This window comes from Sinorhizobium glycinis (genome assembly GCF_001651865.1).
Taxonomy (GTDB): domain Bacteria; phylum Pseudomonadota; class Alphaproteobacteria; order Rhizobiales; family Rhizobiaceae; genus Sinorhizobium; species Sinorhizobium glycinis.
Genome location: NZ_LPUX01000066.1, coordinates 57672 through 173014 on the forward strand (window position 1 = coordinate 57672; position 115343 = coordinate 173014).

At 60.2% G+C, this 115343-nt stretch carries 99 protein-coding genes and 10 pseudogenes (2 of these 109 cut by a window edge); 56 read left to right on the plus strand and 53 right to left on the minus strand.

Translation table 11 applies throughout. From position 1 onward, the window contains the following. Window positions 1–792, plus strand: the final stretch of a protein-coding gene (locus AU381_RS24335; RefSeq protein ID WP_244425033.1) for a UvrD-helicase domain-containing protein. Its footprint begins 1890 nt before the window's first position; 792 of the gene's 2682 nt are visible here — the last part of the coding sequence; its start codon lies off the left edge, out of view; its stop codon occupies window positions 790–792. 6 nt (window positions 793–798) lie between these two features. Here AU381_RS24335 and AU381_RS24340 read toward each other — a convergent pair whose 3' ends face one another. From AU381_RS24340 to AU381_RS24350, 3 genes are read right to left on the minus strand one after another with little or no spacing between them, the layout of a single operon-like run. Continuing rightward, entirely contained in the window at window positions 799–1944 is a 1146-nt protein-coding gene (locus tag AU381_RS24340; RefSeq protein ID WP_014857986.1) for a hypothetical protein, read from the minus strand. Then, window positions 1941–3680 (minus strand): phospholipase D-like domain-containing protein, encoded by a 1740-nt coding sequence (locus AU381_RS24345; protein WP_014857985.1) that lies wholly within the window; start codon window positions 3678–3680, stop codon window positions 1941–1943. Before AU381_RS24345 ends, AU381_RS24340 begins: the two co-directional genes overlap by 4 nt. After that, the gene (locus tag AU381_RS24350) at window positions 3677–6196 is read right to left on the minus strand and encodes a DEAD/DEAH box helicase (RefSeq protein WP_244520124.1); all 2520 of its coding nucleotides are present in this window, start codon (window positions 6194–6196) and stop codon (window positions 3677–3679) included. Before AU381_RS24350 ends, AU381_RS24345 begins: the two co-directional genes overlap by 4 nt. A gap of 315 nt (window positions 6197–6511) precedes the next feature. Here AU381_RS24350 and AU381_RS24355 point away from each other — a divergent pair, with 315 nt between their 5' ends. The 5 genes from AU381_RS24355 to AU381_RS24375 are packed head-to-tail and all read left to right on the plus strand — an operon-like array spanning window position 6512 to window position 13124. Continuing rightward, a complete protein-coding gene (locus AU381_RS24355; protein WP_014857981.1) occupies window positions 6512–7105 on the plus strand; it encodes a DUF6088 family protein in 594 nt (197 codons plus the stop codon). Further along, window positions 7098–8117, plus strand: a complete 1020-nt coding sequence (locus tag AU381_RS24360; RefSeq protein ID WP_014857980.1) for a nucleotidyl transferase AbiEii/AbiGii toxin family protein — start codon at window positions 7098–7100, stop codon at window positions 8115–8117. Before AU381_RS24355 ends, AU381_RS24360 begins: the two co-directional genes overlap by 8 nt. Window positions 8118–8132: 15 nt before the next feature. After that, window positions 8133–8915 (plus strand): HamA C-terminal domain-containing protein, encoded by a 783-nt coding sequence (locus tag AU381_RS24365; protein WP_014857979.1) that lies wholly within the window; start codon window positions 8133–8135, stop codon window positions 8913–8915. After that, on the plus strand, window positions 8902–12405 hold the full coding sequence (locus AU381_RS24370; RefSeq protein WP_014857978.1) for a DEAD/DEAH box helicase: 3504 nt from the start codon (window positions 8902–8904) through the stop codon (window positions 12403–12405). Before AU381_RS24365 ends, AU381_RS24370 begins: the two co-directional genes overlap by 14 nt. A gap of 14 nt (window positions 12406–12419) precedes the next feature. Further along, window positions 12420–13124, plus strand: a complete 705-nt coding sequence (locus AU381_RS24375; RefSeq protein WP_014857977.1) for a competence protein CoiA — start codon at window positions 12420–12422, stop codon at window positions 13122–13124. A gap of 149 nt (window positions 13125–13273) precedes the next feature. Here the strand turns inward: AU381_RS24375 and AU381_RS24380 are convergent, their stop codons facing one another. Then, window positions 13274–14428: an RHE_PE00001 family protein gene (locus AU381_RS24380; RefSeq protein WP_014857976.1), complete on the minus strand. Its 1155-nt coding sequence runs from the start codon at window positions 14426–14428 to the stop codon at window positions 13274–13276. Window positions 14429–14970: 542 nt separating this feature from the next. On the opposite strand from AU381_RS24380, the pseudogene AU381_RS30850 reads away from it, so the two are divergent. Continuing rightward, a pseudogene (locus AU381_RS30850) lies at window positions 14971–15342 on the plus strand (tyrosine-type recombinase/integrase); the annotation flags it as partial. A 503-nt stretch (window positions 15343–15845) separates the two neighbouring features. Here AU381_RS30850 and AU381_RS24395 read toward each other — a convergent pair. The 5 genes and pseudogenes from AU381_RS24395 to repA all read right to left on the minus strand — a co-directional run bounded on the left by AU381_RS24395 (window position 15846) and on the right by repA (window position 20791). Beyond that, window positions 15846–16052, minus strand: a complete 207-nt coding sequence (locus AU381_RS24395) for a cold-shock protein (RefSeq protein WP_015633548.1) — start codon at window positions 16050–16052, stop codon at window positions 15846–15848. A 199-nt stretch (window positions 16053–16251) separates the two neighbouring features. Beyond that, window positions 16252–16943: pseudogene (locus AU381_RS24400) on the minus strand (NYN domain-containing protein); the annotation flags it as partial. Between the two features lie 229 nt (window positions 16944–17172). Then, the gene (repC, locus tag AU381_RS24405; RefSeq protein WP_015633547.1) at window positions 17173–18387 is read right to left on the minus strand and encodes a plasmid replication protein RepC; all 1215 of its coding nucleotides are present in this window, start codon (window positions 18385–18387) and stop codon (window positions 17173–17175) included. Between the two features lie 155 nt (window positions 18388–18542). Continuing rightward, a complete protein-coding gene (repB, locus tag AU381_RS24410; protein ID WP_014857971.1) occupies window positions 18543–19529 on the minus strand; it encodes a plasmid partitioning protein RepB in 987 nt (328 codons plus the stop codon). Between the two features lie 74 nt (window positions 19530–19603). Continuing rightward, a complete protein-coding gene (gene repA / locus AU381_RS24415) occupies window positions 19604–20791 on the minus strand; it encodes a plasmid partitioning protein RepA (protein ID WP_014857970.1) in 1188 nt (395 codons plus the stop codon). A gap of 387 nt (window positions 20792–21178) precedes the next feature. Here repA and traI point away from each other — a divergent pair. After that, window positions 21179–21857: pseudogene (gene traI / locus AU381_RS29050) on the plus strand (acyl-homoserine-lactone synthase). A 218-nt stretch (window positions 21858–22075) separates the two neighbouring features. On the opposite strand, the gene rctA reads toward traI, so the two are convergent. After that, entirely contained in the window at window positions 22076–22444 is a 369-nt protein-coding gene (gene rctA / locus AU381_RS24425) for a conjugative transfer repressor RctA (RefSeq protein ID WP_014857967.1), read from the minus strand. Between the two features lie 96 nt (window positions 22445–22540). On the opposite strand from rctA, the gene AU381_RS24430 reads away from it, so the two are divergent. Genes AU381_RS24430 through virB11 form a run of 13 tightly spaced genes read left to right on the plus strand, consistent with a single transcriptional unit; the run spans window position 22541 to window position 32640 of the window. Next, a complete protein-coding gene (locus tag AU381_RS24430; protein WP_014857966.1) occupies window positions 22541–23059 on the plus strand; it encodes a hypothetical protein in 519 nt (172 codons plus the stop codon). Window positions 23060–23062: 3 nt separating this feature from the next. Next, the gene (locus tag AU381_RS24435; RefSeq protein WP_014857965.1) at window positions 23063–23734 is read left to right on the plus strand and encodes a lytic transglycosylase domain-containing protein; all 672 of its coding nucleotides are present in this window, start codon (window positions 23063–23065) and stop codon (window positions 23732–23734) included. Beyond that, the gene (locus AU381_RS24440) at window positions 23731–24030 is read left to right on the plus strand and encodes a TrbC/VirB2 family protein (RefSeq protein WP_014857964.1); all 300 of its coding nucleotides are present in this window, start codon (window positions 23731–23733) and stop codon (window positions 24028–24030) included. Before AU381_RS24435 ends, AU381_RS24440 begins: the two co-directional genes overlap by 4 nt. Window positions 24031–24034: 4 nt before the next feature. Beyond that, entirely contained in the window at window positions 24035–24376 is a 342-nt protein-coding gene (locus AU381_RS24445; protein WP_014857963.1) for a VirB3 family type IV secretion system protein, read from the plus strand. Beyond that, entirely contained in the window at window positions 24369–26750 is a 2382-nt protein-coding gene (locus tag AU381_RS24450; protein ID WP_014857962.1) for a VirB4 family type IV secretion/conjugal transfer ATPase, read from the plus strand. The genes AU381_RS24445 and AU381_RS24450 overlap by 8 nt, the downstream gene beginning before the upstream one ends. Continuing rightward, window positions 26750–27448 (plus strand): P-type DNA transfer protein VirB5, encoded by a 699-nt coding sequence (virB5, locus tag AU381_RS24455; RefSeq protein ID WP_014857961.1) that lies wholly within the window; start codon window positions 26750–26752, stop codon window positions 27446–27448. The genes AU381_RS24450 and virB5 overlap by 1 nt, the downstream gene beginning before the upstream one ends. Next, a complete protein-coding gene (locus AU381_RS24460) occupies window positions 27445–27675 on the plus strand; it encodes an EexN family lipoprotein (RefSeq protein ID WP_014857960.1) in 231 nt (76 codons plus the stop codon). Before virB5 ends, AU381_RS24460 begins: the two co-directional genes overlap by 4 nt. 5 nt (window positions 27676–27680) lie before the next feature. Beyond that, entirely contained in the window at window positions 27681–28616 is a 936-nt protein-coding gene (locus tag AU381_RS24465; RefSeq protein ID WP_014857959.1) for a TrbL/VirB6 family protein, read from the plus strand. 36 nt (window positions 28617–28652) lie between these two features. Beyond that, entirely contained in the window at window positions 28653–28928 is a 276-nt protein-coding gene (locus AU381_RS24470; protein WP_014857958.1) for a hypothetical protein, read from the plus strand. 4 nt (window positions 28929–28932) lie between these two features. Beyond that, a complete protein-coding gene (locus tag AU381_RS24475) occupies window positions 28933–29604 on the plus strand; it encodes a VirB8 family type IV secretion system protein (protein WP_014857957.1) in 672 nt (223 codons plus the stop codon). Next, on the plus strand, window positions 29604–30458 hold the full coding sequence (gene virB9 / locus AU381_RS24480; protein ID WP_014857956.1) for a P-type conjugative transfer protein VirB9: 855 nt from the start codon (window positions 29604–29606) through the stop codon (window positions 30456–30458). Before AU381_RS24475 ends, virB9 begins: the two co-directional genes overlap by 1 nt. A gap of 9 nt (window positions 30459–30467) precedes the next feature. Beyond that, on the plus strand, window positions 30468–31640 hold the full coding sequence (gene virB10 / locus AU381_RS24485; RefSeq protein WP_037457198.1) for a type IV secretion system protein VirB10: 1173 nt from the start codon (window positions 30468–30470) through the stop codon (window positions 31638–31640). Between the two features lie 10 nt (window positions 31641–31650). Then, window positions 31651–32640 carry a P-type DNA transfer ATPase VirB11 gene (virB11, locus tag AU381_RS24490; RefSeq protein WP_014857954.1) on the plus strand — a complete coding sequence of 330 codons (990 nt, stop codon included), beginning with the start codon at window positions 31651–31653 and terminating at the stop codon, window positions 32638–32640. A 108-nt stretch (window positions 32641–32748) separates the two neighbouring features. Here virB11 and AU381_RS29055 read toward each other — a convergent pair whose 3' ends face one another. The 3 genes from AU381_RS29055 to AU381_RS24500 all read right to left on the minus strand — a co-directional run bounded on the left by AU381_RS29055 (window position 32749) and on the right by AU381_RS24500 (window position 35161). Beyond that, window positions 32749–33210 (minus strand): methionine adenosyltransferase, encoded by a 462-nt coding sequence (locus AU381_RS29055; RefSeq protein WP_244428340.1) that lies wholly within the window; start codon window positions 33208–33210, stop codon window positions 32749–32751. Window positions 33211–33359: 149 nt separating this feature from the next. After that, on the minus strand, window positions 33360–34958 hold the full coding sequence (locus AU381_RS24495; protein WP_014857952.1) for an ABC1 kinase family protein: 1599 nt from the start codon (window positions 34956–34958) through the stop codon (window positions 33360–33362). Between the two features lie 8 nt (window positions 34959–34966). Beyond that, a complete protein-coding gene (locus AU381_RS24500; protein WP_014857951.1) occupies window positions 34967–35161 on the minus strand; it encodes a hypothetical protein in 195 nt (64 codons plus the stop codon). A 335-nt stretch (window positions 35162–35496) separates the two neighbouring features. On the opposite strand from AU381_RS24500, the gene AU381_RS24505 reads away from it, so the two are divergent. The 7 genes and pseudogenes from AU381_RS24505 (at window position 35497) to AU381_RS24535 (ending at window position 43942) form a co-directional block, all read left to right on the plus strand. After that, window positions 35497–36153 carry a CBS domain-containing protein gene (locus AU381_RS24505; protein ID WP_014857948.1) on the plus strand — a complete coding sequence of 219 codons (657 nt, stop codon included), beginning with the start codon at window positions 35497–35499 and terminating at the stop codon, window positions 36151–36153. 220 nt (window positions 36154–36373) lie between these two features. Further along, the gene (locus AU381_RS24510; protein ID WP_014857946.1) at window positions 36374–38749 is read left to right on the plus strand and encodes a phosphoketolase family protein; all 2376 of its coding nucleotides are present in this window, start codon (window positions 36374–36376) and stop codon (window positions 38747–38749) included. 93 nt (window positions 38750–38842) lie between these two features. Further along, a complete protein-coding gene (locus tag AU381_RS24515; protein ID WP_014857945.1) occupies window positions 38843–39478 on the plus strand; it encodes a Spy/CpxP family protein refolding chaperone in 636 nt (211 codons plus the stop codon). Window positions 39479–39588: 110 nt separating this feature from the next. Then, complete coding sequence (locus AU381_RS24520) at window positions 39589–39777, plus strand: DUF2933 domain-containing protein (protein WP_369983760.1); 189 nt, start codon at window positions 39589–39591, stop codon at window positions 39775–39777. A gap of 147 nt (window positions 39778–39924) precedes the next feature. Next, a pseudogene (locus AU381_RS24525) lies at window positions 39925–40329 on the plus strand (ATP-binding cassette domain-containing protein); the annotation flags it as partial. Between the two features lie 3 nt (window positions 40330–40332). Continuing rightward, window positions 40333–42696: an ABC transporter permease gene (locus AU381_RS24530; RefSeq protein ID WP_014857942.1), complete on the plus strand. Its 2364-nt coding sequence runs from the start codon at window positions 40333–40335 to the stop codon at window positions 42694–42696. A gap of 4 nt (window positions 42697–42700) precedes the next feature. Beyond that, entirely contained in the window at window positions 42701–43942 is a 1242-nt protein-coding gene (locus AU381_RS24535; protein WP_014857941.1) for an efflux RND transporter periplasmic adaptor subunit, read from the plus strand. A gap of 256 nt (window positions 43943–44198) precedes the next feature. Here AU381_RS24535 and AU381_RS24540 read toward each other — a convergent pair. The 7 genes and pseudogenes from AU381_RS24540 to AU381_RS24565 all read right to left on the minus strand — a co-directional run bounded on the left by AU381_RS24540 (window position 44199) and on the right by AU381_RS24565 (window position 50047). Further along, a pseudogene (locus AU381_RS24540) lies at window positions 44199–44518 on the minus strand (DUF6691 family protein). Beyond that, entirely contained in the window at window positions 44515–44946 is a 432-nt protein-coding gene (locus tag AU381_RS24545; protein WP_014764615.1) for a YeeE/YedE family protein, read from the minus strand. The pseudogene AU381_RS24540 and the gene AU381_RS24545 overlap by 4 nt, the downstream one beginning before the upstream one ends. A gap of 58 nt (window positions 44947–45004) precedes the next feature. Beyond that, the gene (locus tag AU381_RS29060; RefSeq protein WP_014857939.1) at window positions 45005–45328 is read right to left on the minus strand and encodes a c-type cytochrome; all 324 of its coding nucleotides are present in this window, start codon (window positions 45326–45328) and stop codon (window positions 45005–45007) included. Window positions 45329–45400: 72 nt separating this feature from the next. Next, entirely contained in the window at window positions 45401–45691 is a 291-nt protein-coding gene (locus AU381_RS24550) for a hypothetical protein (RefSeq protein WP_015633543.1), read from the minus strand. Window positions 45692–45973: 282 nt separating this feature from the next. After that, the gene (locus tag AU381_RS24555) at window positions 45974–46555 is read right to left on the minus strand and encodes an NAD(P)H-dependent oxidoreductase (protein WP_014857937.1); all 582 of its coding nucleotides are present in this window, start codon (window positions 46553–46555) and stop codon (window positions 45974–45976) included. Window positions 46556–46567: 12 nt separating this feature from the next. After that, complete coding sequence (locus tag AU381_RS24560; RefSeq protein WP_086018071.1) at window positions 46568–47605, minus strand: alpha/beta fold hydrolase; 1038 nt, start codon at window positions 47603–47605, stop codon at window positions 46568–46570. A gap of 114 nt (window positions 47606–47719) precedes the next feature. Further along, window positions 47720–50047, minus strand: coding sequence for a heavy metal translocating P-type ATPase (locus AU381_RS24565; RefSeq protein WP_174552540.1), 2328 nt, complete (start codon window positions 50045–50047; stop codon window positions 47720–47722). A 165-nt stretch (window positions 50048–50212) separates the two neighbouring features. On the opposite strand from AU381_RS24565, the gene AU381_RS24570 reads away from it, so the two are divergent. Further along, window positions 50213–50890, plus strand: coding sequence for a YoaK family protein (locus AU381_RS24570; RefSeq protein ID WP_014857934.1), 678 nt, complete (start codon window positions 50213–50215; stop codon window positions 50888–50890). Window positions 50891–51109: 219 nt separating this feature from the next. Continuing rightward, on the plus strand, window positions 51110–52360 hold the full coding sequence (locus AU381_RS24575) for an MgtC/SapB family protein (protein ID WP_064244299.1): 1251 nt from the start codon (window positions 51110–51112) through the stop codon (window positions 52358–52360). A 220-nt stretch (window positions 52361–52580) separates the two neighbouring features. Here the strand turns inward: AU381_RS24575 and AU381_RS24580 are convergent, their stop codons facing one another. Continuing rightward, window positions 52581–53408: a 3'(2'),5'-bisphosphate nucleotidase CysQ family protein gene (locus AU381_RS24580; protein WP_037456727.1), complete on the minus strand. Its 828-nt coding sequence runs from the start codon at window positions 53406–53408 to the stop codon at window positions 52581–52583. A 194-nt stretch (window positions 53409–53602) separates the two neighbouring features. On the opposite strand from AU381_RS24580, the gene AU381_RS24585 reads away from it, so the two are divergent. After that, window positions 53603–55123: a bifunctional aminoglycoside phosphotransferase/ATP-binding protein gene (locus tag AU381_RS24585; RefSeq protein WP_037461162.1), complete on the plus strand. Its 1521-nt coding sequence runs from the start codon at window positions 53603–53605 to the stop codon at window positions 55121–55123. A 14-nt stretch (window positions 55124–55137) separates the two neighbouring features. Here AU381_RS24585 and AU381_RS24590 read toward each other — a convergent pair whose 3' ends face one another. Next, complete coding sequence (locus tag AU381_RS24590) at window positions 55138–57828, minus strand: cation-translocating P-type ATPase (RefSeq protein ID WP_014857930.1); 2691 nt, start codon at window positions 57826–57828, stop codon at window positions 55138–55140. Between the two features lie 14 nt (window positions 57829–57842). After that, window positions 57843–58517 carry a BON domain-containing protein gene (locus AU381_RS24595; RefSeq protein ID WP_015633538.1) on the minus strand — a complete coding sequence of 225 codons (675 nt, stop codon included), beginning with the start codon at window positions 58515–58517 and terminating at the stop codon, window positions 57843–57845. A gap of 148 nt (window positions 58518–58665) precedes the next feature. Here AU381_RS24595 and AU381_RS24600 point away from each other — a divergent pair, with 148 nt between their 5' ends. Continuing rightward, the gene (locus tag AU381_RS24600; protein WP_014857928.1) at window positions 58666–59121 is read left to right on the plus strand and encodes a pyridoxamine 5'-phosphate oxidase family protein; all 456 of its coding nucleotides are present in this window, start codon (window positions 58666–58668) and stop codon (window positions 59119–59121) included. Between the two features lie 60 nt (window positions 59122–59181). Here AU381_RS24600 and AU381_RS24605 read toward each other — a convergent pair whose 3' ends face one another. The 3 genes from AU381_RS24605 to AU381_RS24615 form a co-directional block, all read right to left on the minus strand. Next, the gene (locus tag AU381_RS24605) at window positions 59182–60015 is read right to left on the minus strand and encodes a universal stress protein (RefSeq protein ID WP_014857927.1); all 834 of its coding nucleotides are present in this window, start codon (window positions 60013–60015) and stop codon (window positions 59182–59184) included. Window positions 60016–60298: 283 nt separating this feature from the next. After that, window positions 60299–61123 carry a universal stress protein gene (locus tag AU381_RS24610; protein ID WP_014857925.1) on the minus strand — a complete coding sequence of 275 codons (825 nt, stop codon included), beginning with the start codon at window positions 61121–61123 and terminating at the stop codon, window positions 60299–60301. 76 nt (window positions 61124–61199) lie between these two features. Next, window positions 61200–63899, minus strand: a complete 2700-nt coding sequence (locus AU381_RS24615) for a bifunctional acetate--CoA ligase family protein/GNAT family N-acetyltransferase (RefSeq protein ID WP_014857924.1) — start codon at window positions 63897–63899, stop codon at window positions 61200–61202. Between the two features lie 172 nt (window positions 63900–64071). Between AU381_RS24615 and mgtA the strand changes: the two genes are divergently transcribed. Then, window positions 64072–66696 (plus strand): magnesium-translocating P-type ATPase, encoded by a 2625-nt coding sequence (mgtA, locus tag AU381_RS24620; protein ID WP_014857923.1) that lies wholly within the window; start codon window positions 64072–64074, stop codon window positions 66694–66696. Window positions 66697–66724: 28 nt separating this feature from the next. Here the strand turns inward: mgtA and AU381_RS24625 are convergent. After that, window positions 66725–68601 (minus strand): annotated as a pseudogene (locus AU381_RS24625) (PAS domain S-box protein). A 10-nt stretch (window positions 68602–68611) separates the two neighbouring features. Further along, the gene (locus AU381_RS24630; protein WP_014857921.1) at window positions 68612–69361 is read right to left on the minus strand and encodes a Crp/Fnr family transcriptional regulator; all 750 of its coding nucleotides are present in this window, start codon (window positions 69359–69361) and stop codon (window positions 68612–68614) included. Between the two features lie 138 nt (window positions 69362–69499). Between AU381_RS24630 and AU381_RS24635 the strand changes: the two genes are divergently transcribed. Next, complete coding sequence (locus AU381_RS24635; protein ID WP_014857919.1) at window positions 69500–70240, plus strand: response regulator; 741 nt, start codon at window positions 69500–69502, stop codon at window positions 70238–70240. 107 nt (window positions 70241–70347) lie between these two features. Here AU381_RS24635 and AU381_RS24640 read toward each other — a convergent pair whose 3' ends face one another. After that, window positions 70348–70791, minus strand: coding sequence for a hypothetical protein (locus tag AU381_RS24640; protein WP_014857918.1), 444 nt, complete (start codon window positions 70789–70791; stop codon window positions 70348–70350). Window positions 70792–71167: 376 nt separating this feature from the next. Between AU381_RS24640 and argF the strand changes: the two genes are divergently transcribed. The 4 genes from argF to AU381_RS24660 all read left to right on the plus strand — a co-directional run bounded on the left by argF (window position 71168) and on the right by AU381_RS24660 (window position 76695). Continuing rightward, on the plus strand, window positions 71168–72193 hold the full coding sequence (argF, locus tag AU381_RS24645) for an ornithine carbamoyltransferase (RefSeq protein ID WP_014857917.1): 1026 nt from the start codon (window positions 71168–71170) through the stop codon (window positions 72191–72193). Window positions 72194–72400: 207 nt separating this feature from the next. Continuing rightward, window positions 72401–73996, plus strand: coding sequence for an MBL fold metallo-hydrolase (locus AU381_RS24650; protein ID WP_037456734.1), 1596 nt, complete (start codon window positions 72401–72403; stop codon window positions 73994–73996). 49 nt (window positions 73997–74045) lie between these two features. Continuing rightward, window positions 74046–74630 (plus strand): hypothetical protein, encoded by a 585-nt coding sequence (locus AU381_RS24655; protein WP_014857915.1) that lies wholly within the window; start codon window positions 74046–74048, stop codon window positions 74628–74630. Between the two features lie 457 nt (window positions 74631–75087). Beyond that, complete coding sequence (locus AU381_RS24660; protein ID WP_280137787.1) at window positions 75088–76695, plus strand: cation-translocating P-type ATPase; 1608 nt, start codon at window positions 75088–75090, stop codon at window positions 76693–76695. A gap of 235 nt (window positions 76696–76930) precedes the next feature. Here the strand turns inward: AU381_RS24660 and AU381_RS24665 are convergent, their stop codons facing one another. Together AU381_RS24665 and AU381_RS24670 are read right to left on the minus strand one after the other, a co-directional pair. Then, the gene (locus AU381_RS24665) at window positions 76931–77224 is read right to left on the minus strand and encodes a hypothetical protein (RefSeq protein WP_014857872.1); all 294 of its coding nucleotides are present in this window, start codon (window positions 77222–77224) and stop codon (window positions 76931–76933) included. A 28-nt stretch (window positions 77225–77252) separates the two neighbouring features. Beyond that, on the minus strand, window positions 77253–77999 hold the full coding sequence (locus tag AU381_RS24670; protein ID WP_014857871.1) for a Crp/Fnr family transcriptional regulator: 747 nt from the start codon (window positions 77997–77999) through the stop codon (window positions 77253–77255). Between the two features lie 287 nt (window positions 78000–78286). On the opposite strand from AU381_RS24670, the gene AU381_RS24675 reads away from it, so the two are divergent. Next, entirely contained in the window at window positions 78287–79027 is a 741-nt protein-coding gene (locus AU381_RS24675; RefSeq protein WP_014857870.1) for a Crp/Fnr family transcriptional regulator, read from the plus strand. Between the two features lie 272 nt (window positions 79028–79299). After that, on the plus strand, window positions 79300–79749 hold the full coding sequence (locus AU381_RS24680) for a hemerythrin domain-containing protein (RefSeq protein WP_014857869.1): 450 nt from the start codon (window positions 79300–79302) through the stop codon (window positions 79747–79749). A gap of 223 nt (window positions 79750–79972) precedes the next feature. Here AU381_RS24680 and AU381_RS24685 read toward each other — a convergent pair whose 3' ends face one another. Beyond that, complete coding sequence (locus AU381_RS24685) at window positions 79973–80545, minus strand: hypothetical protein (protein ID WP_037456699.1); 573 nt, start codon at window positions 80543–80545, stop codon at window positions 79973–79975. Between the two features lie 444 nt (window positions 80546–80989). Between AU381_RS24685 and AU381_RS31280 the strand changes: the two are divergent. Next, a pseudogene (locus tag AU381_RS31280) lies at window positions 80990–81283 on the plus strand (PAS domain S-box protein); the annotation flags it as partial. A 335-nt stretch (window positions 81284–81618) separates the two neighbouring features. On the opposite strand, the gene AU381_RS29075 reads toward AU381_RS31280, so the two are convergent. Beyond that, the gene (locus tag AU381_RS29075) at window positions 81619–81771 is read right to left on the minus strand and encodes a CBS domain-containing protein (RefSeq protein ID WP_080579810.1); all 153 of its coding nucleotides are present in this window, start codon (window positions 81769–81771) and stop codon (window positions 81619–81621) included. Between the two features lie 125 nt (window positions 81772–81896). Here AU381_RS29075 and AU381_RS24690 point away from each other — a divergent pair, with 125 nt between their 5' ends. Next, complete coding sequence (locus AU381_RS24690) at window positions 81897–82448, plus strand: HPF/RaiA family ribosome-associated protein (protein WP_014857866.1); 552 nt, start codon at window positions 81897–81899, stop codon at window positions 82446–82448. 71 nt (window positions 82449–82519) lie between these two features. Here the strand turns inward: AU381_RS24690 and AU381_RS24695 are convergent, their stop codons facing one another. After that, complete coding sequence (locus tag AU381_RS24695) at window positions 82520–82939, minus strand: DUF3775 domain-containing protein (protein ID WP_014857865.1); 420 nt, start codon at window positions 82937–82939, stop codon at window positions 82520–82522. Window positions 82940–83291: 352 nt separating this feature from the next. Beyond that, window positions 83292–83961: pseudogene (locus AU381_RS29080) on the minus strand (BON domain-containing protein). Between the two features lie 280 nt (window positions 83962–84241). On the opposite strand from AU381_RS29080, the pseudogene AU381_RS24710 reads away from it, so the two are divergent. Beyond that, a pseudogene (locus tag AU381_RS24710) lies at window positions 84242–84976 on the plus strand (response regulator). A 44-nt stretch (window positions 84977–85020) separates the two neighbouring features. Here AU381_RS24710 and AU381_RS24715 read toward each other — a convergent pair. Further along, window positions 85021–85464 carry a hypothetical protein gene (locus AU381_RS24715; protein ID WP_014857858.1) on the minus strand — a complete coding sequence of 148 codons (444 nt, stop codon included), beginning with the start codon at window positions 85462–85464 and terminating at the stop codon, window positions 85021–85023. A 291-nt stretch (window positions 85465–85755) separates the two neighbouring features. On the opposite strand from AU381_RS24715, the gene AU381_RS24720 reads away from it, so the two are divergent. Then, entirely contained in the window at window positions 85756–86691 is a 936-nt protein-coding gene (locus AU381_RS24720) for a PDZ domain-containing protein (protein WP_014857856.1), read from the plus strand. Window position 86692: 1 nt separating this feature from the next. Beyond that, the gene (locus AU381_RS24725) at window positions 86693–87814 is read left to right on the plus strand and encodes a site-2 protease family protein (RefSeq protein ID WP_014857855.1); all 1122 of its coding nucleotides are present in this window, start codon (window positions 86693–86695) and stop codon (window positions 87812–87814) included. A gap of 65 nt (window positions 87815–87879) precedes the next feature. Here the strand turns inward: AU381_RS24725 and AU381_RS24730 are convergent, their stop codons facing one another. Further along, the gene (locus AU381_RS24730) at window positions 87880–88323 is read right to left on the minus strand and encodes a host attachment protein (RefSeq protein WP_014857854.1); all 444 of its coding nucleotides are present in this window, start codon (window positions 88321–88323) and stop codon (window positions 87880–87882) included. A gap of 25 nt (window positions 88324–88348) precedes the next feature. Between AU381_RS24730 and AU381_RS24735 the strand changes: the two genes are divergently transcribed. Further along, complete coding sequence (locus AU381_RS24735; RefSeq protein ID WP_141322181.1) at window positions 88349–88699, plus strand: hypothetical protein; 351 nt, start codon at window positions 88349–88351, stop codon at window positions 88697–88699. A gap of 104 nt (window positions 88700–88803) precedes the next feature. Here AU381_RS24735 and AU381_RS24740 read toward each other — a convergent pair whose 3' ends face one another. Continuing rightward, complete coding sequence (locus AU381_RS24740) at window positions 88804–89703, minus strand: glucokinase (protein ID WP_037456676.1); 900 nt, start codon at window positions 89701–89703, stop codon at window positions 88804–88806. Between the two features lie 900 nt (window positions 89704–90603). Here AU381_RS24740 and AU381_RS24745 point away from each other — a divergent pair. After that, window positions 90604–91977 carry a bifunctional aminoglycoside phosphotransferase/ATP-binding protein gene (locus tag AU381_RS24745; RefSeq protein WP_014857849.1) on the plus strand — a complete coding sequence of 458 codons (1374 nt, stop codon included), beginning with the start codon at window positions 90604–90606 and terminating at the stop codon, window positions 91975–91977. A gap of 160 nt (window positions 91978–92137) precedes the next feature. After that, window positions 92138–92785: a BON domain-containing protein gene (locus tag AU381_RS24750; RefSeq protein ID WP_037456673.1), complete on the plus strand. Its 648-nt coding sequence runs from the start codon at window positions 92138–92140 to the stop codon at window positions 92783–92785. Window positions 92786–93130: 345 nt separating this feature from the next. Here AU381_RS24750 and AU381_RS24755 read toward each other — a convergent pair whose 3' ends face one another. Further along, on the minus strand, window positions 93131–93793 hold the full coding sequence (locus AU381_RS24755; RefSeq protein WP_014857846.1) for a BON domain-containing protein: 663 nt from the start codon (window positions 93791–93793) through the stop codon (window positions 93131–93133). A gap of 487 nt (window positions 93794–94280) precedes the next feature. Here AU381_RS24755 and AU381_RS24760 point away from each other — a divergent pair, with 487 nt between their 5' ends. Beyond that, window positions 94281–96134 (plus strand): ABC transporter ATP-binding protein/permease, encoded by a 1854-nt coding sequence (locus AU381_RS24760; protein WP_037456670.1) that lies wholly within the window; start codon window positions 94281–94283, stop codon window positions 96132–96134. Window positions 96135–96424: 290 nt separating this feature from the next. On the opposite strand, the gene AU381_RS24765 is transcribed toward AU381_RS24760, so the two are convergent. The 3 genes from AU381_RS24765 to polX all read right to left on the minus strand — a co-directional run bounded on the left by AU381_RS24765 (window position 96425) and on the right by polX (window position 99606). Continuing rightward, window positions 96425–96871, minus strand: a complete 447-nt coding sequence (locus AU381_RS24765; protein ID WP_014857844.1) for a host attachment protein — start codon at window positions 96869–96871, stop codon at window positions 96425–96427. A 17-nt stretch (window positions 96872–96888) separates the two neighbouring features. Further along, on the minus strand, window positions 96889–97752 hold the full coding sequence (locus tag AU381_RS24770; protein ID WP_048655419.1) for a 3'(2'),5'-bisphosphate nucleotidase CysQ family protein: 864 nt from the start codon (window positions 97750–97752) through the stop codon (window positions 96889–96891). 126 nt (window positions 97753–97878) lie between these two features. Further along, entirely contained in the window at window positions 97879–99606 is a 1728-nt protein-coding gene (gene polX, locus AU381_RS24775; RefSeq protein ID WP_037456668.1) for a DNA polymerase/3'-5' exonuclease PolX, read from the minus strand. A 181-nt stretch (window positions 99607–99787) separates the two neighbouring features. On the opposite strand from polX, the gene AU381_RS24780 reads away from it, so the two are divergent. Next, window positions 99788–101998: a 1-acyl-sn-glycerol-3-phosphate acyltransferase gene (locus tag AU381_RS24780; RefSeq protein ID WP_223843482.1), complete on the plus strand. Its 2211-nt coding sequence runs from the start codon at window positions 99788–99790 to the stop codon at window positions 101996–101998. Here AU381_RS24780 and AU381_RS24785 read toward each other — a convergent pair. Beyond that, window positions 101958–102269: a GYD domain-containing protein gene (locus tag AU381_RS24785; RefSeq protein ID WP_015633514.1), complete on the minus strand. Its 312-nt coding sequence runs from the start codon at window positions 102267–102269 to the stop codon at window positions 101958–101960. The genes AU381_RS24780 and AU381_RS24785 overlap by 41 nt on opposite strands. A 387-nt stretch (window positions 102270–102656) precedes the next feature. Between AU381_RS24785 and AU381_RS24790 the strand changes: the two genes are divergently transcribed. After that, window positions 102657–103193: an Hsp20/alpha crystallin family protein gene (locus AU381_RS24790; RefSeq protein WP_014857839.1), complete on the plus strand. Its 537-nt coding sequence runs from the start codon at window positions 102657–102659 to the stop codon at window positions 103191–103193. A gap of 103 nt (window positions 103194–103296) precedes the next feature. Here the strand turns inward: AU381_RS24790 and AU381_RS30865 are convergent, their stop codons facing one another. The 3 genes from AU381_RS30865 to AU381_RS24805 form a co-directional block, all read right to left on the minus strand. Next, entirely contained in the window at window positions 103297–103533 is a 237-nt protein-coding gene (locus AU381_RS30865; protein ID WP_015633511.1) for a hypothetical protein, read from the minus strand. Window positions 103534–103891: 358 nt separating this feature from the next. Further along, a complete protein-coding gene (locus tag AU381_RS24800) occupies window positions 103892–105265 on the minus strand; it encodes a nicotinate phosphoribosyltransferase (protein WP_015633509.1) in 1374 nt (457 codons plus the stop codon). Between the two features lie 98 nt (window positions 105266–105363). Continuing rightward, window positions 105364–105885 carry a universal stress protein gene (locus AU381_RS24805; protein ID WP_014857837.1) on the minus strand — a complete coding sequence of 174 codons (522 nt, stop codon included), beginning with the start codon at window positions 105883–105885 and terminating at the stop codon, window positions 105364–105366. Between the two features lie 180 nt (window positions 105886–106065). Here AU381_RS24805 and ftsH point away from each other — a divergent pair, with 180 nt between their 5' ends. The 3 genes from ftsH to AU381_RS24820 all read left to right on the plus strand — a co-directional run bounded on the left by ftsH (window position 106066) and on the right by AU381_RS24820 (window position 109050). Beyond that, a complete protein-coding gene (ftsH, locus tag AU381_RS24810; RefSeq protein ID WP_080579809.1) occupies window positions 106066–107952 on the plus strand; it encodes an ATP-dependent zinc metalloprotease FtsH in 1887 nt (628 codons plus the stop codon). 179 nt (window positions 107953–108131) lie between these two features. Further along, the gene (locus AU381_RS24815) at window positions 108132–108524 is read left to right on the plus strand and encodes a DUF2267 domain-containing protein (RefSeq protein ID WP_064244300.1); all 393 of its coding nucleotides are present in this window, start codon (window positions 108132–108134) and stop codon (window positions 108522–108524) included. A gap of 109 nt (window positions 108525–108633) precedes the next feature. Continuing rightward, window positions 108634–109050, plus strand: coding sequence for a DUF3775 domain-containing protein (locus tag AU381_RS24820; RefSeq protein ID WP_014857832.1), 417 nt, complete (start codon window positions 108634–108636; stop codon window positions 109048–109050). A 209-nt stretch (window positions 109051–109259) separates the two neighbouring features. Here AU381_RS24820 and AU381_RS30870 read toward each other — a convergent pair whose 3' ends face one another. Further along, the gene (locus tag AU381_RS30870; RefSeq protein WP_048655418.1) at window positions 109260–109520 is read right to left on the minus strand and encodes a hypothetical protein; all 261 of its coding nucleotides are present in this window, start codon (window positions 109518–109520) and stop codon (window positions 109260–109262) included. 29 nt (window positions 109521–109549) lie between these two features. Between AU381_RS30870 and AU381_RS30485 the strand changes: the two genes are divergently transcribed. Continuing rightward, window positions 109550–109828: a BON domain-containing protein gene (locus tag AU381_RS30485; RefSeq protein WP_048655417.1), complete on the plus strand. Its 279-nt coding sequence runs from the start codon at window positions 109550–109552 to the stop codon at window positions 109826–109828. Window positions 109829–110044: 216 nt separating this feature from the next. Continuing rightward, window positions 110045–110551, plus strand: coding sequence for a hypothetical protein (locus tag AU381_RS24830; protein WP_014857830.1), 507 nt, complete (start codon window positions 110045–110047; stop codon window positions 110549–110551). Window positions 110552–110571: 20 nt separating this feature from the next. Here the strand turns inward: AU381_RS24830 and AU381_RS24835 are convergent, their stop codons facing one another. The 6 genes and pseudogenes from AU381_RS24835 to AU381_RS24855 form a co-directional block, all read right to left on the minus strand. Then, window positions 110572–110781 (minus strand): acyl carrier protein, encoded by a 210-nt coding sequence (locus AU381_RS24835; protein WP_064244301.1) that lies wholly within the window; start codon window positions 110779–110781, stop codon window positions 110572–110574. Beyond that, entirely contained in the window at window positions 110778–111935 is a 1158-nt protein-coding gene (locus AU381_RS24840; RefSeq protein WP_014857828.1) for a dihydrolipoamide acetyltransferase family protein, read from the minus strand. The genes AU381_RS24835 and AU381_RS24840 overlap by 4 nt, the downstream gene beginning before the upstream one ends. Further along, on the minus strand, window positions 111932–112918 hold the full coding sequence (locus AU381_RS24845) for an alpha-ketoacid dehydrogenase subunit beta (RefSeq protein ID WP_014857827.1): 987 nt from the start codon (window positions 112916–112918) through the stop codon (window positions 111932–111934). The genes AU381_RS24840 and AU381_RS24845 overlap by 4 nt, the downstream gene beginning before the upstream one ends. Then, a complete protein-coding gene (pdhA, locus tag AU381_RS24850) occupies window positions 112915–113916 on the minus strand; it encodes a pyruvate dehydrogenase (acetyl-transferring) E1 component subunit alpha (protein WP_014857826.1) in 1002 nt (333 codons plus the stop codon). The genes AU381_RS24845 and pdhA overlap by 4 nt, the downstream gene beginning before the upstream one ends. Continuing rightward, the gene (locus AU381_RS31115) at window positions 113913–114392 is read right to left on the minus strand and encodes an AMP-binding enzyme (protein ID WP_342028748.1); all 480 of its coding nucleotides are present in this window, start codon (window positions 114390–114392) and stop codon (window positions 113913–113915) included. The genes pdhA and AU381_RS31115 overlap by 4 nt, the downstream gene beginning before the upstream one ends. 42 nt (window positions 114393–114434) lie before the next feature. Continuing rightward, window positions 114435–115343 (minus strand): annotated as a pseudogene (locus tag AU381_RS24855) (AMP-binding protein) (its annotated part continues 514 nt past the right edge of the window); the annotation flags it as partial.

Below are 115343 nucleotides of genomic sequence, written 5' to 3' on the forward strand. Positions count from 1 at the left end.
GGGGCAAGTTGGCAAGGTCGTCTGGAGCAAACCTATCGCTGCAATCAGCTCATCGCCGAAACAGCGGCCAGCTTCGTCCAGCGCAATCCGATCCAGCTTAAGAAATCGGTGCGGTCGACACGGCCGGCGATCCCACGATCGATCCGGGTCATTCCAATCGACGGTGATCGCGGCAAGTCAGATTTTGCCGATTCATGCCTCCGATTGCTGAAGCGCCTCGATACCTTCCTTGGCGGGATTTCCGTACAGTGGCGGAGCGACGAGCACCAGAAGCTCAAGGTCATGGTGCTGTGGCGCTACAACCAGCTGGATCCGTTCAGGGGGGCGATGCCAAAATTCGAGCATATCGAAGTTTCGGGACTGTCGTTCCATCGAGCCAAGGGACTTGAGGCCGACTATACGATTCTGCTCGATGTCAGCGAAGGCGATTATGGGGTGCCAAGCCGGATAGAGGACGATGAGCTGCTCAATCTAGTCATGCCGCGACCGGAGACGTTTGAGTTTGCCGAGGAGCGCCGCCTTTTCTATGTCGCATTGACCCGCGCGAGCCGCGGTGTGTTCCTGCTGACGAACAGCCGTGAGCCATCCAGATATATTCGGGAGCTCTCAGAAATCGCCGGCGAAAACTTGCGTTTCGAGACGATTGATGGTGACACGCTAAATCCGTGTCCGGCGTGCGGCGTGGGCCAACTGGTAGAACGGAAAGGTCGCGACAACGGCCGCTTTCTCGGGTGCAACCAATATCCCGGCTGTGACCACACGCAGCTAATTGATCGACGAAGCGCCGAATGAACGGGTTTACGTTGCCTGCGCGGCTGCGCGAGGTCTGCAATCGCTCTTCCAGAGGTTCATCGTGTCGCCCGGAAACAACTGCTCTACCGGCGCTAGATCGCACGATACCGAGCGCATTTCGCGTCGGAAGTTATGCGCCCGGATTCCGGTCCAGAAAAGCGCCAATGCTCTGTCGGCTGTAAAAATGGCAGGACGCTCTCCGGGAAACAGCGCGAGGAGGTGAATTAATATTTCAAGCGAACGTATATCTGCGAGCGCGTTGTAGGCGTCCTCGTCAGAGTATGTCGCCCGAAACTTCAACATCTTCTTTGCGGGGCTGCCAGAGTTTGGAACCGCCACTGAGCTCAACGCCGCCAGAACAACCAAAGAACCGCGAGCCACACCGTAGCGATCGGCCGCATCAAGCACATCGGTCCATCGTTTGTCGAAAAGCCTGCGGCTCGTTGGAGCAGTGAGGACAGGCGAGAGATGAAGGAGGAACTTGCTCTTTCGCTCAAGCCCAGCACGGGTGTCTTCGATCAGGCCAAGAGCTCCCCTCAGACTGTCGTTGCCGACAACAAGCTCTGCCTTCGGAAGCGCTTTGCGGAGAAAGGCCGTCACTTCCGTCAGCTGCGCTTCTACGATCTGATGATCTGGAATTCTCCGGTCATTGCCTTCGATCGCGAACAGAAGGGGGTTAAGTCGCACCTCCTGCTCAGCAAGCAAGTCCAGAAAGTCCTGACCCGCGCCGACAACAGAGCCGCCCTCGAAACGTCCCTTTATCTGGCTGATGACATTTCTATCGGGCAGGATCGTAACGCCACCATCGGCGATCGCGAGACCAGACGGAAGCCAACCGCCACGCTGCAGGCTGACGGCCATCGAATTATGAGTGCTCTCGAGCGTCGCGTTTCCGCGTGCCAGACTATCGATCTCAATGCCCTCGATGTTCGTCTCAAGAATTCTGGCGTGACGCCAATTGAGCGGGACGGATAGAGGTCTATGCAGTTGTGCACCTGCCAGCTGGTCGTAGTTTAGTGGTTCCAGCTCGAGGCCACCGATACTCACGGAACGAGGCGGCTGACCGTTTTGCCCATCAAGCTCCAAAAATTTCATGACGAGGCCGGCGTTTGCGGCGTTGGGCGCGGACTTTTCAGTCACTACCCCGGTCATCTACTCGCTGCCTCGAATTTATCTAGCAACGATGTCGCAAGCTTTGTGCCCTGCAGGTAAAGGCCGATTTCGTCCAATGGGTTCTCCTCCAATCCCGATTGCGAGCCCCAGTTCAAGCTACTGACGACGATATGGTCGTTGTCCCACGCCAGGAACTTGGCGTGCAATTGCGGCTCCGGTACGCCAGTTAACTCGACGATGCCATTCAGACGTTCGCGGTGTTGTGCGACATGCCCCCGTTTGATCGGCCCCGACCGTCGCGAGTAGTAGACACGCACGTCACTCAATCGCTTGCCTGCGACCTCTGCGGGGTCGAACAGGGCGGGGACCATATTGGCTCCGACCTTATTCGTGCAGCAAACGAAACGCTCCTGCGCATCGTGCGCCGCAACGCGGAGAAGGCGCTCGTGGTCGTCGGCCCGAAGAATGGTTAGTCTGGCGGTAGGAGGCGGGGTTTCTGAAGACCATGAAAGACGGGCACGCTGACGCCGCAGTTCCGACGCCATAAACAAAAGCGTTTCCACGGATCGGCTGGCGCCGGAGAGTTTGGCAATGATCTCGCGGAGTAGATCCATTCCGGTCGCAACAGCGTTGGTTTCCCTGAGTTCTACGGAAACCTCGACAGCCGAAAACGGGGACGAAAGCCAATTGCAGGACCCCATCACCGCAATTGCACCACCATCGCCATCGTCTGCTAGGAGAAACTTTGCATGGCTGCCCACAGGATCTCTCTGGACGAGCAGATAGCCTCTCGTCTGCCGAACCGCAGATAGCCGAGTGTAGAGTTCCTGCATGGCTGATGCATGCTTGGCGCGATCAAGCGACGTTCCAAAGAACAGGTGACATTTGACGCCTCGTCTGCATGCATCCTCGAGGGCCTGCCATATCCTCTCGCGCCTCTCTTTGCCTTTCTCATCGGACTGCGAAGCGACAAACGTTGAAAGGACAAAGATGTGCGACTTTGCAGCGCCAACGATTTGCTCGAAGCGCTGCAAGTGCTGTTCGGACCCAACGATAAGCTGTTCGGTGGCAAACGACGTGTCGATCACCACAGGCTGGCTGACTGGCGGAGCAGCGGTCGTCGGCAAGATGCCGGTTTTTATTGTCGCCTTCAGGGCTTCCACGAGCTGGTCGCTCGCCCCTAGTGGCAGTATCCCGTCTTTCACATCGTCAAGATTGAGAACCAGGAATTTTCGTTCCAGGAACGAACTGTTGGCCTCGACACCCCGAAGCCATTCGCCCGGACGAAGTGTACCGGCCGTGAACTGACTGACGCGCTGCATCATCGAATAGTCCGTCTCCGGCGCTTCGCCCGATGGAAAAGCGACAATCGCGCCGCTGGCCGGGAGTTTCGAAACCGGGATCGTGTCCACATCTCGCGTCCTGAAGACAGACTGCCCGACCTTTTCATATACGACACTGATACCGATTTCGCGGTCCGTGGTTCGTTCAGGAAGCGCACGTCCCGCGCGAATGAAGCTATGCCCGACGCTGCTTGTGGCGAGCACTGGCTGTGGCGAAAGCCGGACTTCAACGAGGCCGAACTGCATAAGGCGGGCTACGGTCGAGCTCACAATCTGTCGCAGGATTCCCAAGTGTGCCGCGACGGCATCGATCGTTCCTGGGTTGCGATCAAGCGACAGCAGCACCATTTCCTCGATAGGGCTCCAGCCCCACGTGCGCTGAACGATGCCTGGCGCCCGATAATGCCATGCCGGAATGTAGATGTTGTTCATCGGGAGAGCTTCCCATTCTCATCGACCGTGATGATGGAAGCGCCCATACCAACCCCCGGAAATTCCGTCTCTGCAAGCCGCGCGATTTCATCGAGCATCCTTCGCAGGAAGCCTAGCTCATCATTCAGGCCGTCCGGATCGATCCCATTTACGGTGTTGCTGATAAACCTACGGCTGGTGGCAAGTATCAGCTTATGCTTGGCTCGACTGAGGAGCACATTCAGTCGCTGCGGGTTCTTGATGAAACCGAGGGCTCGCGTGCCAACGAGCACGTTGTTTCGAACGAGGCTGGCGACGATCACGTCTGCCTCACCACCCTGGAAGCTGTCACTTGTATAGATAAACTTTCCATCTCCGCGCGGGCTGGCGAAGCCAAAAAGGGTCTTCTCGGTCGTATCGATCTCGGGCTTGAGCAAGCGCTCGAAATGACTCACTTGAGCGGAATAGGGCGACAATACCGCCATCGTCGGCCGACGCCCGTCCGCGGACACGACTGGGCGCAACCTCTTCATGGCGGATACTATCGCCTTTACTTCCGACTCATTTCGGTAAGACCGCCTGACAGTGTGCTCGAACGCTTTGCGTTTGACGACGCTCAACGAGGGCATGTCGAGGATCACGACGGGAGATGCAGGGAAGCCCGCAATTGTTTCGACTGCTGGCTTACGCTGCTTCACGCGCTCCGATGGAACGAGCTCACCTTTATAGAAGGTGTTTGAGACAAGCTCGCCAATTGCTGGATGCATCCGGCTCTGTTCGCGCAAGGTGTTCGCGATCGAGCTCGGACGTTTAGCGTCTCCGGCTCTGAGGGCCTCTCGCTCGGCGATTGATCTGAATGGCTCCTCGAGGCGAGAAGCGGTGGCGAGAACATCGCTGAGCAAGAACTGATCCGCCTTGAGCGCGTCGAGGGCGATTTCCACTTCACCTGGCAGATCGGGGATCGCAGAAAGCTTTTCTTTGGCATCCCTCAGCAATTCGTTTGCGCGCTTGCCATCGTAGAACTTTTGGCGCTCGACCACATCGAAGGGCGACAATTGATTATGGTCGCCGATCATAACCCGGCGGTTACCGAGAAGGAGGGCGCCAATTAGCTCAGCACCATTTGCGCGCGCGGCTTCTTCGATGAAAACCCAGTCGAACTGTTCGCCATCGGCAATCATTTCCTCAAGGACATGGGATGAGGTCGTGGCTAAGGTGACGTCAGACGAGCGAAGCGTCAGATTGTCGGTGTCGCGCAAAGCACGTTCGGCGGTTGACTTTTCCGACCTGTCGACAGGATTTAGCGCCTGAGTGATCTGATGGAGCTGGTTTGCCATGACGGCCGCGCGTTCAGTGTCAGGCTTGGAGATGGAGCGTAACAACGCGACCGAGCTTTGCCGCAGGGTGCTCTCTTCTTCGCTGACCCGAGACCGTTCGACGCGAACGACAATTGTCGACTGCTCGGGCAGGAACTTCCGAAGCTCGTCCTCCATATGAATGAGCGTCTCATGGTTCTGGGCAGACACCAGAATGCGAGCATCGGGCGTTTGGTCGAGGATGCTTTTCACGAGGTGTGAAATCAAAAACGTCTTTCCCACCCCAGGTGGGCCGACGACGACGTTAATCGACCTCCCCGCGACGATCGACTGCCATGCCTCAATCTTCGATGGCTCCATATCTGCATCTGCCGGCGGCGAACCCGGAACAGCGATATCACGCAGCATGTCATCCATTGCCACCTGCGCCGGGTCGTCCAAAGCTCTGAGGAGCTCCACGTTGGCCCTGGCCGCGACAATGTTCTGCAGCCGCCGCCTGATGGCTCGCTCGGTTCCGTTATCCTTGCGAGGCCGGAGAAAGAGCAACTGTCCTGGCGGTACAGTCAGGTTCGTTGCAAAGGCGAACGCAAGTTTCCCGTTAACAAGGTTGCTTCCCTCATAACTGAGTTCCGGCAATCGTTCACGGCCGGTTGCCAGTTTGGCAGACTTCGATACGGTCCAATTCACCTTTCCGTCGTCGTATTTGAGTTCGCGCCACATTGCCTCCGCCGCAGGCCGCAATCCCATTATTTCACGCTGATCGTCCCGCATCGAGTCATCGCGAGGTGCGAGCATCACCACATTTTGCTCGCTATCGGGCGACGCAAGGACTTCGACGGGATACAGGCGAAACTGCTCCCTTAGTAGGGTAAAAGCCTCAAGGAGGAGAAGAGCGAACCACATAGGAACATCATTCGTCACCCCAATTGCTCGCACACGCTCTGAGAAGTCTCGCCATCGTCGTGCACCTGGACCAAGGTTCCGCACGCGCTCTTCGGCACTCGCGCGATTCCTGGCCAAATGTAAACGGTGAACAACATCCTCCGCGCCTTGTATCCAGTCGTTCGGGCGTCTTTTGTGCGCCGCCTCGATCATTCCAACTGCGTCGTTGACGATCTTCACGTTGTAGATCGCCAGATCGGTGAGGATGCGTATGCTATCTTGACCTGCCGGAATGAGACGAACCCCGGCTGTAAGCAGATCTTCCGCGACGAACTGCATAAGGGCAGCGACATCATGCGCCGGTATCGTCCCGGACGACAGAGCCGGTAAATCGCTCTGAAGGACGTTCCGTGAAGGATATAGGATGAGTTCTCCGTCAGAGCTCGACCCGACCCTGTCGAGCTCGGCGATGACTTCCAATGTAGGTGATTCGATGCTCATCGCCAATGAGAGGACGGCAGCATCACCGTGCGAGCTTAAAAGAAGCTACAACACGTTGGATCTAAGCGACAAGATGCGACGTCGTTAACGGCAGCTCCAGCAGAGATTGAAAACTGTCAGAAAACTGCATATATTTCTGACAGGAGATTCATCGTGAAACGACTCGCTGAACAGATACTGACATATACCGAAAGCTTGCCCGAGGGCGCACCGATCGCAGCAAAAGGCCTGCTTCATCTCGGCAATCGAGCTGCGGTGGACCAGGCTCTATCGCGCCTGGCTGAGCGTGGCCGACTGATGCGTGCCGGGCGCGGCGTATATTTGCGCCCGGTTTCGAGCCGGTTCGGCGTCCGCGCGCCTTCGGTTGAGAAAACCGTCGAAGCACTCGCGCTCCAGCGTGGCGAGGTCATCGTGTCAAATGGAGCGTCGGCGGCCAACGCGCTGGGTCTCACAACTCAGGTGCCGGTTCGGTCGGTCTATCTGACATCCGGTCGCAGCCGGACAATGAATTTGGGCCAGCAGGTCGTCGAGTTGCGGCACGCACCGCGCTGGCAATTGGCTTTGGCCGATCGACCTGCCGGCCAGGCTGTGCGCGCGCTCGCCTGGCTGGGACCTGAGAAGGCGGAAGCGGCCTTGAAGACATTGAAGCGCAAGCTGCCATCTTCCACTTTCGGCGAACTCGTCGCGGCCGCGCCCCAACTCCCGAGTTGGCTCGCCAGAACGGTCGGCAAGGTCGCGCATGGCTGAGGCGTTCCTGAGATTGTCGGTCGACGATCGGCGCGAGGCGTTGGCCGTCGCCGCCGATCGATCCGGGCGCCCCGCCCATCTCCTGGAAAAGGACGTGTGGGTCGTCTGGACCCTCGCGACACTGTTCGGGTCCGATCTCGGCGAGCATCTCGTGTTCAAGGGCGGCACATCCCTGTCCAAGGCCTATGGCGTCATTCGGAGATTTTCCGAGGACGTGGATCTGACCTACGACATTCGCGCCATCGCCCCCGATCTGGTGGGCGAGAACGGCGAGGCCCTGCCAAGAAACCGCAGCGAGGAGAAGCGTTGGTCGAAGGCTGTCCGGCATCGACTGCCCGAATGGGTCGACGGGACGGTCCGGCCGCTTGTCGCCGGTGCGATCGATGCGCAAGCGCTTCCCGCAACGATCAGGGTCGAAGGAGATAAGCTGTTCATCGACTATGAGGCGACCTCGGCCGGGTCGGGCTATGTGGCGCCGAGCGTGATGCTGGAGTTCGGGGCTCGGTCGACGGGCGAGCCGGCAAGCCCACGTGATGTCATCTGCGATGCGGCGGGAATGATCGAAGGGGTCGATTTTCCGATGGCGCGCCCACGAGTGATGCATGCCGAGCGGACCTTCTGGGAGAAGGCAACGGCGATGCATGTTTTCTGCTTGCAGGAGCGGCTTCGTGGCGAGCGCTTCGCCCGCCATTGGCATGACGTCGTACGCCTGGATGAAGCAGGCATAGCCGCTAACGCAATGTCCGACCGTGACCTTGCCGATGCAGTTGCCCGCCACAAGAGCATGTTCTTCGCGGAGAAGGCAGCCGACGGTGCGACGATCGACTATGACGCCGCCGTCAACGGAAAACTGCAACTCGTGCCAATTGGCGAAGCACGCACAGCGCTCGCCACTGACTACAGCCGGATGGTCGAGGACGGGTTGCTGCTTGAGGACGCCGAGGCGTTCGAGGTGCTGCTAGAGCGGTGCGGGGACATCGCGGGGCGTGCCAACAGCGCGGCCGTAAAATGAAAGTTGGGGGAAAACGTGGGGCTATACGAGCGGTGGTGTCACGCCGCCAAGGAAAAGGACAAGCGCAGGCATTTCTGGATCTATGTCGAGAAGGATGGCGGCCGCGACGAGATTCGTGATGACCTCGCCGAGACCATTCGTTCGCATTACGACCGACTTGAACGGATCGCCGAAGACGTGAAGCGGCTCGGGTACAAGGTGGCCGCCAATATCCTCAGGGAGGCGATGCCCCAGACGCCCAAAGGTCGCTCCGGCGATCTCGGTGAGATTCTCGCGACCGAGCTGGTCGAGGAAGAGATCGGCCTGCGGGTCCCGGTGCGCCGCCTCCGCTACAAGGACGGCCGCAACATGGCCATGCGCGGCGACGACTTCATCGGCGCCGGATACGATGGGGCCGGCGAGAAGCTCTGGCTCCTGAAAGGCGAAGCTAAGAGCAACAAGGTGCTCGGCAAGGCCACGGTCACGAGCGCCCGCAAGGTGCTTAACCGCGACAACGGCCGCTGCACGCCCGATTCCCTGCTGTTTGTCGCCAACCGCCTGCTGGAGAGCAACGATCCAGATGACAACGCGCTAGGCCGCAGCCTCCGTGACGAGGTGGGCCTGAAGTCCCTTCGCTCCGATCGCATCGACCACATGCTCTTCACCGTGTCGGGTAACGGCCCCCACGCGTCGTTGAAGGAGGACTTCGACGCCACGGGAACCAACCGGGACCACTACGTCGTGAACATACACGTCGAAGACCATCAAGACTTCATCGCGGCCATGTATAAGGAGGCTGAAGACCTTGGAGACGATTGACGAACTGACCGCGTTCCTGGCGACCGCGACCGTCGACGGCGTCCTTGGGCGCCTGCTCTATCGCGGTGCGGCGTGGTCGCTGATGCGCGAGAAGGGCGTGCTCCCACCGAACGCACCGCCCCTTGGCGCCACAATCGAAACCGATCTCGCTGAACACGGCTTCGCCCTGCTTCGGGGCGCGATGGCTCTGCGTTCTCAGGCCGATTCGTCGGAATTGACCAGCAAGGCCTTCGAGCGCGCCGCCAATGCCTTCGAAGCCCTGGTGCGCAACGGCGATCCGGAGTCACCCGATCGCGGTTTCCGTCGCACCATCGCCGCGGCGGCCTATCACCTGGCCGGGTTCTCTGCGGTCGCTTACTCCCTCTTCAACGAGACCACGGACGACCTCAACACCTCGCCGGGTGAAACGGCGATTCGACACCTGATCTTGCGCGATCTGGGTCAGCTGCGCGGCTTCGTTCGCGGATGGTTGGATGACGAGGCTCACGGCGATGAGCAGATCGCCGAGGCGCTGCGGGATGAAGAACCGGACGTCGACGAGGTGCTGTCGACGATCCTCAACACAACGATCTGCCGAGCTTTGGCGCATTTTGACTTCGCACTCGAGACGGGCGAGCCTGAGCCGATCGAAAGCGCCCGGACCTTGCTCCGCACCGCGGTCAGCCTTGCGGACAACGCCGAGAACGTTCCGCTGTGGTGGATCTCGAACCTCTGTCGCCACCTGATCGACGACCTCTGGCAGCATTCACTGCACCAGAACCTGCCAACCGAACCGCCAGAGGGTACAGAGGAAAAATATCCGGACCTGCGCCGGCTGTTCATCTCGTCGCTCTACGCGCGCAAGACATCCGAGGTGGAGCTATGGCCATCGCAGCGCGAAGCGGCCCGACGTTCCACGGATGTCACCGACGATTTGGTCGTCGCCTTGCCGACCAGCGCGGGCAAGACCCGGGTGGCCGAGATTGCCGCGCTTATGACCCTGTCGTCGGCGCGCCGGGTGCTGATCGTCACGCCATTGCGCGCTTTGTCGGCCCAGACCGAGCGCTCCTTCAGAAAGACCTTCGCGCCCCTCGGCTTCAGCGTCTCCTCCCTTTACGGCGCCAGCGGACTTTCGGTCGGTGATGAAGACGCCCTGCGCACCCGCGAGATCATCATTGCAACGCCCGAGAAGCTCGACTTCGCGCTGAGAAGCGACCCGTCGCTGATCGACGACGTCGGTCTGATCGTCCTCGACGAAGGTCACATGATCGGCCCGAGCGAGCGTGAAATCCGCTACGAGACGCTGGTGCAGCGCCTGCTTCGGCGGGCGGATGCAGCAGACCGCCGGATTGTTTGTCTCTCCGCCATCCTGCCGAGCGGTGACGAATTGGACGATCTCACCGCCTGGATACGCTCCGACGAACCGGGTAAGCCGGTGCGTTCCGACTGGCGTCCCACACGACAGCGGTTCGGCGCGCTCACATGGCGAGGCAAGGACGCACTGCTCCGGCTCGACCTCGACGATGATGGTCCCTTTCTCGACAAATTTGTCGTGGAGAAACCAGCACGAGGAAAGGAGAAAAAGCCCTATCCGCGCAAGAATTCGCACCTCGCCCTGTTCGCGGCATGGGAATTTGCAAGCCAGGGCAAGCGGACCCTGATCTTCTCCACCCAGGCGAATTGGGTCGAGAGCTACGGCAAACAGGCCATGGATCTCTGCAAGCGCGGCTATCTGCATTCCCTGTTGGAGGACGAAGCGTCGATCGCCCGGGCCTTGGAGGTCGGCAAAGAATGGCTGGGCGAAGACCATCCCGCCGTCGCCTGCCTCAAGCAGGGCGTCGCCATCCACCACGGCCGGCTGCCAAGTCCATTCTTGCGCGAGTTGGAAGTCCTGCTGTCCGAGGGGGTACTGAAGGTCATCGTCGCTTCGCCGACGCTCTCGCAGGGCCTCAATCTCAACGCCGCCGTACTGTTGGTGCCCGCACTGTATCGCGCCTCCGAGAAGATCAAAGGCGAGGAGTTCGCGAATGTCGCGGGCCGCGCCGGGCGTGCCTTCGTCGACGTCGAGGGGCTGATCGTTCATGTCATGTTCGACAAAATCGACTGGCGAAAAAGGGAATGGCGAAAGCTGGTCGCCTCCGCCAAGGCCCGCACACTGAAAAGCGGTCTCATCCAGATCGTCGCCGAGATCCTCGAACGCCTGTCCCGCGAGGGTGTCCTGGATCGTGACGACGCCTGGGAATATCTCGCCAACGCCCGCGAAGCCTGGAGATCGCCCGAGGAAGAAGCTGCGGTCGCAGAGCGCTTGGCCGCCGCCGTGGAGTATGAGGCCAATGGCGACGACGATGAAGAGGGCGGCGATGACGAGGAAGAAACCATCGACGAGGAGCCGCTCTCGCAGATCGTCGAACGCCTCGACGCGACCGTGTTCGGCCTGATCGAAGCGCTGGACGCCGATCGCGCGGATCTGCCGAAGCTCTTGGACGAGGCGCTTAAGGGGTCCCTCTGGGCCCGCCAGATCGCCCGCGAGGACGAGGACATCGCCCCTTTGCACAAGAAGGTGTTTGAGGCACGCGCCGACCTCATCTGGAAAAGCACCACGGCACAGACGCGACGCGGACATTTCGCCATGGGCGTTGGGCTTGAAGCCGGTCTCTCAATCGACGCGATGGCTGATGAACTGGCTACACTGCTCGATCGGGCAGACGAGGCGGCGCTGAGAGGCGACATCGACGAACTCGTCGACGCCCTCTGCGGTCTCGGCGAACGGCTGCTGTTCATGCGGCCCTTCATCCCCGACAAGGCCAATGCGCTACCGGCGAATTGGAAGGCCATCCTGCATAGTTGGGTGTCAGGCGAGGACGTTGCCAAAATCGGACCTCAGAACATGCGCGCAGTCGAAGAGGCCTTCACCTATCGCCTGGTCTGGGCGCTGGAAGCCGTGCGCACCCGCCGCATGTCCCTCGGCTGGTCGCCAGAGACGGTTGCCGGCGGCGGCGCCGCGGCGGTTGAAACCGGCGTCCCGCAATTCATGATGGCGATGCTGATCCGTGCGGGCCTTCCATCACGGCGTGCGGCTATGGCGGCGATCAAAGATGCCCAACCTGTCTTCGTCACACCCGCTGAGATGCGGGTCTGGCTGGAATCCGACGAGATCACGGCCTACACCGACGCTGGCGACTGGCCGACACCTGATACCGCCGCATTATGGGCGCGCTTCCGAACGGAAGCACTCAGCGGCGGCATCCAGAAGTGGTCAGTTGAAAACTATAAACGCCTGCTCGACATCGCGGCCGCTCCTCCTGCCGGCCTCTATCGGATCGTCACCGACGAAGGTGATGGGCGCACCTGGCTGGCGACGCCAGACTACCAACGGCTTGCCCCGTTCAAAAAGTCGGCTGTCGATCCCAAGCCCAGCCTCTTCTGGGGTCGGTTGCCGGGCAACACCAGGCTTGTGGAAGCCTTACGCGTCGGCCGTGGTAAGCTGCGCTGGCCGCCGGCGAATGAGTAAAGGGACCCGTAGCCATGCTCTACGCCTGGATCGGCCACAAGAAGCGCGCGCCCATCGCGAAGGGAGAGCGGACGATTTGCCGTGACTGCGGTGGCTTGCTGACCGCAGTTATGCCGGCTGAGAATACGCCGCATTGGCGGCACAAGGTCGGCGACTGCGATCCCTGGAGCGAGCCCGAGGGACCTTGGCATCTCGGATGGAAAGAACTTTTCGATATGTCATGCCGCGAGATCGCTTTGCGCGACCCGGTAACGAAAGAGTTGCACCGCGCTGACGTTCTCGTGGGCAGTGGCACTCCCCGCGCGACCGTTCTCGAGTTGCAGCACTCGTCGATCAGCGAGGACGAGCGCAATGCACGAGAGGCATTCTATCGGCGCGAACATAGAATGTTTTGGCTGGTCCACATCCACAGCGAAAGCTCGTTCCTTGGCACGTATTTCAGCATGTCGCTCGATTTCGGATCGCGGGTCGTAAACCTTGACGGTAAGGACTTCGCGATCATGTGCTGGATGGGGCCGAACAAGCAGTTCATCGAGAAGTGGAAGCGCGCGGCCGCCCACGTTTTCTTCAATGCAGGCCCTTATATCTTTTACCTTGCAGGCCCCGCCGTGGCCTCTCGTCTGGGAGGCCCCTTGAAGCGCGGCGAGTTCGCGCTCTGCGCCTTGACCCGCGATGAGTTTTTGCGTGCCGTCCGCTGGGAGGATAGTGCATCTTCTTGATGCGTTACGCGCAGCCGAAACGCTTCGCGAACGTTCTGAAGAGCTTGCGTCATACCCACCGCCCATGTTCATTGGTGTGATGGCGAGCATCAGCAACGCTGAAGAAGATCTTGAGCGCAGGGGCAGGATACCCAGGCGTAACCGGCGTCTTATAGAATTCCCCATGCCCGAAACCTCCCCCTCCTGGTCATCTCCCGCAGCCCGAGCTCCAAAACGATCCGCCGCGCCGCCTGCGGCGTCAGATCGAGCGTCTCGGCCACCACGCCAGCTGACACCAGCGGTTTTGCCATGACCAGCTCAACCAGTTCCGGCAACCTCGACGAGGTGCGGCGCCCCTCCAGCTTCCGCTCCATCATCTGTCGCGCCAGCGCCAGCCGGTTATGCTCTTTGAGGCCGATCTCTGCGGCCGCGGTCAACCCGTGGACGATGGCGAGCAGCCGGACCTCGCGATCGCGATGCCGGCGCCGGTCGACGGGGATGGTTTTGAGACCGAGATTGAACGCAACGAGATGCCCTGCTGATGTGACGCCGGCCTGGCGCAGGATCGAGGCCGCCAGCAGCCGACCGAGCCAGGGCGCATACTGCAACACTGACAACTCGTTCCAGGCATCGAGGGCAACGATCGCCTGCAGCACCGCCGGCAGATTTTGGGCTTCCCGCAGCACGCCGCGCCATTCTTCCAGCCGCTCGTCCTCGTCCCAGTCGAGATCGTAAACCAGCGGATCCCTTTCGCGCGTGCTTCCTCGGCCGGGCTTTTTCGCTTCCTCGATCGCAGCGTCAGAGCGGGCGAGCACAGCATCGATGGCGGCGAACTCCGCGTCGACGGCGCTCGCGCCATCATCGGCACCTTCCCCCTCCCCTCCTCCGAACGTTTCGACATTCCGCTCTGTACCGTCCTTCGTGCTGGCGCCATCAATTTCACCCGCAGCTAACGACGCGCCGGCGGCGAAGCCGCGCCCACTTACGGAGCGGAGGCCGTCGGTCGACAGTGCCCAGCCGGGCGGCTGTGCGGCAATGCGCCGACGGGTTTTCAAAACATCGCGGGCGATGGTGAGTTCGTGGGTCGGGGTGCGAATATCTTTTGTGGCGTCATGGAGGACGAGGTCCTCGAGATGGACGAGCTCGCCGTCGATCCAGAGGGAAGCGCAGGCGTCGGCAAAATGCATCCGCTCGATAAAGCCTTCGCCGACCGCCGACCGGGCGATGCGCTCGTCGAGACGGGCCAGCGCGATGCCGGCGTCCGAAATCGGTTTCAGCAGGCTCTGGATAGGTAGGGCGGCGATTTCGTAACGCATTGAAATCATGGTAAATGATTTGCTAAACGAACTCTATATCAAAGTTAGGGTTCTTCACTTCGTATGGTTGCCGGTTGGGCCTTTCACTTCCGATAAGTAATGCTTATCAGAAGTGAGGTTTTCGACGACGGAAATGGAGGTTGTCGGTAGGGTTTCCGGGCTTTTGGGCCGTTTCGGCAAGGTTGACCGGACTGGCCGCAGCAGAGTTTAGCGGCCGCAACTTACATGATCTCGTCACCGGGACGCCCCTGCAGACACCTGTCGCGAGCTTTTCGTTCTTCGGCCTTCTCCAGGAGCCCTAGTTTTCCAGCATTTCCGCCACAGAAGCCCGCTGGCGCGCGTTTGCCTATGCGGACGCTCCGTTGCTCGTCTCCGGTAGCGAATTGGAGCTGGCGAGCTGCTATTCTGAGCAACGATACGGAATCGGGCCAAAAATCCATGGCAAAATCGCCGAAGAGCAATGCCCTCCCCCACCCGCCGGCTGATTGGCGACGCACGTGTTTCCACCGAAGACCAGATCCATGACGCGCAGGTCGACGAGCTGCGGGCGCTCGCTCTCCATCCACCTCGGCCGCAGCAAGAATTCTGGCGCAAGCCAGGATGAGGTTGTCTATCTCACCGGCCGGCCGGTGGACGCGCTGAACGCCTGGCTGGCGGCCGCGAAGATCGACAGTGGTAGCGTGTTTCGGGCGATCGACCCGAAGGCGGTCAACGATGTCGTCAAGCGGCGGGTGACGATGGCCGGGCTGGAGGCGGAGGAGTTTTCCGCACACGGATTGCGGTCTTGATATCTCACCGAAGCCGCGAACCTCGGAGTTCCCCTGCCCGAAGCGATGGAGCAATCCCGTCACCGCTCCGTGCAACAGGCATCCAGCTACTATAACAACGCCACGCGACGACGCGGGCGGGCCGCTAGAGTGCTATCGTGTGCGTCAGCGCTGCCGCGGCCGACCGCGACTAGGCGTCGCCACCGAAGGGTGCACCGGCTATGCTCTCGGACGGGCCGCCTGTGCCTCACTCGGGACTTCCAGCTCGGCCTTCGCCGCAAAAACCGTCTCGTCACCGCGATCAGTTCGCGGTCGCCGGCGCCGATTTCCATGATTCCTCCCCGGCATTTCTCATGTGAGGCGGTGATCGACAACAATGTCGAAAATCGAGATCCGCCTATCCTTACGATGATGACCTGCTTGCGCAACGAAAGGCCCGGCGCGGGAGGAGGTGCGCCGGGCTTCAAAAGTGACTGACAGCTTGGGAGGAGGAGTGCTGTCCGTCGGACCGCAACGACTCGGGAGGAGGTGAAATCGCCTCGGTACTCAAAAGATAATGTTGCGATGCAGCAGCTTCAAGCCGCGACGCTGCACCGATGTCGCACACCTCCAGCTGCAAACAGGAAAGGCCGGGCGAACCCGGCCCTCCGCAATCCGGCTCAGGCCTGGAGGTTGTCAGCTGACATCTTGCCAGACTTGCGATCCTTCACTAGCTCATAGGTGATCTTCTGGCCGTCGTTCAGACCACGCATTCCTGCTCGCTCCACCGCGGAAATGTGAACGAAGACATCGGCGCTGCCGTCGTCCGGCTGGATGAAACCGAAGCCCTTCGCTGCGTTGAACCACTCTACCGTACCGGTCGCCATAACGTCTTCCTTTCATCATTGTCTTGCCGAGCGTCGGAGCTCGCCTGAAGCTTTTGTTTGCGCCAGCACTGATAGACGCTTCTGGCCTCAGGGGAAAGCCGAACGATCTGTCGCCGCATCCCGACACTCCCAGCCCTTCCAAATCGCCGGGCGGTGGCACTACTTTTTGTTTCGTTGTTTCACCCGATACTGATGGACCGCCCTCGGCCTGGCGAACTTCGAACTGGTTCGTCTCGCGGATCAGATCGCTGAGTTTTCGGAAACCGAAGGCGCGGGGGTCGAAATCGGGTGCCAGGTTCAGAAGCTGTTTGCCGACGGTGCCTAAATTGACCCAGCCGTCCTCGGTGTCCTCCTGCGACAGCACCTTCTTGATCAGCCGAACGTCGGCGTTCGCTGACTGTAGCGTCTTGTCTACAGACGATGTGTTTTGCTCATCCTTGATCGCGCCGGGAAGCAGGTTCTCGGTGTAGACGAACCACCGGCAAGCCTGGCGAAAACTCTCCGGCGTCTTCTGCTCGCCGAAGCCGAACACATCGACTCCTTGCTCGCGGATACGAGCGGCCAGTCGTGTGAAATCGCTGTCAGAGGAAACCAGGCAGAAGCCGTCGAATCGGCCGCTGTGCAGCAAGTACATTGCGTCAATCACCAACGTTATATCGGAGGCATTCTTCCCGTCGTATAAGCGAACTGTTGCTGTGGAATGATGGCATGCTTTGCCAGCACGTCCGCCCACCCCTTTGAGCGCGTGCCGGAGAAATCGCCATAGATGCGCCGCACGCTTGCCTCACCGATCTTGGCGACCTCTTCGAACAGACCGTCGACGATCTTGGCCGAAGTGTTGTCGGCATCGATCAGGACCGCGAGGCGGGGCGACCGAGTTTCAGACGGCATTTCGCTTCCTCGCAGCCCAATCGCCAGGAGACCATTCAGACTAGCCAAACAACTTCGTCAGGTTCTGCCCGAAAACGCCCTTCCAATCCGTCCATTGGTGTGCGCCCAGCATGGGATCCGTGTTTGAGTCGTGTCGCGCAGTTGGGTAGCTCTGACTGATCAAGAACTCGGAAGCATCTCCGCGCACCACGTCGGTTTACCCGCCGCGCTGATGCCTCGACAACGATGATCATGAGGCCCTCTGCATTCCCGCCCCGTTCGCCCTTAGAAGCGCCATGAGCACGGGCCCCAACGAAAACTCGCCCCGCGCCGCCTTACGCGTCAGATCTCGGAGATATCCGCCGGGCGACTTGATGTGCCCTTCCCGCTCGAGGATACAGGCGATCGCTGCGGCGGCATTGTCGGGCCCCATGACCTCGCAGGCCTCCTGGTAGGCCGACGGGCTGACCCCCAGCATCGACCGGACGACGACCGCGGCGGCCATCATGTCGCGCCAGTTGCTGATCGTGCCGCCTGGTCCGTACATCGTAATTTCGGGGCAGGCCCGCAGTATCATGCCAAGTGGGAAATTCCGGATCGGCTCCCGCTTGGGCGGATCATCATCCGCCGGCTTCGCCCCCTGCTCTTTTCCAGAGCTAGGTTCAAATTCATGGATGGAGTCGGATTTTGAATTCTGTATGTGGCGCTCACCATGAGCATCATTGGTGCTGATATTTTCGTCTTTATTCTGCATTTCCAGGATGTTGACGACCTCCCCCTGCAGGAGCTCCATCTCGTCCAGGATTGACGTGACGTCGCCCAGCGTCGGAGAGCGCGGAATCCTGCTCACGAGGCCTATGTAGATCTCCTCAATGGTCTCCCAGTCGCCCGACGCGCCTTCCTCGATCGCAGCGGAAATGAGCTTTCGGACGTCACGGCGGCAAATCGTCAGACTTTCCTTGGCTCGGCGCAAGGCCGCTCGATCGGCCGCGACCTGCTGCGCCATCTGTGCGAACTCTTCGGCACGCAAAAGGAGTGGTGAAATATCGAAGCCAAATGCACTTTCGATCTCACCTGTCCTGTCCTTTCTAGCGTAGCGCTTGCCGTTGGCACTATCCTTCCGGACGATCAGACCTGCCTCGACAAGAATGGCTAGGTGCCTTCGAAGCGTGGCGCCGGCTATGCCATGCGCACGGAGTGTCAGCTGGGCATTCGATGGAAAGACAATCAACTGCGCATCCTGGCGAAGCTCGTTGTCAGGATAGAAGGTAAGCAACGCGTCAAGCACTGCAAGGCTGCGGTCCTGTAATCCGAGCACTTCCCGTGCTTCTGATACATCCCGAAAAACTTTCCACTTGTCAGCCGATTTGCCGGGCTTGATCTCGGTCGTCGCAATCTGTCGCCGTACCAAGGCAAGCGTCATCGGCCGCCGCCCGAAGGGCGTCGTCACATTCCCACTCTGCATTTTTCTTCACCTTCTAAGAGGCAAAAGAAATCCGCCCGCCTATCGACGGCTACGACTCTTGACAGTGATTCGTGGAAATGCGATTCTCGATTTGCTCAGAATACGAGAGAGGCTTCCACGACGAGGGTCGATTGGGGGCCTTTTTCTTTTACGGTTTAGTCTCCTTGCACTTTCTCTTCCTTCCTGAATTCCTCGTAGAGGCGCTCCAGGTTTTCAGTGAGAAACCTTCCAAATTTCCCGGCATCCTTCGCCTTCAATGAAAGCGAAAAGCTCTTGCCAGTGTTCTTGAATTCCGCGGACAGGCTCTTGTCCTTCGGCTGCCATGTGGTAGCCGCAACAGCACGTTTTGCGGGCTTCCTTGCTCGCTTGAGTTCATTGAGAACCAGATCGAAGCGGCGATCGGAAGGCGTTTCTGGGAAACTCCCGTCGGCCGTCACTGCAAGTGCGGTAGCCAAGTTTTCAGGCCGCTCGATCAATTGGGCAAGCTCAAGCCATCGATCACGTCCCACACCTTTCGCAGCCCCAATGGCAGATGAGACTTCCACCGGGATCCTGCCGGTGACTGACAGCATTCTCGTCAGCATAGGGGGATCAATTGACAGCGCCAGCTCTATGGTTCGCCGCTCGTAGCCGAGATCCAGGAGCTGTTGGGCGAAAGTAGCGCGTTCGATGAACGACAAGTTTTCGCGCGCCGAATTTTCCTGGCCTTGGGCAACAACGTGGTCGACATCCGCGACCTCTTTAACAACCGCTCTAACTGTTCGATTGAGGAGCTTGGCGGCTCGCACGCGTCGATGTCCAAAGACAATTTGATAACGGCCTTCGTCTACTGGATGGGGCCGCACAAGGACCGGTGTATCCTGCCCCCGCTCCCGGATAGCCTCAACGAGTTCGTTGAACGCTAACTCGTCATCGTCCATGCGGTCAGACACAAACGAGCTGTCGATCTCTTTCGGGTCGAGTTCTACAACCGCCTCGCCCTGCAAGATCTGTTCCGCCTTGGCCGCCTTCTGTGCAAGCTCCCCGAGGGAACTGATCATTGACCGGGAGGCTCCTCGACTTGCGTAACCAGGGGTGGCTTTTCTCTCGGACCTTGCTCCGTCTCCACTGGTTATGTTGGCGAAGACATCCTTACGAGCCATCACGTCCACTCCGATCTTGGCCTAACTCAGTGAAACCATTGGCAAAAAAACCAATGTGTACGGCTGACAATTTTCTACGCATGTCGCCGCCCCCAAGCCTGATGCATCAACTCGATAACCTCCGAATTAACCAGGTCCATCGCCTCGCGCGCTCGGTCATAGGTAGCTGGGGTAAATTGAGAGCGCTCCACTTCGTAGAGCGTCTGTTTTGTTAGTCCGGCGTCCGAAACGGCCGTCGACTTCACCATGTGGTTTTTCATCATCTGCCGAGCAAACATCGACTGCATGAAGCCGACCATCTGCTGCTGCGGAATGTCCATAGGCTCGTACCGGGTAATCAGGTACCGGAACCAATCCAGACTAACCGTTACACCCGCTCCCTCGATGCTCTTCAATATGTCGCCTAGCATAAGCAGGAACTGGGACATCGACATGATGTCCAGCATTTGGGGATGTACAGTTATGAGGACCGACGTGGCAGCCGTCAGCGCGGTAAGTGTCAGGTAGCCGAGCTGGGGAGGGCAGTCCACAACCACCACGTCGTAGCGATCGTCGACCTCGGCCAGCGCGGTGCCTATTCTCGTATAAAACAGCTTGCCTTCAGACGAGTCCTTCCGCTGCATTGCGAGCGGTGTTTCATACTCGTACTCCTGCAATTCCAAATTCGCTGGCACGATGTCGAGGTTTGGGAAGTTTGTGGGCTGTATAATCTCGATGATCGACCTGCGATTGTCATCATATCGAAGGGACTCATAAAACGACGGCTTCTCATCAAGCTCAGGCTGGATTCCATATAAAGCCGTCATTGAGGCTTGTGGATCGAGGTCGACCGCAAGGACACGATAGCCTTTGAGTGCCAAGTGCTGTGCAAGGTGAGCCGATGTCGTCGTCTTTCCCGAACCGCCCTTGAAATTCACAACCGCAATGACTTGAAGCTTTTCGCCCTTGTTGCGGTGGGGGACCCTATCCAGGAGCGACCGCAGCTCGTTCATCTGTTCAGCACTGTAGTATCGACGGCCCGTGGCAGTGACCGTTGGCTCGACACCTTTTCCTTGTAGGTGTAGCTTTTTCAAGTAGCTCTGGGAGACTCCGACGAAATCCGCCACCTCCGCTAGCGAGAATTGACGTAAGGTCTTCTGCGCGTTTGGTGGGAATTTTTCGATTCGAAGCATGTCGAGCTTGCTTGAAATTTCGCCGCCTTGATCCAGAATCGTGTCGGCAAAACTCAGTAATGGCTCTGAAACTGGCTTTGTCACGTTCATTTTTTCAGATGCCCTCAGTCACGATATTTTGCGGAAAATTAGAAATTATCGTCACTGTGCCCCGATTCCCTCCTGCTGACAAGAAAAATAGAGTTAACAAATACTTAACAACCGCACTTGCGAGCGGCGCAGCCCACGGGCTCGAAACCGAATTCTCTTCAACGAAACAAAGGGTTAGGTTGCGGCGCCTTAAAAATGGTCCTTAGTTTGTTCTCCTGTGAATCCTACAGGAGTAGCCCGACCGCGCCTGACGAGACGGCCCGTGCTGCTGGTTTGGGGTTCAACCTTCGCGACTCACCCAACCAAAAACCTTGTCGAAGTCTACAACTGCCCAGCGATTCTGATCCGTGCTCATCTCCGCGACGATTTTCAACGACGAAGACAAGCATGCAGGTTATTGCGATTTCCGCGCACCCAGATCTTCGCGGGAAGCAACTTCTTGAACAGCACCACAGGCGCCGAGCGCGAGTCTTTTCCGATCGGCTAGGCTGGGAGGTGAGCGTTCTCGACGGTGGGGAATCGGATGCTTTCGATGGTCTCCAACCGACCTACATCATCACCGTGTCGGACAGCGGCCATGTGGCAGGATGCGCCAGACTTCTCCCAGCACTTGGCCCGGCCATGACGTCTTTCCCTCGCTTCTTCCGAACGAGGGACTGAAGGCCCATCCCTTTCTGATCGAGAGCTCTCGCTTCTGCGTCGACACGGGTCTCGATGAGGGAAGGGGAGGCGGTATGGTCCATGAGACGACGTTGACGATGTTCGCAGGCATCATCGAATGGTGCATGGCGCATGACTACACCGATATTGTCACCGTGACCGATCTTCGATTCGAGCGAATCCTCGCTCGAGTCGGATGGCCACTGCTGCGATTGGGTGAGCCCAAGAAGATCGGCGTTACGATGGCCGTGGCGGGCACGCTGCCCGCCAATTCGGAGACATTGTGAGGCTTTGCCCTTTCAGTTACCGCTTTGAACTCACCGCTTTTGGCCAGCTGCGAACTCGTGTGAACCCTTTGGTGGCGCATAGCGTCAACCCGGCAGTTGCCGAACGGCTCTCGCGCTGATGAGCGAGCGGCTGATTCGCGGAAGCTCGGATGGAGGATCGCGTCAAACCGGCCGCAAATGTCTTTAGTTGGAAAAGGCGGCGTTCTTCAGCGGGAAACCTAACGCTATGACCTCAAGAAGAACGCTGTGCGTATCGAGAACGACGGTTGCGCCTCGATTCGTAACCTAACGCCTGACAGACCTAGCGACACAGGATGTTCGTGTCAGAAAACCGTCACTACGCTCCTGACTTTCCCTGCTCTGCTCCCAACCTTAAACGGTCGAAAACTTCCGGACAGAACTCAAACTGTCGGGCAGTTCCGCGCCCCATGGAGTTCTTTACGATCGTCTCTGTAAGTATGCCGCGCTCAACGAGTGGATCGATCGATTCCGCCACGGCATTGCGCGTCAATCCGGTGATTTTGACGATATTTGAAAGCGTTAGCTTCTCGTGGCTCTGATGCATCATGTAGAGAACCGTCATCATCCCGAGCTGCTTCAGCCGCGATTGTGGCGTCTCTCCGTCAATCGGTTTGTCGAGAACTTCCTGCAAGGCGTAAGCCGCAAACAGCTGGCTTTGCCAATGTGCGTTGAGTGCGCTTGTCATCTTTTATACTGTCAGTTATATGATCGTAAAACGAGTCGCGAAGTGGCAAAACTTGCTGGCCTCTGCGCGCAATCGCGTCGGTGAAGGGTGGTGGTCATGAACAAGTCTCTCGTGCAGGCAGCCGTCGCTGCAGCCAGCTTAGCGTCATTCTATCTTGTTTTCGACGGCAAAGCGCGCGCGGATGAGTGGGGATGCCAGGTTATCCTGTGCCTTTCCAATCCCGGCGGTCCGACGCAGTATGCGGAGTGCCGGCCGCCGATTCATAAGCTCTGGCGCGCGCTTGCAAAAGGACACTCTTTCCCCACCTGCAGCGGCGTTGGGTTCCGCGCCTCGCGCCCCGGATACGAGCCCTATTACTGCAACGACGGCTACCGCCTGACAACGCGCTATGGTGATCGCGGGCTTGAGGCGAGCTGCATCTCGACCGGGCCACAGACTGTCTCAACTGATGAATGCTATTCCAACAATGATCGGATCACCTCGGCAACGTGGCGGCGGAGCGAAGGCCGCAGAGAGTGCCAACGCTATGTGACGACGCGGCCGAACGTCCGCCCGCAGCCTCATTACATCGACGTGACCATCGACGGCGTCGGCAAACAAAGAGTGTGGTACTGAGCCATGCCTGTTGCTTTCCTCGATCTGGCGCAAACTTGCGCACCCGTAGTTGCGGCCGAGACACTCGCCGGCGTCGTCAGCCTTGAAAGCCAATTCGAGCCCTTCGCCATCAGGATCAACAGCGGCGTTCCGCTCTCGGAGCAGCCCACTACCAAGGCGGAGGCGATCGAGATTGCCACGTCGCTGGCGGCCGAGCGGCAGGACATCCAGCTCGGTCTCGGCGGCATCGGCACAGAAGAACTCGGGAAGCTGAAGCTCTCGATCTCCGACTCCTTCGATCCCTGCCTCAACCTTCAGGCTACCGCGACACTGCTCGACGGATATTACCGGCTCGCAATGAAGGCCGGCGCGGATCCGAACCAAGCCGAACAGGTGATGCTGCAATCCTACTACGGACGGGACGATCCCTCCGTCGGCGCCATGGTCCAGTACGACGAGCAGGTCCGCCAGGAAGTGAAGCGGCTCGGCACAACCCTCGCGGCTCTCATGATCGGAGATGGCGGGCAGGGGAGGGGGATCACCGAAGAGAGCCCTGTCGATGTGGCGGTGGAGAAGGCGAGGGACGACCGGTCTGCCGACGAGGCGGCATCGGCGGCGTCCTGGGATGTTTTCAATTCGCGACGGCAATCTTCCGTCCTCGTGTTTCAGAACAGTCAAATGGAGCAGAGTGAATGACCTTCAGTTCCCGTATCCGCCCGATCGCCGCCTCGACCCTGATGGCCGTCGCCATGGTGGTCAGTCTGGTCGAACCGGCGTTCGCGCAAGCCGCCGGCATCGAGACCGTGCTGCAGAACATCGTCGACATGTTGACCGGCAACATCGCCAAGCTGCTGGCTGTGATCGCGGTGATCGTGATCTGCATTGCCTGGATGTTCGGCTACATGGATCTGAGACGGGCAGGGTTCTGGATCATCGGCATCGGCGGCATCTTCGGCGCCACCGAACTCGTCAACACCATCGTCGGAAGCTGACGCCATGGCGAACGCACGGCCGGCGCTCGAGGAAGACACGCTGTTCATTGCTTGCACCCGCCCGGCGATGATCGCCGGCGTGACGATGGAAGCGATGGGCATGAACGTCATGCTGACGACCATCCTTTACATCGTCGCCGGCTCGATCGCTTACGCGCTCGTCGGCGTCGTCTTCCACCTGGTGTTCCGCGCGCTCGTCAAACACGACCACAACATGTTTCGCATCTTACTGGCCTGGGTGGAGACACGCGGCCGGTCCCGCAACAGCGCCTATTGGGGCGGGGCAACGCTTGCACCGCTGAAGCTCGCCCGCAAATACGACGAAAGGGACCTCGGACTTGCCTAGCCTGACCACACTCAGATCTCGCGAACTCGGTCCGGAGACCTTCATCCCCTATGTCCGCCACGTCGACGAGTCGACGATCGCGCTCGATTCCCGGGCGCTGATGGTGATGATCGCGCTCGAAGGCGTCTCCTTCGAGACCGCGGATGTTCTCGACCTGAATGCCCTCCATCGCGACCTCAACACGCTCTACCGAAACATCGCCGACGAGCGTCTTGCCTTATGGACGCATCTCATCCGCCGTCGCGACAACAGCTATCCGGAAGGCACGTTCACTACGCCGTTCTCGGCGGCGCTCAACGACAAGTATCGCGCGCGAATGGTGGGCGAGGACCTGTTTCGCAACGACCTCTATCTGACCATCCTCTGGTCACCGGCACGCGATCCGGCAGACAAGGCGGCAAAGCTGCTGTCGCGCCTGCGCCGAGCCCGTCGCGCAGGGGCGGAACTCGACGAGGAGGCCCTCAAGCACCTTCGCGACAAGGTCGTCGATGTCACGGCGGCTTTGAAACGCTTCGAGCCCCGCGTGCTGTCCCTCTACGAGCATGACGGCCTGTTGTTCTCGGAGCCGAGCGAAGTGCTGCATCAGTTCGTCGGCGGACGACGCGAGCCGATCCCCCTGACCGAGGGCCGCATTGCGTCGGCGATCTACTCGGATCGTGTCATCGTCGGCCGCGAGACGGTCGAGATCCGCCCCGAAGCAGAAAGCCGCTATGCCGGCATGCTGAGTTTCAAGGAATATCCGGCCCGCACCAGGACCGGCATGCTCGACGGCGTGCTCACCAGTCCTTTCGAACTGATCCTGGCGCAATCCTTCTCCTTCGTCTCGAAGGCGGACGCCCGTGTCATCATGGGCCGCAAGCAGAACCAGATGGTCAGCAGCGGCGACAAGGCGGCCTCGCAGATCGAGGAGCTTGATGGGGCGATGGACGATCTGGAGTCCAACCGGTTCGTGCTCGGCGAGCACCACCTGACGCTTTCCGTCTTCGCCCCATCGGTGAAGGAACTGACCGACAACCTCGCCAAGGCACGCGCCAGCCTGACCAGTGGCGGCGCAGTCGTCGCGCGCGAGGATCTTGGCCTTGAGGCGGCCTGGTGGGCGCAGCTGCCGGGGAACTTCCGCTATCGCGCCCGGTCCGGCGCGATCACCTCCCGGAACTTCGCTGCCTTGTCGCCCTTCCACTCCTATCCGATCGGCCAGAAGGACGCCAACGAGTGGGGGCCCGCCGTCGCCCTGCTCAAGACGGCGTCCGGGTCACCGTACTACTTCAATTTCCATTACGGCGATCTCGGCAACACCTTCGTCTGCGGACCGTCGGGCGCCGGCAAGACCGTGCTCCTCAACTTCATGCTATCGCAACTCGAGAAGCACGACCCGCATGTAGTGTTCTTCGACAAGGACAGGGGGGCGGACCTCTACGTGCGCGCCGCCGGCGGCACCTATCTGCCCCTCAAGAACGGCATTCCGACCGGATGCGCCCCCTTAAAGGCGCTCGAACTGACGCCGGAGAACAAGGTGTTCCTGACGCGCTGGGTCGGCAAGCTCGTCGGCTCAACCACGCGGGAACTGAGCGTGACCGAACTCCGCGACATCGCCGCCGCAATCGACGGCCTTGCCGATCTGCCGGTCGAGCGTCGGACGATCGGCGCGCTCAGGACCTTTCTCAACAACACCGATCCGGAAGGGATCGCGGCAAGGCTGCGGCGGTGGGAGAGGGGAGGGCCACTCGGTTGGGTCTTTGACAACGTCATCGAGGATATCGGCTTCGGCGAATTCGGCATCGGCGGCAAGTTCGTCGGCTACGACATGACCGACTTCCTCGACAACGAGGAAATCCGGACCCCGCTGATGGCCTACCTCTTCCATCGCGTCGAGCAATTGATCGACGGCCGGCGGATCATCATCGTGATCGATGAGTTCTGGAAGGCGCTCCAGGACGAGGGGTTCCGGGACCTCGCCCAGAACAAGCTTAAGACCATTCGAAAGCAGAACGGACTCATGCTCTTTGCCACGCAGAGTCCACGGGATGCGATTGTTTCGCCGATCGCTCACACCATCATCGAGCAATGCCCGACGCAGATATTCCTGCCGAACTCCCGCGGCAATCATGCCGACTATGTCGATGGCTTCAAGCTGACGGAGCGCGAATACGAGCTGGTCGCGCGCGAGCTCTCGGTCGAGAGCCGGCGGTTCGTGTTGAAGCAGGGACATAACAGCGTCGTCGCCGAGCTAGACCTCAAGGGCTTCGACGACGAACTCGCCATCCTCTCCGGCCGAACCGCCAACGTCGAACTTGCCGATGCGATCCGTGCCGAGGTCGGCAACGATGCCAAGGATTGGCTTCCGATTTTCCAGCAGAGAAGGAGTGCAAGTTGATGGCTTCCTATCGACTTCATTGTGCTTCGATTGCCTCCGTGCTCATCCTTTCCGCCAGCGGTGCGGCAGGGCAGGGGATCCCGGTGATCGACCAGACGGCGATCGCCAAGCACATTGAGACGATCGCTGAGCTCAAGTCGCAACTCGATGCGCTCAATCAGCAGATCGAGCAGGCACAGCAGCTCTACGGTTCGCTCAACAAGCTCACCGACATGGCAGATGTTGCCAGCGTCTTGAACGATCCGGCCATTCGCAAAGCGCTGCCGGCGGACTTCAGCGCCATCGAGGGCCTGTTCAAGGCCAACGGTACGGGCGTCTTCGCTGACTCAGCCTCAAAATTCCTCGAAGGTAATACGACCTATCGAACCAACGCCGACGACTTCTACGCGCAGGAGCTTTCGCGCATCCAGAACAAGAACGCCGGTCAGATGAGCCTCGGCCAACAGATTTATGATGCCGCGACCAAGCGTATCGACGGCATCGACCAGCTGCGCGAGAAGATATCGACGGCAGGCGACGCCAAGGATATCGCCGACCTGCAGGCTCGGCTTCAGGCCGAACAGGCCTTCCTTCAGACCGATGTGTTGCGGATGGAAGGCTTGCGCATGGTGCAGCAGGCGCAGGTTCAGGTCGATGAACAGCGCAAGGCCGAGGACTGGCGCCAGCGCATGGATGCGATCAAGGCGGCCCTGCAATGAGAAGATCGCTGCTTCTTCTGACGATGTTTGGCCTGGCCGCCTGCTCGGAGCAGGAGCGGACCTACACGGTTGAAGAACTGGTGGCGGACGAAGCGCTGCTTTCCAGCATCGTCACGAAGTGCCGCAACAATCCAGGAGAGCTCCGCGATACCGCGACTTGCCAAAACGCGGAAAGCGCCGACGGCAAGCTGCGGCTCCAGCGCATGCGGCAATCGTTGGGAGGTTGATGCCCATGTATGAGGTGTTCGCCTTCGTCGACGAGCAGTTCAAGACACCGCTGGAGAACTTCATCTCCACCGGAACGTCGAACATCTCCGAGTGGGTCTCAGGCCCTCTGACGGCAGCGGTGACCCTCTATATCGTGCTCTACGGCTATCTCGTTCTTCGCGGCTCGGTCCAGGAACCGATCCTCGACTTTGCATTTCGGGCGATCAAGCTCGCCATCATCGTCATGCTGGTGAAGAACGCCGGCGAGTACCAGACCTATGTCACCAACATCTTCTTCGATGTGCTTCCGCGCGAGGTGTCCCAGGCGCTGAACAGCGGCACGGCGCCGAGCGCATCGACCTTCGACAGCCTGCTCGACAAGGGACAGGCCTCAGCCACCGATATCTGGTCACGTGCCTCCTGGCCGGTCGATATCGTCACCGGCGTTGGCGGCATGATGGTGATCGGCGCGAGCTTCATCGTCGCCGCAATCGGCTACATCGTTTCGCTTTACGCGCGTCTGGCGCTTGCCATCGTGCTCGCGATCGGCCCGATTTTCGTGGCGCTCGCAATGTTCCAGTCGACGCGACGCTTCACCGAGGCCTGGATCGGCCAGCTTGCGAACTTCGTGATCCTTCAGGTTCTCGTCGTCGCCGTCGGCTCCCTGCTGATCACTTGCATCGACACCACCTTCACGGCGATCGAGGGATATAGCGACGTGCTGATGCGGCCGATCGCGCTTTGCGCCATCTGCCTCGCCGCTCTCTATGTCTTCTATCAGCTTCCCAACATCGCCTCGGCGCTTGCCGCCGGCGGGGCGTCGTTGACCTACGGCTACGGCGCCGCACGCGACGCCCACGAAAGCACGCTCGCCTGGGCGGCGTCCCATACCGTCCGTGCGGCCGGACGTGGCGCCCGAGCCGTTGGTCGAACCTTCACCTCGAAAGGCTCCGGATCATGACGCTTTTCGCACGAACAAGAAAAAGGCTCTCCAGGAATGATCAGAACATTTCCGCTGCTCTGCATGGCGGCCGCCTTAAGCGGCTGCGCATCGCTGACCTATCCGCTCCCGAAATGCGACGGCTATTCGCGCCGTCCTCTCAATCGTTCGATGTGGCAGTGGGAAGACAATAGCAACCTCAAACAGAAACAGTCCGATGCGCGACCGGCGGCGTCTCAGTCCGTCGCCACCGCGTATGTCGACGAGGGCAAGGAACCTCCCACCTTTGCCCATCTCGACATCGACGCATCCTATCGTCCTTGTGAGGGTTGACGCGATGGTCTCCGGAGATGAACTCAAGACATATTTCGAGAAGGCGCGACGCTTCGATCAGGACCGCATGATCCAGGTCGAACGCTCGGCGCGCATCGCCTGGTCCGTTGCCACCGTAGCCGGCATTCTTGCCGGTGCTTCGATCTTCGCCGTCGCCGGCCTCACGCCGCTGAAAACGGTGGAACCGTTTGTCGTGCGGGTCGACAATTCAACGGGCATCGTCGATGTCGTCTCGGCGCTGACATCGACGGCCGGCACTTACGACGAAGCCGTCACCAAATACTTCGCCGCGAAATACGTCCGGGGCCGCGAAGGCTATGTCTGGAGCGAGGCGGAGGAAAATTTCCGCACCGTCGCCTTGTTGTCGACGCAGCCGGAGCAGGCTCGGTTTTCGGCCTTCTATCGCGGCAGCAATCCGGAGTCGCCGCAGAACACCTATGGGCGCGGCGCCACCGCGCGGATCAGCATTGCCTCGATCTCGCTGATCAATCCGAATGTCGTATCCGTCCGATTTATGCGCACGATCACCCGCGGGGAAGAAGTCCGGACAACCCATTGGGTTGCGACGCTCACCTTCTCCTATGTGAACGCGCCGATGTCATCGACGGATCGGCTGGTGAACCCTCTCGGTTTTGCGGTCAGCGAATACCGGGCCGATCCGGAGGCCATCAACTGATGCGGACTATTTTCATCTGCACTCTCCTCCTTACGGTCTCCGCCTCCACGGCGCCTGCCCTCGAAATTCCGCGCGGCGCGTCGCAGGACAACCGTATCCGTTTCGTCGACTACCAGCCCTACAACATCACCCGCATCATCGGTTCGCTGCGCTCCTCGGTGCAGGTCGAGTTCGCGGCCGACGAGGAGGTCGCGCATGTCGCGCTTGGCAACAGTGTCGCCTGGGAGGTCGCACCGGTGGGCAACATCCTGTTTCTCAAACCGCGGGAAAATCAGCCGGTCACCAATATCTCCGTCGTGACCACCCGCCGTGACGGATCGACCCGCAGCTACCAGATGGAATTGACGGTGCGGGATGGCAAGGTGGAGGTCGGCCAAAACACCTACTTCTACGTCAAGTACCGCTATCCCGCCGACGACGCCGAGCGCCGGCGCCAGGCGGCGGCGGCGCGAGCGATCGCCGCGGGGGCGAAGGAGGCCGACAATGTGCTGGCGATCCACGAGGCTTATGGCCCTCGGAACTGGCGTTACTCCGCGCAAGGGGCGCAGGCACTGGAGCCACAATCGGTCTACGACAATGGCAAGGTCACGACCTTTGCCTTCGTTGGCAACCAGGAAATGCCGGCCATCTACATCGAGAACTCGGACGGCAGCGAGAGCCAGGTTCCGAAGTCTGTCGACGGCAACCTGGTTCTCGTCCACGCGATCAGCCGCAAGTTCATCCTGCGCAGGGGAGGGGACGTGCTCTGCGTCTTCAACGAGGCCTACGACCGCGTCGGCATCAATCCGGACACCAATACGACCTCGCCGTCGGTCGAGCGGGTTGTGAAGACCGACGCCAGCGCGGCGCAATAGGAGGCTGTCATAGTTCAGAAAGACGAAAGCCGGATACCCGGCGAGCGGGCCGAAACGGTTGCCGGCAGGAGGATCGACAACAATCCCGTCCTGAAGCGCGGCGCGGTTGCGGCTGCCGTCGTCGCCTTTGTCGGCTTCGCCCTATGGTCGATGAGCGGGGAAGGGAAACGGCAGGACAATGCCCAGCCGGAGCGGGTGGTCATCCGCCAAACGACGAACTTCGAACCGGCCAAGGAGAAAATGGAACCCGTTCAGCCAGTGCCGGAAGTGAAGCTACCAACCCCCATCGTGACCGAGGAGGTCAAGGAGGAAGATCCACTGCTCGACTCGGCGCGGCGGGCGCCCGTCATGGCCTATAGCGGCGGACAGAAAAACGCGACATTGCACCGTGACACCGAAAATCCTCCCATTTCGGCGGACAGCAATTTCGTGCCGTTCGATGGAAGCATGATGGGCCCGAATACGGCCAATGTCGATGAACAGAGGTTCAACGGGTTGCTACGACCGACCAGGCTTGAGGGCTCGCGCGCCGGCACGCTCGGCAACCGGAATTTCATCGTTGCGATGGGAACCTCGATACCCTGCGTCCTGGAAACGGCACTAGCGTCGGATCAGCCCGGCTTCACCAGCTGCGTTATCAACCGGGATGTCCTCTCGGATAATGGCCGGGTCGTGCTGATGGAAAAAGGCACTCAAGTTCTCGGCGAGTACCGCGGCGGCCTCCAGCGAGGACAGAAGCGCCTCTTCGTGCTCTGGAACCGCGCGAAAACCCCGAATGGCGTCATCGTCCCATTGGCCTCGCCGGCGACGGATGCGCTCGGCCGCGCCGGCGTAGACGGCTATGTCGACACGCATTGGTGGGAGCGGTTCGGAAGTGCGCTTCTCCTTTCCATCGTTGGCGACGCCACGAGTTATGCGAACAGTCGGCTGCAGGACAGCGACGTCGACGCGCAGAACACGACGAGCGCCGGCCAGCAGGCCGCGGCGATCGCTGTCGAGCAATCGATCAACATCCCGCCGACGCTCAACAAACATCAGGGTGAACTCGTCTCGATCTTCGTGGCGCGCGATCTCGACTTTTCCGGTGTTTATAGATTGCGGGCGACCGAGCCGAGGAACAAGGTCCTCGACCGGGCGGTGCTCGGCGACTTCGGCCCGCGATCAACGCTCGTGACGAAGTAGGGTAAGGGCGATGACCGAAGGTTCCGACGCGACGGTCGTTCGTGAACTGCTCTCTCCGTTCGCGCCGTTCCTCGATGACAAGTCGCTCTACGAAGTGATCGTCAATCGGCCCGGGCAGGTGTTGACTGAGGGTGCCGGCGGGTGGCGGACCCATGATCTGCCGGAGCTTTCCTTCGAAAAACTGATGCGCCTTGCCCGAGCCGTGGCCAGTTTTTCCAACCAATCCATCGATGAAACGCGGCCGATCCTGTCGGCGACCCTGCCGGGGGACGAACGAATCCAGATCGTCATTCCACCGGCCACCACGAGAAACACGGTCAGCATCACCATCCGGAAGCCATCCTCGGTCGAATTCACGCTCGACGACTTGGAGCAGAGGGAGTTTTTCTCCGAAACGCGGGCGACCAACGACCGGGCGTCGACGCAGGAACAGAATTTGCTGGCACTATACCGTACCGGTCGCTTCAAGGATTTTCTGCGGGAAGCCGTCATCGCACGGAAAAATATCATCATCTCAGGCGCAACCGGATCGGCCAAGACGACGCTGTCGAAAGCGCTGATCAAACATATTCCGGAGCATGAGCGGATCATTTCGATCGAGGACACCCCCGAGCTGGTTATTCCGCAGCCCAACCACGTGCGCCTGTTCTATTCGAAAGGCGCCCAAGGACTTTCGAGTGCCCGCCCCAAAGAACTACTGGAATCTTGTCTCCGGATGCGGCCAGACCGCATTTTGCTGCAAGAGTTACGTGATGGCACGGCCTTCTACTATGTCCGCAATGTCAACTCCGGCCATCCCGGATCGATAACGACCGTGCATGCCGATTCCGCCAAGCTCGCCTTCCAACAGTTGACGCTGCTTGTGAAGGAATCCGAAGGAGGACGTAACTTGGATCGCGAAGACATCGATCGATTGTTGAGGGTCTCGATCGACGTCATTGTCCAATGCAAGCGAATGGACGGTCGGTTTCGAGCAACAGAAATCTACTTTCGAGCCTGACACATCTTCCGTCGGCGTCAGCAACTACCGCCCACGACCAGAAGACAGCTACGCCTGCGTAGATGATCTTGCGAGATGACGGCGATGGGGTTTTGGTCTGCACCCCGCCTAAAGCTTTGACCGGAAACTCTGCGCCGGAACTGCGTTAAGCAATTGCCCACATTCAGCCGCCATTGCACCGAACGAACCACCTGCATCCAAATTGGGGCCTGCGGTTCGAAGCCACTCAAGGCGACGGACGTTAGGAAGGCAGTCATTCAGCTCGACCTGCGATCTTCGCGTTCTGTCACGGATGGTTACGTTGGGGAAATGCCGCTGTGAACGGCAGTCGCTAGCAATGAAGCAAGATCGGACGCTCCGTCCGCGAGTTCTGGGGATCGCGAAAATCCCAGACGGCCGATCTTTGCCCAAAGGTTCAGAGCGCCTCTGCAGATAAGGGCAGCTTTGTTGAGTCCGTCTATCGCTCGGACGAAAACAGACTTCTACGTTGTGATGGAGAATGCGGCCGAAACGCTGCTGGTAGAGACGGCAGAGATTGCGGGAAAGCGTCTCGGCAAGGGTGTCGCAGATCGTGTCCGGGTGGCCCAGGCCTTTCCGTTCCACGATCTCGACCGGATTATCCACTACGATAAGGTCCGATATCGTCAGCGCAAGCATGGCTGATCTCCTTTCGCCTAAGACCGACGTCACGCATTCTACTGCCGCTTGCCGCCTGGGCTTCAGAGCCTGCCGGAGCGGGCAATCGCGCGCAGAAGGCGAAGCGTGAACCAAAGCGCGAGCGCAAAGGCGACCGCCGCGAATACCGGAACCTCGCCGAAAATACGCGGTCCCGCAGTTTCCATGAGCAGCGCCCCCGACACGAAGAGACCTGAGGCAATGAGGCCGAGCACGAACCGGTTGCTGCTCCTTTCAAGCTTTTCATGCAGGCCCTTGAGTTCGCGCACATGCAGAGTAAGCCCCAGGCCGCTGCCTTCCCGAGCGAGCTGTTGGACCCATGTGCTGAGCATCGACGGCAGGTCGCGCGCAGTGTCCGCTGCATCGAGCCTCAGGCGATTGAGCGTGGTTGCCCAATCGGCCTGCTTCATCGCCGCTTCCAATACGCCAGGGGCCTTGGTCTGCAGGGCTTCCAGAAGCTGAAAATCAGGATCGAGGATGCGGACGGTATGCTCGGCGAGAAACATCGCCCGCATCAGGATAAGGAGGTCCAGCGGGACAAAAACGTTTTGCGCCTGTCCGAGTCGCGTCACGCGCAGGAACGCCTCTGCCAGCGACCAGTCCTTGAGCGGCAGCGCCGCATAGTCGCCGATGATCTCCACCAGGCCGCGGCGAAATTCGCTCCGGTCCAGTTCTCCGCCCAATATGCCGAGATCGATTGCAGCCTCGAGGAGCCAGTCGGCGTCCTGACGAACAAAGGCCATGGCAAAGGCGGCAAGCTTGCGGCGCATGGCCCGGTCAAGAAATCCGACGATTCCGAAATCGTGAAGGCAGATCCGCCCGTCTCCGGTGACGAAGAGATTGCCCGGATGAGGATCGCCGTGAAAGACCCCCAACACGAAAATCTGATGCAGGTAAGCATCGACGAAGATTCCCGCGAGGCGAGGGCCGTCCGATCTCAAGGATGCGTCGTCGATCCGTAAGCCGTGGCTTCGCTCCTGGACGATCACCGTCTCCGAGACCAGATCGTCGACCACGTCCGGAATCTTGAGCGTGGGCCAATCGGCGAAGGCCGTCACGAAGCGCCTGATGCTTCTTGCCTCGCGGCAAAAATCGATCTCCTTTAGGAGGTTAGTCCATATCTCCGTGACGATGCGCAGCGGCTGATAGTGGCGCAGGCGAGAAATGATCACCGCAGCCACGCGCGCCAGCCAGAATAGTGAACGCATGTCCTGATTGATCTGGCGTTTCAGGCCGGGTCGGCGAACCTTGATGATGACGCTCCGCCCGTCCCGAAGGCGAGCGCCGTGCACCTGCGCGACGGACGCCGCAGCAAGCGGTGTCTCCTCGAACTCGGCAAACATCTTGGCTACGGGCCGGCCAAGGCCGCGCTCGATCTCTTGCACGGCGACGCTCGTCGGGAAGGCCGAGACGTGGTCCTGCAATTTCTGCAAGGCGACGACGTAGTCATCTGGCACTATGTCCCGGCGTATGCTGAGCGACTGGCCGAACTTGATAAACGTCGTGCCCAGGCGTTCGAGACTGAGGCGAAATCGTTCGGAGGAGGGCGGACTCGAGGGGAGAAGGCGAAGACCCCGCAGGGCGGTTCCCAGTGCGAACGCCATGGCCACGTAGACGATGTGAAAGATACGGAATATCGGCATCTAACATATCAAACGGTTGCCCGTGCCTCATCTCGTATGCTGATGTTCTCATCTTCGGACGCTGCCGAGGCGTAAGATGTCGTGACCGCGGTCATGAAGGCGATGGCGAGGAGCGTCAGCAGGCATTGCCGCCATACCGACCGATAGTCGCGCGCCAGAACAACTGCGGTCGCTTCGGACCTGCAACCTCTCGAATGCAACATGGCCGTTCTCCTCAAAGATCCGGCTTTGGCGGCGTCGCCTCTGTTATTTCCGCCCCGCGGCATCCGTTTTCGAAAGGCGCGTGAAGCTGCCTATACGGACGGCTGGGCGCGATCGAGTCATGATTGGATTCTCTCCATCTGAGCGGATCGGTCATTGAGCGAGATCAAACCCGCAGCGGCGAATTATGTTTGATAATGCCTCGTCAGGAGGGGTGCGCCGGGACAACGCTGCACGGTGCTGATCTTATCATTACGGCCGCCAATTCTTTGATCGGGATCAATCGCCCGCTGCGCCGGAAGGCGTATGCTGCGAGGCGACATGGGAGTTTGATGCGATGCTGGCCAAAGACATCATGACCAAGAAGGTGCTTTCGGTAAGTCCCGAGCACAGTATAAGCCATGCTGCACTTACTATGCTCGAAAATCGAATAAGCGGACTGCCTGTATGCGACGACGACCGCAAGTTGGTTGGCATTTTGTCGGAGGGCGATTTGTTGCGGCGTGCAGAGCTGGGATCGGCAGCATGGCCGAGCGCCATCCGAGACAAAGCCGAACCGGAGGCCTTCACCAAGACACATAGCTGGCGCGTCGGTGACGTGATGACCCAGCGTGTCGTCACGGTTGATGAAGACGCGCCTCTCGGCCGCATCGGCGCGATAATGGCTGCCAACCAGATCAAGCGGATTCCAGTCATGCGAGCTGAAGAGATGGTCGGCATCATAAGCCGAAGCGACATTCTTCGGGCGATCGCTGCCGCCGTGCCTGATGCGATAGCCGGAGGTGACGAGGCGATGCGGCGTGCCGTCCTGGCGCGGCTTTGTTCCGATCTCGGGCTCGACGGAGGGGCAGTCGAGGTGACTGTCGAGAATGGAACCGTCAGCTTGTGGGGGCAGGTCGAAAGCGAAGCGGAACGCGAGGCGGCCCGAGTGGCTGCCCAGACGATCAGCGGTGCGGGGGGCGTCAGGAACAAGTTGCGTATTATCGCTACCTGAGCGCCTAATCGACGATGCTGCGGGTGTGGTTTTAGCCGGTACTGCCCACCACAGTAAATGGCAATTGCGTCGCCCGGCAGGTCATCCGTCCGCTTGTCATCCGAAGATTTATACTGGGCGAGCCGCCACTCAGGATGATCGAGGTCCGAGTGACCGCGGCAGATGAACCGATCATCTTTGCAGGCGCCGTCACCGAAACCCCAAGCCAGGAGCTCTCCCGATGACCGATAGCCTTTCGCCCGACCTTCTGGACCGGATCGACGCCTATTGGCGCGCCGCAAACTATCTTTCGGTCGGCCAGATCTATCTTCGCGCCAACCCGCTTCTGAAGCAGAAGCTCACGCTTGCGCATGTGAAGCCGCGCCTGCTCGGCCACTGGGGGACCACACCGGGCTTGAATTTCCTCTATGTCCACCTCAATCGGCTGATTCAGGTGCATGACCTCAACATGATCTATGTCACCGGGCCGGGGCACGGAGGCCCTGCCCTTGTGGCGAACACCTATCTCGAGGGAACCTACTCCGAGCTCTATCCGGACGTTGGGGAGGACGAGGCCGGTCTTAGGAAGCTCTTCACGCAATTCTCCTATCCGGGAGGTATTCCGAGCCATGTGGCGGCCGAGGTGCCGGGTTCGATCAACGAAGGCGGCGAGCTCGGCTACTGCCTTATGCATGCTTACGGCGCGGTCTTCGACAATCCTGACCTGATCGCTGCCTGCGTCGTCGGCGACGGAGAGGCAGAGACGGGAGCGCTCGCGACGAGCTGGCACTCGAACAAATTCCTCAACCCGGCACGAGATGGAGCCGTTCTCCCGATCCTGCATCTCAACGGCTACAAGATCGCCAATCCAACCGTTCTCGCCCGCATCAGCCATGAGGAACTGGAGGCGCTGTTCAGGGGCTACGGCTACAAACCGCTGTTCGTCGAGGGCGCGGATCCGCGACAGATGCACCAGCTTATGGCGGCAGCGCTCGACAAGGCCCACGGAAAGATTGCCGAGATCCAGCGGCAAGCCCGCAGCGCCGGATTTTCCGACCGCCCTGCCTGGCCCATGATCATCTTCCGATCGCCGAAGGGCTGGACCGGGCCGCGCGAGGTCGACGGCAACAAGACCGAAGGTTCCTGGCGTTCGCATCAGGTGCCGCTCGCAAAGCTCGCGGACGTGCCGGAACATCTCGACATCCTCGAAGGGTGGCTGAAGAGCTATCGGCCCTCAGAACTGTTCAATGAGGATGGCAGGCTTCGTCCCGACCTAAAGGACCTCGCGCCAAAGGGCGAACGCCGCATGGGAGGCAATCCGAACGCCAATGGCGGCCTTCTCCTCAAAGACCTCGATCTGCCGGATTTCCGTCGATACGCGGTGGAGATCGACATTCCGGGCACCCAGACCGCGGAGTCGACCCGCGTCGCCGGCCATTACCTCCGCGACGTTCTGAAACTCAACGCGGAAGACCGGAACTTCCGCATCTTCGGGCCCGACGAAACCGAATCGAACCGGCTGTCGTCCGTCTTCGAGGCGACAGATCGCGCCTTCATGGGCGAGATCCTCGAGAGCGACACGCAGTTATCGCCCGACGGCCGTGTCATGGAGGTGCTGAGCGAACATCTCTGCCAAGGCTGGCTGGAGGGCTATCTGCTGACAGGTCGGCACGGCTTCTTCTCCTGCTACGAAGCCTTCATCCATATCGTCGACTCGATGTTCAACCAGCACGCAAAATGGCTGAAGGTCTGCCGCGAGATTCCCTGGCGAAGGCCGATCGCGTCGCTCACCTACCTGCTGACCTCGCATGTCTGGCGGCAGGACCACAATGGCTTTTCGCATCAGGATCCCGGTTTCATCGATCATGTGGCCAACAAGAAGGCCGACATCATCCGCATCTATCTGCCGCCGGATGCGAACTCGCTTCTCTCGGTGGTCGATCACTGCGTGAGGAGCCGCGACTACGTCAACGTGATCGTCGCAGGCAAACAGCCGCAGTTGCAGTGGATGGACATCGACGCGGCCGTCGCGCATTGCCGGACCGGCCTTGGCGTGTGGGAGTGGGCGTCCAATGACGAACACGACCCCGATGCGGTGGTCGCCTGCGCCGGCGATGTGCCGACCATGGAGGCGCTTGCGGCCGTGATGATCCTGCGCGAAACATTTCCTTCGCTGCGGCTGCGCGTCGTCAACGTCGTCGACCTGATGGCGCTGCAGGCGCCCAGCCAGCATCCTCACGGCATTGCGGACGATGCATTCGATCGGATGTTCACGACCGACAAGCCGGTGATCTTCGCCTATCACGGCTATCCCGCGCTCATTCACCGGTTGACCTATCGCCGCGCCAACCACGCCAACTTCCATGTCCATGGCTACCAGGAGGAAGGCACGACTACGACCCCGTTCGACATGGCCGTTCTCAATAGGCTTGATCGTTTCCATCTCGCCGAGGCGGTGGTCGAGCGCGTGCCGTCGCTCGCAGCGGCGCGAGAAGGCTTCGCCCGTTTCGTCGAAAGCAAGCTCGCGGAACATGATGCCTACATCCGCGACAATGGCGAGGACTTGCCGGAGATACGGAGCTGGCGATGGTTGGCATCCGCCGCTGACGCGCAGTGACGGATGCTTGGAGAACTTGATCTGCGTCAATGTAGATCGTCCCAGACGTCGTACCTTGAAGGAAGTCCTTTACCGAAGGTTAGGAGAGGCGAAATGGCGACACTGCGGACGATCCTGCTGGCGAGCACAATGCTTATGCTTGGCACGCCAGGCTTTGCAAAAGACGCGCACCATCCCGAGGCCACAGCCGGGCAGATCAGCGAAGAAGCTGTGCAGCCGGCGGTTCCCGCCGCAAATCCGGTCGCCGGGATGCCAGGCGGCATGATGTGCGGTGACATGATGGCCGGCATGATGCGGATGATGGCCGGCGGACAAGACCCCATGGGCATGATGGGCGGCCAAGCATCTGCGGGGCAGACCGGCATGAGTGCGATGGCCCAGATGATGGCCCCCGAACACATTGAGGGACGTATCGCGTTCCTGAAGACGGAACTCAAGGTAACGCCTCAGCAGGAGGCGTCTTGGAACGCCTTCACCGAGGTTCTGCGCGCCAATGTCGGCGGCTTGCCGGACGGCATGATGCAGATGCCGGGCGCTATGAGCGACCAGGGCGGTGCCGCCGCGACCCCACTGCAGCGCATCGAAGTCAGGGAAGGCATTCTGAACAGCCGCCTCGAAAGCGTGCGCAAGTTGAAGGCTGTTCTCGCGCCTCTCTATCAGTCGTTCGATGGAGCGCAGAAACAGAAGGCTGACAGACTGCTCGTGCCTCCGATGATGGGCATGATGTAAGAGGGAGACCATTCGTATGAGCAGCGGCGGCAGCCAACGCCGGTTTGCACGGCGAACATGAGAGAGATGTTGCGGAGCCTGCAGGCTTCTGGCGCTCCAAGACAGGGATCGTGCTGATCGGTTTTCTACTGATCGGCGGATTTCTTCTCGTCTCCGAGCATCGCGTGCACGCCCTCGGCTTTCTTCCTTATCTGCTCGTCCTTGCCTGTCCCCTGCTGCATATTTTTCATCATGGTCATGGCGGCCATGGCGCACACAAGCGCGGTCTGTCGCACCGCGGTGCACCCGAGGTCCGCTGAGGCGCATGCGGGATTAAGGCGACCGCTCCTGCGTCCCGCGCGCCCGCGGAGGAGACAATGACGGAGACGATATTTCGCGCGCGGTCCCTCGCGAGAACCTGCCTGACCGGCGAAGTTGCCGTGCAGGCACTGCGTGATCTCAGTCTCCTGACCGTTTACGAAAGCGTCGCCCTCGTCACCGAGATTTCGCCCAACCCCATCCAGCCTCACGAGGCGCTGGCGCCCGTTGGACTCGATGCCCGGCGAAACCACTTTCCCGCACAGCTCTCGGGGGGAGAACAGCAGCGGGTGGCCATTGCGCGGGCGATAGCCAAACGCCCGGAGGTATTGCTCTACGACGAACCGGCGGGCGCACTGGATTCCAAGACTGGGATCCGCGTGATCGACGCGCTGATCAACGTCAACACCCAGCTTGGCACCACGACGCTCATCATTACCCACAACGCAAGCATTCAGGCGGTCGCCGATCGTGTGCTCTTCTTTGCTGACAGAACGATTTCGAGAATTCAAGTGAATGAGCGGCGGCTCACCGCCGAGGCATTGACCTGGTGATGCATGGCCACGCTCGACACCAAATTGCAGCGGGATCTGAGGCGGCTCTGGGGTCAGGTCCTCGCCATTGCCCTAGTGATAGCCGGCGGTGTCGCATCCCTCGTGCTGTCGATCGGATCGTTCAGGTCGCTGGATGAGACGCGCACCGCCTACTACGAACGGTACGAGTTCGCTGATGTCTTCGCGGAGGTGACAGGGGCTCCGAATACGCTTGTCGCTCAGATTGCCGAGATCTCGGGCGTCGCCGCGGTCGAGGCCCGCATCGCCGAATTCGCGCTGCTCGACATCCCGGACTTTCGCGAGCCGGCGACTGGCCGTTTCATATCGCTTCCGGAGGATCGTCCACCGCAGCTCAATCGGCCCTATATGCGAGCCGGCCGTCTGCCTGGCCCAAGTCAGTTTAATGAGGTGATGGTCAATGAGAGCTTTGCGAAAGCTCACGCCTTTGAGCCGGGAGACCGGTTCTCGGCCACGCTAAACGGCCGCAGGCGTGAGCTTACCATCGTCGGTATCGCATTGTCGCCGGAATACGTCTACGCGATCGGACCGGGCGACCGGATGCCCGACGATCGCCGCTTCGGTGTGATCTGGATGTGGGAGCGCGCCCTGGCCGAAGCCTACGGTCTCGATGGCGCGTTCTCCTCGGTCAGCCTCAAGCTGATGCCGGATGCGGTTGAGACCGAGGTCATCGGCGCACTCGACGACCTGCTCGATCGCTACGGCGGCGGTGCCGCCTACGGACGCAAAGATCAGACGTCACATGCCTATCTCGATCACGGCCTCGATATGCTCCGGAACATGAGCCGCACGCTGCCGCCGATTTTCCTCATCGTCAGCGCTTTCCTCGTGAACCTGACGCTAAGCCGACTGGTCGCACTCGAACGGGAGCAGATCGGGCTGCTCAAGGCGTTGGGGTACTTCAATACCAGCATCGTTGCCCACTATCTGAAATTCGTCGCCGCGATTGCCTTCATCGGCATCGCGATCGGTAGCGCGGCGGGGACCTGGCTCGGCGTCTACGTGACGCGGCTTTTCGGCGAGTACTACCGGTTCCCATTCCTCGTCTTCGCCGACAATCCCGATGTCTATGTCCTCGCCGCGGTCCTCAGCATAGCTGCTGGGATCGGCGGGGCGTTTCGGTCCCTTCGCGAGATCGTCTCGTTGGCCGCTGCAGTCGCGATGCAGCCTCCGACTCCTCCGTCATTCCGGCCCTTGCTGTTCGGATGGCCCGCACTTGGCTCCGTCGTCTCACCGCGTACGATGATGATGCTCAGGAACGTTTCGAGGAAGCCGATCCGGGCGGCCCTTGCGACGCTCGGCATGGCCTTTGCGACTGGCATTCTCGTCGTTTCACTCTTCGTTGGGAATGCCATGGAGGAACTGATCGACGTGACCTACTTCATGGCCGATCGCCAGGATGCCACGATCAGCTTCGTGGAGAAGCGGCCCGAGGCCGTCCTGTTCGACGTGAGCAGACTGCCCGGCGTGCTCGCGGTCGAACCCTATCGCCAGGTTCCTATCCGCATCCGAAAGGGAAGCCGCGAGCGCAGGACGCTGCTCTCCGGCAGGCCCGCCGGAGCGGACTTGAGCCGGATCATCGACGTTGATCTGCGCACTGTCAGTCTGCCGGAGGCAGGGGTGGCGATTTCCGCCTATCTGGGACGCCTTCTCGATGCGCGCGTGGGCGACACCGTCGAAGTGGACCTGCTCGACGGCCGGCGACGGACGATTCAACTGACCGTAGCCGCCCTGGTGGAGGATTATTTCGGCATTGCCGCGATGATGGATGCCCAAGCTCTTTCCCGCTTGTTGCGCGAGGCCCCGACGGTGAATGGCGTCCATCTCAGCGTGGACGACGGCAAGCTTGATCTGCTCTACGGGGCCATAAAGCGGATGCCGACGGTTGCGGGGGTAGCGCTGCAGCGTGTGTCCCTCGTGAATTTCCGTCAGAGCCTGGCGATCATTGTGACGACGATGGCGGGCATCTATACGGGGTTGTCCGTCGTGACCGCCTTCGGCGTCGTCTACAACAGCGCCCGCATCTCGCTTTCGGAGCATGCGCGAGAGCTGGCGACCCTGCGCGTCCTCGGCTTCAGCCAGGGCGAGACGATGCGCATTCTTCTGCTCGAACTGGCCGCTATCGTCGCGCTTGCCCAGCCGCCGGGTTGGGCGATCGGTTACGGCCTTTCATTGGTGATGAACAAGCAGCTTGCCGGGGAGCTCATGCGCGCGCCCCTCGTCGTCGAGAATGCCACCTATGTGCTGGCGACCGCGGTCATCTTCTTCGCGGCACTGATTTCGGCGCTTGTCGTCGGGCGTCGCGTCTACGAGCTGGACCTGGTGTCCGTGCTCAAAACCAGGGAATAAGGCCATGCAAGCGAAATGGCTGAAACGGGCCGGATGGCTCACCACTGTCGGGGCGGCGGCGGCTGCCGCCGTCTGGTTCGCCTGGCCGCGGCCGATCCCCGTGGACATGGCCGCCGCTGTGAGGGCGCCGATGGCGGTGACGATCGACGAAGAGGCAAGAACACGCGTCCGGCATGTCTACACGGTCACCGCGCCCGTGACCGGAAAGGTTCTCAGAATCTCCCTTCCGGACGGCCATGACGAAACATCCCTTCACGTCGGCGATGAAGTGATTGCGGGCAAGACGGTAGTGGCGATCATGCAGCCGGTGACCCCAGGCCTGCTCGATGTACGCTCCAGGGCGGAACTGCAGGCAGCCGTCGTCGCCGCGAATGCTATCATCACCTTGGCGGAGGCAGAAATCCGCCGTATCGAAGCGGCAGTCAGGTTCGCTCGTGCCGAACTTGCGCGCGCCGAGGGGCTTGCACGCACCAACACGATTTCTGCACGTGACTTGCAAAGGGCCAGGTTCGATCTCGATACCATTGAAGCGCAACTCGCGACTGCCAAGGCACAGCTTGACGTTCGGCGGCGAGAGCAGGCGGTGGCGTCGGCACGCCTCACCGGATCGCCCGAGGCGGATGTAAGCACCGGCGAAGGCTGCTGCGTCCAAATCCGCGCACCCGTGAACGGCCGTGTGCTCAGGATCGTCCAGGAGGACGAAGCGGTCGTTCAGGCTGGCGCGCCGCTCATCGAGCTCGGTGATCCGAAGGACCTCGAGATAGTCGCGGATTTCCTCTCGAGCGAGGCCGTCCAGATCGACCCCGGTGCTGCGGTCATCGTTGACGGCTGGGGTGGACCGGCCCTGCGCGACCGAGTGAAGCGCATCGATCCCGCCGGCTTCGTGAAGGTTTCGGCTCTCGGAATCGAGGAGCAGCGTGTCGGCACCGTTGTCGATCTCGTCGATCCGCCCGACTCCTGGTCTCGGCTTGGCCATGACTTCCGGGTCATCGTCCACGTATCCATTTGGGAATCGGAAGACGCCCTCGCGATACCCGTGAGTGCGCTGTTTCGGCGGGGGGACGACTGGGCTGTCTTTGCGGTGAGCGACGGTCGCGCCCGAGCCACGATCGTCCGCACTGGACAGCGAAACAGCAGGATGGTGGAAGTGTTGTCGGGGCTCTCGCCAGGGGACCGGGTCGTGCTCCATCCGAGCGACCGTGTGGCCGACGGCACGATGGTGGCAGAGCGGCACAATCGCGCTTGACGCCGCCGTACCCTTGACCGGACCACTTCGCCATGGAGATCGTCGGAGGCCCCGCGGCTGAGGTCCGGTTCGCGCAAGGAAACCGACATTGATGCTGGAGCCTCGTTAGTCGTTTATTGCCTCTTCCTGGAAGCGGCATGAATGGCTGATCGCTTTGCTGTGCAGCTCACCTGCTGCGGTTCGCTCCGGCGGCCGGCTTTACCCATCCACAAAGTGCCTCCACATCACGCTTCACCCAAGCGGAGGGAATACACTTTCAATTTGCCGAGTAGTTCGGAAGACGCTGGCGGTGTGATAAGCGGTAAACCAACATGCCGATCAGCATTGCCGCAACGAAGAGAACGGCCTCCCATAGAAGCGGCTGTCGAGCAAGGGAGCCGAGCCGCGGCTGCGGATGATGTTGGCCACGGCAGAAGGGATCAGCGCGCCACCCATGACAAAGGCCAGCGTCGGGTCCCAGTTACCCGCGACATCGAGGAACGCCAGCACACGTCCGGGATTGATCATGTCGGAGATTACCAGACCCGCCCCGAAGATGAGCCCGCACACGATCGCTGCTAACATCTGGGCCCTCATGGCTGGACTCCAACGAGATGGCGGGTGACGAAGACCGTCGCGCCCGCAACGGCTATGAAGATTGCTGTGGCGGCAAGCGAACGCGGCGAAAGCCGCGCAAGCCCGCAAACGCCGTGGCCGCTCGTGCAGCCCGATCCGAGCCGGGTGCCATAGCCAACGATGAGTCCGGCGGCAATCAGCAGTGCTGGCGAAGACGTGAGCGTGATGTCGGGGTGGCGGACGAGCGTGGCCGTCAGCCAAGCGCCTGCGATGATGCCGGCGAGGAAACCCAGTCCCAACTTGCTGTCGCCGTCATGGGTCAAGCCGGCTGCGGCGGCCGCGAGGCCGGAAATCCCGGCTATCCTTCCGTTCAGCAGAAGGTAGAGGCCTGCCGACAGGCCGATCAGGAGGCCGCCTGCCAGGGGCCAGAGATAGTTTATTTCAGTCATTGCGCTCACACTACGTTCTCAGGTCGGACGTCGTTCTCCTCGGCCGGAGTAGAATCAACTAAGGTCGTTTCGCCTTGATGTACGCGACGAGATCGGCAATCTCGGAACGTGTCAGCGACAGATTGGGCATGCGGGAGTGGTGAGGAGCAGCCAAGAAATCCGAAAGTTTCGCCTCATCAAACGGCTCCGATTTACCAATTTGAGCGAATGTCGGAACCGTATCAGAGCCGCGCATTTGTCCAGGTGCAACGACGTGACATTCGCTGCACCAGCGTTGAGCGATGCCGCGGCCGCGGAGTCGATCGGCCGCGGCGCTCTCGCCGACGACCATCGAAAGGAGAGCAACGGTGACAGCGCTTTGAAAACCGCTTATTCGCTTCATTGCAGCCAGGTCCTATTGGGGTCACCTGCAACTCGCGTTCGTGTCACCGGCCAGGGTTGCAAGCAACACATCTCAAGCCGCGTCCGGGTGAAGAGCTTTCCAAGCAGACACATCAGTCGCAGTTACTGTCACGCACCCAGCAGACGTGAGCTCTTTGCCATCGAATTTGTGAGACGCGATTTCGCTGAAGACTGAGACATATTCCTGCAGGCGGCACTCGTTGCACAGCGGCGGATCGGCGATGTCGAGCAGCGCTTCCTTCGTAACAAGAACGATCTCGTCGCCTCCGACGTCTCTTCCCATGATCAGAAGCGCCTCGTCACCCGATGCCTTCATCATTCCACTGACCAACTTCAAGGGCATTTTCGTCCTCCCGGCACGCGTGCGAGTGGAGCCACCAATCTGTGTTCACTCAAGCATTATGCTTCGCGCGCACAGAAACTCCTTGATCAAGCTCAAAGTCGGTCTCCAATCGCGAGCCTCTCGTAAAGGTAGATCGGGCGATCTGTTCGTGTTGCACTCAAGCGACCGGGTCGTTAGCAGAGGAGAATGCGCTGAGGGGCCGCCGCGTTCAAACGGCCTTGGGTAACTGGCGACCTTTCTATCTGACCAGCAGGAATGAGTTTCCCCGCTTTGAGGTTGAAGTCAGCGCGCCCGTCTGCCGAAGTCGCGCATGTCTTTGATCCAGCGAGAGCGCTCCTTCTCGTCGGCAAACGAGAGGCCATAGAAGCTCTCGCGAATAGGCTTGATTCCGGCGAAGCCCAGCATACTACGCTCGAAACTGCGCACGCCATAGGCGCCGAAATACCACCGATAAAGAAGCACCGGCATTCCCATTGTGACGATTATGCGGGCGGAGCGTCCGGCCAGCAGCCGCTTCGGAAAGCCGCCCTTCTTGTATTCCATTGCAAAGCCCGGCCTGAAGATGTGCTCGAGAAAGCCCTTGAGCAGGGCGGGCATCGTTCCATGCCAAAGAGGAAACAGAAAGACCCAGTGTTCTGCCCAGCGCATATCCTCACGCGATTGCTCCAGGCCGGGTGGCAATGCCCCGGTCTCGAAATCCTCCTGGGTTCGCAGCAGCGGGAACTCGAGCTTGGCCACCTCTATGCGGCGCACCTGGTGTCCCGCTGCCGTGGCAGCATCGGCATAAGCGTCAGCCATGGCGTGCAGGAGGTGCTGCCCGGCTGGGTCCGGATGGCCCTGGACAATTGTGACGCGCCTGGTCATCTGCTGTCTCTCTCATGACCGCGTCGACGACGGTGCGGGCGAATTTGGCCAAACAGACGGCCCGCCACGGGACCCGGAAGGTTGCATTGTGCCTGTCTGAGCAAGGAAATCGCTGACCGCCTTCTTAACGTCCTCCCCATCTCCAACGAGCAGATGCCCGCCGGTGTCGTAGACGACCAACTTCGCGCCCGGAATGCTGCCGGCCGCGAATTTGGCTGCGGGGAGCGTGTTGAAAAGATCATCCTGGGCCGAGACGACCAAGGTGGGAGCGGCGATCTTCTCGAGAGGCAGCCGGTGGAGATCGGGCGCACTATCGATGTTAATGCCGGGGAAGCGCCGCGAAAGCGGTTCGACGCTGCGGATAATGGCCATCACGCGATTTCGGTCGTTTTCGGGGGCCGCTTCAACAACTTCAGGGGGCACCCCGAGGAAGCGGATGAGAATTGACGGAGCAAGCTTTTCGGTCGCCCACCAGGCGAAATCGGCGCCGGTATTGACCAGCCAGAAGACAAACGCGCTGCCACGACTCCCCTCGACCATCACTGGACTCTCGGGCGCGTAGGTTCCAGGGACAATCAGAATGAGCGCTGACACCCTATCCGGATGGCGAAGCGCCAGTTCGATTGCCGAGCGTGCGCCCGCCGAGACACCGACGACCACGGCTTTGTCGATCTGAAGCTCGGAGAGCAGCGCCCTATGGGCGTCCGCTTGGGCGGCGGGCGACGCATCGGACGGAATCGGCGTCCCCAGATACCCGAAGCGCGACGGAGCGATGACGCGAAAGCCGTTTCCGACAAGATCGGCAACGTTGGTCAGCCCCTGATCCCACCCGCCACCTGCACCGTGGATGGACAGGAGCGGAGTGCCTTCACCTCGCTCGGCATATTCGATCGGACCTGCGGCCGTATTCGCAACTCGCGCGCCACTGGCGACCGCAAAACGCGCGCGGTCGATGTCATTGCTGTAGGACAGGAAAACCAGCCCGCCTGCGACCACGACAGCGATAGAGACCGCTGATAACTCCCACCCGATCCGACCCATGGCCGCCATCCTTGGAATTCAAACTTGCGGATATCCTAGTCGGGTTGAGCCCGAAGGACTTTGATGTCCCTCAAACGGACCGATGAGATGCACAGCGATCGGCCGATTTCGATCCGCTCTTTCCTACTGCTCGTCCTCGAGCAAGCGATAGATTTCCTGCTCCTGGGCAAAGTGTAGCCGGGTGATCGCTTCGAGCCCGTGGAGCAGCCGCTGGATCTCGTAGCGCTGCGCCGGGCTCGGCCCGTGCGCGCCGAGGGCCTTTCGAAGGGAGGTCAGGCTGTGGACCTGACGCTGAATCTCCATGTGAGCCCTACTCATGCCGGCAAGGGCATCCGGCGTGGCCGCCCGACTGCGCAGTCTCGGATAGAGTTCCTCGTCGTCCTGCCGCTCGTGCGGCAGAAGACGTCGACGGAGCAGGGCGTCCAGGTCCGCAAGCTCCTTACGGACTTCCGTTTTCGGCAGATTCTGAATGCGTTCGGTCGTATGGCGTAGCTCGTCCACCACGTCCATCAGGGCACGATGCTCGGCTTCGAGCTGTATGAGCTCCGCGTGCGGTAATTGTGTTGTTTTCCGCCAGCCGCGCTTAGGGTTTCCAAGAGCGCGCAGCGCGTTCAAGATGGCGACGACGTCGATCGCTTCTTGCAGCAGTGCACCCTGAACCGGTGTCAGGTAGCCGAAGGCAGCCGCAAACATGCCAGCGACGGACAGGCCCATGCCCATATAGACGCTCTGGAGGGCTATGCTGCGTGACCGGTGCGCGATGCTGATGGCGCTGACGAGGCGATCGAGCCTGTCCACCAGGATCACGACGTCCGCCGCTTCCGAGGAGGCAGCCGCCCCGCGCGCGCCCATAGCCACCCCAACATCGGCGGCTGCGAGAGCCGGCGCATCGTTGACGCCATCGCCCACCATCATCACCGGTCCTGCCGATCTTTCCGCTTCCACAATCCGAGTTTTGTCCTCCGGCTTCAATTCGGCGACAACGCTGTCCAACCCGAGGAAGGACTGAAGGCTTTCCGCGAGCTCGGTGCGATCCCCGGTCGCAAGCACGATCCGATCGACGCCGGCCTCGCGCAATCGCCTCAGCACGCTGCCGGCCTCCGGCCTGACCTCGTCCGCAAGCAGAAACGCCCCCGCCAGAATTCCGTCCTTGGCGGCGAGAACCGAAACGGTGCCATCCCTCCTGATCCACTCCCGGATCTCTCGCGAGAAGGCGGTCTCCTCGATCCTGGCGCTGACGAAATCCCAGCCGCCTACCGCGATCTCGTGGCCGTCGATGCGGCCGGTCACGCCGGAGCCCGCCTCTTCACGGGATCCAGATGGTGCGGCCAGCCGCAATCCCCGCTCTCTTGCGGCTGCGACCAGCGCGCGGGCGATGACGTGGTGCGAGCCCTGATCCAGCGATGCGGCCAGACGCAGCACTTCCAAAGGGTCGAGATCGGTGCGGGACTTGACCTCGATAAGACGGGCCCGGCCATCGGTAATTGTCCCGGTTTTGTCGAGGATCACCGTCTTCACGCGCGCAAGCATCTCGAGCGCGCCGCCGCCCTTCACGAGCACGCCTTTGGCGGCGCAGCGGGAGACACCGGAGACAATCGCCACCGGGACCGCGAGAATGAGAGGGCACGGTGTCGCAACGACCAGGACTGCGAGCGCCCGGATCGCTTCGCCACTCTCGGCCCAGGCGCCGCCGGCGAGAAGGAGCGTGATCGTGAGAAACACCAGCGCGTAGCGGTCGGCAAGCCGAACCATCGGCGCCTTCGCGGCTCTTGCCTCCTCCACCAGCCTGACAATTGCCGCATAGGTACTATCGCTCGCCGAATTCGCGGCGAGCATTTCGAAGGCGTCGCCAGCGTTCGTCGTGCCGCTCGTCACCGGCTCGCCGGATCGGCGGCGGACCGGCAGGGCTTCGCCCGTCAAGGCCGCCTCGTCCAGAACGGCGACGCCATCCATCACGTTTCCATCGACCGGCACGACTTCGCCACGGCGCACCAGGATCCGGTCGCCAGGTTTCAACTCTTCGACGGAAACCTCCTGCAACTGCCCATCCGCGTAGCGAGCGGCGATGCGCGGTACCCGATTGAGTAGCGCCGTCAGTTCTCGGCGTGCGCGCCTTTGAGCAAAATCCTCGAGCGCCTGTCCACCCGTGTACATCAGTGCGACGATGCTGCCGGTCAGGTATTCGCCGAGAAGAAGGGCGCCGCCCATCGCCAGCGCTGCGATGAGATCCAGCCCGAATTCCTTCCTTCCGAGACTGATCGCGATCTCGGTAAGGAGGCTCGCAAGGATGACCGCGGTGCCGGCAGCCCAGGACGAGGCGCTGAGATCGGGCCGGTCCGCGAGCCAGGCGACTGTGCCGGAGAGCAAGGCTACAGCGATGACGGCAAGGAGAAGGCGCTTGCCCAGCGCTTCTCCTTGCCAAAACGGCTCGAAAACTCGGCTTCTAGTCAAGGTGCTCTCCGACAGATCTCGTGAAAGATATAAGATAACAGGATCGTTGCCTTGATCCCGCGCAATGCCCCGCAGGAATGCTAACCGCGGCCGAGCGTATCGTGAGCTTGCAACAGCGGGCGGTGTTTGCTTTGCTTGGAGGGGTTTCATTTTGGATCATCACAAATGACGGTACAGCGGCGGCGGCGCATCATTAAGCGTCAGAGGAGTTCTGTTGGTTTGGCGCTTGTCGCTGCAATATCGTTCCTCGCAGGCATGACGGATGCCATAGGGCTTATGTCCCTCGGGGATTTTGTGTCGTTCATGAGTGGCAACACGACTCGCGCATCCGTCGCCCTGATCCAGGGCGACGTCGCGCGGGGAGTGCTTCTCATCGGGGGCCTGATCACCTTCGTGATAGGGAACGCCGCGGGAGTGATGGTCTCGATCAGGTTCAGGCCGCAAGCTGTTTTGCTGTTTGTATCCGTTCTGCTCGCATGCGCAGCCCTGTTATCCGATCAAAGAGAGCTCCGGTTCCTTTTGCTTATTCTGGCGATGGGAGCGATCAACGCCTCTGTCGAGCAGATCGAAGGGCTGCCGGTTGGCTTAACATATGTTACCGGGGCACTGTCACGCTTCGGACGAGGTTTGGGACGCTGGGCGATGGGCATCCGCAACACGCATTGGGTCATCCAAATCGTGCCGTGGCTCGGCATGATGGCAGGAGCCATTTCAGGGGCAGCCCTTGTTCAACAAGTGGGCAACCCTGCCCTATGGTTACCGTCGGCTGCAGCCCTGTCATTGACAGCAGTCGCGATCCAAATACCCCGGCGCTGGCAAAGCAGGTTCATTCAACACCGTTAGTGTATTGGCGCAAGTGAGCTTACCGAGGGCCCACTTACGCGCGCTGGCCGGCCGCTCCAAATCGGATATGCTGTCCGGCCTGATTCACCGGAGTAAATGCCTCAAGACTTGCGCTTCCAGGGGCGGCGACAATACAGCGCCGTGCGTCTTTTCAGACGCGCTAAGGTCCTGTAGCACTTTGAATTGCTGCATGTTGCACGGGGGCGAAGCCGAAAGCGAATGGAAGCTCTTATTCTCCGTTTAGGGCTTGCTCTGGCAATAGGCCTGCTCGTGGGACTTGAGCGAGGATGGCGGGAAAGGGAAGCGCCGGCAGGCAGCCGCACGGCAGGCCTCCGCACCTATGGTATTTCGGGTCTGCTTGGGGGGATCTTGGCGGCACTGTCCGATGCGCAGCGGAGCGACCTCATCTTTGCCGCAGGTTTCATGAGCTTCGCGCTGAGTTTTACCTGGTTCAAGCTGCGCGAGGCGCGACACGATGAGGATTTCAGCGTCACCGGCGTCATTGCCGGATTAGCGGTTTTCGCGCTCGGCGGATTGGCGGTGACTGGCGATTACAGGGTGGCGGCGGCGGGCGCGGCTGCACTCGCTGGCGTGCTCGCCAGCCGCGAGCTAATGCACAACCTTCTCAAGAAACTGTCATGGATCGAACTGCGTTCGGCTCTCGTGCTGGCGGCGATGACCGCGATCGGGCTGCCTCTTCTCCCAAACCATGCCATTGACCCCTGGGGCGGTTTTAATCCACGTGAAATCTGGCTCTTCACGGTCCTGAGCGCCACCATTTCATTTATCGGCTACGTCGCGGTTCGCTTGCTTGGCTCGTCAAGAGGATTGTTGGTGGGCGGCTTGGTGGGCGCGGTTGTTTCGTCGACTGCCGTGACGGCTAGCTTCGGTCAGAAAGCACGCTCTGGTGAGGAGCCTACGGCATTGGCGGGAGCGGCAAGCATAGCAGCCGTCGTATCGCTACTGCGGGTGCTGGCGGTCGTCCTTCTCGTCTCCCCGCGCGTCTTGCCCGTGGTCGCCGTACCGATCATCGCGGCTGCGGCCATTTTCGCCGCCGGTGGTGCCGCTCTGATGACCAAATCTCCACCTACCGCCGACGAGCCGGTCAATTCGCGGAATCCGTTTGAGCTCGTTCCGCTTCTTATCTTTGCAGGCCTGTTTGCCCTGACCGCTACGACCGGCGCGGCCTTGATGACCGGTATGGGCAATAATAGCTTGATCGCGATTTCGGCCGTGTCAGGGTTATTCGACGTCGATGTGGCGATACTGACGGCGCTTCGCGCCGGCGGCGGAGCGGCACCGCTGCAGATTGTCGCGGCCGCAGTGCTCGTCGCAGTACTCGCAAACGCAGGCGGAAGGGTATTGGTTGCGATGACGTCTGGAACACTACGCTATGGGGCATCGCTCGCCACTGTATCGCTTCTCGCCGCAGGTACCGGAGTCGCGGTTTATTTCTTCATTGTCCGCTAAATGAGCGTCCAGTCTTCACCGCTGCCGTTGCGGAGAGCGAGATCGAAGGTTCGGGGTCTCACTCATTTTAGTCTCTCCAGCTTCTATGCGGTCGGCGCGCCGCAGGGCAATAGCGCCTACGTCTATTCAAACGCACAAAGGACGCTGTAGCACTTTGAATTCCTGCGTGTTTTGTCCTTAAATCAGCTACGATTTAAAACATCGCCGCTGCAGCTCTGGATCAGTCCGGTGGCCCCGTGTTGCGAAGACTGCGTATGAGCATCAGGACCCTCTCAGCGAGAGATATTGTGCATGCGGCGACGAATCCTTCATTCTTCATCTCAGCCAGATAGGGCAGCCGGATGCCGTCCGGGCGCAGAACGACGCCACCGGCAGCTTCGATCAATGCTTGTCCGGCGGCGCTGTCCCAAACCATCGTCGGTGCAAGCCGGAGATAGAGATCTGCTTCGCCAGCGGCGATGAGAGCGAACTTCAACGAGGAACCGACCTGCCGAACATTGGTCGATTGCAAGTGCTTAACAACCTCTGCTGTGTGCGGATCAAGGTGAGAACGACTGGTGAGAATCAGCGGCTGCGCGCGTTGGTCGGCCACCACACCGCCGAGAATTTCGCGGGTGTCCTCGTGATCCATGACGACGAGCTTCCCCGAGCCGCTGGTGAAGAACATTCGGTCAAGCGCCGGCGCGAAGATGATTCCGGCAGACGGTGCCCCATTCTCTATCAGAGCGATATTGACGGTGAAATCCTCTCGTCCTGAGATGAATTCCTTGGTCCCGTCCAAAGGGTCGACGAGGAGGCAAGTGGAAGGAATACCCGCTTCATAGCTCGACGCGTCTTCTTCACTTACGAGCCGAATGGCCGGAAAGAGGCCTGCGCAGGTTCGCCGTATGATCGCTTCACTCTCAAGATCCGCAACAGTAACGGGTGAGGCGTCGTTTTTGAAGCGGAATGGGAGCGGCGTCCTGCGATGCGCTAAGATAGCTGCGCCTGCCGCTCTGACCACCGGCAGAAGACTCTCAACGAGATCCTTTCTTGCCTTCTCATCCACTGTCGTATTTCCTCCCGAGCCGCGAAAGCCTGATCGTACCGCCATTGCGTCATGGTTCCTTGACTCTCATCAATGAGGCGCAGGCTTGTGGCGTTCATCATCGTTTCATTCTGCGACGCGACGAGAGTTCGCGCTCCGTCACGATGAATTACAGATCGGCGAGACAGTCCCAGCCGGACAGAAAGGCGCCTTTTATGATTACCCAGGATCAGGCGGAGGTCGTCGCCTTTTTGAGCGCGCCTCACGTGCGTGGCGCGGATAAGGTGGAGATCATCGAGACGCACATCTCTTGCATCTTCCTTTCCGGCGATCGCGCTTACAAGATGAAGCGAGCGGTGAAGCTGCCCTATGTAGATTTCTCGACGGCGGAATTGAGGCTTGCAGCCTGTGAAAAGGAGGTGGCTCTGAACAGCGCCACTGCACCGGGCTTGTACCTCGGCGTGCGGCGGATCATGCGCGGCCGCGATGGCCGGCTTTCTTTCGACAAGGGCGACGAGCTTGTCGACGCGGCCATCGAAATGGTCCGTTTCGATCAGGCGGCGTTGTTCGATCGCATGGCCGTTGGCGGCAAGCTTGATGCCGAACTGATGGCCCGGACGGCACGCATGATCGCCCGCTTTCATAAGGGGGCCAAGATCGTTCATCAGGGACCCGGCTCCGCGAACATTGCCGCCGTGCTCCGTATTAATGCCGCCGGTTTTGCCACGAGCCGGCTATTCGACCCCGTCGAGCTTGCCGATTTCGAACAAGCTTTCGAGCGCAACCTGGTAGCTTATGCACCGCTTCTCGATGCGCGTGAGGCCGCAGGCAAGGTCAGGCGATGCCACGGTGACCTGCATCTGCGCAATATCTGCCTGTTGAATGGCGAACCGCGGCTGTTCGACTGCATCGAGTTCAACGACCAGATTGCCACTATCGATACGCTCTACGACCTTGCCTTTCTGCTGATGGATCTTTGGCATCGCGGTTTTCCGCAATTCGCCAATCTGGTCATGAACCGGTATCTCGACGAATCGGGCGACGAGGATGGCTTCGTGCTGCTGCCTTACTTCATGGCGATCCGCGCTGCCGTGAGGGCGCATGTCACAGCAACCCAGATTGAAGAAAGCGGCGAGCGGTCGGACGCGCTCGCCGTCGAGGCTCGATCCTATTTCGACCTGGCGCTCTTCCTGCTGGAAAAGAGGTCGCCCCGGTTGATCGTCATTGGCGGATTGAGTGGTTCCGGCAAAACGACTGTGTCAGAGATATTGGCTGCGCAAATCGGTTCGCCTCCGGGCGCGAGAATTATCGAAAGCGATCGTATCCGCAAGGCGATGTACGGAGTTGTGGCCGAAACGCGACTCTCTGCGGACGCCTATCGTCCGGAGATTTCCGAGAAGGTCTACGGCGAGATGGCGTGCCGCACATTCTCGATCCTGCGCGCAGGAGGATCCGTGGTCGCGGAAGCCGTCTTCGACAAGTTCGCCAATCGTCAGCGCATCGAGGCGGCAGCGAGCGAGGCACATGTGCCATACACAGCTATCTGGCTGGACGCGAGCCCATCCGTCCTTCGCGGCCGCGTTGCCGAAAGGACCGCAGGGCCCTCCGATGCGGATCTGAATGTCCTTTGCCGGCAACTGGCTTACGACGTGGGGGACCTTGATTGGCACCGGATGGATGCCGATCGCTCGGCGGACAACATCGTCGCGGATATCCTGAAGCTCAGCCGTGATTGACTGTGGTGCTGAACTCACGAGGCGCGCATGTCGGCGGGCCTGCTGCGGACCCGCCATTTGTCGAATTCCATGACGAAGAAGATTGACGATGCGGCTAGGAGCAGCATCGCCCATTCCAGCAGCGATATGGGCGACAGTCGCAGGACCTCTCGCAACCAAGGGGTATACATGGCGGCGATGTGGAGTGCCTGTGCCGCTACAATAGAGGCAAGCAGAAGGGGATTGGCAAGGAACCCTAGCGCGAAAATGGATTTGCGCTCGGAACGGCTCGTGAGGGTCTGGAAGTTCTCGAAAAGGACGAACAACAACAGCAGCAGATTGCGGGCTTCGGTTTCGCCATAACCCTGCTTCAGCAGAACGTAGAACATCGCGAAACCTCCCGCGCCCATAACGAGCGTGGATTGCCATATGCGCCGGATCATTAGCCGATCGAAAATCGGTTCGGACGGCCGGCGCGGCGCGCGGCTGAGCTCGTCGCCCTCCGGGTTTTCGCTGGCCAGCGCAATGTCCTGGATGCCGTTGGTCACGAGATTGAGCCAGAGCAACTGCACGGGAAGAAGTGGCATAGGCATGCCGAGGGGAATCGCCAGCAGGAACAGCAGCAGTTCCGCAGCACCTGTCGACATCAGCATGAAAATGACTTTGCGAATGTTGGCGTAGGCGACGCGGCCCTCCCGGATGCCGCTGACGATCGAGGCGAAGTTGTCGTCGGTGATGACGATGTCGGCGCTTTCCTTGGCGACCTCCGTGCCCTTGCGCCCCATCGCCACGCCGATATGCGCGTGCTTCAGCGCCGGCGCATCATTGACGCCGTCGCCGGTGACGGCGACGAAATGCCCGTTGCGGGCCAGCGAGAGGACGATCGCCAGCTTTTGCGAGGGGGCAACACGCGCATAGATGCGACCATCGCGGGTCAGCCCGTCGAGACTTTCCTGTCCCTTTTCCTCGGCCCTGCGGACTTCTTCGCCGGTGACCACCTGATTATCGGTGAAGATCAGTCCGGCCTCTGAGGCAATTGCCGCCGCGGTTCTCGGGTCGTCGCCGGTGACCATCGCCACGTCCACGCCTGCTGTGTGGCAATCGCGAATTGCTTGCGGTACCTCCGGCCGCACTGGATCCTGCATTCCGGCAAGGCCCAGGAAGACCAGATCGACGAGGAGATGCCGGCCGAAGCCTCCATCTGCCTCGATCGCCGTCTCGCCCTCCGCGAAGGCCAGCACCCGCAGGCCACGCGCGGCCATCTCTACCTTTTGCCTGAGGAGGAGCTCCCGATCGATCGGTTCGGCACGACCAGCCATATCCATGCGGTCGGCCATGTCGATCAAGGTTTCCGCGGCGCCTTTGACGAAGATGCGAATACTGTCTGCGTGGCGGTGGAATGAGGCAGCATATTTGAGGTCCGGCTCATAGGGAATGCGGGCGACGAGAGGATAGTCGTCCTCGATCGCCTCGCGCGGCAGCCCTGCCTTGTGGGCGGCTGCCAGCAATGCAACATCGACCGTATCGCCGACGGCGGTCCAGCCGTTCGCTTCCTTGACGAGCGATCCTTCGTTGGGCAGCGACGCGGCCTTAAGCAAGGCAATGGCACGTTTCCGCGCCTCTGCGGGAGGGGTTCCGTCGCCCCGGATCGTGCAGGCGTCCAGATCAGCACCCGTATCGCAGACGATATCGGTGCCGTCCGGCAAGCGGATATCGGTCACGGTTAGCTCATTGAGCGTCAATGTGCCGGTCTTATCGGTGGCGATCATGGTGCAGGAGCCAAGCGCTTCGACTGCCGGCATTCGGCGTACGATGACGTGTGCTTTGGCCATACGGCGCATGCTGATTGCCAGCGCGACCGAGATCGCTATCGGCAGGCCTTCAGGGATCGCGCTCACCGCGAGGCCAACGGACATCATGAACAGCTCGTTGAGCGTCATCGCGCGCGCAATTCCAACAAGGACGAGAAGAGCGATGGCAGCCGCGACGATCCAGGCGATGAGCTGGGAGAAGCGTTCCAAACGGATCATCAAGGGAGGCTTGGCAAAGGATGCCTTGCCGATTTCGGCGGCAATCTTTCCCATCTCCGTGGTCGCACCGGTCGCGACGACGACGCCGCGTCCGCGACCACGCGTGACGAGCGTGCCCGCGAACGCCATGGGGCGCTCGCCCTCTCCGGGAGCAGCCTGGACCGGACCGGATTTGTGCACCGGTGCTGATTCGCCGGTGAGCAGGGACTCGTCACAAACGAGATCGGTCGCCCACAGGAGCCTGATGTCGGCCGGCACGCGTCCGCCCGCCTCAATGGCCACCCTGTCGCCCGGCACTAGGAGCCGAGCGTCGATTTCCCGCAAGCGTCCATCGCGGATGACGTTCGCATACGGCTGTTCAAGCCGGCGCAACGCCAAGGCGGCTTTGGTAGCGGTGTGCTCCTGCAGAGACCCGATGATGCCGTTCGCGATGAGTACGATGCCGATGAACAGCGCATCTTGCAGATCGCTTAATAGGAGAGATACCAGTGCCGCAGCCAGCAGAATGTAGATCAGAGGGCTGCGGAACTGGCGCACGAAAGTGATCGCGAGCGAGGAGGCTCGCGGTTCGGGAAGGCTGTTCGGGCCAAATTGCGCAAGCCGAAGGCGAGCCTCCTCTTCTGTAAGTCCGACACCCTCGCTACCGACAAGGGCTTCCCTGCGCGAAGTAAGATCGGGGAGGGTCGCGTAGGTCATCCGAAGCGCTCCATTCAGGAATTGAATCGGCCCTTGGGTTCTTCGATTGTCAAGTGATCCTCAACCGCCGTCACGCCTCGTGCCGACCAGGCCGCTCGCTCCGCCATGATCCTTTCGCGCCGGCTTTGAACCTTCCCCCGCAAGGTGACATGACTGCCGGATACTTCTACGTCGATGTTTTCGGCTTCGATCTCAGCATTGCGTTTGAGCGCCTCTCTGATGCCATGCCTGATGTCGAGCACATCCAGCATGGGACGGATCCTGAGGCGGTTGTCGATACCCGTGATGCCCGTCAAGCGACGCACCAAGCTCTCGGCTGCAGAGCGCTGGAAATGAAAGTCGACCGTTCCCTCCAGGGTCACATAACCGTTTTCGACCTTGACTTGGATGTCCTTGAGGTCGGCGATTGCGGCTCCCCAAGCAAGGATTTTTACCACGCGGCTGGCGATCTCGTCATCGGCAGCCTTCTTGTTCTCTGGCAAACGCACGACAATTTCCTCGGCGATCGCGCGTACGCCCTTCACTCTTTGGGCAACCCGTTCGGCAGTGTGTTTTTCCTCAAAGCTGTGAACGTGGCCGGTCAGAGTGGCGATGCCGTCTTCAACCGTCACGCCGATGTTCGCAGCGTCTATGCTGGGTTCATATTCGAGTTCATCCAAAATATCCTGGCGTAGGCGAATGTCGCTCATGATCGTCTCCTTCCTCTCAGCCAGTAGCCAAACGATGGTATAAGTATTGGCCATTCCCGACCAACGGTCTTTGAGGGACGTCAAGGCACGAACGCCCGATGGAGATTTAACCTCAACTCATCGGTCCACGTCTTAAGGAGGGGAGATCATGCTCATCAAGGAATTGTCCCGTCACGAATGCAATAGCGTGGTCGAGGCCGCTCACGTGGCTCGTCTTGCCTGCTGCAAGGAAGGAAGACCTTATATCGTGCCCGTCACTTATGCTTACACTGGCAACTGCCTCTATTGCTTTTCGATGCCTGGTCAGAAGATCGACTGGATGCGCGCCAACCCGCATGTGTGCCTTCAAGTCGATGAGTTTTCAGGTGAGCGCCGATGGAAAAGCGTCCTGGTTTTTGGTCGTTACCAGGAGTTGTCGCACGAAGGGCGCTGGCAGAGAGAGTACATGCATGCTTGGTCGCTGCTAGAGTCGCGGCCAAATTGGTGGGAGCCGGGTGGATTGAAGCCCGCACCACAAGGCGTCGTAGCAGCTTCGCCGCATATTTTCTTCAGTGTCGACATTGAAGACATGACTGGCCGAGCCGCATTCGAAGGTGAAGCATGACCGCAAGCAGGAAAGCGCAGCGTAATGCGGGGCCTTCCTTTCGATTTGGCAGGCAAGTGTTCAGTGCACCATCAACACCGGTACAATGGGTGCCTCGATCATCGCCTTGGTAACGCCTCCGAATATCCTTTCGCGAAGACGTGTGTGCCCGTACGCCCCCATGACGATCAGATCGGCAGAGGTATCAATTGCATGCTGGTTGAGAACCTCGTCGACTCGGCGCCCTCCGCTCGCAAGCCGATCGACGGTCACTTTGATGCCGTGGCGAGCGAGGTAGGTGGCGACATCGGCACCCGGTTCGTCGCCGCTTTTGGTTGAAGCCGCGCTTGGGTCGACCAGAACGACATTCACTTCCTCGGCGCTCTCCATGATTTCCAAAGCTTCGCGGGCCGCTCTCGCGGCTTCCATGGTCGAGTTCCATGCGAGAACAATTTTCTTCGGACGCAAGGTGACGGATTGGCGATTGGTTGCGAGAAGAACCGGTCGCGCCGAATAGAAGAGCGCTCCGTCGATGGCACGCGCTCGCAACGGAGAATCCGTCTTCAGACTGGCGCCGATCAACGTAACGTCCGCATAGCGCGCGCGGTTGCCGACATCGTCGTCGGCCCATGCGGTCTCGCAGTAGATGCCATTTGCATCGAATGAGATCCCGAGGCCCTTCAGCGTTGCTCGGACTCTCTCCACCGCCTTATCTAGTTGCTGCATATCCTCGGCCCGTTCGTCGAGCCAAGCGACCGACATGGCCGCATACTCTCCGAGCGGAGGCGGAACGGCGAGCTTGACCAGGAGAACCGAAAGATGGGCATTTGCGGGAGCGCAGAGATCTGCTGCCGCTGTTAAATCATTCTCGTTTTGGTTCGCATCAATCACCAAAAGAACTGTCTTGTAGGTCATTTCCTTGCTCCTCCGAAGCCGATTAACACTCTCATAAGCAATGTACCCCACGTGACGACGGCCACATTGATCTCTCTCAAGAAGCTCCCGCCTGAGACTGCGGCACCAATGTTGCGAGTCCGTGCGGTTGAATGGGTCGGGTGCCGCGAAATCGCATCCAGACGACCTCTACCTTTCCCAACCCAGACGGGGCCAAAACACCGCTGCTGAAAACCGACGGGGCTGTCAGCAGTCTGAGCATCGCATAGAACGGGCACCTTTTTTCAATCTGACTCGAGGAACGTCAGCGGACCATCAACACCGGTACAATGGGTGCCTCGATCATCGCCTTGGTTACACCACCGAACACCTTTTCGCGAAGGCGCGAACGCCCATAGGCACCCATGACGATCAGATCGGCGGCGGTGTCCAGCGCATGCTGATTGAGAATTTCCTCGACCCGGCGTCCGGCGCTGGGAAGCCGATCGACGGTCACATGTATGCCGTGTCGCGAGAGATAAGTTGCGACATCCGCGCCAGGTTCTCCGCCGTTCCTGCGAGAAGCTGCCGTCGGGTCAACCAGTACGACGTTTACGCTTTCGGCGTTTCTCATCATATCGAGCGCTTCGCGAGCGGCCCTTGTGGATTCGAAGCTTGAGTTCCAGGCCAGGAGAATCCTCTTGGGAAGCAAAGTTACCGATTGTCGGTTTGTTGCAAGCAGGACTGGGCGCGCCGAATAGAAAAGCGCACCCTCGATGGCGCGCGTCCGCAACGAGGGATCCATGCTGGTCCCGATCAATGTAACGTCAGCGTAGCGTGCCCGCTCTCCAACCAGGTCGTCGTCCCATGCAGTTTCGATGTACTCGCCGGCTACGTCGGACGATATTCCAAGGTCCTTGAGCGTCGTTCGTGACGCCTCGATGGCCTTGTCGAGCTGTTCAATTTCGGCCGCCCGAATGTCGAGCCATGCGACCGAGAGAGCCGTATAGTCTCCGAACTGAGGCGGAGCGACCTTCACCAGAAAGACCGAGAGATGTGCGTTTGCCGCGGCGCAGAGATCCGCCGCCGCTGTCAGATCAGCTTCATGTTGGTTGGCATCGAGCACGAGAAGAACTGTCTTGTAGGTCATTGCTCTGGTCTCCCCAGGCGGCGTGGAATTCTGAAAGCCAATTTACGCCAGATGGGGGCCGCTACATTGATCCCGGTCAAGAAGCTCCCGCCTGAGGCTGCAGCGCCATTGTCGCAATCCTTAGGGTTGAATCGGCCGGGTGCGGTAAAATCGCAAATCCAAACTCGCGGCACATTCTGAGCATTTTCGAATTCTCACTCAGAATGAGTCCTTCGATTCGTTGCAGACCGTCGGCTGCAGCATAATCCCTCAGATGAGCCAGAAGAGCCCAGCCAAGTCCTTGCCCCTGCAGGTCGGTCCTGACCAGCAAGCCATATTCCGCGGCCTCGTGATCGGGGTCCGCGTAAAGTCTGGCAATCCCGGCAAGCGTGCCGCTTTGCTTGTCGAGAGCTACGAAGGCCATCTCGCGTTCATAGTCCACCTGCGTGAGCCTCACCAGCATCTTGTCCTGGAAGTGCTTGCGCGATGACAGAAAGCGAAGCCGGATGTCAGCCGCGGATGTCTTGGCAAGAAAATCCGGGTAGAGTGCGGCGTCTGCCGGTCTGATCGGTCGCAATTGGTAAAGCCGGTCAGCGAGCGTGACCTGCTTTTCCCAATCGCTCGGATAAGGGCGGATCGCGAGATCGCGATTGGGGCCGGGGCGCGCGACAGCCTGCGGGTCGATTTCGATGCGCGCGTCGAGCGCGATGACTCCCTCGGCGCTGGCGACCATCGGATTCAAATCCATTGAGAGCACGCAGGGAAAATCGACGATCATCTGCGATAGCGCAGTGAGCGCCTTGCAGATCGCTGCCCTGTCTGCGGCCGGCTCGTTGCGAAAACCGGCGAGGAGCCTCCCGATCCGTGTCCGATCGATCAGGTCGCCGGCGAGCATGGTGTCAAGCGGGGGAAGCGCCACTGCGGTGTCTTCGACCACCTCGACGGAAACGCCTCCCGATCCAAACAGAATGACCGGACCGAAGATTGGATCTCGGCTGATGCCCAGGATTAGTTCCCGCGAGTGTCCGCGTTCAATCATCGGCTGGACGGCAAAGCCATCGACAACGGCATCTGGGTCGTGGGCCTTCAGCCGCGCGACAATCGCCTCGGCGGCTTCTCGGGCGGCCATAGGGGTTAAGATATCGAGGACGACGCCGCCCACATCGGATTTGTGCGTGATCGACATCGAGATCAATTTGACGACGACCCTCGTCGCGTCCTCGAGAAGCGATGCGGCAACCCTTTCCGTCTCCTCCGGCGAGCTTGCGATGACGGTTCGAGGGACTGGAATGCCATAAGCCGCAATGACCATCTTGGCTTCGGGTTCGTTCAGCATATGGCGCCCTTCACCAGCCACCCGCTGCAAAATGGATTGGACGACTGCACGGTCCGCAGGCGCTTCGGCCGCCTGGCTAGAGGGCACCCGCAGAAGCGCCTCCTGTGCCTTCGACCATCTGGCGAGATAGGAAACCGCCAAGGCTGCATCGGACGGTGTGTCGTAGCTTGCCAGCCCGGCCTGCTGCAGCACATGACGACCCTCACGAGCGGTCAGGCCGCCCAACCAGCATGTCAGAACGGGCTTGCCCGAGATTGTCCCGGACCGCGCAAGGGAGGCGACGGCACGAGCGGCATCAACGGGCGAGGCAAGGGCTGTCGGGCAATTCATGACGATCAGGATGTCCACTCCCGGACCGGGAGCGACGATCTCGACCGCCGCCCTGTATCGTTCGGGCGACGCATCGCCGATTATATCGACCGGATTGGCGCGCGACCAATCGGCGGGCAGGATTCGCTCCAGGCAGCGTATGGTGTCCGGAGAAAGATCCGCGAGCTCGCACCCCAAGTCCACCAGCCGATCCACGGCGAGGACGCCGGCTCCGCCGCCATTGGTGACTATTGCGACACGGCTTCGCTCAAGAGAGGGAAAGCGCGCGATGGTTTCCGTCGCGTCGAACAATTCGCCAAGGCCTTCGATTCTCAAGATACCGGCGCGGTGCAGAGCCGCGTCCACGACCTTATCGGCACCTGAAAGCGCGCCGGTATGCGTGGCCGCCGCTTTGGCTGCCTCCACGTGCCGGCCCGACTTGATCGCGACAACCGGCTTGACCCGAGCGGCGGCACGAGCCGCCGACAGAAACTTCCGGGGATTTGGGATGGTCTCGAGATACATGACGATCGCCCGCGTCTTGGGATCGCCAGCCAGCAGGTCGAGGAAATCGCCGGCGTCAGCATCGGCCATGTCGCCGAGAGAAATGATTTTGGAAAAGCCGACGTTGTTGTCGGCCGCCCAGTCGATCAATGAAGTCGCGATTGCTCCGGATTGTGAAAGCAACGCGATGTCGCCTGGCTGAGCCTGCAAGTGCGCGAAGCTCGCATTGAGCTTCGCTGATGGGACGATGAGGCCTACGGTGTTCGGCCCGATGATGCGAAAGAGAAATGGTTTCGCAGCATCGAGCATCGCTCGTCTCAGACCTTGGTCAGCGTTGAGGCCCGCCGTGATGACCACCGCAGCGCGCGTTCCCTTCACGCCCAGCTCATGGATGAGCGCCGGCACGGTTTTCGGAGGCGTGACAACAATCGCGAGGTCGGGAACACTTGGAATGTCCGCTACACGGCGATAGCAGCGAAGACCTGCCACCTCGTCGTATTTGGGGTTCACGGGCCAGATTTCGCCCTCGAATGCTGCCGCCATCACGTTTTCGATGATAACCCGGCCAAGCGATCCGCTGCGCGTTGAGGCGCCGATAATCGCAAGCGACTTCGGATCGATGGCGTGATGAAGGTTGCGAATGGTCATGGCTTCACCTCAAACTACGTGACCCACCAGGATATTGTAGTGTTTCGATGGTGCGTTGATCGCGCTCAAAGCACGCAACCCTTTCTGGAAATTGACCTTCCGCAATGCATTCGCCATCGCAACGGTTCATCCTTGTCGAATTGCTCCAGACGAATGCCGACAGGAAGGCTCCATGGGATCCTTAGCATCCGAATATGGAGGAGGGACCGCCTATTGGGCCGCCCCGGCCTCTGATCTGATGGCTGAGTATGGCACCCGTGCAACGGGTTTGAGCAGCGCAGACGCGCGCGAACGTCTGCAGCGTTATGGGCGCAATTCCGTGACGCGGGGAGAGAGGTTTCTGGCCCTTTCCGTTCTGGTCCGGCAATTCCGAAGTCCGCTCATTCTTATCCTTGTATTCGCAGCCGGCATGTCCGCCCTGGTGGGTGAGCGAACCGATGCGCTCATTATCATTCTCATCGTTCTTGTAAGCTGCGCCCTGAGTTTCGTGCAGGAATACCGAGCGTCGCGCGCCGTAGAGGCGCTTCGCAGGCGCATCGCTCAAAAGGCGACAGTGCTCAGAGACGGAGGGCCGAGTGTGATTTCGGCGTTGGATGTCGTGCCTGGAGACATTGTTCGACTTTCCGCGGGCAACCTTGTGCCCGCCGACGGCATCATTCTCGAAGCACGCGACTTCAACGTGAGCGAAGCAGTCCTCACTGGGGAAGCTTTTCCAGTCTCCAAGTCTCCCGGAACGGTGGACCCTGGAACCTCGTTGTCGGGAAGGTCGAACTCGGTCTTTACCGGGAGCTCGGTCCGCAGCGGCACTGCAAGCGTCGTCGTGATCAGGACAGGTGACGCTACAGAATTCGCAGCGATTGCCTCGGCGGTTGCACGGCGCAGTCCAGAGACCGAATTCGCGCGCGGAATTCGCCGTTTCGGTTATCTTATGACCGAGATTATGCTGGTAATCGTTATTCTCGTCTTCTTCGCTAATCTGCTTCTTCAACGCGAACCGATCGATTCGTTGCTGTTCTCCATCGCACTGGCCGTCGGGCTCAGTCCCGAACTCCTGCCGGCTATCATCAGCATTACGCTCGCGCGAGGAGCGCGCACAATGGCCCAAAGCGGCGTCCTCGTCCGGCGTCTCGAGTCAATCGAGAATCTCGGCAGCATGAACATGCTGTGTACCGATAAGACGGGGACGCTCACCGAAGGTGTTGTGCACCTGGACGCCTCCCTCGACGTCGGCGGAGAATCTTCCCCGAGAATTTATTTGTGGGCGCGGTTGAATGCTTCCATGCAAACGGGGCTACAGAACCCACTCGATGAAGCGATCGTCTTGGCAGAAAATGCACCGCCTTCCTCGTCTCTTTACTCGAAGGTGGACGAGATTCCGTATGATTTCGTCAGAAAACGGCTTTCTGTCGTCGTCCGGAAGGATGGTGATCCTGATGGCGATCTGTTGATTTGCAAGGGCGCTGTCGAGAACGTGCTGGCCGTTTGCAGTTCGATTTTGGACGGAGACGCGCCCACAGCTTTCACGGACGCGGCGAGGCAGGCGATCGACGAGAAATTTCGCTCGTGGAGTGGTGGGGGCTACCGAGTGCTTGGTTTGGCCGTTCGCAAAATAGCACGTTCGCAAGCATGTGGTCGGCAAGATGAAAAGGGACTGTGCTTCGCCGGCTTCCTGCTTTTTCTCGATCCACCGAAGGCGGGCATCAGCGAGAGCCTCAAAGTTCTTGCGAAGCGCGGCATTGGCTTAAAGATGATTACGGGGGACAACCGCCATGTCGCCGTGCACCTGGCGAACACCATCGGACTGAGCTCGTCGAGAATACTGACGGGCGGCGAGCTGTCGAAAATGACAAGAGACTCGCTGTTCGCACGAGCGCCCGATATCGACCTCTTCGTCGAGATCGACCCAAATCAGAAGGAACGGGTGATTGAGGCGCTGCGCCGTGCCGGTCATGTGGTCGGATATCTCGGGGACGGAATCAACGATGCGCCCGCTTTGCATGAAGCCGATGTCGGCATCTCGGTCGATGGGGCCGTCGACGTCGCGAGAGAAGCCGCGGATATCGTGCTCTTGAAACGCGATTTGAATGTTCTTCTTCGTGGCATTGACGACGGGCGCAGGTCCTTTGCCAACACAATGAAATACATCTCCATCACGACCAGCGCAAACTTCGGCAACATGATCAGCATGGCCTTCGCCTCCATGTTTCTGCCGTTTCTGCCCCTGCTCGCCAAACAGATCCTTCTCAACAATCTCTTGTCTGATGTGCCGGCGCTCGCCATTGCAGGCGACAGGGTAGATCGCGAGGAAATGCGCAGCCCCCGCCGTTGGGATATTCGCTACGTGCGTCGATTCATGGTGAGCTTCGGACTGGTGAGCTCGCTATTCGACTTCGTCACCTTTGCCGCTCTTGTTCTGCTGGTAAAAGCGGAACCAGCGACCTTTCAAACTGCCTGGTTCATCGAGTCCCTGCTCACTGAGCTGGCAATCGTGCTGATCGTGCGCACGCGGTCCTTCTTCTGGCGGAGCAGGCCGGGCCGAATGTTGCCCTTCCTGACACTGACGACCGCCATCGCGGCCGTAGCACTTCCCTATTCACCTTTCGCGGGCTATTTCGGGTTCGTGCCGTTGCCTTGGCCGCTAATGACAGGTCTGCTGCTGATCACGGTGACGTACCTACTGGCTTCCGAGCTCACCAAACACTGGTTCACTCGGTGGGACAGTCGGCTGCACAGGAGGTCGTATGATCCTGCAGCTCGTGCTTCACGAAGAGCTCTGAGGAGGCCAGACTCGGCTTGACGAGCCTTGTCAGTTGCCACCTCGCACGTCAATCGAGCAGCTCTCGTAGCCGCAACGCCAGCTCTCTGGCGGTGTAGGGCTTTTGCAGCCAACTTCCTGCCGCCCTGCCGGCAGCGCTCGGCCCGGCGTAGCCCGACGTGAACAGCATTTTCACACTGGGTCTGAGTTCGCGCACATGCTGGGCTAACTCGTCGCCACTCATGCCGCCCGGCATTATCATGTCGGCAAAAACGAGAGAGACTTCCGGATGCTCCGACAGGAATTGAAGCGCCTGCGCACCGGCTTCCGCCTCAATAACGGAATACCCGGCATCGCGCAGTCGCGAGACTACGACTCGGCGCACCCGTGCATCGTCCTCGACGACAAGTATCGTCTCATGGCCCCTTGGAATCGGCTCTGTGGCCGCATCTTCTCCTGCGCCAACCTGGGCGGACTGGCTTGCTCCTCGAGTTGCGGGTAGGAAGAGGCGGACGCTCGCTCCCTGACCGGGCTCACTATAGAGCTGAATATGCCCTCCGGATTGCTTGACGAAGCCGTAGACCATGCTGAGGCCAAGGCCTGTTCCCGCACCGGTGCCTTTCGTGGTGAAGAAGGGCTCGAAAGCGCGACGCTTGATCTCTTCGGTCATGCCGACGCCCGTGTCCGTTACGGCAACCAGGACATAGTGTCCCATTCGCACCTCTGGGTACATCTGGGCGTAGTCACGGTCGAGGGCCGTGGTCGAAATCTCGATGGTCAGGCGGCCACCGTTTGGCATTGCGTCGCGCGCGTTCAGCCCCAGGTTCAGGAGGGCGTTTTGAAGTTGGGAGACGTCGATCAGGGCGAGATTACTGCTGCCCTTTACGATCGTTGATAATTCTATGGTCTCGCCCAGGGTTCTGGACAGAAGCTTCGAAAAGTTAGCGACAAGTTCTCCAACGTCGACGAGCTTCGGATTAAGAGGCTGACGCCGACCGAATGCCAGCAATTGTGCTGTCAACTTTGCTCCATCGTCGGCCGCCGCCTGAGCTTCTCGCAAGAGTCCTCTGAGCTTCTCGTCTTGCAGCCGGGCCTCTATCATCTCCAGATTGCCGGTGATCACAGTCAGCAGATTGTTGAAATCATGCGCAAGCCGCCGGTCAGTTGACCAACGGCTTCCATTTTCTGGGCTTGCCTAAGCTCCTCCTCGACGCGCTGGCGACTGGTCAGATCTCGGATGAAGCCGGTGAATATGCGGCGGCCATTAGCCATCGCTTCCCCCACTGAGAGCTCCATTGGGAACGTTGTGCCGTCCTTTCGTAGGCCGGTGACGACCCGCCCAATTCCGATGATGCGCCGCTCGCCTGTGCGTAGGTAGTTGTCCAGATAGTGGTCATGCGCCTCTCGGTGGGGAGAGGGCATCAGCATATTGACGTTCAATCCAACCACTTCGCTCTCGGCATGTCCGAATAGCCGTTCCGCCGCCACGCTGAAGGAGGTGATCGTGCCTGTTTCATCGATCACCACCATTGCCTCGGGGACGGTATCGAGGATGGAGCGGAGATGTGCCTCTCGCGCCGCCAGATCGGCCTGAGCGCGTCTAAGGTTCGTGATGTCGCTATCAGTTTGCACGACGACCTGGTCGCTTGCAGAGGCCGTCTGCACCCATCGGCTAGTGACGAACACAGGTGTTCCATTGCTGTGTCTGTGTACCAACTCGCCCGACCATGCACCATGACAACTCAAGTGATTGCGGATTTCCTCGAGCGGCACGGGAAATCTGGTGGACAGAAGATCATGAACAATTTTGCCCTGCGCTTCCTCGCCCGACCAGCCGTAAAGCTGCTCACAGCCTTTGCTCCATTGCCGGATCGTTCCGTCGGGCGCGTGGACAATCACGTTGGCGCCGTCGAGAGCATTGATGATCTTGGATTCCCGTTTCTCCATCTGGCGTCTTTCAAGCGTTTGCGGATGCGTACCGACCAGGACGAGCGAGAGGGGGCATCCAGTGCTCGCCTTCGTCGCCCTCGGCCAGCAGTCGAAGCGGTTCCATCTTCAAGACCTTGATCGAGCGGCGTCCTGCTGCCGCGATGATACCGCCGTTTGCAAGCTTTGTTATAGTGCGAGATACGGTCTCGATCGTCATGCCAAGATAATTGGCGATATCGAGGCGGGTCATGGGGAGGTCAACAATGGCACGATGCTCCGAGTTCCCTCTCTCCTTCATCAGCAGCAGGAAGTTGGCAAGCTTCTCCTCGGCACTCCTGCGTGAAAGAAGGACGGCTTGATCCTGCGCAGCAGTCATCTCATCGCGAAGCTTGGAGAATAGCTGCTCCTGCAAGCGTGGATCGCGGGCCACTTCGTCTTCAAAGCGGCGACGAGGGAAGCGGCGAAGTTGCACCGGGGAAATTGCCTCGACCGTGTAAAGATATCGCTCCTTGAGCGACACACCCAGGAGATCTCCGGTGCGTAAGAAGCCCACGATAATCCGACGGCCGTCGCCAAGCAGACGCAGCGCTCGCAGCATTCCATCTTCGACTTCGAAGATATGCGTGGCTTCGTCACCCTCCCAAAAGATGGCTTCACCGGGCTCGAATCTTTCGAGCGCTTGTCGGCTGAAAAGGCAAGAAAGATCCGCCGAAGGCAAGCCCACGGAACCCGCGGTCGCCGCGTGACCATCCTTGATGCTTAGGACCTGAACGCTCATGACTCCCTCCATCATTCATGATGGAAGAGTTGAACGCCGGGCCGTAACCTTACGACGACGCGCATGTGAAGTTTGGTGCTATATTGCAACAGATCGTAACAGCGCGCCGAAGAAAGCAGCGTGTGTGGGGGGCGTTTCATGACGAGTTCCCGGACATTGCCCGAGCACATCCTTGTAGTCGATGACGACTTGAGGATTCGACAAATGCTGTCGCGGTATTTTGAGGAGGAAGGATACCACGTAACCCTCGCCGGCGACGGACAGGAGATGCGCGATTGCCTCGATAAACAATCGATCGACATCATCCTGCTCGACCTGGTGCTGCCTGGCGAGGACGGGCTGACGCTTGCGCGCGACCTCCGCGCGCGCTCGGATGTACCGCTCATCATGCTGACCGGTCGCGATGACGTGGTCGACCGGGTCGTCGGGCTGGAGGTCGGCGCGGACGACTACATCGCCAAACCCTTCCACCTTCGGGAAGTACTGGCGCGAGTCAGGGGCGTTCTTCGTCGCCGCCAACCTCAGCCATCGTCGAGCTTCGGCGACCAGTCGTCAGAAATCTACTGCTTCGAGGGGCTGCGTCTTGATATCGGGCGTCGCCAACTGCTGTCGGAAACTGGGAGCGAGATCCTGCTGACGACCGGTGAGTTCGATATGCTCTGTGTGCTCGTGAAGCACGCGGGTCGCGTCCTTCAACGTGAATTGCTTATGGATCTGACACGGCGCCGTAACCTCGAAGCTTTCGACCGCACCATTGACGCACAGATTGCACGGCTGCGGCGCAAAATCGAGCGTAACCCCAGCCTCCCCGGCCTTATCAAGTCGGTCAGAGGGGTTGGCTATGTCTTCAGCGCAAGGGTGACACGGCATGAAGCGTAGTTTCACCACTTTGAATCGTTTTATGCTTTTGTCCTTACATCGGCGCCGATTTAGGGAGACACGCAGTAGCAACGGCGACTGAGATTGCTCCCAGCCGGCATTGGGACTTATTGCACAGGTATGAGGATTCCGCGATCATTTCGCCGCCCCATATCCGTCGACCCAGGCCAGTTGGCCGGTTCAAGTGCGGCGACGCGAATGAAGCCGCAATGCTTGTTGCGAGCGACCGCCATCAAATAGCCGAGAAGGGCGTTGGACGCACCGCGCGTGTCCCCTGCGCTTATGACGACGAACACCGGCACGTCGAGCATTCTGCCGTACGTTTTGTTGTGCACCAGGCGCATGATGCAGACGCCGGTGATATAACCCAGCGGATTCTCTGCGGTTACTACTTCTTCTGCATATGGCGTCGGCCATTTTCGCGCGAATGCCGTCGCGCAAAGGTCGCGCCAGGCCTGCAAATCGACGTCGTATCCGACCGCCTCGATCAGCCGGTACGTTTTGTCGACCTGAGGGTGCTTGACCGGACCGACGGAGTAGCCGACAGCCATGTTTCTCTCCATAAGACACGCTTCTCAACCGCGCCCGCTGAGCCTTGTCCTCAACACGGCGGACCCTCAGCAGGACGCGACCCTCAGCGAGCCCAGCCCCTGCAAATTACCTCTGACCCCGGCATCACTTCGCGCCGCGAGCAATGCATTGGAGGAGATTTTCGGGAAAATTGCGGGTCTCGTCTTTGACGTTCATCAAAGAGGTGAAAGCGGCAGGAGTTTGATGAGAGTCAAAGCTTCCGGCTCGTATTTGCTGTTTAGATTACGTGAGAGGCGTGGTTCTAGCGCAAGAAAGGGCAACTGCACCAGCCGCGGTTCAGACAGTTGCGATTTCGCGCGCGTTCCAATCCACTGACTTAAGGCGACGGGGCGTGTCATGTCCATCGATCTTCGCGGCCGTAGCGTACTGACGCTCGAGCAGTTCGCACCAGAGGAAATCCGATTTCTGTTGCAGCTCGCCGCCGAGCTGAAGGCGGCGAGGCGAAACGGCAACGAAACTCCCCGGCTCAGTGGCAGGAATATTGTGCTCGTGAGCGAGGGGGACTCGACCGGCGCTTTCTTCGGGTCCGAAGTCGCAGCCTACGACCAAGGCGCACGCGTCGTCAGCCTGACGCTTTCCGCAAGCCATGTGGGGCAATGCGGATCGATCAAGGACACGGCCCGGGTGCTCGGCAGGATCTACGACGCCATCGAATATTGTGGTCATGCCCAAAGCGTTGTGGAGGAGCTGGCGGCCTACGCTCATGTGCCCGTCCATAACGGCTTCACCGACGAATCCCATCCAATTCACGCGTTGGCGGATTTTCTGACGATGCGGGAAATTGCCGGCAAGGAGCTGCGCGACGTCACGATCGCTTTTGTGGGGGACGGTCGCAGCTCCATCGCCAGATCGCTCGCCATGGGCGCGGCCAAGCTCGGCATGGATTTCCGCATGGTCTCGCCGCCGATATTCAGGCCCGCTCCGTCCTTCCTTGACGGCGTGGTGTCGGAGGCGCGCAAGCATGGTGGGAAGTTTACAGCCCTGGAACATGTGGGCGCCGGGGTGCTGGCGGCTGATTTCATTTACACGGCTTCTTGGCTGGGAGAGCAGGAGGAGGGCTGGGCGGAGCGCATCAGACTACTAGCGCCGTTCGGCGTCAGGGCGAATGTCATGGAGGCCACCGAAAATCCGCATTGCAAGTTCATGCATTGCTTGCCCGCTTTCCATGATAACAGCACAAAGGCAGGAGCCCGCGTTGCAAAGCAGTTCGGTCTTGGCTGCATGGAGGTCTCCGACGCGATCTTTGAATCGAAAGCTTCTCTCGTCTTCGATCAGGCGGAAAACCGAATGCACGCGATCAAGGCGATCCTTGTCGCGACCATTGGAGACCCGCACCACGTCAGCGCGCAAGGCACGCTGTAGCGCTTTGAAACGCTGCATGTTTTATCCTGAAATCGGCTACGACTTAAGGAAACATGCAGCAGGCCCCCGGATTGAGTGGACTTCGTTCCACTTGCCGCCGCCCAGGCCTGATGCCGACGCATGGCGGTCTGCATCTTTGATCCGCATCAAGTCGCCCGCCGATGCAAGCGTGCATGCTTCGACATTGTCTTCGATGAGGTCCGTGCTGTGGCGATTGAACCGATCATCCGTTTTCATGGTGCCGCGGGAACCGTTACCGGTTCCTGCCAACTCGTCGAATTCGGTACGACGAAGATCCTCATCGACTGCGGTCTGTTCCAAGGGTCGAAGACAGAAAAGGAACTGAATTACCGCCCCTTTCCCTTCGACCCCAGGAAGATCGACGCCGTCATACTCACGCATGCGCATATCGACCATTCGGGCCTGCTGCCGAAGCTTGTCAGGCTTGGCTATGATGGCCCGATCTTCGCGACGCCCGCGACTACGGATCTCTGCTCCGTCATGCTGCCGGACTCTGCGCATATCCAGGAGAGCGAAGTCGACCAGCTCAATCGCCGCAACCTGCGCCGGGGCCGGCAGACCGTGACGCCGATTTACACCGCACGCGACGCCGCTTCCGCGATCACACTGTTTCGGCAAGTGCGCCTCGGCTCCTGGGAGAAGGCGGGCGAGGGAATTCGCTTCCGTTTCTGGAATGCCGGACATCTGCTCGGATCGGCCTCCGTCGAGATGGAGATCGATGCCGCACCGTCGCCGTTGCGTTTGTTGTTTTCCGGCGACATCGGTCCGCGCCACAAGCTCCTGCAGTTCGATGCGAGAGCGCCGAGTGGCTGGGATTATGTCATCTGCGAGAGCACCTACGGCAACGTCGAGCGCGACGAAACGAACGATGCCGCTCGACGTCACATCCTGCGCTCCGAGGTGTTGACGGCAGCGCATCCGAACGGCGCACTGATCATTCCTTCCTTTGCCGTGGAACGCACGCAGGAGCTGCTTACCGACCTCGTATTTCTGATGGAAACTGGTGGCGTCCCCAAGTGCCCGATCATCATCGACTCTCCACTTGCTACACGCGCGAGCGAGATCTTCCGCCGGCATGCGCGCGAGCTTGAAAACGGCGATGTTCTTGTCAGGGCAATCGAGGCGAAGAACGTGCGCTTCACCGAGACGGCGGAGCAGTCCAAGGCGATTGATTTCATCAGGGGCTTCCACATCGTCATCGCTGCGAGCGGCATGTGCGAGGCCGGGCGCATTCGCCACCGGTTGAAGAATTGGCTCTGGCGAGACGAGGCGACAGTGTTGTTGGTCGGGTATCAGGCGGCCGGCACGCTCGGGCGCTTTCTCGAAGACGGCGCCTCGACGGTGCGCATACAGGGCGACGATATCCGCGTCCGTGCCCGGATCAGGAAGCTGGACATCTATAGCGGCCATGCCGATGGCGGAGAGCTTGCCGACTGGGTGCAGGCCCGGCAGCCGATCAGCGCTGGTGTCTTTCTCGTCCATGGAGAGGCTGACGCACTTGAGGGGCTGAGGGAACGCCTCGTGACCTTCCTACCCCAGGATCACCTGATCCGACCGGGGCTGGACAGCGCTTTTCGTCTGAGCCGGCAAAGAGCGGTCGAGATCTCCGAAGTGATGCCTCCGCCGCGCATCGATCCGATTTTGGCCGGACGGACGGATTGGCACAATGATTTCCAGTCGCTCGTCCTCGATCTGCAGGACGAACTGGCCAAGGCTGCGGACGACAAGGCGCGTCGAGTCGTAATCCGCCGGTTGCGTCGCGCCTTGCAGGAAGAAGCATGAGACGCGCGTCTGGAACGGACTGTGACGCAAGATCAGAGGGGAAGCACACGTGAGCGTGCCCGCGCTTGATAGATGCTACACGATCCTGATCCGTGTTGACCAAGTTGTGCGCCTTTTCAATTCTCTCGATCCGACGCCATTTCGGGAGCGCGATTTGGATGACGATGCCGAGCGGTTTATCGTCGAATGGGCTCAAGAAGCTCCCGGCAACGCGTCCATCGAGATTGTCGTCCAGTTGCCGACGACGGAAGCAAAGCCGGAATACACCCACGCTCTGCAGGAGGCGGTGCGGTACAATTTCGAGAGTCGCGCCAATCAGGCACACCGGGAATTGCGCGAACTCCTGAGAGAAGGGCGACGCGTCCTGCTCATCGGCATCCCGATCCTCGCGTTCAGCCTAATCGCCAGCCAAATGATCAGCGATGCCGCGGGAACGGCAACATATTCGCGGGTGATCGGGGAAAGCCTGCTGATCTTCGGCTGGGTGGCTAACTGGCGCGCGCTGGAAATCTTCCTCTACGGCTGGTGGCCGATTGTACGCCGGCACCGACTCTATCGCCGTCTCGCTGCAGCAACGGTCAAGGTCTTGTCGGTCGGATCTTTCTCGTCCTCCCCCGACGAGAGCGCGAATTGATGCGCATCAATGCATCGCCGGGCAAATCCGGCTGAAATTTCGGGCATTGCTGCATGGAGCGTAAAAATGCTCAAGATCTCAACGGTTCTAGCCTTGGCCGCTCTACTCAACAGTTTGGGAGGGGCTGCCGGAGCGATCGAAATCGAAGCGGGCGTGTCCGCGGTGTTGCAGCGGGTACAGCCGGCGGTCGTCAGTATCCGCACGATCAGCAGCGGAATTTTCAGAAGCGAAGCGCTTGATGATCCGAACGTGCGGAGAGTGCTGGGTCTTCCCGATGATGTGGTTATCTTGCAAACCGGTGTGACTGCGACGGGGTCAGGAGTGATCATCGATCGGGAGAACGGGTACATCATCACGAGTCGTCACCTTGTTGCCGACGCCGACGATGTGTCCGTGAAGCTTGCGGACGGACGGGTATTCCAGGCCGACAGGGTATCCGGCGGACCTCAAGCCGGAGGTGAACAAAGCCGACCGGCGGCTCTGCGAAGTCGCACGATGGTGCCAGACGGTCCAGCGAGCGAAGGACGGCGGGTGGCTGGGCGACCCCATGGAGATGGCTCTGGTCGAGATGGCGGGGCGGGCAGGACTTGCCTCGGCCAGCGTTCAGCTCGTCAGCGAAATTCCCTTCGATGCCGATCGGAAGCGCATGTCGACCCTTCACGAGACCGTAGAGGGGAGGGCTATGTATACAAAGGGCGCACCCGAAACGGTGATCCCCCTCTGCACGGACCTGGAGGCCAATAAAGGGGTTGCGCCTTTGACGCGGAAATTGCGCCAGCGCCTCAAGGAAGCGGAGGAAGCCTTTGCGAAAAAGGGCTTGCGCGTGCTCGCCCTTGCCTACCGGCGCCTGGAGCCAGAGGCGCCCCTGCCGACGAGTGAGGTGGGCCTCGTCTTTCTCGGGCTGGTCGCTTTCGAAGATCCCCCGCGCGAGGGTGTCGCTGAAGCGGTGCGAAGCGCTCGACAGGCAGGCATCAAGATTGTCATCGCGACAGGCGATCATCCCGATACCACCATCGCTATCGGCCGTCAGATCGGGCTGGTCAGGGAAGAGGAGATGCCGCAGGTGGTGACAGGCGAGCGTCTACACGATCTGTCCGACTCACAACTGCGGACCGCTCTCGATGCGCCCTGTCCGATCTTCGCACGCCTCGCTGCCGATCAGAAATTGCGCATTGTTCGCGCTCTGAGAGCCAAGGGGCATGTCACTGCAGTGACCGGCCACGGCGTGAACGACGCGCCGGCGCTCAAGGAGGCGGACATCGGCATTGCCATGGGCAGGACCGGAAGCGATGTCGCCCGCGCAGCAGCCGACATGGTCCTTGTCGACGATAACTTCGTCAGCATTGTCGATGGTATCGAGGAGGGCCGCGCAGTCTTCGACAATGTCCGCAAATTCTTGACCTATGTACTCACCTCGAACGTCGCCGAATTCGTCCCCTATCTCGCCTTCGTTCTCTTTGGCATTCCGCTGCCGCTGACCATCATCCAGATACTCGCCGTCGATCTGGGCACCGATTTGTTGCCTGCACTTGCGCTGGGAGCGGAAAAGCCGCACCCTGATATAATGGCGAGACCGCCGCGCCCCCGTACGGAACGGCTGTTGGATCATCGCTTGCTTCTGCGGGCCTACGGATTCCTGGGCCTGTTCGAGGCGGCGGCGGGAATGACGGCGTACTCCTTTGTCCTCTGGCAAGGAGGTTGGGCGTTTGGCGAGCCGCTGGCAGCTCACGCGGCTCTCTACCTGCAGGCAACGACTGCATGCCTGGTGGCCATCGTCCTTCTACAGATCGTTAACGTGTTTCTCTGTCGGGATGAACGGATCTCGCTGTTTGCACAAACGTCTTTGGGCAATCCGCTGATCTTCGTCGGGATCGCCTTCGAGATCGGGATGATCCTCGCAGTCGTGTACACGCAGCCGGGCAATGCCCTCTTCGGCACTGCGCCTTTGGGATGGCAGGCATGGTTGTTTGTAGGACCGTTTGCGGCGGCCATGCTGGTCAGTGAGGAGGCGCGAAAATGGATTGCTCGATCCCGATCCTCCAGAAAACCATCAGAGAAGGGATAACATAAATGAATAAGTCTCGATCGCGGCGCGCGTAACTCATCCCAATAGCTACGAAACGCCTCTCAGCATGTTTCAATGTTTTGCCTGCATCTTGCGCATCGGATTTGTCTGGACGGGGCCGCCACAAATCGGACGCGGATAGCATTCCTGGATGAATGGCGGCTTCCTCCATGCACGTCCGTGCTTGATTTCCTGTCATCCACCGCGAAACGGGCGCCAGCGCAATTGTTCCTGACTAGAAATAGGACCGAGCGAGCGGCCCGATGTATTCGGTTCTGAAGCCATGCGTCCGCGCCTTCCGGATAAAGGCATTCGCCCCGGCAAGATTTGTCTCGAGGATGCGGGCGTTTTGGCTATCACCAGCGAAATTTGCCTCGAACCAATGGCTCGCGCGTGCAGAGAGCAGGCAGATCCGCCAGTTTTGCGCCTCCTTTCTCTCGACGCGGAAATCCGCATCGCTAGAGGCTGGCTCGCTTAGTTCCACGGTATTTGCCGTGGCAGGCGCAAAAGCTCGATCTGCATGGGCCATATTCACGCTCCTCCTGATTTGTAACCGATTAGAGACTGGTGGTCAGATGTTCCCTTGCCCGAAGGCGCTTGCAGGACGCGGCAAGCCGTGCTTCTTCGAGTATCTCAAAGCGCCGCGGCGTAAGGGCACGGATGATGCCCTCCTCCTGTAACGCCAGAAGCAGATGGGCAAGGCTCGTCGTCGTGATGCCGATGTGTGCTGCCAATGCAGTGCGATTTATCGTCACGACAGCAATCGGATTGCGCTTTATCGAGACGACCGTTCGATCGTGGTCGAACGGACGATAGATGACACGCAGGAGAAAAAAGCCGAGACGATCGATCGGGCGCTCGCTCATGCAAGCGATCTGGTGGAGGCAGCATTGCAACTGCGAGGTTGCGGCGTTCAAAATGGCGTTCGCCAGCTCCGGATCGTTTCGGAGCGCAGCTGTCAGTTGCGCCGGATCGATGCAACGGACTGTCGCCGGGGTCAGCGTCTCGAATTCAATGTCCGGGTGGCGGGAAACCGTTGGATAGACGATGTCATTGGGTCCGAGGATTTGCAGAATGCGGTTGTTGCCGTCTCTGCCTAGCCGACGGATCGCCACCACGCCGTCGACTATTCCGAGGAAGAAGGGCCTCTTGCCATTCCCGGAAAGCACGGAGGCAGCCCCGAAGCGCTTGACGCGCCCGAAGCCCCGCAAATGCCGTTCTATATCAATCGCTGCCAGGTCGGAGCCCAGCGGACTAAATGAAGGGCAATGATTGCGTCTTGCCGCAAAGTTCTTTGTTGCCATGGAACGACCTCGGCTCATCGAAAAATGCAGGTGAATTGATTCCGTGTGAGTCGATGGCCGTCTTTGATGTGAATCAAAGAAGAGAAATAAATATAAGAAATGCTTCGTACTATCGAAGATGTATAGGGGTAATGTCGCCCGTTTGGAGAGTATTTGCCGCCGCCACTCGAGTTCCGGCGTTCACTGTTACAAACTGTTACAATTTCTTAAACACTGTTACTGTGTAGTTATTCTGCAGTCACGCATAGGCGGTCAACTTACCCATTAACCCTAGGGGGAGAGTTACCATGAGCCTTCAGCTAGTTGTCGGTCAGTCGACTAACCCAGCGGCAGCAGCGTCAACCGCGGCAGACAAACCGACACTTTCGTCGCTTTTCTGCAGGCAGTCGATCGAGAGAATCGCTCCGGGTTCCGCCGTTTTCTGGGAGGGCGACGCAGCTAAAAACATCTTTGAGGTCGTTGAAGGCACGCTCAGGGCTTACAGGATTCTCAACGACGGCCGCCGCGTCATTCTCGGTTTCGTCCGCGCGGGTGATCTGCTCGGCGTTTCGCTGAGGGGGCATTACCTTTACACAGTTGAGGCGATCACGCCCGTCGAAGTCCGTCGCCTACCGAAACACCGCTTCGACAGCCTGAGCGAGCGCGAACCGCACCTCAATGAGCAGCTCTTCTCGAAACTCTGCGACGAGATGGCTGCGGCCCAGGATCAGATGGTGCTGCTTTCGCGAAGGAGTGCAGAGGAAAAGCTAGCCGGCTTTTTCTTGCTGATGGCGCGCGGCCAAGTGCAGAAGCGCGGCATGATCATCGAACTACCGATGACGAGGCTGGATATAGCCGACTATCTCGGCATGACGATCGAGACCGTCTCACGGACCATCACCAAGCTCGCTGGCTGCGGTGTTATCGCGACGGTCGGGCGTCATTCCATTGCTCTCCTGACCATGAACGCGCTGGTCGCGCTTGCCGGTGGCGAACTGGAGAACCCGTCGTTTCAGGAAGCGTACCGCCGTCGCCACGCCATGGCGTAACGACTGCGACTTTCACGTCTCGGGCCTCTGCTAGCGGGGCCGGCGGGGACACGTGTCTTGGAGCGTTCTCATTTGCATAATCGTACGAACAAGGCCGAGCTTGGTGGTGGAACGCGGAGCCTGTCGCCGAGACCACGCACGATGGATTTACACCAGATTGCCCATTCTCCGGGAGCGTCTATGACGGCGGTAATGGAACTGCCGTTTTCCCGGCATCGAATCCGGCGCCCTATGATGTCCTGTGGCTCGGCGCCGCCTCAAAGGAGCAAGCCATGGAATTGAGGATCCCTGAACCGCTCAAGACGGAGCACTCGGCACTTCACTCGGAACTGGTCGACGCGACAAAACAAGGCGGCCGTGTCGGGGCGGCGGCAAAAGAAGTCGCAAGACTCTTGCACCCGCATTTCATTCGCGAAGAAGAATTCGCACTCCCACCGCTCAGCCTGCTTGGAGCGTTGGCGAAGGGAACGTTAATTCCCGGGATGACTGACGTCGTCACTCTGACGGACAGGCTGGAGGCCGAACTGCCATCAATGCTGGCCGAGCACCAGCAGATCGTAGCAGCGCTCGGCGAGCTGGTCGCGGCGGCGAAGGCCGAAAACAAGCCGAAATATGTGGACTTCGCCGAGAAGCTGATCCTGCACGCCAGGACTGAAGAGGAAGTCCTCTATCCGGCCGCGCTTATCGTCGGGCGCTATATCAAGCTGTTGCTTGGCAAATAGCCTCGGATGGCAGGACCTTTCTTGCGTCCGAACGGATCAGCATCTATCCGGTGGCCAAGTGGCATGTGCATATTGAGGCGCCGAATGACGGTCTTGCGCGACATCAATTTCGACAGACGATTTTTCGGCTAAAGGAATGGAGCGCTAACGTCGCGCGTGGCGGAAGGTCTTCATTATGAACAAATCCGAGCTGAAACGCGCCATCGCGACCGGTGTCTATCGTTCACCCGTTGCGCGCTTCGTTTCGATCCTGGGGCGGGAAAGGCCCGCTTCCGCCTTCTTTCTGATCTTCGCGGCGGCTCTCGTGCTCCCGGTCTTGCTGTTCGGTACCCTGACCGCCTGGACGTATGTGCAGGCCGAAAAAGAGCGGGCCGTCGAGAGGGCGCAGGCACTGGCGCACGAACTGTCGGCTGCGGTCGACCGCGAACTGGCCGGACCACGCCTGGTTATGGAAGCATTGGCTACCTCGGAGGAGCTGCGAAGAGGAGATTTGCAGGCATTCCACCCTACCGCAGCAGCCGTTGCCGACTCGCTTGGCCTCACGATCGTCGTGCGGGCTCCTGGACAGCCGCGACAGCTGCTCAATACTTCCGTGCCCTGGGGAACGCCATTGCCGCGCCCGAATCCTGCGATCGCTGAATTCGATCAGCGGGTGCCTCAGCAAAAAAGGCCCGTCATAACGAACATCATCGTGGGCCAGCAGAAGCGTCTGCTTGCCACGGTGATTGTACCAGTCTTGCGAGAAGACGAGGTGATCTATCTGCTCGCCGTCGGCATACCGGTCGAAAGACTGCAACCCGTGTTCAGCGATGTGAGCCTTGACGAGGGATGGCTGGCAGCCATTGTCGACTCGAGGGGTATGATTGCAGCACGTTCGGTTGACCCAGAGGCTTTTGTCGGGAAACAGGCACCCTCCGATTGGATATCGCAGGTTACCGGCCCGGAAGGCCTTTGGCGGGGCCACAACCTGCAGAACGTTGAGGTCGTTGCTGCCTACGCCCGCCCCGGCGACACGAATTGGTTCGCCACCGTGACAGTCCCTATTTCGCTTCTTAACGCGCCGATCTGGAAGGCGCTTGCAACGCTTTCGGCGATTGGGGTCCTACTTCTGTCTTTATCGGTCGCTCTCGCATCTTGGGCGGCGTCTCATCTCACGCGCGCCGTCGGCGCCCTCCAAAACGCCGGCCTCGAACTCGAGAAAAATGAACATGTCTCGCCCGTGGCCACGCCGGTACGCGAGATCAACTCGGTCGGGCGAGTTCTCGCGGCAGCAGCCACCGAGGCGCAGCGGCGTGAGGCTCACCTACGCTCCATTCTGGCAACCGTGCCAAGCGCAATGGTGGTGATCGACAGCCGAGGAAGAATACAGTCGTTCAGCGCCACGGCGGAGAAGCTCTTTGGTTTCACCGCGAGTGAAGTCTCCGGGAAGAACGTCAACGTTCTGATGCCGGAGCCGGACCGAAGCGCTCATGACAGTTACCTACGGCACTACCTCGACACCGGGGAGCGGCGCATCATTGGAAAAGGACGCGTCGACGGTAAAGGCCGTAACCGGTGGGACCCGCCTCATAGCCGATCCTCCAACCGTCAGTCATTGAGGAATATCAAGGCGGCGGACGGTGTCCTCAGCCGAGAGACCGAGCGGCCGCGAGCCCTTGGGCAGTATGGAGTTTCTGCAATCAGCTTCCGCATCCGAGGCTCCTTGCCAGCACTCGGCACGCATCAACCGGGTTTCCGAGCTGAGAGCGCGCGTGACCGTTCTTCCATGCCCTGCAGTATAGCGGTGGGCACACATGGAGACAGCGGAGCGGCCGACTCTTTTCCGGCAGGGGTACGCCTGCCGAGCGGGCGATCACCCGTATGCAGCGCTCAGCCACGCACGTATTGCACGAGTTGCTCGATGTCGAATTCCCGATCAGCGATCACAGATTTCGTAAGGTCGCCGATGGAGATAATGCCGACCAGGCATCCGTTTTCCAGGACAGGCAGGTGCCTGATATGTTTCTCGGTCATAAGCGCCATACAAGACGTCCGCCGTTTGAACCATTATTCAACCGCAAAAAGCACCTGTCGTTGCGCGGGGTCAATGCGGCGCCGGTCAACTGCAGGCAGGCTTGTGGTTGGAATAAACTTTAAGGGCAGGAACCATGGAAATCATCCCTCAAATCCGGTTTCGCGGAATGGAACCATCCGCCTCGGTGGAGGCTGCGGTGCGCGAGCGGATCGCGCGGCTCGAGCGTTTCCACAAAAGAATCACCTCCTGCAACGTGATCGTCGAGGCACCCCATCGCCACGGCCGCAAAGGCTCCATCTACCATGTCCGCGTCGACATCACCGTGCCAGGACGCGAGATCGTCGTCGGGCGAGAGCGGGAGGAAAATCACGCCCATGAAGATGTGCTCGTGGCGATCCGCGACAGTTTCAACGCTGCGCAACGGCGGCTTGAGGATGCCGTGCGCGAGATGAGCGGCTACCGGGTGAAACCGCATCCGGAGACGCTCCACGGCGAGGTCGCGCGGCTCGTGCCCGAGGAAGGCTTCGGTTTCATCACGACAGCGGACGGGCGCGAGTTCTTCTTCCGCCGCGAAGGCATGGGGTCCGACGATCAGTGGAAGCAGTTGAAAGTCGGGACGGAGGTGCGCTTTGCCGAGCACGAAGGCGAGAAAGGGCCCTATGCCTCTGGGGTGTCTATCGCCTGATGCCTTGGCGATCGCGTGGCTTAGAGCGAGATGGAGTGTGCGATTTTCCGTCCCATCTTCAACTGCGGAATCTAGAGGCGGACCATCTCATATTCCTGGCAGGACTCGCCGAATTGTGCCATGGCTTCCTCCAGATAGTCCGCCAATAAAGGTGTACCGAGCAGGTATGACGTGGTCCGGTCATTGTGGGCAGCAGCGGCTTCGGCGCGAATGCTCTCCCAGTCGTCGACGTTGCCATCGCCACGGCCGAGCCAGGACAGCGCCACGAGGTCGATCTGCTCGTCCTCGTTCAGGTCCGAGATCAGGCTCTCGAGCTCAACTTCCACAGGGTCGTCCGGCTGATCTTCAAGCACCGATACCATCATGTCGTCGCTGGCATTGGATGCCGGATCGGGCTCCGTGACCGCATCTTTGGCATCGAACTCGCGTGCCTTGATGATGAGGTAGCATACTTTCTCGGGCGAGATCGACAGGTTCCAAGCCTCACTCATCTCGGTTCTCCAGATTCCATTGGTTCGCTCTGCGGGACCATTCGGAAAGTCGCGCACCCGCGATCATACCAACATCTGTGTCGATACTCGTTGATTCGCATCAATGAGGTCCTACCCGATGGATGGAATTCATCATGTTTGAGGTCTGCAGCGGAGGCAGGTGGACGAATGCGTGCGACATTTGCCTGACGGCCCTCACCGATCTTGTCTGCGACCTTTCTCTACATGGGAGACAGATCGTGGCGCGACCTCGAATTGCTGCGATGGCAATCGACAGATCGCCTCGAATGAGGCGATAGGAGTCTGTCTCCTGCGGATGCTCGCCCCGGATGACATTGGCGCGCGGCTGTTTTCACGGACTCAGGCGTTCCTGAGCGTCGGCCACGCTCAGATGATCCTCGACGGCGGTCACTCCAGGCGCCGACCAAGCGGCGCGTTCCACCATCACCCGTACCCGCAGGCTCTGCACCTTTCCGCGTAATGTCACATGACCGCCGGAAACGTCGACGTCGATATTCTCGGCCTCAATCTCGGCGTTGCGTTCGAGTGCCTCTTCGATGCCGTGCCGGAGGTCAGAGACATCCACGCGGGCAGGCCGGATCTTGAGCTGGTTGATTATGCCCTTCACGCCGGAGAGTTCCCGCACCGCGCTTTCCGCCGCCGAACGTTGAAAACGCCGGTCGACCACACCACTCAGGGTGACAAGCCCCTTCCGCACCTTGACCCTGAATCTCGTTCGGAGGCGCGCCAGGCGAGGATTTTCAGGACGGGCTGGCAATTTCATCGTCAGCGGTCTTCCTGTGTTCCGGCAGTCGTACCTCGATATCCTCCGCGATAGCCCGCACGCCCTTTATCCTTTGGACTACGGGCTCCGCGGCGTGTTTTTCCGCATAGCTGAGCACATGACCCATTAAGGTCACGATGCCGTCCTCGATAATGACACCGATGTTTGCAGCATCTATGGTCGGCTTGTACTCAAGTTCGTTCAGGATGTCCTGGCGCGGTCGCATGTCATCGATCATCATCTCCTCCCGTGACGCAAGGCATCTGAAAGACCGCAGCCGTAGTATCGCCGATCATTCGATCGTCGGTCATTGGGGACATCAAGGCAGTGTGTGCCGCCGGCTGAAGGCGAGCATGCGGCGCGCCTGTTGCACGGCACTGGCTGGAAGGCTCATGGCGTCTCCCTGCCTTTGATCCAGACCGAAGAATTTGAACGCTGTGCGGCGACGGATGTGTTACAATTCGTTCGATTTTGGAACCGACTGTAACTGCGTTGGCTGAAGCGTCTCGAGGGACTGCATGGCCAAGCCGCCCGAACATATCCTCGTCGTCGACGATGACCCGAGAATCCAAGAGATGCTCGCTCGGTATTTCGAAGAAGAGGGATACTGTGTCAACGTGGCAGGCGATGGCCAGCAGATGCGCAGTTGCCTGTAGAAGTTGCCAATCGACATCATTCTGCTCGATCTAGTCCTACCCGGAGAGGACGGCTTGGCACTTGCGCGCGACATAAGGGCCTCCTCTGACATACCGATTATCATGCTGACCGGGCGCAACGACGTCGTCGATCGGATCGTCGGGCTGGAGCTCGGCGCCGACGACTACATCACGAAGCCTTTCCATCTTCGCGAGGTATTGGCGCGCCTGAAATGCGCCCTTCGGCGCCGGCAGCCAGGAGCATCGCTGAACCGCAGCAGCGAGCCGCAAACGGAAATCTACAGCTTCGAGGGGTGGCGTCTTGACGTCGGTCGCCGACAATTGCTGGCTGACGACGGGAAGGAGATCTCTCTGACGACGGGCGAGTTCGATATGCTCTGTGTGCTTGTGAACCATGCTGGCCGTGTGTTGCAGCGCGAGCTATTGATGGATCTCACCCGAGGCCGGAACCTCGAAGCCTTCGATCGAACCATCGATGCCCAGATCGCCCGGCCGCGCCGCAAGATCGAGCGAGACCCTGGCAACCCGGCGCTCATAAAAACCGTGAGAGGCGTCGGATATGTCTTCAGCGCAAGGGCGATTCGGCAGGACGTCTAGGCATTTTCGACGCCCCGCATTGACCTTAGATTAGGATCAATGGTTCATTGCACCGGTATGAGGATTCCGCGGTCCTGCCGCCGCGGTCCGCCGGGCGGGCCGGGCCAATTGGCAGGGTCAGGACTTGCGACGCGAATGAAGCCGCACTGTTTGTCGCAAGCCGCCGTCGTCAAATATTCGAGAAGGGCATCACAGACGCCCGGCGTGTCTCCGGCACTTATGATGATGAAGACCGGCACGTCGAGAAGCCGTCCGTACAATACGTGGTGTGTGGTGCGCATCAGGCAGACACCTGCGATGTAACCGCGTGAGTTTTCGACCGTTATGATCTCCTCGGAGTAGGGCGTTATATATTTTCTCGCAAAAGTCGTCGCACAGAGTTCACGCCATCCGGCCACGTCGACCCCGTAGCCGACGGCTTCTATCAATCGATAGGTTTGGTCGACCTGAGGGGGCTTGATGAGGTTGACGGAATAGGCCATGGCCATGCTCGCTCCGGCGGATCATGTGCTCAGGCATTCGCGGTGCGCATCTCGAGCTCGCTGGGTTACCGCGCCGCTGCGGCGATCCCTCCAAGAAGGTCCAATCCCTGAACGCAGATTGGCATTTGAAGCGTACATTCCGCTAAGCGTCGCAAGGTGTCTTTGATGCCCGTCAAAATCGGGCCGATCCGCCGTGTTGCCAGCGCCGCCGGGCTGCCGCAGAAGCCCGAATTGATGCGGGTCAATGCATTGGAATGCAAAGGCGGCTGAAATCCTGGCGCTGGTTGGAGCGCGAACATGCAAGAGATCTCAAGGCTGCTGGTGATTGCCGTTATATTCGGTGCCATTGGCCCTCCCGCTGAAGCGGTCGGAAGTGAACCGGGCCTGAGTGCGCCCGTTAATCCCGGGAGCTCGGGCGGCGCGCTCGTCAACTCCTCCGGTGAGATCATAGGCATCACGCGCGGAATTCCCGCGCCCAGCGAAGCAAGCACCGGCATAGCCTTCGCGATCCCCTTGGACATAGCAGTGCAAATCGTGCGCGAGCTGATCGCTTACGGAGAATACAAGCGTGGTCGGCTCGACCTTTCCGTGACGACCGCGATGGACGCCGAGGGCGGAGGGACCGCTGAGGCGCTAAGGCTTGTCGTGAACGAGCTCGCTTGCGACTCGGCCGCGGAACGGCAAGCCCTGCGGCTTGGCGACTTCATCGTGGCGCTCGATGGCCGTACGCTCCGGACGGAGGCCGCCTTCAGGAACGCAATCAGCTTGCTTCCGGCCGGCGCCCGCATCACGCTCGATATCCGCCGTGGAGAAAAGTCGCAGATGCTCAATTTGACGTCTTCCGATCCAGGCGAAGACGATCGACTTAGCGTAGACGAGGGCATCCTCGAGTCAGTTACCATTGGCTTCCCATCACCGACGGTCTCAGCGGCTTGCGCGCCGACAGGGCCGGTCTTGGTCGACGTTGCGACTGGCAGTCTCGCCCACTTAATCGGCCTGAGGACGGGCGATTATCTGACGGCGATCAACGGCGGGGCCGCCACATCTGCCTGTCAAATCCGAGACGTGCTGGAAGTTGCCGAGGGGGTATCCGTCGATATCCTGCGCGCAGGAATTTTGAAGTCGAATAAAAGCAAGAACCGCTTGCGTGTCGGGCGACCTGCCCGTTTCGTGCCCGTCGCACGTCATGGGTCAACGGGCTTCCGCTGCTTCGGTCATCAGCGAGTGAGATGACATGGAATGGTCAGTGAAGCTTGGGACTGTCGCGGGAACCGAAATCCGTGTGCATATGACGTTCGTGCTCCTGCTCATCTGGGTCTGGCTGATGCACTACCAGATCGGTGGGGCGCCCGCAGCCTGGGAAGGCGTCGCATTCATCGTCAGCGTCTTCGCATGCGTGGTCCTGCACGAATTCGGGCACATCGCCGCTGCGCGCCGATACGGCATCAAGACGCCTGACATAACTCTCTTGCCGATCGGCGGCGTGGCGCGACTGGAGCGCAATCCGAGCAAGCCATCCCAGGAACTGGTGATTGCGATCGCAGGTCCCCTGGTCAATGTCGTGATCGCCGCCTTGCTCATCATGGTCATTGGAGGCGCCGTCGGCCTCGATGAACTTGCCAAGCCACAGGACCCCCGCGTCGACTTCTTTGCGAGGCTTGCCGGCGTCAATATCTTCATCGTTCTGTTCAACATGATCCCGGCCTTTCCAATGGATGGTGGCCGCGTCTTGCGCGCTGTTCTGGCCTGGCGCTGGTCCAGGGTGCGCGCCACGAGAGTTGCCGCCGCGATCGGGCAGGCAGCCGCCTTCGCGATGGGCCTTGCTGGGCTGTTCTACAATCCGCTGCTCATCCTCATTGCGATCTTCGTCTATCTCGCGGCGGAAGCGGAAGCGCAGAGCAGCGAGTTACAGGCGATTTCCGGCGGCGTCACTGTGGGCGACGTGATGGTGACGGAATTTACGGTGCTTGATACAGCAGCGCGCGTCGACGAGGCGGTCGAGATGCTGCTTGCGACCAGCCAGAATGAATTTCCGGTGGTCGACCGGGATGGGCAGTTCGAGGGGCTGCTGACACGTGACGGAATCATCGGTGCCATGAAGGAAAACGGTCCGGAAACACCCGTGCGGACCGTCATGCGCAAGGACATCCCGACAATTGACGAAGGGACCCCGGTCGATGAGAGCTTGCGCATTATGCAGAGCGGAAATGCGCCTGCCGCGGCAGTCATCAACCGTGACCGACGCCTCGTGGGCATGATGAACTACGAGACGATCGGGGAGATGCTGATGCTCCGCGCGGCCGTCGAAGACTTTCGTTTCGCCAGCCTGCGCCAATACCGGTCGAGGCAACGTTGAGGCCGGTGCCGGCTTTGTGAGGCCTCGCCGAGATCGCGACGACCCTCACTCGCCTGGCGCAAATCTCATGCCGAGAGATAGTGCTCGATTTCCGGAATCGGGAACTTTACCAGATCCCTTGCCACTTCGGCGCTTACCGCGGCACGTGTCGATGGGTCCAAGCGCTTGCGCAGGATGCCGAGCACGCGCGGCGGCGCAACGAGAACAAGTTTGGTAACGCCATTGTCGCGCATCGAATCGCCCAGTTGCCCGGCGATCTGCGCAAGAAATGCTTTCTCGGCCTGATCGTGCCAGTCCGTTTCCTGCATCGCGCTTCGCGCACCGCCTTGCGCCTGATAGCGACCCTGACGATCCGTTCCGAGATCCCGCGTCGGCGGTTGATGCTCGGACAGGACGTCGACCGGAACAAGATTGAGCAGTTCTGCATCGCCCTGGTTGCGCAGGATGAGGGCCTTGGCCCCATCGCAAATCAGGAACCAACTGCCATGGGGAATTCTCGTCGCCACCATGATGTCCACCTTTCTTGAATCTACGATGTTTTCGATCGTGTCGCGCTCACCGCGCCATCAAAACGGGGTTCTCGCGTCGTCGAGCATCGATCTCGTGCTCCCCATGATGCGCCTTATTGATCCGCGTCAAAAGCGAAGGCGGGTTGAGAAACTGCCCGTCTTCGTTTTTACGACGGCCAGCGCACTGGTCTATGCTTCTCGTGGCGCGCGGCGGTCATCGGTCTCGGTAACGATGAAGGTGTCCGTGGACCCCAGAATGACGAAGCCCAGCAAATCCCGCGTCATCGCGCTGATGATTGCGTCGCTCCTCAGCGACCTCCTGAGCAAGAGCAGTGCGCTCACCGGCAGGCAGACGAGTACTGAGTTTCGGCCATAGCGTGCCGGCTGCGCATGAAGTGCCACTTGTAGTGTGAAAAAAGCGGCGCTGAAGCGTGCTTGCGCGGACTAGCTCTCGAATTGTAAAGCGATACGTCGCGCATCTCAGCCTCTCTGCCGGGAGAGCGCCATCGCTGCGCCCCGTAATATGGCGTCTTCGCTGCGAATGAGGAAAGCCGGTATCCCCTCCAGCCAGGGTAAGCGTTTTCCTTTGGCGACGAAGGCGGCGCGGAAGTGATCGTGCCTGAGCACACTTTCCATTCTCCGCAGGATGGGCCCCCAGAGATAGATGCCGCCGCGGGCGTCGTAGATCAGCGCGACGTCGCTTGCAAACCTGCCAAGCCAGGTTGTGAAGTGGTTCAGCGCGTCCGCGGCAATGGTGTCGCCCTCACCGGCGGCATCGACGATTTCTGTCGCCGGAATGGAACGCGCAATCTGGCCGGAAATTTCGAGCAGTAGTTCATAGAGATGGCTGAGCCCCGGGGCCGACAGCAGATGTTCGACCGAAACATAATCCGTATTGCCCCGGATTCGCTTGAGAATATCGAGCTCCTCTTGCGTCTGAGGCGCAAAGGATATGTTTCCTGCATGACCGTGGAATGCCGCCCAGGCGCCATTGGCTTGGCTCGCAGTCGCAACCCCGAGCGCGTTGCCGACACTGATGACGGCCTTCGGTGCGCCGACATCGGCATTTTCTCCGCCGATGCGTTCGATGTCGTGCGGACCCAAATCGGGTAGCGCGAGTGAAAGCGCATCGAGCGGGTCGACGATTGTGACGCGCGGTGTGACATCGCTTTTGATGCGTGTGGCAATCAGTGTGCGCTCGAGCTCGGCGCTAAGGGTCGGTGCGCCGTTGGTAATTGCGATGGCAAGCGCCGGGGGAGAGCTGGGAATGGACTTGAGGTACGCAGTCAGAGCTTGGGCCACGGAGGCAAACGCATAGTTGACGAACTGCACATAATGGTCAATCGACAGCTTGTCGCTATTGGCGACAGCAAAGCGCATATGCGTCTCACCTATATCTGCGACGACCGCGTCGTGTGTAGATTTGCTCACCACGTCCTCCTAGCTCTCCCTGCTTACCGCACTGTGCAGCATCTTTGCGCTTTCCACTTTGATGAACATCAACGTTGCGTCGTCCGAGTGGGCAAAAGGTGCTGGGCGAGATCGTGCGCCAAGTGCTCGTGTGTTCGGCGAACGTACGCGGGATATCGCCGGTACACTTTTTGACATCGAAACAACCTGCGGGATCATGGCCTATACGGAGGGGGAGATCTTGCCATGATGGGCTGCCCAAGGTGTCTGTTCGGGACGGTTTCATGCGACCACTGTTGCCCCTGTGCGATCAATTGCAGATCTCGAAGGCCAATGGACGGGCCTGGAAGCATACGAAACCGGAAGAGCCGACGAACTCGAGGCGGACTCTTCAACGTCGGCTGCCGCCGGGACCTGGCAAAAGAGACGATTTCTCGGGGCCGTTCGGTTGATCGAGGTCTGACACGCGAATGCGCGACCTGCGTTGACGCACATCAATGCAAGTTGACTGCACCGGTTGCATTTTTTCCCTACCATTATCCGGCCAAGCAAGAACCGGCCGATGAGGTAACACACCATCTCCGGCGAAATCGACAGGTTCCAGGCCTCACTCATCTCCAAGTCTCCAATTCTCCATTCTGAATCTCCGGACTTCGCTGTCCGATGGGCACGATTGGCTAATCGCGAGAGCAGCCGGACAAACACTCATCTTACCGTCACCGCACCCCCATTCGTTGATTCGCATCAATGAAGCGGTATCTGATGGGATTCATGATGATCAAAATTCGGTAAAGAACTGGCACAGTCGAAGTGGCAGCAATTCGAGTTCGCGAGGCAATGTCCCCACGCCAAGAACGATGAGGCGAGAACATGCTTGCCGAAGATCAATCGGAGGTCATCACGTTTCTGCAGGACCTTCGCGGTGCTACTGCGGTCGAGAGGATCGAGACGCACATCTCCTATGTTTTCCTGATCGGTGACCGTGCATTTAAGATGAAGCGCGCGGTGGCCGTTGACGGTCGTCTTACCGCCGAGCTCATAACCCGAGCAGCCCGCATGATCGCCCGTTTTCATCGCGGTGCTCCGACCATTCACCAGGGCTCCGGTTCTGCGAACATTGCCGGCGTACTTCGCATCAACGCTGCCGGCTTTGCAACCAGCCGGGTCTTCGGAGCCCACGAGCTTGAGGATTTCAACCGTGCGTTCGAGAAGAGGCTCACGGCTGACGCATCGCTGCTCGATGCTCGCGAGGTCGCCGGCAAGGTCAGGAGGTGCCATGGCGATCTGCATCTGCGCAACATTTGCATGATCAACCACGAGCCCCGGCTCTTCGACTGCATCGAGTTCAACGATCAGATCGCCACCGTCGATACGCTTTACGACCTTGCCTTTCTTCTCATGGACCTGTGGCACCGTGGCTTCCCCGAGTTCGCAAATCTGGTGGCCAACCGATATCTTGATGCAACGGATGACGATGAGGGCTTCGTGCTGTTGCCCTATTTTATGGCCATACGCGCGGCGGTGAGGGCCCACGTCATCGCCACGCAGGTCGAGGAAAGCAGCGCCGCGGCCACGGACAAACTTGCCGCCGAGGCGCGCTCCTATTTCGACCTCGCTCGTTCTCTGATCGTGATGAAGCCGGCGCGTTTGATCGTGATCGGCGGCCTCAGCGGTTCAGGCAAAACGACGGTGGCAGAGATGTTGGCCCCACGTTCTGGGTCGCCACCTGGAGCGCGGATCGTCGAAAGCGACGGCATTCGCAAGGCAATGCACGGCGTTCAAGCCGAGGAAAGGCTTGGGCCAGCCGCCTATCGCCCGGAAGTCTCAGAGAAAGTTTATGGCGAGATGGCGCGCCGCACCCTCGCGATTCTGCGCGCCGGCGGCTCAGTCGTCGCCGATGCGGTGTTCGACAGAGAGGCCAACCGGGCGCGCATAGAGGCCGTCGCGCGTGAAGCCGGCGTGCCATGCACGGCGGTCTGGCTCGACGCGAAAGCGTCACTACTGCGCCGGCGCGTGGCCTCAAGGACTGTCAGTCCCTCCGATGCCGACTTGGAGGTACTCGCGCGACAGCTTGTCGCCGACACGGACGGCATCACATGGCAACGGATCGATGCTGATCGAGATGCGCATGAGATTGCCCGCGTGATACTCGAGCTGCAGAGTGATTTAAAGAGACAGGAGGCCAGGCTCCTTGGGTTGTGGTTCGGATGGGCGGGGGGGCGCCGTCGCCGCGTTCGGCCCTAATGGCGCGTGGGGCGATCGTTCGCATCGATATTTCTCAGGTTTTGCGACAGGGATGTCACAGTGTCTATCGCCTGCCGGTCCAGCAATTGATGCGCGTCAATGCGTGAAATCTCGACGCCGCTACGATTGGGACGTCAAGTCGCCAAGAGGAGGTTACGACATGGACGACATCATTTTGAGACAAGACATCATTGATGAACTCGAATTCGAGCCGAGCATCGATGCCGCCAATATCGGCGTCGCTGTCGAAGACGGGGTCGTCACACTCACGGGACACGTGCCGACCTATGCCCAGAGGGCCACCGCCGAAGATGTCGTCCGAAGGGTCAAGGGGGTCAGAGGCATCGCCCAGGAAATTGAGGTCCGGCCCTTCGGCGCCAATAGGACAGCCGACGACGAGATCGCGAAGCGGGCGCTCAACACCATCAGCTGGAACACCGCGGTGCCGAAAGACTCCGTGCAGGTAAAGGTCCGGCAGGGATGGGTCACGTTGACGGGGAAGGTCGGCTGGCACTACCAAAGGACCGCGGCTGCGGATGCCGTGCGTAACCTCGCAGGCGTCGTCGGCGTAAACAATAGCATCGAAGTAAAGCCACCTGCGTCAGCCTCGGATGTGAAGAAGCGCATCGAAGATGCATTGAAGCGCAATGCCGAACTTGAGGCTCAAGCGATCCGCGTCGACGTCCTCAACGACAAAGTCATTCTGAAGGGCAAGGTGAATGCCTGGGTTGAGCGCAGTGCGGCCGAGCGGGCGGCGTGGTCGGCGCCGGGGGTCAGGGAGGTCGAAGATCAGCTAACGGTGTCATAGGATCGGGGCGGCTGGACCGCTTCATTCTGCGCCACGCAGCCGCTACTGTTTCCTTCGGCGGCGAGCATGCGAATCGCACCACCCCGTGAATTCATCGCTTCGCATCAATGAATGCCAGAGCGATCTGGAGAGACTGAGTTGGTGCCGCAAGGAATCCTCATTCTTGCGACTGCCCGAAAAGACGAGGAGAGAACCGTCCGGGCGAAGCACCACTCAGTCGTCGCATGGGCCTTGGAACACCGGCCTCAATAATCTTGTCAGCCATTCCTCTCCGACAATCACTGCAGCTTGACAACCACAGCTTTCCCAGCCCGGACCGGATGACTACCCAATGAAATCTCACATTCAGTTGCCGACCACGCTCAACTGATCATCGACGGCAGTCACACCGGGCGCCGACCAAGCGGCTCGTTTCGCCATCACCTGCGCCCGCAGATTCTGCACCCTTCCGCGCAATGTGACGTGACCGTCTGAAACATCCACCTCGATATTCTCAGCCTCGATCTCGGCATTGCGTTTGAACGCCTCTTCTATGCCGCGCCTGATCTCAGAGGCCTCCACGCGAGGGGGGCGGAGCTTGAGCTGGTTGACTATGCCCGTCACCCCGGAGAGTTCACGCACCGCCTTCTCGGCCGCCGAACGCTGGAAGTGCCGGTCGACCATGCCGCTCAAAGTGACCAGGCCCTTTCGCACCTTGACCTGGATCTCGTTCGGCTCTGTGATAGATGCTCGCCAGGCGAGGATTTTCAGGACGCGGCTGGCGATCTCGTCGTCGGCAGTCTTCTTGTGTTCCGGCAGCCGTACCTCGATATCGTCCGCGATAGCGCGCACGCCCCTTATCCTCTGGACTGCCTCGACCGCGGCTTGCCTTTCCGAATAGCTGAGCACGTGACCCGTTAAGGTCACGATGCCATCCTCGGCAATGACACCGATATTCGCGGCATCTAGGCTCGGTTCGTATTCAAGTTCGTTCAGAATGTCCTGACGCAGACGGATGTCGTCGTTCATCGTCTCCCCCTTGGCGCAAACGCGCCCTTCGAAAACTCGCAGGTTTATTATCGGCGATCTTCCGACCGTCAGTCATTGAGGAATATCAAGACGGGCGGGGACGGAGGTCGGCGTGCTCATCCGAGAGACCGAAAGCAGCCGCGAGTTCCTCGGCAGTATGGGGATTGTGCAATTCATCTTCCGCATCCGCGGTTCCTTTTCGGCACACCTCAGTCGGCGTTTCCGCGACCGATCTTCCATGCCCTGCACGTTGGCCGCCCTGGCGGTGACAGTAGCGAAAGATCTTGTCAGGCAAGGAAGGCTAATTCGTCCATTTTACTATCGCTTCCGATTGAGCCGCATCAATTTCTCCGTCGACCCGCGTGATACACACTACAATCGTTTGGAAAATAGATATGCTCTTCATGATAGACCGCCTCGGGAGGACGCGTTGCTTTGGTCGAGCCGCAAGTTGGACGAGCAGCCGCATTCAACCTCTGTCTCCTCAATGCGCAGCTTCTGGGGATTGATGTTCGCCTATTGGCGTTCCGACCGATGGCAGGAGGCTTGGGGGCTGGCGGCGATCATTGTCGTGCTTACCGCCTTGTCGGCAATGGCCAGCGTCTGGTTCGCCGAAGCGTCGGGCGAACTTGTGAGCGCGATCGCCTTTCTTCATCATCCGGAAAACCCGACGACGCTTAAGACCATTCTGTCGAGCGCGGCAAGCTTGGCCACGATCGTCGTGGTCAGGGAAGTGGGATTCACTGCTTTCCGCCACTTGTTCTCGACGACCTTGCATCGCAAGTGGCGCGCGTGGCTCGATCGGCGCTTCAACGATGCGCTGCTCGATAGCAATCACACGCATTTTCACCTCCAGCAGGGTGCGGCGGAGGCCGTCCCGACGAAGGTTGCCGTGCCAGACAATATCGATCAGCGCATCCAGGAGTCGATCAAAGGGATGACCGGAGGCGCTATCGGCCTCGCCATAGGTGTCGCCGGCGTGGCCCTGTCGCTGTTCTTTGTCGGCGGCAAGATCATCGAGACCTCGACCGAGGTCAGCGGATTGGAGTTCCTCGGCAGTTATGGCAGCGCCTGTCTGACTGTTGCTGCCGTCGTCGCCTACGTCCCCATCAGCACGTTGCTGGCAGCGAAGCTCGGAGAGATCCAACAGAGGCTGGATGTCAGAATGCAATCGGCGGAGGGCAGTTACCGTCGCGACCTGGCGACGCTTCTCCACCGCAGCTTCCACGTCGCTGCAGCCAAGGGGGAGGGAGCACAAAGAGGTCTCCATCGGCGGCGCTACCTCGACGTCGACCACACCTGGGCGAATCTCAACATCCTGACGGCGATCTATATGGGTTTCGAGCTTGTCTACAACTTCTTCGGCTCGCGCCTCGTCGCCTACGCGCCCGGGCTTCTCCCCTATGTAGAGAACAGGATCAGCCTACAGGCCTACATCACCGGCGCCGAGCTGGCCAACGCGATCATCAACGATTGCTCGTGGTTCATACACGTCATGCCGGACATCGCGAGACTGAGGGCAAACGCAACACGCATAACCGACCTGGCAAAGGCGATCGAAGACGCGCAGCAACCGCGCGAGTTCTATGCCCGTACCGGCCACTCCGAGTTGCGTTACGACCAGCAGGATCCACAGTTCGGTTTGACGATCCAGCAGCTTGAACTTATGCACCCCGGCGATGACGAACCCTTCGTCACCGCCGGGAACCTCCACGTCAAATGCGGCGAATGGACTCTTCTCGTTGGCGACTCGGGGAGCGGCAAGTCATCGTTGCTCAAAGCTATCAACGGTCTCTGGCCGCATGGCCGTGGCGCGATCGTGATGCCGAGGAACGTGCGAACGCTCTATGCCGCGCAAGATATTCATCTGCCGCCAGTATCGCTGAAGGCACTGATATGCCTGTCCGATGCCATTGAAGCTCATTCGGAAGCGGAAGCCGCCGCAGCGCTGAGTAGAGCCGGCCTTGCGGATTTCGTCAGCGACCTCGCCATGGAGGGGCGGGACAATCAAAGCTGGGACCAGCTTCTTTCTGGCGGTCAGAAGCAACGGCTCGTTCTGGCACGGATCCTTCTGCTGCGCCCAGGGCTTTTGTTTCTGGACGAGCCGACCAGCGCCCTCGATGGCGAGGCGACGGTCGCGTTTCACCAAGCCATCCGAGATCATTGTCGCGGCGCCACAGTGATCAGTGTCATGCACGATGCCACGCCTCCGAAATCTGCAAGCGGCGAAGAGTTCTACGACAGCGTGCTCGTTATTGCAGACGGTGCTGTTACAAAAACTCCTTTGGCAAATCTGACAACTCGGCCCGTCGGTCCCGCGCGTGTGAAACCGCGCCCATAAATTGAGGCAGGTCTTTGAGGGCAAGCATCGCTGACGCATTTCACACAAGCGATCCTGCGGCCGACTCGCGCGGTGACGCGAGAACCCGAATTTGCCATTAACTCCAAGTCTCCCGATTGCAGCCTCTATCGAGTGCTTATCCAGACTCTTCAGTTCGCCGCGCGGGCAGACCTCCGGTTATCGCTGGTTCAGCCGCACGACGCATCTGTCATCGGCCCATCTGCATGGCGATATTCCTTATAGCATAGCCGCCTCGCGCGTGCGCTCCGCGATAATACATTTGGCCAATGCTACTCCGAGAGATAGCGCTCGATCTCCGGAATTGGAAACTTTACCAGATCCTTGGCCACTTCGGTGGCTACTGCTGCACGTGTCGAGGGATCCAATCGCTTCCGCAGGATTCCAAGCACGCGCGGCGGGGCGACAAGAACCACGTTCGCGATATCTTTATGGCGCACCAAGCCACTCAATTTTTCGGCGACCTGCACCAGAAACGTCACTTCGGCCTCGTCGTGCCAGTCCGTTTCCTGCATCGAGCTTCGCGCGCCGCCTTGCGACTGGTAGACGCGGCCTTGGCGGTCCGTTCCGAGATCCCGCGTCGGCGGTTGATGTCCGGAAAAGATCTCGACCGGAACGAGATTGAGCAGTTCTTGATCACCCTTGTTGCGAAGGATCAGGGCCTTGGCTCCGTCGCACACAAGAACCCAGCTGTTGTGCGCAATTGTTGCTGTTGACATGATCGTCTACCTCGCTTTCATCGTCTGGAACTTTCCTCGGTCAGGGGATTGGAAACGGGCAATCTCGCCTGTCGCTCGGAATCGATCGACGCCAGCGCCTTTGCTGCGAGAGATCGCGTCCGTGCGGCAACAAAGCCCCGATTTATAAGGCTGCCGCAATAGACGAGCGGAGAACCGTTTGGACGAAGCACCACGCCACCGGTAGCTTCGATCAAAGCCTGACCAGCGGCACTGTCCCATATCATCGTTGGTGAAAGTCGAGGGTAAACATCGGCCTCACCGGCGGCGATTAAGGCAAATTTGAGGGAAGAGCCTAGCTGCTTGATAATACAGGGTTGCCATTGAGCAACGAGCGCCGCGGTCTGTTCATCCAAATGAGAACGGCTGGCGAGAACAATCGGATGAGAGTGATCGTGGGGCATTCCGTCGAGCCTGATGCGGCGGCCGTTCTCATCGATCATGAACGCCATGCGCGGACCAGCGGCAACATATAGCCGATCAAGGGCTGGGGCGAAGATCACACCGGCCGTCGCTACGCCGTTTTCAACGAGCGCTATGTTGACTGTAAATTCGCTACGCCCGGCGATGAACTCCTTGGTGCCATCCAGTGGATCGACGAGGAAGCAGAGGGGTGGAATCTCAAAGCTCGATTCGAGAGCGGGCGCCCGCTCTTCACTGATCATCGGAATAGCCGGGAAAAGAAGAGAGCAGCCCCGTCGGATGACTGCTTCGCTTCCGATGTCCGCGGATGTAACGGGCGACTTGTCGTGCTTGAGGTGTGTTGCCAGACCCGCGTTTCGCGATCTCAGGACGGCAGCTCCGGCCGTCCTCACAAGGGGCAACAGTCCTTCGACGAGATCTCTGCGTGCAGTATCATCCACAGTCCGTGCCTCAATCTTCGGTTACTTCGCAATTGCACTGATTTTACGCGCAACCCGCTTGCGCTTGTTGATCGGCATCAATGAACTTCGACATGGCCGGGAACTAGTCGGCGGAATGATGAAGCCTCAAAGGCCTCTTCTCGACAGCAGCTTCTTAAGCTCTCCCCAGGAGCGCGTGTTCAGGACGTCGTCCGCCTCGATCCAGCCTCGCCGCGCCTGGTCGACGCCGTAGCGCATTGCGCGAAGACCCATGGTCGAGTGCGCATCCGTGGAGATCGCCAGCTTCACGCCGATCTGCTTGGCTTGCCGGCAATGGACGTCATCAAGGTCGAGGCGCGTCGGATGCGCGTTGACCTCAAGAAAGCAGCCGCGCTCCCTGGCGGCCGAGATGATGCGGTCCATATCCACCGCATAGCCCGGCCGTTCTCCGAGCAGCCGCCCGGTCGGATGTGCGAGGATATTGAAATAGCGGTTGTCCATCGCACGGAGAATTCTCTGCGTCTGTTCCTCGATGCCAAGGTTGAACTGGTAGTGAACGGCGCAGACAGTGAAGTCGAGTCGTTTCAGGATACTATCTGGCAGGTCGAGCTTGCCGTCGGCGAGAATGTCGACCTCGCAAGACTTCAGCAGCCGGAAACCATCATATCCGTCATTGAGCTTGTCAATCTCATCGAGTTGAGCCGCCAGGCGTTTCGGATCGAGCCCGTGTGCCACGGTGGCATGTCTGGAATGGTCGCTGACGGCCAGATATTCGTAGCCGAGGGCCTGAGCGGCCGCGGCCATTTCGGCAAGCTCGCTCTTGCCATCCGAGGCGCGCGTATGGGTGTGCAGGTCGCCTTTGATGTCCTGCAGCCAGACCAGGCGGGGCAATTTGCCGGCAAGGGCCGCCTCGATCTCGCCGCGGTCTTCGCGCAGTTCGGGCTCGATATAGGGCAGGTCGGCAGCCCGGAAAACTTCCTCTTCGGTGCGGCCGCCAATTCTCTTCTCACCGTCGAAGATGCCATATTCGTTCAGCTTCCAGCCTTTATCCTGGATCCTCTTCCGCACGGCGATATTGTGGGCTTTCGAGCCGGTGAAATAGTGCAAGGCCGCTCCATAGCTTTCCTCTGCAACAACCCTCAGGTCGACCTGAATGCCGGCCTTCAGGAGCACTGTCGATCGGGTTGGGCCCTTCGACAGCACCGTCTCGACCTCGTCGTAAGCTACGAAGTGCTCGATCGCGGCTGGACCATCGGCACAGGTGGCGAGGACGTCGAGATCGCCGACGGTCTCCTTCCGGCGTCGAAAGCTGCCGGCCACTAAGGTCTGGGTGATGCCCAGAGCGGACCTCAGGTAATCTACCAAGCCTCTCGCGAAATCCTCGGCGGTCGAGATCTTGAAGCGCTTTTCGGCGGTTCGGTGCTTTGCAATCTCATCGAGGATCTTGGTTTCGATAGCAGCGCTGAAGCGGGGTAGTTCTCTGACCCTGTGCTCCCGTGCCGCCTTTGCCAGTTGCTCGAGTGTCGTAATTCCGAGGCTTTGATGCAGCACATGCACTCGCTTGGGACCGAGGCCGGGTATCGCCGTCAATGCGGCAAGAGCTGAGGGCGTGCGTGCCTCGACCTCCTCCAGCGATTTCAAATGGCCGGTCTCCACGAACTCGGCGATCTTGCCGGCAAGGTCTTCGCCGATGCCGGGCAGGTCCGAGAGGGAGCGTCCTTCCGCCATCATCTGTGCGACATTCTCAGGAAGGTCCTCGATGGTGGACGCCGCCCGCCTGTAGGCGCGGATACGGAACGGATTGGCAGCCTCGATTTCGAGCAGGTCTGCCATTCGATTGAACAGAGCAGCGATATCGGCGTTGTGGACCGTCATTGTATGAAGATGATCCGGGGCCGGCTTTCCAGCCTTGAGGCAAATCAAAGTCCGACTTTGAAATGCATCAATGCGAAGCCAGCGCGTTAGGCTATTGTCCTTGTCCATGGAAACTGGGCAGCCTTTAGCCCCCGCCTCAGTTGAGGAGCAGGGTTCGCGCACTCGCGATGTAATCGCGATCGTGGCTGACCTTGCACGCGAATTGTATCCTCAGCGTGCCAGATTCATCAACGTTCGCGCCACCAGTAGCATCGAACGCGATCTCGGTATCGACAGCCTCGGCCGCACTGAGCTGGCCTTGCGGATCGAGCGGGCGTTCCGCGTCAGACTATCCGCTCAAACTGTCGCCGAGGCCGAAACCGTTCTTGATCTTGCGGAGGCCCTAGAGCGGGCTCAACCTATGGCGGAACGGGTCCTCCCCGGCGCCCGGGCGGCTGCAATTCTGCCTGCCGTTCCGGCCGCCACTGAGGCGCGGACGCTGGTGGAGGCCCTCGAGTGGCATGCGGCACGACATCCCGACCGCGTGCATCTGACCGTACTGCAGGATGAAGTGACCAGCCTAAGCGCGCAAGCCTGGCTGTGGGCGATACACAACTACCGGGCGACCTTCTCCGCTTCTCCCAATTTCGGTTTCGAAATCTGTCTCAACAAGATTGCCGATGCTGACGTCGAGGGGCTCGATCTCAGCTCGCTACGGATGGTCGCCAATGGTGCTGAGCCGGTGAGCGCGAGAACCCTGTGGAGGTTCGTCGAGCGGTTCGGCCGCTACGGCTTTCCTGCAACCGCGATGGCTCCAGTCTATGGACTTGCGGAATGTTCAGTTGGTCTCGCGTTTCCGCCTCTGGGGCGGCCGCCTCTCATCGACGGCGTGGCCGAGATCGCCACCCCCCAAGACGCCATGGCGCTTGAAATCGTCGCCTGTGGCCAGCCATTGCCCGGCCACGAGATCCGTATCGTCGACGACGCGGGGCATGAGTGCGGCGACCGACGCGAGGGAAGACTTGAATTCCGTGGTCCCTCGACAACGGCCGGCTATTTCCGCAACGATGAAAAGACCCGCGCGCTCTTCCATGACGGCTGGCTGGATAGTGGCGATCGCGCGTACATGGCCAAAGGTGATGTTTTCGTGACCGGACGCGTCAAGGACATCATTATTCGAGCTGGTCGCCATCTCTATGCGCACGAGATCGAGCAGGCAGTTGCCCTTGTCCCTGGAATCCGCAGGGGAGGGGTCGTCGCCTTCGGCACGTCGGATCGGGTCTCGGGCACCGAGCGCATCGTCGTCGTTGCAGAGACCCTACAGACCGACCCGGTTTCGCGAGCATCACTGCAGGCACGAATTATCGAGGTGACGTCAGACATTGCCGGCACGCCGGCCGATGAAGTCGTGCTGGTGCCGCCACGCTCGGTGCCAAAAACATCGAGCGGCAAGATCCGTCGCAGCGCCGCGAAAGCGCTCTACGAGAGCGGCCGCATGGGCTCTGCTCGGCCCACCGTTCCGTTGCAATACACGCGGCTCATGCTCTTGAGTGCCAGCACGCAGGCGCGACGCCTGGCACGAGTCTTCCGGGAGACGCTGTATGCGGCTTGGTGGTGGACGGTTCTCAGTGTTGCATGTCTGGCCGGGTCTCTCGCTGTGCTCATCGTCCCGCGCCTTTCTTGGCGTTGGCGAGTCGTCAGATGGATCGCGCGTGCGGCGCTTGCCGCCATGGGCGTGTCGGTCTCCACAGACGGAGTGGAGCGCATCCCCGGCAGAGGCGCGATGCTCGTCTTCAATCATTCGAGTTACGTGGATGCGCTCCTCCTCGCTGCCGTTCTTCCGGGCGAGCCGGCGATCGTTGCCAAGAGAGAGTTGGCCGAGCAATTCATCGCAGGGCCGCTGTTGCGGCGCCTCGGTATTCCGTTCGTGGAACGCTACGACGTTACAGGTAGCCTGCAGGACGCCGAGGCATTGACGGAGCTTGCGCGTAAGGGCCGGGTGCTGGTTTTCTTTCCAGAGGGCACCTTCACCCGTAGAGCCGGCCTCTCAGGCTTCTACCTCGGGGCGTTCAAGGTGGCGGCGGAAGACGGTCTGGCGATTCTGCCCGGCGCTATCCGCGGAACAAGATCGATGCTTCGCGCCGACCAATGGTTTCCAAGACATTTGCCGCTGAGCATCGAGATCGGCGAGCCGATTGCGCCATCGGGTTCGGGATTCGAGTCCATTCTACGGCTGCGCGACGCAGTACGCATCTCCATGCTTGCCCGCTGCGGAGAGCCGGATCTCGGTGAGCTGGTAAAGCCGGAACCGCCAAGGAGCGTAGCCTGGGAAGGTCACGAGCGGCGAATTCACTCCACGGTGTCCCGCTCCTTCAGGGACTCACGACAAACGACGGCGGCAGCTCGCGTATAAGCTGAATGGATTGCTCCAATTCCGTGGCGGCCCAGATTTCCGTCGTCGCGTGGCCGAAGGTAGTCGCGACCTTGGTTGCAGTGGCGTTATCGGGTGCCGCGAAGATGTCGAGGTAGTCAGCGGGGCCGAGGACGATACAATTTGCCTTCCAAGGCACCTGAGGGCATTCGCGGCGGATATGCTCGGCGATCTGGTGACTCAGGCTCTCGAGCAATTTCGGCGACTGCATCGCTTGATGGCTGAGGCGCGTCAACATGATGAACGCTGCCATAGCGGCACTTCCCTCGTTTTCTCGCTGTCGGCAGGATATGCCGCAGCGCGCAACCGGCATTGAGTGGCGTCAATTGCCGCTTTCGAGCGCTCCTCTCGAAAGCCTTCGGGGAGTGTCGGCTGGCGAGAGCCGGATAACCGACGCGAAGTTCGCGCGAAACGGAACACAGGCGGCCTGGCTCATATTGGAGCGCCCCCGGTCCTTAATATGAATCAATGTTTGGTCTCCGTGTCGCCGAGCGCCAAGAAGCTCACGTCCGTTGGCGGGAAAAACGCGGCGTTGATCCGCGTCAATGTGATTGCGCCACGATCGGCGTTTCATCAGTCATTGCCGGCCGGTACCGTCCGGCGGCGAGTGGTTGCCACCATGCACCGGGAGGAGTTCACTATGGCCAAAATTGAAACCAAGTTGCCCGTGAAGACCGAAAAGAGGGAGCCCGCTGCCAGAGAGGATATGTGGTCGCCCTTGGAAAGTCTGCGCCGCGAGATCGACAAGCTGTTCGAGACTTTTCGGCCGGCCGCGTGGAGTGTTCCTTTCAGTCGCTCGTTGCTCGGATTCGAGATGCCGTCACTCACAGGGAAAGAGTGGCAGATCGCACCGGCCGTCGATCTCGTCGAAAAGGATACGGAATACGAGATATCTGCCGAGTTGCCGGGGCTGGAAGAGAAGAATATCGAGGTCAAGCTGTCAAACGGAACGCTGACGATCAAGGGCGAAAAGAAGGAGGAAAAGGAGGAACGGGAAAAGGACTATTATCTTTCCGAACGCCGTTTCGGCTCTTTCCAACGGCGATTCCAGCTTCCTCATGGCGTCGATCCCGACAAGATCGAGGCAACTTTCACCAAAGGCGTGCTGAAGCTCAAGCTTCCGAAGACACCGGAGGCTCAAAAGAGTGAAAAGAAGATCGCCGTGAGAGCAGTCTAGTGCCGCATCGATTTCGTTGAGGTTGGTCGCGCATCGCCTTCAGGCGGTGCGCGATTGCACCAAAGCCGTGACATCTTCTACGTGGTGAAGCAGATAGACCAATCTACCCTCGGTATCGAAAATCGGCCTGTTGACCGGTTTCCCAGAATTTCGTCACGAATGAGCCTTCCGGGTTCCGCGCGTCGTAGCGCTGGATAGGCATTGCGTCGACAATGCCGCGTTCAGCGACCTTCGTTAGTGATGCGAAGAGATGGCTGACGCCGTCAGCCATCGGGTCTTCAGGGGTATCCGGAAAGACGTCGAACAGGGGAGAGCCAGCAATCTTCGCTGAGGATGTCATGGTGGCCGCTCCATAAGCCTCGTTGATGTCGACGATGTGCAGGCCTTTGCGAGGGTCGAATAGCAAATACGGCTCCCGAGAGGCGGCAAACCTTGTCTCGAAAAATCATACGTTGGACGGCTGCTTGCGTGAGGTCCAGGTCGGCTTGGAAGCCTTCGTGCTGTGACTCAAGAACAGCCTGATCGCGCAAAGCCTTCGCCAACAGTTCCCTAAGGATGCGACGATCAGCTTCGTGACCTTCCTTTTCGAGGAGTGCTTTAAATCGCGCGATGTTGTGGCGCAAGATAAAGGCGTGCATGGCAACCCCATCGAGGCGCTCTTTCGAAGCTGGTCATACTGAGCGCCGATCGGGAAGGCGTCAACACAAGTATTGCGGCTTTGGTGGTTGGTGTGGAAACAACCGCGAGGCAGCAAGACGACGGCGCGTCTGCGTTTCATGGTCGGCGAGATCGCTGCTGATGTGAATCGAGTAGGGAGGCGCGGCCCGCTCCAGCGCACGCAAGGCTGGCGGAAGCTCGCAGACTCGAATGCGGGTTTCATCCACCAGGGCTGCCAATGACTTGCGCGCGCTAATTCGCCGGCCTCCCGTCATGACAGGCGCAAGAAGCCGTCGTCCGCTCAAGTCCTCATAGCTGCGGCCAATGGTGTCTCCAACCGCGGCGCCGTTGCGTATGTGACGAAAGGCCTGCTTGCGCCCGGGGAGCGTGACCTTGTTCGCAGAAAGCTTCATGCGGCCAAAGCCGGCATATTCCGTCAACTTGTAGGCGATATCGAGGGCGGCCGCGTCTGGCGACACCATCATGTCCGTGCCGACACCAAACGCGTTGATCGGCGCGCCGGCACGCAAGAGACCTTCGATGCTCCATTCATCGAGGCCACCACTGGCGAAGATCTGCACGTGTTGCAGCCCGCCCTCATCTAGGAGTTGTCTTGATTGTCGGGACAGTTCGAGCAGGTCGCCGGAATCCAGTCTTATGGCCTGCACCTTGAAAGTAGACTTCATGCTCTTGGCAAGGTCCACGACAGTCCGGACGCCAGCGATCGTGTCGTAGGTGTCAACGAGCAATGTTGTCTGAGGAAAGAGCTCGGCCAAGCACCGAAACGACTCCATCTCGTTTGGGAAAGCCTGAACGAAACTATGGGCGACCGTACCAGCGACCGGTATGCCGTAGCGCCGGCCTGCCTCCACATTCGATGTGGCCGACACTCCGGCAAGATAGGCAGCACGTGCTCCCTTGACGGCGGCGTCCACACCATGGGCGCGCCGGCTTCCGAAGTCCACGACGGCCCGACCGTTCGCGGCCTCGACGATCCTAGCTGCTTTCGACGCGATCACGGTCTGAAAACCGATCTGATTGAGGATGAGCGTTTCGAGCAACTGTCCCTCCGCGATCGGGGCGATGACCTCCAGGATCGGCTCCTTGGCAAATACGGGGGTGCCCTCAGCTACAGCAAAAATCTCGCCACTGAAGCGAAAGGACCTTAGCCAATTCAGGAACTCCGGCCTGAACCTGCCAAGTGAAGCGAGATGGGCGATATCATCCTCGTCGAAGCGCAATCCCTCGATGTCATCCAGAAGCTCTTCGACCCCGCAGGCGACAAGGAAATTTCTCTCCGGTGGAAGCTTTCTCACGAACAGGCTGAAGACGGCAATCTCGTCCATGCCAAGCGAATGATAGGCGTCCGACATTGTCAGTTCATAGAGATCGGTGAAAAGCGCGGTTACCGGCATGATACGAAGCTCTTCATAACTTTGCGGTCAGTCGCTCGACGGAGCCATGGCTATGGCTTCGTGATCGTTTTCCAACTTCCAGGGCCTGGTCGGGATGTTCAGCGTACCACCATGACGGAACAATGTGCATGCTGGATGATCTTTTGCGACACGCTTCCGACCAGCATACCCCTCAACCGCCCGAGCCCACGGCTTCCGACGACGATCATGTCCGCACCGACGTCCTCAGCGACCTTAAGGATTGTTTCAGCGTAGACGCCGGGCTCGACGCGCGTCTCCACGCTGCTGACGCCGATCCTTCGGGCAATATCCGCAGCATCCTCGGCAATACGGTCACCCAAGACCGAAACCATTTCTCCGATGTCGCCTTGCGAGGCACGGAAAAACTCGCCCATCGAGCTGGGAACTCGCTCCAATTGCGGCATAGTCACGGCCGACACACAGCGGACGAGATGCTCTGGCTCGGCGAGGCGGCTCGCCTCCTCGGCCCTCAGCCCATGCAGGATGACGTGAAGGATCGTGAGTCTTGCTCCGAGAGCTTTGGCTATGTTCGCCGCCATCGCCACGGCTTCTCGGGCTTTGTCGGATCCATCGGTTGCGACAAGAATGTGCTTGGTCATGGCACTTGCTCCATTTTGGCAAAGTCTCGGCCAATTCTCGGTGGAAGGCCTTGACGCTCGTCAAAGAGCTCTGCGACCCAGATCCAGTTTGCGCCGTGTCCATAGTTTGACGCGGGTCAAGGCGGCGCGCGGTAAGGCATGAAAGGCTCGTTTGCATCGAACGAAACCGGAAGCCGGCCGATGAATAGGAAATGGGTTTTCAATCTCGGCTATGTGCTCGTCGCACTCTTGTTGATCGGAACCTTTGAATTCTGGCTGAGCTATCGCGACGTCGCGCAGCTCAGCTATTCCGATGCCTTGCAGGCGGCGCAGGACGGCAGGATCGCGTCGGTCGTCGTGACAGAGTCCTTGATTGAGGGAGAGTTCAAGCAGCCGGAGGAGGGGAAGAAGTACTTCGTCGCGCATCGTGTCGATCCTTCGCTGGCCGAGGTCTTCGAGAAGGCCGGTGCAAAGGTGTCCGGCGGGACCGACAGCAATTGGGCGATGACGCTGCTTTCCTGGATCTTCCCGTTGTTTGTCTTCCTGGGACTTTGGTTCGTGCTCTTTCAAGGCGTCGCCGAGCGTGGCGGCCTCGTCAATATCGGAAAGTCAAGGGCCAAGGTCTATCTCGAGCGGCAGACGGGTGTGACCTTTGACGATGTGGCTGGCGTCGACGAGGCGAAGGCTGAGTTGCAGGAGGTGGTCGCCTTCCTGAAGGACCAGGCGAAATACAGCCGCCTCGGCGCGCATATTCCCAAAGGGATCCTCCTCGTCGGGCCACCCGGCACGGGCAAAACGCTGATGGCGCGCGCGGTTGCAGGCGAGGCCGGGGTGCCTTTCTTCTCGATTTCCGGCTCGGAATTCGTCGAGCTCTTCGTTGGCGTCGGCGCCGCCCGCGTGCGGGACCTTTTCGACCAGGCGCGACAGGCCGCTCCCTGCATCATCTTCATTGACGAACTCGATGCGCTCGGTCGCACCCGCAGCCCCTTCGCCGGCTATGGCGGCGGCGACGAGAAGGAGCAGACGCTCAATCAATTGCTGGCCGAGCTCGACGGCTTCGACCCGCGCGTCGGCATCGTGCTTCTGGCTGCCACCAATCGTCCGGAGATCCTTGATCCAGCCCTTCTGCGCGCAGGCCGCTTCGACCGGCAGGTGGTCATTGATCGCCCGGATCGAAACGGCAGGGCAGCAATCCTTAAGGTCCATATGGCTACTATCGCGATCGCGGACGGTGTGCTTGTGGAGGAGATCGCCGGCATGACGCCGGGATTCACCGGCGCCGATCTTGCCAACCTGGTGAACGAAGCCGCGATCGTCGCGACGCGACGCGGCGCCGAGCGGGTGGCGATCGAGGACTTCAACAACGCGGTCGAGCGCATCGTCGCCGGTTCGGAACGCAAGAGCCGCGTGCTGAAGCCCGACGAACGCGAGCGGGTCGCCTATCACGAAATGGGTCACGCATTGGTCGCCTCGAAGCTCTCGAAGACCGATCCGGTGCAGAAAGTGTCGATCATTCCCCGCTCGATTGGGGCGCTTGGCTACACATTGCAGCGCCCCACCGATGACCGCTTCCTCATCACGTCGAGTGAACTTAAGGAGCGCATGGCAGCCCTGCTCGCCGGCCGGGCGGCTGAAGAGCTTATTTATGGTGAGGTCTCGACCGGTGCGGCGGATGACCTTGCCAAGGCCACCGATGTGGCGCGGCAAAGCGTCGTGCGCTTTGGCATGAGCCCGCAGGTTGGTCAGGTTGTGCTCGAAGAGCAAAGGCTGCAATGGCTTGGCGATGGTCCCGTTGCGCCACGGCAGAAGGATTATTCCGAAGCGACCGCGCGCGAAATCGATCTTGCGGTGCGTTTCATGATCGACGACGCCTACCAAGGAGCCAAGGCGATACTGCAGGGGTGCATGGGGGAGCTCAAGGCCGGAGCAATGCTGCTGCTCGAGCACGAAACCATCACTGCGCAGGACTTTCCCCCGCTACTTCGGACGGGTGGCCAGACAGCCAGGACGACCACGGATGGTGAGACCGCGTCTTCCCGTCGCACGGCTGAATCGCAAGCCGGCGGGCGAATGCTCGATCGCCGTTGACGCACATCAATGCGGCGCGGCGGCATTCGTTGCATCCTGACCCTTGTCGCTCCGAAAAGGGCGGCGGGCATATGATCCGAGCCATTGTCTGGACCGGCCCGATGACAGCACGCCAATCCTGGGGCAAAGGAGGAACTCATGGCAAGCGGACATCCGAGCTTCGATCATACGATCCAGGAATGTGGCTGAAGGCAGTGGCTGAACGCCTGCATTTCGAAGGACGGCGACACGCTTACAGCGCGCTCAGGGCTACGCTTCACGCGATGCGCGACAGGCTGGCCCCGGAGGATGCCGTCCATCTCGGCGCGCAGTTCCCGATGGTCATTCGTGGACTCTATTTCGAAGGCTGGCGACTGGCGGGAAAGCCGACGGACGAGCACTCCATTGACGAATTTTGCGAGCGTATAGCCCGGGAGCTTCCTCCTCAGTTCGGGATGGATGCCAAAACCGTCGCGACGGGCGTTTTCGATGTGATCTTCAAGGAACTCGACCCCGGCGCGGTTGCAAAGGTGATCGATCAACTGCCAGTGCCCTTGAGGAGCCTGTGGCCGCAAGGCGCGCGACGTGATTAAGACGGGATGAAGTACGTACGGCTTGCCGAACGCGTCCCGGTCTAACCAATCGAGCGATCAGCTGCACGCTACCCTGCTGCCACGCTCCTGATTACAGGTGGACGGAACAATGTTGACGGTCTTGAACCTTTCCCAGGTGCGCTTCATCGCCCTGCTGGCCAAAGCCGCTCGCACAGAGAGTGACGCGCTGCTTGGCAACGTCCCCGAGGAGGATTTCGCTGAGCCAAAGCCGTCGCGCGGCGACCACGACACATTGGCGAGCCTCGGCCTGGAGGACCTTCCCGTTGGTACGTCGCAACGCGATTTTCTCAAGGCTGCGATCAACCGGCTTCCGGGGGCGGCGCTCTATGAGCTCTACGCGCTGATGCGCGTCGGGCAGGGGAACCTCTCGGCGAAGACCTTCGAGCGCGGCCTGTCGGATGCTGAATCGCGCGACATCGCCGAATTGGTCGCAATGATCGTGGAAAATCCGGATCTGCATGATCAGCTCGTCAAGGCCCTCTATGAATGCCGTCTCGAAAGCTGAGGATTTGACGTCCGACGAGCTGGGGCGCGCGAGGACGAGCGCTGAACCGGGAGGATGCCATGGAGAATTCGGAGCTGGTCCGGCGTGCGCTTGCCGCCTTGCGCAGCGAACCGCGCCTCGGTCCCACTTTCAAGCTCGACCTCATTCGGATGGAGCCGGATGGGGCGGCACTCCTTGAGGGAGAGGTCGAAACGGTGGCGCAGAAGCGGCTAGCGCTCGAGCGCGTTGCAGCGATACCCGACCTCAACGGCCTCGTCGACCGGATTCGCGTGCGGCCTGCGGTCCCGATGAGCGACAACGGCATTCGCGATCACCTGCGAAAGGTGTTGGTACGGGAGCCAGCTTTCGAGGGGCTGCGCATCACCGAGTGGGATGGCAAGGGCGCCAGGGAGGTCCGCGGCGCCACGAGAGACGGCGAGATCGCGTTCGAGGTCCAGGATGGCGTCGTCACGCTCAACGGGCGCTCGCAAGCCTCGCCTCGAAGCGGCTCGCGGGCGTGTTGGCATGGTGGATCCCGGGTAGTCGCGACGTCATCAACGGAATTGCCGTCACGCCGCCGGAACAGGATGCACCGATCCTCGTCGAAGAGGCCGTGCGTCTGGCGCTGGAGAAGGACCCTCTGGTCGATGCTGCGCAGGTCCGGGTCGGCGTTCGCCGCCGCGTCGTTCGCCTGACCGGATGGACGAAAACTGAAGCGATCCGCGCCGCCGCCGAGGCGGATGCCTGGTTCGTATTCAGTGTCGATGACGTCATCAACGAGATCGAGGTCGGATCGTAGCGCTTGTCGGCGGCTTGGATTCGTTTGTTTGCCGCAGGTTCTGATCGCAAAACCGTGGGACACTTTATGGAACCTGCTCAGCTTTGAGCCGCATCATTGAGCCTTGCCCGAGGCCTGCTACCGTTTTGAAGATGTCTCATAGGGGAGGTGGCAAATGCTACAGGAGTTGGGAACGACCCCGTCGCAAAACCCCCGCTTGATTGGAGGATATCGGAGATGGAGCCCTATGCCGTCGATATCGACCCGGAGCAGATCGTCCGCTGGATCACTGACGAGGATCACGCCACACCGTGCAAGTTCCGGATCGCCGCCAGCCGGACGTCCGAGCACCGGGCGATCCCTCTTGACGACGCGCGCCTTGGAGATGAGGAGCGCGAGGACCTGACCGAAATCGCAACTGTTGCCACGCTCGAAATCGCTCCGGTACCGGCCTCCGACGGCTGGGTCTTGACCGTAACCGTCGAGGATGAAATCGGGCCTCGGCCGGCCAGGGCAGGCATGCGCGAGATTGACTTGGCGTCATTTTACGATCAGTTCGTTCGTACCGGGCGAGGGACCGCCAGCGTGGCCGCCGAGGTTGACGGGCCGGAAGGGGAGGTGCGGCTCTCGCGCCTGCTCGATGCCGTTGCGACAACCGGCACCCGACTGCGTAGAACGCCCAGGATTTGTCAAAAACGATTGGCGTGCCAGTGCAGGCTGGAACCGGATCACGGCAGCCTCTGACGCAGAAAGGCCACCGCGCCCTAAAGCGTTTGCAGGTCCGGATAATCCTGTTCGAGGATCTCGACGCCTGTCGCCTTGTGCAGACCGATGACGAAGTTCAGGAAGTCCATCGAGTCGATCTCGAATTGCGCACGAAACGACTTGTTCGGATCTATGGGCTCGCCTTCGACATCCGGAGCAACTGCATAGAGGGACCTCGCCACGAGGTCGGAGAGCTCGGCATCGGTCATAGACCCTCCGGATGTGCAAGGAGTTCGGACAGGCGGGTGAGGAACTGAGCCGCATGCCGACCGTGGCTCACTCTGTGATCGCCGGCGAGCGTCACCTGGATTACTTGGCGAATGGCTACGGCATTGCCGACGACCCAGGGGCGAGGGCATGCTGTCCCGCAGCCGACAATCGCCACCTGGTTCGGGTAGATGAGCGGAAAGACACTGTCGGCATTACCTTCGCCGAGATTGCTCAGGGTGACCGTGCCGTCGGTCATCTCGGAGCTGCGCAGCCGGCCGAGCCGAGCCCGAGGCACAAGCTCGGCGATCACGTCCATCAGTTCGTCGACGGTTCTTGAATCGGCGTCGCGGATCGCCGGTGCGATCAGCCCGCCGCCGCGCAACGCGGTCGCAAGCCCCATATGCACAGCTGGCGACGGCCGGAAGACGCCATCCTTATAATGACCATTAAGCTCCGGCACTTGCTTCAGCGCCAGTGCCACTGCCTTCATCAGCGGTGCGATGTAAAGGAGCCGTCTTTCCATCGGACGAATGGCGTTCTGTGTCTCGAGCCATTCGAAGAGCGGGGTGGCGTCGATCGCGTGCATGACCCAGTAATGCGGAATATCGCGGTGGGAGCGGACCATGGCAGCACCGATCGCCTTGCGCATCTCGTCGAGGTCGAGGCCTGCCCCACGGCGGTGCGCTCGTTCAGGACCCGTGGGCACCTGTGCAAGTCCGATGATGCCGTCAGACCCGGGGGCCAAGCTCTCTGGCGATATGCCGAGGGCGGCGGCTCGCCGACGTGCGGCGGGCGTGATCCGCAAGGAAGGCGGTGTTGCCGGGGCCGGCGCCTCTTCAGCTCTCGTGAGTCGCTCTTGTGGTCTCGGTTCGACCGGCTTGGTCGTCTTCACGGCGGGAATAGATGCTTCCTCTTCCGCGGGGCCAACGATCGTTGCAAGCACGGTGCCGACAGGAACCTTTCGTCCCGGCTGAATCCGCTGCTCGCCGATGATGCCCTCATTGAAGACCTCGATCTCGATCGCGCCCTTCTGCGTCTCGACGAGCGCGATGATGTCGCCCCGTTCGACGCGATCGCCCGGCGCTTTGAACCATTCGACCAGTGTTGCGGCTTCCATATCGGCGCCAAGCGACGGCATCTTGAACTCGATCATCGTCGCATCGCCTTTCTGACGGCAGCGGCGATCGACTGCGGCTGAGGAAGCGCCGCGAGTTCGAGATGCCTCGGATAGGGGATCGGCACCTCTGCGCCGCAGACCCGCGCCACCGGGGCATCGAGATCGTAGAAGGCCTGCTCTGTGATGCGGCTGGAAATCTCCGCCGCAAGACTGCCGCTGCGCCAGGCTTCGTCGACGATGATGGCGCGATGCGTCTTCCTGACCGAGGCGATGATTGTCTCATCATCGAGCGGACGCAGGATTCTAAGGTCGATCACCTCGCAATTAATGCCTTCGCTGGCGAGCATGTCCGCGGCGTCCAGTGCTTTCTTGACGCAGGCGCTGTGGGCGATCACGGTCGCATCGGCGCCCTCGCGTCGCTTCGCCGCCTTGCCGATATCGACGGACATGTCACCTTCGGTCGGGAGTTCATCTTCTTCATTGTAGAGCGTCGCATGTTCCATGATGACCACGGGATCGGGATTCATCAGGGCGGGCCAGAGCATGCCGCGCGCGTCGGCGACGGTCGCCGGCGCCAGAACCCGGATGCCGGGAATGTGGCCGTACCAGCCCTCCAGGCTATGCGAGTGCTGCGCCGCAAGCTGGCGTCCGGCACCCGTCGCCATGCGGATGACGATCGGCACCGAGAATTGTCCGCCCGACATATGCCGGAGCGTCGCGGCGCTGTTGACGATCTGGTCGAGCGCCAGCAGGCTGAAATTGATCGTCATGATTTCCACGATCGGGCGCATGCCACCGAGAGCGGCTCCGATACCAGCGCCGACGAAAGCGGATTCCGAGAGCGGCGCATCGCGAATGCGCTCGTCGCCGAACTCGGCGGGCAGACCGAGCGAACAGGCATAGGCGCCGCCATAGCGGTTGACGTCCTCGCCCATGAGAAAGACGCGCTTGTCCCTGGTGAGGGACTCTCGCAGCGCTTCCCGCACGGCTTCGCGATAGGTCATGCGGCGTGTGGTCATGGCACGGTCTCCGGCGGCGAGATGACGTCTTTCACAAGGTCCTCGACCGGCTCCCAATCCGCCGCTTCGGCGAAAGCGACGGCAGCGTCGATTTCCTGCGCGACACCCGCCTCGATCTCCTGTCGGTCGTCCTGGTGAAGGATACCGGCGGACAAGGCCCAGTCAGCGAACAGCATGATTGGATCCCGCTTCTTCCATTCCTCGATCTCCGCCTTCTCGCGATAGAGATCTGGATCAAACATCGAGTGCGCGCGGAAGCGATAGGTCATGGCTTCGATGAAGCGCGGACCCTCGCCCCGGCGAACAGCATGAACGGCGCGGCGCGCCGCCGCTTCGACATCCACGACATTCATCCCGTCGACCGCTTCCGATTCAATACCGTAGACGGCGGCGCGTTCGCTGATGGAAGGGTTGGATTGCGACCGGGCAAGGGCCGTGCCCATGGCATAGAGATTGTTCTCGCAGACGAAGAGCACCGGTAGGTGCCAAAGGGCTGCGAGGTTCAGCGACTCGTGGAATTCGCCTTCCGCGGCCGCTCCCTCCCCGAAAAAGCAGCAGGTCGCCCGTTCGATTCCCACCATCTTGTCGGCGAGTGCGAGGCCGACGGCGAGCGGCAGCCCGCCTGCGACAATCGCGTTGCCGCCGAAAAAGCGGTGGCGCGCGGAGAAGATATGCATGGAACCGCCGCGGCCGCGGCTGGAGCCGGCCGCCTTTCCGAACATTTCGGCCATCACTTCGTTCATCGGAAGGCCGCGCACCAGGGCATGGCCATGCTCCCGATAGGTTGCGACGATGGCCTCGTCTTCCGAAAGCGTAGAGATCACACCGACGGCATTTGCCTCCTCGCCGATGTAGAGGTGCAAGAAGCCCCGGATTTTCTCCTGCGTATAGAGCTCGGCGCACTTTTCCTCGAAACGGCGGATGCGCGTCATCTGGCGCAACAGCTCGAAGGCATGCTCGCGGGTCAGGTGGACGCGATCATCAGCTATGTTCCTCATTTCTCCACCTCAAGCGTCGAGGTGTCGCCTTCAGGCAGGCCGAGCTCACGAGCCTTCAGGAGCCGCCGCATCACCTTTCCGGACCGGGTCTTCGGAAGGCTGCCGCAGAAGTCGATATAGCGGGGCGCGACGGCAGGCCCGAGCCGCTTGCGGGCATGGGCGAGCAGATTCTTGTGCAAGGTTTCGTCGGGCGTGTAGCCGGGGCGAAGCGCCACGAACGCCTTGACCACCTCCATCGCAACCGGATCCGGAATGCCGATCACGCCGGCCTCGGCCACGGCGGGATGCTCCAGCAAAGCACTTTCGACCTCGAAAGGGCCGATCAGATGTCCGGCGGACTTTATGACGTCGTCCGCGCGACCGACGAACCAGTAATAGCCGTCGGTGTCGCGCTTAACGAGATCGCCCGTGAGATACCAGCCATCGACGAAGCACTTTTTATAGCGTTCCTCCTCATGAAGGTAGCCGGTGAACATCGACGGCCATCCCGCCTTCAGCGCCAGTTCACCCTGCTCGCCCGGCGTTTCGACAAAAGTCACGGCACCGGAGGTCTCACGCCTCACCACAGCCGCTTCAATTCCTGGAACCGGCCGACCCATGGAGCCCGGCCTGATCGGCATCGACAGAAAATTGGAGATCATGATGCCGCCCGTCTCGGTCTGCCACCAGTTGTCGTGGATCGGCCGCTTCAGGACATCGCGCCCCCAGATCACCGCTTGGGGGTTGAGCGGCTCGCCGACGCTGGCGATCAGGCGTAGGCGGCTGAGGTCGTTCCGCCGTGGGGGCGGTGTACCAGACGGTCACCTGCTCACGCTCGAGATTGACGTACCATCTTTCAGCGTCGAATTCCTCCTCGTCTGAGATGAGCGTAGAGCCGATCAGGAGCGGCGCAATGATGCCGTAGGAGGTGCCCGTCACCCAGCCGGGGTCGGCGGTGCACCAAAAGATGTCGTCCGGTTTCAGGTCCAGCGCGTAGGCCGCCGTCAGCTTGTGGGCGACGGCCGCGCCGTGCACGTGCATTGCTCCCTTCGGCCGCCCCGTGGTGCCGCTGGTGAAATGGATGACTGCGAGATCATTTGCACGGGTTGGGGCGATGTCGCAAGTGTTCGGCTGTCCGGCGAGCGCCAAATCGAAATCCACCCCACCATCGCCGCCGCCGACCAGGATGATCGTCTTCAGGCTCGGCAGGTCACCAAGTACCGGCTTCACCTTACGCTCGAACAGTCGCGCAGTGGTAACAAGCGCCCTCGCTTCCGCTATCTGCATGCGCGCCCTGATCGGCTCCGGGCCGAAGGCGGAGAAAAGGGGACTGAACACGGCACCTCTTTTCCAGGTTCCGAGGGCAGCGATGTAAAGTGCCGGCACGCGACCGAGAAGGGTGAAGACGCGTTCGCCCGGCACAATCCCCAGATCGGCGAGCGCATTGG

Excerpts from the sequence above, each read along its gene's own strand:
- AU381_RS24340 (WP_014857986.1), bottom strand. The coding sequence starts at position 1,944 with ATGACCGGGGTAGTGACTGAAAAGTCCGCGCCCAACGCCGCAAACGCC.
- AU381_RS24345 (WP_014857985.1), bottom strand. The coding sequence starts at position 3,680 with ATGAACAACATCTACATTCCGGCATGGCATTATCGGGCGCCAGGCATC.
- AU381_RS24350 (WP_244520124.1), bottom strand. The coding sequence starts at position 6,196 with ATGCAGTTCGTCGCGGAAGATCTGCTTACAGCCGGGGTTCGTCTCATT.
- AU381_RS24360 (WP_014857980.1), top strand. The coding sequence starts at position 7,098 with ATGGCTGAGGCGTTCCTGAGATTGTCGGTCGACGATCGGCGCGAGGCG.
- AU381_RS24375 (WP_014857977.1), top strand. The coding sequence starts at position 12,420 with ATGCTCTACGCCTGGATCGGCCACAAGAAGCGCGCGCCCATCGCGAAG.
- AU381_RS24380 (WP_014857976.1), bottom strand. The coding sequence starts at position 14,428 with ATGATTTCAATGCGTTACGAAATCGCCGCCCTACCTATCCAGAGCCTG.
- AU381_RS24395 (WP_015633548.1), bottom strand. The coding sequence starts at position 16,052 with ATGGCGACCGGTACGGTAGAGTGGTTCAACGCAGCGAAGGGCTTCGGT.
- repC (WP_015633547.1), bottom strand. The coding sequence starts at position 18,387 with ATGCAGAGTGGGAATGTGACGACGCCCTTCGGGCGGCGGCCGATGACG.
- repB (WP_014857971.1), bottom strand. The coding sequence starts at position 19,529 with ATGGCTCGTAAGGATGTCTTCGCCAACATAACCAGTGGAGACGGAGCA.
- repA (WP_014857970.1), bottom strand. The coding sequence starts at position 20,791 with ATGAACGTGACAAAGCCAGTTTCAGAGCCATTACTGAGTTTTGCCGAC.
- rctA (WP_014857967.1), bottom strand. The coding sequence starts at position 22,444 with ATGACAAGCGCACTCAACGCACATTGGCAAAGCCAGCTGTTTGCGGCT.
- AU381_RS24430 (WP_014857966.1), top strand. The coding sequence starts at position 22,541 with ATGAACAAGTCTCTCGTGCAGGCAGCCGTCGCTGCAGCCAGCTTAGCG.
- AU381_RS24435 (WP_014857965.1), top strand. The coding sequence starts at position 23,063 with ATGCCTGTTGCTTTCCTCGATCTGGCGCAAACTTGCGCACCCGTAGTT.
- AU381_RS24440 (WP_014857964.1), top strand. The coding sequence starts at position 23,731 with ATGACCTTCAGTTCCCGTATCCGCCCGATCGCCGCCTCGACCCTGATG.
- AU381_RS24445 (WP_014857963.1), top strand. The coding sequence starts at position 24,035 with ATGGCGAACGCACGGCCGGCGCTCGAGGAAGACACGCTGTTCATTGCT.
- virB5 (WP_014857961.1), top strand. The coding sequence starts at position 26,750 with ATGGCTTCCTATCGACTTCATTGTGCTTCGATTGCCTCCGTGCTCATC.
- AU381_RS24460 (WP_014857960.1), top strand. The coding sequence starts at position 27,445 with ATGAGAAGATCGCTGCTTCTTCTGACGATGTTTGGCCTGGCCGCCTGC.
- AU381_RS24465 (WP_014857959.1), top strand. The coding sequence starts at position 27,681 with ATGTATGAGGTGTTCGCCTTCGTCGACGAGCAGTTCAAGACACCGCTG.
- AU381_RS24470 (WP_014857958.1), top strand. The coding sequence starts at position 28,653 with ATGATCAGAACATTTCCGCTGCTCTGCATGGCGGCCGCCTTAAGCGGC.
- AU381_RS24475 (WP_014857957.1), top strand. The coding sequence starts at position 28,933 with ATGGTCTCCGGAGATGAACTCAAGACATATTTCGAGAAGGCGCGACGC.
- virB9 (WP_014857956.1), top strand. The coding sequence starts at position 29,604 with ATGCGGACTATTTTCATCTGCACTCTCCTCCTTACGGTCTCCGCCTCC.
- virB11 (WP_014857954.1), top strand. The coding sequence starts at position 31,651 with ATGACCGAAGGTTCCGACGCGACGGTCGTTCGTGAACTGCTCTCTCCG.
- AU381_RS24495 (WP_014857952.1), bottom strand. The coding sequence starts at position 34,958 with ATGCCGATATTCCGTATCTTTCACATCGTCTACGTGGCCATGGCGTTC.
- AU381_RS24500 (WP_014857951.1), bottom strand. The coding sequence starts at position 35,161 with ATGTTGCATTCGAGAGGTTGCAGGTCCGAAGCGACCGCAGTTGTTCTG.
- AU381_RS24505 (WP_014857948.1), top strand. The coding sequence starts at position 35,497 with ATGCTGGCCAAAGACATCATGACCAAGAAGGTGCTTTCGGTAAGTCCC.
- AU381_RS24510 (WP_014857946.1), top strand. The coding sequence starts at position 36,374 with ATGACCGATAGCCTTTCGCCCGACCTTCTGGACCGGATCGACGCCTAT.
- AU381_RS24515 (WP_014857945.1), top strand. The coding sequence starts at position 38,843 with ATGGCGACACTGCGGACGATCCTGCTGGCGAGCACAATGCTTATGCTT.
- AU381_RS24530 (WP_014857942.1), top strand. The coding sequence starts at position 40,333 with ATGGCCACGCTCGACACCAAATTGCAGCGGGATCTGAGGCGGCTCTGG.
- AU381_RS24535 (WP_014857941.1), top strand. The coding sequence starts at position 42,701 with ATGCAAGCGAAATGGCTGAAACGGGCCGGATGGCTCACCACTGTCGGG.
- AU381_RS24545 (WP_014764615.1), bottom strand. The coding sequence starts at position 44,946 with ATGACTGAAATAAACTATCTCTGGCCCCTGGCAGGCGGCCTCCTGATC.
- AU381_RS29060 (WP_014857939.1), bottom strand. The coding sequence starts at position 45,328 with ATGAAGCGAATAAGCGGTTTTCAAAGCGCTGTCACCGTTGCTCTCCTT.
- AU381_RS24550 (WP_015633543.1), bottom strand. The coding sequence starts at position 45,691 with ATGCCCTTGAAGTTGGTCAGTGGAATGATGAAGGCATCGGGTGACGAG.
- AU381_RS24555 (WP_014857937.1), bottom strand. The coding sequence starts at position 46,555 with ATGACCAGGCGCGTCACAATTGTCCAGGGCCATCCGGACCCAGCCGGG.
- AU381_RS24560 (WP_086018071.1), bottom strand. The coding sequence starts at position 47,605 with ATGGCGGCCATGGGTCGGATCGGGTGGGAGTTATCAGCGGTCTCTATC.
- AU381_RS24570 (WP_014857934.1), top strand. The coding sequence starts at position 50,213 with ATGACGGTACAGCGGCGGCGGCGCATCATTAAGCGTCAGAGGAGTTCT.
- AU381_RS24575 (WP_064244299.1), top strand. The coding sequence starts at position 51,110 with ATGGAAGCTCTTATTCTCCGTTTAGGGCTTGCTCTGGCAATAGGCCTG.
- AU381_RS24585 (WP_037461162.1), top strand. The coding sequence starts at position 53,603 with ATGATTACCCAGGATCAGGCGGAGGTCGTCGCCTTTTTGAGCGCGCCT.
- AU381_RS24590 (WP_014857930.1), bottom strand. The coding sequence starts at position 57,828 with ATGACCTACGCGACCCTCCCCGATCTTACTTCGCGCAGGGAAGCCCTT.
- AU381_RS24595 (WP_015633538.1), bottom strand. The coding sequence starts at position 58,517 with ATGAGCGACATTCGCCTACGCCAGGATATTTTGGATGAACTCGAATAT.
- AU381_RS24600 (WP_014857928.1), top strand. The coding sequence starts at position 58,666 with ATGCTCATCAAGGAATTGTCCCGTCACGAATGCAATAGCGTGGTCGAG.
- AU381_RS24605 (WP_014857927.1), bottom strand. The coding sequence starts at position 60,015 with ATGACCTACAAGACAGTTCTTTTGGTGATTGATGCGAACCAAAACGAG.
- AU381_RS24610 (WP_014857925.1), bottom strand. The coding sequence starts at position 61,123 with ATGACCTACAAGACAGTTCTTCTCGTGCTCGATGCCAACCAACATGAA.
- AU381_RS24615 (WP_014857924.1), bottom strand. The coding sequence starts at position 63,899 with ATGACCATTCGCAACCTTCATCACGCCATCGATCCGAAGTCGCTTGCG.
- mgtA (WP_014857923.1), top strand. The coding sequence starts at position 64,072 with ATGGGATCCTTAGCATCCGAATATGGAGGAGGGACCGCCTATTGGGCC.
- AU381_RS24630 (WP_014857921.1), bottom strand. The coding sequence starts at position 69,361 with ATGAGCGTTCAGGTCCTAAGCATCAAGGATGGTCACGCGGCGACCGCG.
- AU381_RS24635 (WP_014857919.1), top strand. The coding sequence starts at position 69,500 with ATGACGAGTTCCCGGACATTGCCCGAGCACATCCTTGTAGTCGATGAC.
- AU381_RS24640 (WP_014857918.1), bottom strand. The coding sequence starts at position 70,791 with ATGGCTGTCGGCTACTCCGTCGGTCCGGTCAAGCACCCTCAGGTCGAC.
- argF (WP_014857917.1), top strand. The coding sequence starts at position 71,168 with ATGTCCATCGATCTTCGCGGCCGTAGCGTACTGACGCTCGAGCAGTTC.
- AU381_RS24665 (WP_014857872.1), bottom strand. The coding sequence starts at position 77,224 with ATGGCCCATGCAGATCGAGCTTTTGCGCCTGCCACGGCAAATACCGTG.
- AU381_RS24670 (WP_014857871.1), bottom strand. The coding sequence starts at position 77,999 with ATGGCAACAAAGAACTTTGCGGCAAGACGCAATCATTGCCCTTCATTT.
- AU381_RS24675 (WP_014857870.1), top strand. The coding sequence starts at position 78,287 with ATGAGCCTTCAGCTAGTTGTCGGTCAGTCGACTAACCCAGCGGCAGCA.
- AU381_RS24680 (WP_014857869.1), top strand. The coding sequence starts at position 79,300 with ATGGAATTGAGGATCCCTGAACCGCTCAAGACGGAGCACTCGGCACTT.
- AU381_RS29075 (WP_080579810.1), bottom strand. The coding sequence starts at position 81,771 with ATGGCGCTTATGACCGAGAAACATATCAGGCACCTGCCTGTCCTGGAA.
- AU381_RS24690 (WP_014857866.1), top strand. The coding sequence starts at position 81,897 with ATGGAAATCATCCCTCAAATCCGGTTTCGCGGAATGGAACCATCCGCC.
- AU381_RS24695 (WP_014857865.1), bottom strand. The coding sequence starts at position 82,939 with ATGAGTGAGGCTTGGAACCTGTCGATCTCGCCCGAGAAAGTATGCTAC.
- AU381_RS24715 (WP_014857858.1), bottom strand. The coding sequence starts at position 85,464 with ATGGCCATGGCCTATTCCGTCAACCTCATCAAGCCCCCTCAGGTCGAC.
- AU381_RS24720 (WP_014857856.1), top strand. The coding sequence starts at position 85,756 with ATGCAAGAGATCTCAAGGCTGCTGGTGATTGCCGTTATATTCGGTGCC.
- AU381_RS24725 (WP_014857855.1), top strand. The coding sequence starts at position 86,693 with ATGGAATGGTCAGTGAAGCTTGGGACTGTCGCGGGAACCGAAATCCGT.
- AU381_RS24730 (WP_014857854.1), bottom strand. The coding sequence starts at position 88,323 with ATGGTGGCGACGAGAATTCCCCATGGCAGTTGGTTCCTGATTTGCGAT.
- AU381_RS24735 (WP_141322181.1), top strand. The coding sequence starts at position 88,349 with ATGTTTTCGATCGTGTCGCGCTCACCGCGCCATCAAAACGGGGTTCTC.
- AU381_RS24740 (WP_037456676.1), bottom strand. The coding sequence starts at position 89,703 with ATGCGCTTTGCTGTCGCCAATAGCGACAAGCTGTCGATTGACCATTAT.
- AU381_RS24745 (WP_014857849.1), top strand. The coding sequence starts at position 90,604 with ATGCTTGCCGAAGATCAATCGGAGGTCATCACGTTTCTGCAGGACCTT.
- AU381_RS24750 (WP_037456673.1), top strand. The coding sequence starts at position 92,138 with ATGGACGACATCATTTTGAGACAAGACATCATTGATGAACTCGAATTC.
- AU381_RS24755 (WP_014857846.1), bottom strand. The coding sequence starts at position 93,793 with ATGAACGACGACATCCGTCTGCGTCAGGACATTCTGAACGAACTTGAA.
- AU381_RS24760 (WP_037456670.1), top strand. The coding sequence starts at position 94,281 with ATGCGCAGCTTCTGGGGATTGATGTTCGCCTATTGGCGTTCCGACCGA.
- AU381_RS24765 (WP_014857844.1), bottom strand. The coding sequence starts at position 96,871 with ATGTCAACAGCAACAATTGCGCACAACAGCTGGGTTCTTGTGTGCGAC.
- polX (WP_037456668.1), bottom strand. The coding sequence starts at position 99,606 with ATGACGGTCCACAACGCCGATATCGCTGCTCTGTTCAATCGAATGGCA.
- AU381_RS24785 (WP_015633514.1), bottom strand. The coding sequence starts at position 102,269 with ATGGCAGCGTTCATCATGTTGACGCGCCTCAGCCATCAAGCGATGCAG.
- AU381_RS24790 (WP_014857839.1), top strand. The coding sequence starts at position 102,657 with ATGGCCAAAATTGAAACCAAGTTGCCCGTGAAGACCGAAAAGAGGGAG.
- AU381_RS30865 (WP_015633511.1), bottom strand. The coding sequence starts at position 103,533 with ATGACATCCTCAGCGAAGATTGCTGGCTCTCCCCTGTTCGACGTCTTT.
- AU381_RS24800 (WP_015633509.1), bottom strand. The coding sequence starts at position 105,265 with ATGCCGGTAACCGCGCTTTTCACCGATCTCTATGAACTGACAATGTCG.
- AU381_RS24805 (WP_014857837.1), bottom strand. The coding sequence starts at position 105,885 with ATGACCAAGCACATTCTTGTCGCAACCGATGGATCCGACAAAGCCCGA.
- ftsH (WP_080579809.1), top strand. The coding sequence starts at position 106,066 with ATGAATAGGAAATGGGTTTTCAATCTCGGCTATGTGCTCGTCGCACTC.
- AU381_RS24815 (WP_064244300.1), top strand. The coding sequence starts at position 108,132 with ATGTGGCTGAAGGCAGTGGCTGAACGCCTGCATTTCGAAGGACGGCGA.
- AU381_RS24820 (WP_014857832.1), top strand. The coding sequence starts at position 108,634 with ATGTTGACGGTCTTGAACCTTTCCCAGGTGCGCTTCATCGCCCTGCTG.
- AU381_RS24830 (WP_014857830.1), top strand. The coding sequence starts at position 110,045 with ATGGAGCCCTATGCCGTCGATATCGACCCGGAGCAGATCGTCCGCTGG.
- AU381_RS24835 (WP_064244301.1), bottom strand. The coding sequence starts at position 110,781 with ATGACCGATGCCGAGCTCTCCGACCTCGTGGCGAGGTCCCTCTATGCA.
- AU381_RS24840 (WP_014857828.1), bottom strand. The coding sequence starts at position 111,935 with ATGATCGAGTTCAAGATGCCGTCGCTTGGCGCCGATATGGAAGCCGCA.
- AU381_RS24845 (WP_014857827.1), bottom strand. The coding sequence starts at position 112,918 with ATGACCACACGCCGCATGACCTATCGCGAAGCCGTGCGGGAAGCGCTG.
- pdhA (WP_014857826.1), bottom strand. The coding sequence starts at position 113,916 with ATGAGGAACATAGCTGATGATCGCGTCCACCTGACCCGCGAGCATGCC.
- AU381_RS31115 (WP_342028748.1), bottom strand. The coding sequence starts at position 114,392 with ATGTTCACCGGCTACCTTCATGAGGAGGAACGCTATAAAAAGTGCTTC.